Source organism: Colwellia echini (assembly GCF_002843355.2).
In the GTDB taxonomy this organism is placed as follows: Bacteria; Pseudomonadota; Gammaproteobacteria; order Enterobacterales; family Alteromonadaceae; genus Colwellia; species Colwellia echini.
The window spans coordinates 1-115,343 of record NZ_PJAI02000007.1 but is presented as its reverse complement, the minus strand read 5'-3'; the positions used below and the strand labels follow the sequence as shown (position 1 = coordinate 115,343).

The following is a 115,343-nucleotide window of genomic DNA, read 5'->3' as shown; positions in this document are numbered from 1 at the left end:
CAGGTGGGATTGGAAAAAATATTGATTCTACAAAGGTTAACACCGCTAAATAACGTGGTGCAAACTTATGTTCAGCCCAATGTAAGGTCCATTGATAAAGACTAGAAAAAATTTTCACTACAATAAATCTCCTGGCACTAAAGGCACAAAACGAACTGCCTCTATTTGTTGTTCGTTAAAGTTATCACCGTTACGGGTAATGATTTTTAAAATTTGAGTTTTTTCACCAACAGGGATAATCAAACGTCCTCCATCGGCAAGTTGGCTTAATAATGCAGGTGGCACACTCGCAGGCGCGGCGGTAACAATAATGGCTTCAAATGGCCCTTTACTTTGCCAGCCTTGCCAGCCATCACCGTGTTTCATTGCAACATTATGTAAATCCATAGCGCGTAAACATCGTTTAGCTTGCCATTGTAATGACTGAATTCGCTCAACAGAAAAAACTTTATCGGTAAGTTGAGCTAAAATAGACGTTTGATAGCCAGATCCAGTACCTATTTCTAATATATTACAAGGTCTTTTACCGGCAATGAGTAATTCTGACATTTTCGCAACAATATAGGGTTGTGAAATAGTTTGTCCTTGGCCTATAGGTAAAGCGGTATTATCATAAGCTTTATGCGCTAATATTTCAGGCAAAAATATATGTCTTGGCGAGTGTGCAATCGCCTTTAAAACATCTTGATTAGTAATACCTTCATTTTGTAATTTTTGTGCAAGTAATTCACCACTGCGTTTTGATTTTCCGCCTATACGACTAGACAACATACAACACTTCCATTAATCTGAAAAATTCAGCCCTGTGAGCCAAGATTTGATACTTTCTATACTACGATGAGCAGTCATATCGACGGTTAACGGGGTAACCGAAGCATAGCTGTTGGCAACAGCATGAAAATCAGTCCCTTCTCCACCATCTAATTCTTTGCCTAACAAACCATACCAATATATGTCTCGTTGCCATGGATCTTTTACTTTTTGCATACATTCGGCCTGATGACGATGACCTAACCGCGTTACTGCAATACCTTTTAACGCTGTTATTGGAATATCTGGTACATTAATATTTAAAATTTGATCTGCTGGTAAAGGATGAGTAGCTAAGCGTTTTATTATTTTAGCGGTGACAATAGCCGCCGTTTGATAATGTTGTTCATGTTGACCAACTAACGATACAGCAATTGCAGGCATTCCCATATGCCGACCTTCTGTTGCCGCAGCTACCGTACCTGAATATAAGGTATCATCACCTAAATTGGCGCCTTTATTAATACCAGCAACGACCAGATCACAGTCGGTATAAAGCTGGCTAATACCAAGGTGTACTGAATCGGTTGGTGTACCATTAACCGAAGTAAAACCATTGTCTAATTGCTCGGCACGTAACGGGTTAAGCAAGGTTAACGAATTACTAGCCCCACTGCAGTTTCGATCTGGAGCAACAACATTCACCTCAAAGTGCTTACTTAGTTCATCAAAGAGGATTTTAATACCTAAAGCATGTACGCCGTCATCATTACTCAGTAATATTTTCATCGTCTCTTTATCTTATTGCCTGACGGCACAGTTTATTAGGATTTGCTAAATTAAGACAGCAGGTGATTATGCTTAATTGCTAGCTAATGCTGATCTAATCCCTAGTTAATACTTAGTCTAGTTAAGGCAACTTAAATCAGTGCTAATTTTTAGTTACATACATTAAGCAGACTGAGGTTCTGCACTTACATCACGCATATCTACACGAGTAGTCATGTCTTGATAGTTCAATAACTCACGCAAAATAGTAGTTGCATAACAACCTGCGGGTAAAAAGAAACTAACTTTTATGACAGCCTTACCTTCTTGTAAACCTTCTGGCGCAGTTAATAATTCAATATCCGTTTCACTCACCACAACACGTATTCGACGACGTTCTTGTTTTAAACCAAAGCGTGGTAAACCTTGGCAAAATTCAGGGTGCTGTGCAGCAACATTTTGCTCTAAAATAAGTGGTTCATCTGAAGTCATCAACTCACCGGCTCCCCACATAGGCGCGGTAATATCGACATCTTTATTAATAAGTCGCTGCTTAATAGTGTCATCTAATTGATCAAGTTTAAATACCGACTGGGTACCAGCTAACATTAGTACATCACCAACTCTTACTTTATTAAAGCATTGTTGATTAATACGCTCATTAAGTACACTATTAAAAATAAGTGAGCGAGCGGCTGATAAGTACATACCGCGCTTTTTCTTATCTTTTACTTTCTGGCCTGAAAATAGCCCTAAAGCACGTTCCATATTACCGCCATTAATACCGAAGCGTTGCTCACCAAAGTAATTAGGCACGCCTTGCTCAACAATGTCAGTCCAACGCTGGGTAAAAGCTTTGATCGCAGTTACATCACGTAATGTTATCTCAAAATTGTTACCTAATAAGGCACCCGTACGTAATTTTTTATTGTGTCGTTTATAAGATAATACTTCTACGCCTTCAATGCTCAAGTCATCTAAATTATATTCTTGCTTACCTGGTACATGTATGCCGAACCATTGCTCAGTAACAGCAAAACGATCTTTTAAGCCTGCATAAGAAACGAGTTGCTCTTTTACAGCAAAATACTTAGCTAACTCTCTTGCCACAAATAAAGTATTAGCACCCGTTTTTCTAACGTGAACAAAAAGGTGTTCACCTTCACCACAAGGTAAGAACGGCAATTTCTCATACACTTTAAAATCATTTATTTCACTACGTAATAAACCATTCGATTCAGGTTTACCGTGCAAGTAGGCATTTTCTATTAACATATAGTTTGTCTTCTTAAATTCTGTTTTAAATTTCGTACTGAAATATTTTTATAAGTATAACTAAACACTTAACACATTATATCTGTTGAACTTCATCTGCCGGCGGCAATGCTTGCTCTATTGGAGTTAGTAAAACTACCGCGTGCACTGAAATCCCTTCTTTTCGCCCGGTATAACCTAACTTTTCAGTGGTAGTAGCTTTGACATTTATTTGATCAATATTTGCTTGCAGATCTTCACTCAAACAAGCTCGCATCGCACGTAAATGCGGTGATATTTTAGGTGCTTGCGCAACAATAGTTATGTCCGCATTACCAAGTTGGTAACCTTTTTCTGTCATTAATGAAACGACATGGCGTAATAAGATTCGACTTGAAATATTTTCATATTGACCGTCAGTATCAGGAAAATGATTCCCAATATCGGCTAAGCATAATGCGCCTAAAATAGCGTCACATAAAGCATGAATAGCTACATCACCATCAGAGTGGGCGATAAAGCCTTGTTCAAATGGTATATCTATCCCAGCCAGAACTATAGGTCCTTCACCGCCAAACTTATGTACATCAAAACCATGTCCGATACGCATTATTTTGTCCTTTTATTTCACTAATTGCTTGTTCAAATAAAACTCAGCTAATGCTAAATCATCAGGATTAGTTATTTTTATATTTTCACTACTACCTAAAACCAACAAACTTGGTAATTTCGCAAACTCAATAGCAGATGCTTCATCGGTAATTTTCAAAGCTTTACTTAGCGCTTGCTCAATTGCAAAAGTTAATTCATCAGTTTTATACAATTGTGGGGTTAACGCATGCCATAATTGCTCACGTTCAACTGTGTTATCAATTCTACTTAAACCGTCTTGCAGAAAGGTTCCCCGTTTCATGGTATCTCGAACAGGGCTTGCTAAAATACCACCACAATTAGTATCTAAACATTGACTAATAAGTTTATCTATATCTTCAAGGCTTACACATGGACGCGCAGCATCATGCACTAACACCCATGGATTGATGTGAGAATCGACGACTTTCAAACCACTTAAAACCGAATCAACTCGTTCAGCGCCACCGTTTACACGAATAATATCTTTATGGTTAGCTAAACCTGATGTACTGAAATATTGATCATTTTCACCCAAAGCAATAATAACTTTAGTAATCAAAGGATGGCTCAGTAATTTTGTTACCGTATGGTAGAGAATAGTTTGTTTATTAATGTGTAAATACTGCTTTGGGCAGTTAGCTTGCATCCTTTTTCCCACGCCAGCAGCGGGTACGATAGCAATAAAATGTTGGTTGATATCCATTAAATATTAATCCTAAATTCCATCTAATTATTGCTATTACGTTGGCTATTTTCTTTCGGAATAAGTCGAAAAAAGGTTTCATTTTCTTTGATCATACCTAACTCATTTCGAGCTCGTTCTTCAATAGCTTCAAGACCCAATTTTAAATCATCAGTATCGGCAAACAATAATTTATTGCGTTGCTGTAATTTGTCATTAGTTTCTTTTTGACGAGTGATATTCTCCTTTAAAACCAGATAGTCAGGCACACTATTTTTACCAAACCAAAGTCGGTATTGCAGTAAAATTAATAGTATCAGCAAAATTGCCGTAAATGCGCGCATGAAAACCTAAATAAAGAATTTAGAAATAGTCGAAATTGTTGCCGACATTATACCTAACTAACTGAAGAGTTAAATAACTAACGTTTTTTTGAAGTCAGTCCAATTAATTGTACATGACAATAACAGTTCTCTAAGACTTGGCATAATAGGGGTTTGTATAGTATTTCCTTGCCAACTTTGTCCGCTACACGCTGCTGTCATTACTTTTTTATTCGGTTTAAGTAACTGTTTATTCGTCTGCTCTATCTCAGCCCCATCAAGTGAAAACCACCCACCGACGTTGGTACGTAGTCTTTTTTTATCAAGCTCTATTCGATCAATACAATCAATAATAATATGATCAGAGATCAACACAGGTACAACAAGTCCTACTCGAATACTTGGCTGTAAATACCAACTTATTGCTTTACTGCGCTCTTCTGCCGTTTCTTGGCCCGTTAATGGCATTTTTCGCGCTTGTTTAGCTGACCAACTGGCATTTTGGTAATCTAAGGTTAACGGAGAATGACCTTGGGTAACAACTTGGCTCATTGCGTTCGCTGTTCGAGATATGTAATAAGGTAAACTTTTCAAGCGAGTTTGTACTGCTTGTACACTGCTATAATCACTTTTGGCAATAAAGCTAATTTCACGCTGATACAAGGCATTACACAACTCAGCGAAGTTGCCTGTATCAGTGTTTATTTGCCAAAGGCTAGATTGCGACATAATGATTTACTTTATCAGAGTTATATCAATTACACGTATTCTAACAACAAGCAACAGGCAGAATAACCAGCGCCAAAAGAACATAAAACACTTTTGTCGCCAGAAATAAACCCTTTATTATGTTTGTGCAAAGCAATAATACAGCCCGCTGAACTAGTATTTGCGTATTCATCTAAAATAATGGGGGCTTCACCACTTTCAGGCTCTCGATCAAGCACCTTTTTAGCAATAAAGTTATTCATGTTGATATTTGCTTGATGTAAATATAATCGTTTAATATCCGTTGAGCCTAAACCCATTTTAGCCATTTCAGTCATAATTAAATTAGACACCATAGGCAGAACTTCTTTAAACACCTTACGCCCTTGTTGAATAAAATATTTATCAATATCGTCGGCTTTTTCTGGTGTACTTTTATTCATATAACCAATATTACTGCGAATATTATTAGAAAAACTAGTGATAGGTTTTTCACTAATAATTTTAAAAACATGCTCAGCATTAGCAGTACTTTCATCTTCGATGATCGACGCGGTCGCCACATCACCAAAAATAAAGTGGCTGTCTCGGTCTCGATAATTAATTTGCGGTGATAATATTTCAGGGTTAATTACTAACACTGTTTTGGCTGTGCCACTTCTTATCGCATTAGCCGCGTTAATAATACCAAAGGTCGCTGCTGAACAAGCAACAAGCATATCAAATCCCCAGCCTTGACAGCCTAAAGCATTTTGTATTTCAATAGCCATGGCAGGATAAGAACGCTGGGTGTAAGCACAAGCAACAATAATAAGGTCAATATCTGCAGGCGTTTTATTGGCTGCAAGCATGGCTTGCTTGGCTGCTGCCACCCCAATTTCGGCTTGCATGGAGAGTTGATCGTTAGCACGCTCCTGATAACGTGGTGACATTACATCAACATTGAGAATATTGGCTTTCTCCATGACGTAACGGCTTTTAATGCCTGAGGCTTTTTCAATAAAGCTGCTGTCAGATGGTGATAACGCGGTAACTTCACCAGCTTCTATTTCTTTACTGTACTTAGCGTTAAACGTTTCAACGTACTCATTAAAACATTGTACTAGTTCGTCATTAGAAATACTTTGCGTAGGGGTATACAAGCCTGTTCCACTAATCACTACTGACATAACCACTCTCTTATAATAAAGGAAAAATTAGCATTATACTCGCTATTACAATGACATAACTTAAGGGTATAACATTATCTATTGTTCAATAATACTACACGACCATAGCGTGATATCAATTTTTTATTTTTGAACATTAATAGGGTTTGCTCATTAAGGCGGACTGTACTCTTTCAAGATTTCTTTTACTGCTACTTGTTTGATATTTAAACAAGGCAGAGTATGTAAAGTGTAGCTGCTTACATAAACATGGGATGACGTCGTATAAGTATCAAACAAGTGTTCTCCTTGGGTTCATTACCCCTGAATGATCAACCCCCCTAGCTTAACTTTTTAACTCTGGGAATCTTCTATCTTTTGATGACCTGGCTTCTTAAGGCCGCTAACTTTTTCAATATTTTATTCTGATTGGGGTACGAAATATCAACTTCATCCATTGATTCTACCAATAATTCTACTACTCGATTAAAATCCCGCTCAGTAATATTCATCCCCGTGTGAATGTCTATCATATTATCGCCAGCGTATTTACATGGACCATTGACAATCACACAAAAGTGATTGATAAAACCTTGCTTAAAATGTTTAACACTAGATTTTGCAAAATAAGGCAATATTTCGGGAGCATTGGCAATATTTTTAACAAAAACGTTCACTAACTTTTCAATCCCCTTTTGACCACCAACAGCATTGTATAGTTCTCCATTTGGGTGTTGCTCAGTGCTTTGAACTGTACTTTGAACACTACTTTGAACACTACTTTGAACACTACTTTGTTGCGAGTTTTTACTACTACAACCAGAGGTTAACTGAAACGCTAATAAGATAAAAAAATAATGATAATATTTAAGCATTAATAAGATCCTGACAATGATAAATACCAACCAGTTTGATCGGGTATCGCAGCTATAGTACCTAAATCTAGATAGGCTAAAGTAACGGTTACATATTTATTAGGAAACCAAGCAACAAAAACATCTTTCCAGTTAGACTCTTCGAGCCCTAAATTATCGGGTTTCATTCTATACTCTGTGCCAACCGCTAAGTGCTTATTAAGTAATACGGCAACAGATACTTCGGCTTGTAATGTGCTTTCATCACCAGGTCCACCAAAGCCTAATAATCCCATTTCATTAGCTTGTGTATATCGAGTAGATATATTCCACAACACGTTATAACCCGCTAATAGCCCTAAATGTAATTTACTTGCGGCTAAGTAAATATCCGTGCCCGTATCATCTTCAGCGCCTAAGGCATAAGCTATATCAGGGGTGCCTAGTGATTTATGCTGAATGCCTAACGAGATTTGTGGCCAAGTGCTATAAAGTAAATCCCCGTAAAGTCTTAATTTAACGCCTATAATATTTTGTGATAAGGTTAATGATAAAGGGTCTACATCAAAGTTTTGTTTGGCAAATGATATTTCCACTCGATCATATAAGTTTAACTGAGCACCACAGCTAGTTAATTGAAAATCTTTTACATTAGCTTGGGTACAAAAACCAGATAGAGCTATTTCATCTTCTGTTGCATAACCCGCTAATTGCGCCCAAGGCACTAAGCCACCACCACCCGAGCCTTCAATTTGAATAACCCCTGGTGTTGCTAATATTTTCCCATTAGCAAAACTTGTCATTGGCATACTTAAAAAGCTAAGTATTACTAAACTAAGTTTTAACCAATTAAATAAAATAGATTTATAAAGGCGATTCATAGGTTTGATACCACTCAATAAGTTTTTCTGCGCTAACCGGACGTGATATATAATAGCCTTGCGCATAATCACATTTAAAGTCGTTCAATAATATTAAGCTTTCTTTATTTTCAATACCTTCAGCAACTACACTCATACCAAGTTTATGACCCAGTGAAATTGTTGAAGCGACAATATCTTGATCTTTTTGACATTGCTCTAGCTTTAAAATAAATGTTTTATCTATTTTCAATTCATCAACAGGTAGACTTTTTAGCTTCGCTAATGAAGATTGACCAATGCCATAATCATCAACCGAAATGGCAAAACCGAGGGATTTAAGATGTGAAAGCCGTGCAACAACCAATTGTTCATTTTCCACAATATCTCTTTCTGTTAACTCAAGCGTTATCTGTGTTGTTGCTATGCTGTGCGCTTTTACCGTGGTCAGTAAATAATCAACAAACTGTTCGTTTTGAATATCTTGCGCGGATAAGTTAATTGATACTTTAAAGTAATATCCCTGTTTATTCCATTGTTCAACTTGTTGAATAACATTTAAAATAACCCATCGTGTTAAGGTTACAATCAAACCCGCTTTTTCTGCTAAGTCAATAAACAATTCAGGGTTTACAAAATCACCTTTTTTATTAATCCAACGAATTAAGGCTTCAAGTTTATCTATCTTGCCGGTGTTCATATTTAACTTGGGTTGATAGTTCATAAACAAAGGGCTTTTATCACTTTCCAAAGCTATTTTTAATTCTTCTATTAAGCTTAGTTTATAAAGATAGTTTTCATCTTCTCCATCTTGATAAAAGCGTAAGGAAACCAATTCTTGTACCGCCGAAGCAACAGCCATGGTTGAACGTCGAATTAATCGTTCCGCATCGGTGCCATGCTCAATTGAGTTAGCAACACCAAAATATAAAGGTAAATCAATTTGAATATCATCTAACCAGAATGGTCGATTAAGCTCACTTTGTAATAATTCAATAATGTGCTTTATTTCATGGGTTTCATTTATTGGAATGGCGATCAAAAATTCATCGGAATTAATACGCGCGGCGATAATGTTATCGAGAGATTTGTGCAGTGGTGTTTGTTGAAGCGTTTCTATATAACCGTTAATTCGAGTTGAAATTTCTTTTAAAATAAAATCACCATTACTTAAGCCTATGGTGTCATTAAGTGCCTTAAAACCTTTAATATTAAAAGATATTAATACTAGGTTAGTCTGTTTTTTAAAATAGTCAGAAATAATGATTAAAATTTTATAACGATTATATAAACCCGTTAAAATATCGTGCTCTGCTTGATAGGTAATGGCTTGCTCTCGACTTTCAATTGCCGCGCCCATAACGGAGAATCCATTATAAAGTTCACTAAATTCGGCAGGCAAACGATTAGTCAACTCAGGTACTGCCAACTCTCCACGACCAATTTTTTTGGTTACTTCCATTAATATCATTAGCGGTGTTGATAAACCTTGGGAAAGAATACGAGAAAAAGCAAGTGCAATAACAATCACAATTATAGCAATAATCAACATAGATAGAATTAAGCTATTAAAGTCGTTCTGTATTTGCGCTAAAGAGACCGATAAAATTACCTGAATATCTTTTGAACGTGCAAAATCTATGGTTTTATTAAAATAATCGGCGCGAGTTAACAGTAAATTAAGTGACTTTTGAACAGCGCCATTTAATAGTTGAGCTTTTACTTCATCACTGTTAATACTCGATAAGAGCAGTTTGTTATTTTGCACTAACGTAATATCTAAGGCGATCAATTCTTTAAGTTGTACTAAGGCTGCCTGATCAAATTCAAAACCAATCACAGTATAAGCTATAATTCTTGGCGCTTTTACTGGCACTACAATCACTTGAAATACTTTATTTTCAATACTTAAAATTTGTGCATGAACTTCTCTAAAAGGGAGTTTATTAATGTTTTTCTCAATAGCTTCGGTGCTAAAAGCAAGCCCTGAGCTACTGTTTGTCAATTTTCCATTTAAATCAAGAATTAACATTAAATCAGCATTAATACGCTGCCCTTGATTAACTAACACGCTTTCAACAGTGTTTTTATCTCGCGTTGCTACTGCTTGTTTAAAACCAAAATCCGCTGCTAGGACACTAGCTGTGGTAATCAATACTTGCTCTTGTGAGCTCAAGGTTTGATTCAGCACATTTTGAGCAAAGTACATTTGTCGTTCAATTTGGCTTTCAGCGTAATCAGCAAACCTAAACCAATTACTGGCGGTAAGAAAAACTACTGTTAATAAAATTAAGCTCGTTAATAACCAAGTAATTTGAGTTTTAAAACTAAATCGCGTGTTGGCTTTAGTGTTCATGAACCACTAACTCTGCAAAGCTATCTCTAGGCTCAGGGCTAATAACATTTATCATTAATGTAATTTCGTCTTGCTTGAGCATGGCTTGGTTAATGGTAAATATTGTATGTTGATCAACACCTTTGCTATTACCTGCATGCCAAACTTGTAATTGAGTATTTAATACTATGTTATTTTGCGTTAAAACAACTTCACCTTGCTCATCAGTCATATAAGATTGTTGTTTATCAGTAACATAAATATACCCGACCATTGAATCATGAATATTACATCCCATCACCACTACACCTGTGTTGTCAAAAGCTATCGGACTTTTGGGTTTACCTGCGTATAACTTCAACTCAAAGGTTTTAGCTGGAGAAAAGGAATAAACATGATGACGAATATCATCACTATTTGGAAAGCTAACAAGGTTATTAACCGGTACTATCAATACTTCGGGAGAGAATTCTTTATTAACTTGATCCATCACATAGGTTGAACCTGTATGTGGTTTATCTACCGATGGTTGATCTATTACAAATTCAATGATGGCATTAGATAAAGGTGAGTTATTTTGATCTACAACTTTAATCTTTGTTTGACTGAATGCGGAATTACTTAAAACAAGTGTACAAAATGCCAAAGTCATTATTAATTTAAAAACAAGTGTAATTAGAGTTGTTCTTTTAGGATTATCTCTAGGTATTTTCATATTAGCCTTAATCTGTTTTAGTTTTTAAATCATAGCTGTACAAGTACAAAGAGTCTAATTTTTTGGTAACTTAATTATTCTTAAATAATAGCTAACCACTCCATTTGAAGAGGCAGAACTGAGCTGATGTGAGCTGAAATTTGAAACGACTTAGCGAGTATTACCCTAACATTGAATAAACTACTGAACCGCTGTCGATGACAATCGTAAAGCAACATAGTCTTTAATGGCATTATTAAGCATTTTCTTTCCTGTATAGCCAAATTGTTGACAAACTTTATCAATATCATGTTTTTGTAGTAAACGCGTGATAAGTACCAGCTCTAATTTATATTGCTCGTTAACTTTACTAATGGTGAGTTGATGTTTAAACCAGAGATATAAACTATACACACAGCTACTGTATAGTCGCTCACCTGTTGAATAAGCAGTTACATTAGCAAGATCTTGTAAGTTCAAAGGTTGTAATTCAGCAGTAGTCTGCGTACTTAACAATTGATGTACAAGCTCCGGCGCTAAAGATTTGTATTCATCTAACAGTAAATAATCAAAACTACGATAAAAATTGGTTCCTAGTAACTGCTGGCTAGCAAAGGCATTCGAGTTGAGCCCTTTAATCATTAACGCAGAATGCTCACCACTGGCTTTATCTTTAGTAAAACCAAGTCTAACTGGCTTGAATTCTGCTTTTAGCCAAAAAGCCAGTAATTCACTACTAGCACCAAAACTTGAGCCAATAAAATCTGCTTTTTGTTGTTTAGCAATTAATTCAATTTCTTTAATGAAATAACTACCAAGCCCTTGTAGCTGTAATGTAGGATGAATAGCAATACGCATAATACGCAGATATTTATAGTTAAAGGCTGAATCAAAACCACTGTGACTCAACAATGATTGTGGTAAAAAATGATTACGTAAACGCCGTTTTGCTTGTTTAACATCCATAATATCCGTGTTACTAATTCCGCAACCAGCCCCTTCAGTCATCAATAATGCGACACCAACAACCTCAGATGTATCATCAGTCTCATTAAATAAGCAAACCACTTGTACTTGCGGATTATCAAGCATTAACTGTAAATCACTTGGTTTGGTTTGATAATGCGCAGTCACAAGAATAGCAAAAACTTGCCTTAGTAATACTTCATCAGTGACTAATGTAGTTGCGCCGATAACTTTGCAACTTAATGAAGTAGAGCCATAGGCATTATTTAACTCGGGTAATTCAGCATTTAATAAACAGGTTTCAAAAACTAGCTGTTCTAGGGGATCATTTTCACGCCAGCGGATAGGTTGGTTGATATGTAAACTAACCCATTGTGGACAAAGTCTATCTAGCGTTTTTTGAAACTTTAACGTAAAGCTTCGCCCTGCACCTTCGTAACCATGAATTGTGCTAGAAAAAACTAAACGATGGTAATAACTAAGCAATTGTTCAAGCAGGTAAACAGGTATAGCCGCAGCTTCATCAACCAATAATAGATTACATTGAATTGGCTGCTTAATAAGTTGATCCACTGCAATAAAACTTAAACTCGCCTTGCCATAATATAACTGACGGCTTTGTTCACCGAGGTCATTTAGTGTCTCTGTCTTTGATCTTTCAAGGCTTTCATCAGCTATCAGTGCTAGTAAACTTTGTTTTAATTGACGATAAAAAACTGACAAAGATTGAATGTCAGGAGCGGTAATAACTAAGCTAAAATCATTATTTTTATTTGATTTCATTAATTGAGCACAAGCTATAGCTAACGCTGATGATTTTCCTCTACCGCGATCAGCGGTTAACACTAATGGTCTTTTTCGGTGTCCTGACACCACTTTATTAATAGCGCTAACAGCACTGTATTGCTCAGCAGTAATGCAACCCAGAGGATAACCTTCTGTTAAAATTTTAGTTTGCGTTATTTCATGGCAGGTAAGCTCTGGTAGCACTGTCGATTGCGTTTCAGTAATTATAATATGATCGGTGCTCTTTTGAGCCAAGGAATAAAAACGTTTGAAGAACAAACTCTGCTCAAAGTCTTCAGCTAACGACTTAGTCACTAAAAACATGACTCCTCCCGCCTTTAACGTACCTGATAAAGCCGCAAAAGCATCAATATTAAAGCGATTATCAGCAAAAATAATCAACGAGCTTTCACTGCCTAACTTGTCACGAAAACGTTGTCGCTGAACATTAGCCTTAAATATCGCACTATCACCATAAATTAAGCAGGATTCGTGTACGGTTTCAGAGAGAGGATTTATACCATTAGTTAGTGTATTTTCGACAAGCAATTGCGCATCTTTAGTCAGTGTTTGTGAAACTACTTTTATAGCTTCTAACAATGAAAAAGCCCACAACTCACTGCCTGATAAAATAACTAAGCGTCGTTCACATTTATTACGGGCATCTTTAGCATAATCGTTAAACCAGAGTAAAAATGTTTGTGCTTCATTCATCTTACTGAACATCCTAAAACCGAAACGGTATCAATTTATTTTATAAAAAAGCCCATAAAAGTGGCTGTTTTTCAAACTCCAGTTTTATACTGGTAATTTATCATGTTAAGCAAAAGTAAAATTTTTTGAACTTTATATTATGTGATCTAGATCAATGTACTTAACTTAATAAGCCCTTAAGATTAACCCTGAGTTAACTTAGAACAAATTAAACGTGAGAGCATTATGAACCAAGCAATATCTCCTGAACAACAAAAAAAATATGAACGAAATACTTTCATCTTTCTTGCCGTATTTTTAGCACCTATTTTATCAGTCATTATCGTTGCTACATTAGGTTTTTCTATATGGTTCAGTCAGTTGTTAGTTTTAGGTCCACCGAGCGCTTAATATTTTGGCAACTAACCCGACTCGTACCACTGACCGCTTAGCCGATCCATCAAGAAGACGCTTTTTTCGTGGTCGTGTAAGTAACAAACAAATAATACGTTTACCTTGGACAATTAATGAGGCGGTATTTCGCTCGGGTTGTACCCAGTGCCAAGACTGCATCAACAGCTGTGAAACCAACATTATAGTTAAAGACGAAGATGGCTTGCCAACCGTAGACTTTAACTTAGGTGAATGTACTTTTTGTAATAAATGTATTGATGCGTGCGAACAGCCTTTATTTTCTGGTGCTTTTCCTCGTACTGGTGAGCTTAAAGATAACAATAACACGCCAGAAGCAACACTTGCTGAAAATAATAAAGCTTGGCCAGGTATTTTCACTATTAATGATAAGTGTTTGGCCAAAAATAATATTTATTGCCAAAGCTGTCGAGATGAATGTGAAACCAATGCAATTAAATTTAATTATATCAATACCAGCATTCCAGAGCCTAGTTTAAATGAAAGTGACTGCACGCAATGCGGGGCCTGTGTAAAAAGTTGTCCACAAGAGGCAATAACTTTTACTTTCGATATAGCAAAGAATCAATAAATAGCAGCCAACTCAACAAAATAAATGATAAGAAATCTTATGACCAACAAAGCTGAAAAATCAACCAATGAATACCATGTTGCTAGTTTCGTCGCCTATCCCATTATATCGCAAATATTCGCAGTAAAAGCGGCAATACTCGCTGTGCAAGGTACTGAAATTCATGCCACCAGTGAAGAAGGTAAAATAGTTTTTACGATTGAAGGGCATAGCTATAAAGACATTGGCAAAAAAATGGACACGATAAGAGTACATCAAGGCATCATTAACTTATCACCTGTATACCATCAAATATTAGATGAAAGTATAGAGGACGATGCAGTTAATGAAAATAAGGTTGTTAACGAATTTACGCCTCAAACACATATTTAAAATATAAGAATACAAAATAAATAAGCAAAGAACCCTATTTACAACTGAATCAAATAAAGCAAAAGGAAGGTGACCCAATGAGCATTAATCGCCGAGAATTTATAAAAGCTAATGCTATTGCAGCAGCTGCCGCTGTTGCAGGGGTGTCTGTACCGGCAGTAGCCTCAAATTTAATTACCAGCTCTGACATTACAAAACTAAAGTGGGATAAAGCGCCTTGTCGTTTTTGTGGTACTGGCTGTAGCGTTAATGTTGGTGTAATGGATGGAAAAGTTGTTGCTACCCACGGCGATATCAAGTCTCCAGTTAACAAAGGCTTGAATTGTGTAAAAGGTTACTTCTTATCTAAAATCATGTACGGAAAGGACAGACTTACCCAACCTTTATTACGTATGAGCAATGGAAAATATGATAAACAAGGTGAATTCACTCCTATTTCTTGGGAACAAGCGTTTGATGTGATGGCCGAAAAAGCGAAAGAAACATTAAAGAAAAGTGGTCCTGAAGCGGTTGGCATGTTTGGCTCTGGTCAATGGACAGTCCAAGAAGGTTATGCTGCCGTTAAGTTAATGAAAGCGGGTTTTCGTACTAACAACATAGATCCCAACGCACGTCATTGCATGGCTTCTGCTGTTGGCGGGTTCATGCGTACGTTTGGCATCGACGAGCCAATGGGTTGTTACGACGATTTAGAAGCTGCCGATGCTTTTGTATTATGGGGCTCAAATATGGCTGAAATGCATCCTATTTTATGGACGCGTTTAACCGATCGCCGTTTAAGTGCACAACATGTAAGAGTTGCTGTGTTATCAACTTATGAACACAGAAGTTTTGATTTAGCAGATAACGGTATGATCTTCACGCCGCAAACTGATTTAGCTATTTTAAACTTTATCGCCAATTACATCATCGAAACTGATCGCGTAAATAAAGACTTTGTTAGCAAGCACACTAACTTTAGATTAGGTACAACTGATATTGGTTATGGTTTACGTCCTGAAAACCCCTTAGAGGTTAACGCTAAAAACAATGGCAAAAATGCAGGTGACTCAACGCCAATAGATTTTGATGAATATGCAAAATTTGTGAGTACTTATACCGTTGAATATGCATCAAAATTATCAGGTGTACCTGAGCATAAACTTATTGAATTAGCTGAGATGTATGCGGATCCAAAAGTAAAAGTAACCTCTTTCTGGACTATGGGCTTTAACCAACATACTCGTGGTGTTTGGGCAAATAACCTAGTTTATAATATTCACTTATTAACAGGTAAAATTTCAACACCAGGTAATAGCCCGTTTTCATTAACTGGCCAACCCTCTGCTTGTGGTACTGCCCGTGAAGTAGGTACTTTCTCACACCGCTTACCTGCTGATATGGTCGTTACTAATCCTAAGCATCGTGATACTGCAGAGAAAATTTGGGGTGTACCAGCTGGCACAGTACCACCAAAACCTGGTTACCACGCTGTTTTACAAAACCGCATGTTAAAAGACGGAAAGTTAAACTTCTACTGGGTGCAATGTAATAACAATATGCAAGCTGGGGCAAATATTAATGAAGAAATATACCCTGGTTACCGCAACCCTAAAAACTTTATTGTTGTATCTGATCCATACCCAACAGTAACCGCACAAGCAGCTGACTTAATTTTACCTACCGCTATGTGGGTAGAAAAAGAGGGTGTTTATGGTAACGCAGAGCGTCGAACTCAAGCTTGGTATCAAATGGTTGAAGCACCACAGGGCGCCCAATCTGATTTATGGCAATTAGTTGAGTTCTCGAAACGCTTTAAAGTGGAGGATGTTTGGCCTGAAGAGTTAATAGCTAAACAACCTGACCTACGCGGTAAAACGTTATATGACGTACTTTATAAGGATTCTTCTGTTGGTAAATTCCCACTGAGTGAAATTCCAGAAGATCGTTTAAATGATGATGCGCGCGATTTTGGTTTCTACATTCAAAAAGGCTTATTTGAAGAGTACGCCAGCTTTGGTCGCGGTCATGCACACGATTTAGCGCCATACGACAGATACCATAACGAGCGTGGTTTACGTTGGCCTGTAGTCAATGGCGTTGAAACAAAATGGCGCTTTAAAGAAGGTTCAGATCCATATGCTAAACCAGGCAGTGATTGGGACTTTTATGGTCACAAAGATGGCAGAGCGAGAATTTTTGCCCTGCCGTACGAGCCTGCAGCTGAGTCTCCTGATGAAGAATACGACTTATGGTTATCAACAGGTCGAGTGTTAGAGCATTGGCATTCAGGTTCAATGACTCAACGTGTTCCTGAGTTATATAAAGCAATACCAGATGCGCTAGTTTATATGCATCCTGATGACGCTAAAGTCCGTGGTTTACGTCGTGGAGATTTAGTAAAACTCGTTTCTCGTCGTGGTGAAGTACAAACACGTGTAGAAACCAGAGGCCGTAATAAACCACCAATTGGTTTAGTGTTTATGCCTTGGTTTGATGCGAGTCGCTTAGTAAACAAAATAACGTTAGATGCCACGGATCCGTTGTCAAAACAAACGGATTATAAAAAATGTGCTATCAAAATAGTTAAAGTTTAGGAGTTTGACATGAAAAAATTAAATCTAGCAGCAATTGCCAGTTTAGTGATATTTGTTATATCACCATTAACTTATTCTATAAACGCTTTTGCAGCGGATAAAGAAACAGTTAATACGGTTGCGACACTTAGAGATCATACTCCGATTGAATCGCAAAAGGAGCCGAACCCTATTCCTAAAGTGATGAATAAAGATATTAAACAAGGCCGTAATTATCCTATGCAACCACCTGTTATTCCGCATACTACCCGTAGCTACGAAGTAAATAAGAATAACAACAAGTGTTTATCTTGTCATTCACGTCATCGTACTGAAAAATCTCAAGCGCCGATGATAAGTGTTACTCACTATATGGACAGAGATGGCAACTTCTTAGCTGACGTTTCGCCGCGTCGTTATTTTTGTAATCAATGTCATGTGACACAAGTTGATGCTAAACCTCTAGTAGAGAACACTTTCGTTGATATGCACACTTTAATGAGTGTAAAAATTGTTACTGACGAGCATCACTAGGAGCTGACATGAAAAAAATATTTTTAATAGGTTGGCGAACACTTACTAAACCCAGTGGTTATTATAGCCTTGGTGCTTTAGTTATTGGAGGATTTATTGCCGGTATTATTTTCTGGGGTGGCTTTAACACAGCTTTAGAAGTTACCAACACTGAAGCATTTTGTATATCATGCCACGAAATGGAGAATAATGTTTATGAAGAGCTAAAAACCACTATTCATTTTACTAATCGCTCGGGTGTTCGTGCAACGTGTCCTGATTGTCATGTTCCACATAAATGGACCGATAAAATAGCACGTAAAATGCAAGCCTCTAAAGAAGTGTGGGGAACTATTTTTGGAACCATTAATACTCGTGAGAAGTTTTTAGTGCACCGTAAACGTTTAGCACAAAATGAATGGGACAGATTAAAAGCTAATGACTCATTAGAGTGCCGTAACTGCCATAACTTTGATTACATGGATTTTACCGAACAAAGTGAACGCGCTGCTTATCAACATTCTACCGCACTGGCTGCAGGAGAAAAAACCTGTATCGATTGCCATAAGGGAATAGCGCATCACCTACCGGATATGAAAGGTGTTGAAGGTTGGTAACAACATAATTACCGCTATTATTAACAAAACCAGTGCTTGTCACTGGTTTTTTATTTACTCAGCTTTAGTAAATGCCTTATGTCATCACCATCAAACAGCTGTATTGTACAAAATATATAGGCTAGCAGCACATAAAAAGCTCAGTTAAAAATATTTTTGTTACTTTTTGTTATAGCCCATTGAAAATCGCGATTAACTTACCTATGTTATGCAATATACTTTGTAATATTTTAGCGGTTAACAGTAAAAGGTAAAGCTAATGGAAATTGATATTGATGATAACTTTTCAGACGATATAAGTGACGACAGTAGTGATGACTCTAGCATTAGTCGTAGCCCAAAAAGCAACACTTTGACAGAGAAAATGATCCAAGAACAAGCTCAAAAGAATTTATTAGCGCGCAAACGTATTGATGAATTGCAAGAAAGAAAACGTCTAAAAGAGTTACTTGATGACAGCGAAGATTGGTAAGCAGTCATTAAAACTAACTTCTCGAATATAAATAACGTTAGTCTAGTAATCACCTTGCATTAACATCAGTTAAGCATAAAATAACATCTTAGAGCCATTCTCACTTACCTAAACAATTATGACATTATTTGAAAAAATACGATGCCTTTTGACCTTTGGTCAAGGCGTCGCTTTACCTCTTCCTGAGTTATTAGCAGATACAACACCTGAGCAGCTATTCAAACAATGGTTTGATGAGGCAAATCAATCAGGAATATTACTTCCGGAAGCAATGTCTGTAAGTACTTGTTCAGCTGACGGACAACCTAGCTCTCGTATGGTATTACTTAAAAAATTTGATGAGAAAGGTTTTGTATTTTTCACTAACTACTCTAGCCGTAAAAGTCATGAGCTTATCGAAAACAATAAAGTCGCCTTATTATTTCATTGGAATGTTTTACAGCGCCAAGTGCGAATTGAAGGAATCGTCGAAAAAGTCTCAGAACAAGAATCAGCTGATTATTTTCATAGTCGTGATCGAGGCAGTCAGGTTGGCGCATGGGCTTCAAAACAAAGTCAAAAACTTAAACATGATAATGAACTAAAGGAACGTATGAGCCATTATCAAGAGAAGTTCGCACAAGGTGAAGTACCTCATCCTGAGTTTTGGGGGGGGTGGCGCATCAAGCCGCAATATATCGAGTTTTGGCAAGGTAGAGCTAATCGATTACATGACAGAATATGCTTCAATAAACAAGACGAGCAATGGGTACAGCATAAGTTACACCCATAAAAGCCCATTTTATGCACCCTAATAGGTATACACAATCTAAGTTGTTATCAGTGAGCATTATCATGCTTAGGTATCATGCTTAGGTTATTTAAACTTGGATTATATGAGCTCTGGTTATATAAATTCTGGTTATATAAGTTCTGGCTATATAAGTTCTGGCTATATAAGTTCAGATGATTTTAATACTAATTACCTACATAAAAAAAAGCCAATCGAGTAAATTAATTACTCTATTGGCTTTTTTTTTGATTTTATCAATAATGAGCTACTTTGTTGGTGGTGGTATATACGCAGGTTTAACACAACCAGGGCTATTCTTTGCATTATAGTATTTCATTGATACCACAAGGTGCTCTTGTAATTGACTAATACGCGTCTCATTTGATGGGTGAGTTGACATAAATTCTGCAGGTGCTGATTGTCCAGAGCTTGCACTCAATGCCGCCATATTTTGCCAAAGTTTAATGCTAGCTTGAGGCTCAAAACCTGATCGCGCCATTAAGTCTTGTCCTACGATATCAGCTTCACTCTCATGTGAACGACCGTATGGCATGATAACACCATATTGAAGTCCTAAACCTAACCCTGCCATCCACAATTCTTGATTATCAACATTAGCTAGACCAGCAACGGTTGTGGCGGCTGACATACCCATATTTTGTAGTTTACTTGCCGACATACGTTCGTTGGAGTGGTGTTCAATCACGTGCCCCACTTCATGACCAATAATTGCGCCTAATTGATCTTCGTTTTCGGTAACATTTAATATACCTGTATAAACACCAATTTTACCACCAGGTAAAGCAAAAGCATTAACTTGAGCAGAATCAAATACGACAACTTCCCAATCACCTTGATGAACTGATTTATCGACATTTTTAGTAATAGCGCTAGCAACACATTGCACGAAATCATTAGTTGCTTTATCTACACTTATTGGCGTTGTTTTTTTCATTTCTTCAAAGGATGATGCGCCCATTTGATCAAGTTCACTTTCTGAAAATAACATAACCTGTTTTCGCCCAGTACTTGAGCTTGAACAGGCAGTAAGCGCAATTAAGGCGCTAAGCATAATAAAATTAAGTTTCATAACTACTTATATAATCCGTAAATGTATAGTGAAGGTATTTTATGACTATGGCTAAGAATATGCTAGCCATCATCATTAGTTTTTAATGTTAATGGCTATTTTGTAAATTAAGTTAACCACAATATTAATTACTATAATTTGTAGCTATAGATACAAAAACACCGAGCGAGCTCGGTGTTTTTACTTTTGAACATAAATATTAACAATAAGTCTAAGTACCAACTAAAGCTAACAATATACCTGCAGCAACCGCTGAGCCAAGTACACCCGCTACGTTAGGCCCCATAGCGTGCATTAATAAGAAGTTATGTGGGTTCGCTTCTAAACCAACTTTATTGGCAACACGTGCAGCCATAGGAACAGCTGAAACACCTGCAGCACCAATTAATGGATTAATAGGAACCTTAGAGAACTTATTCATTAACTTAGCCATTAATACACCTGAAGCAGTACCAATTGAAAATGCAACAGCGCCTAGACCTAAAATACCAAGGGTTTCTACATTCAAAAAGGCTTCAGAGCTTAGTTTTGAACCAACACCCAAACCTAAGAATATAGTAGTAATGTTGATAAGCTCATTCTGTGCCGTTGAACTTAAGCGATCAACCACGCCAGATTCGCGCATCAAGTTACCTAAACAGAACATACCTACTAAAGGTGTTGCCGATGGTAAAAAGAAAATGGTCATTAATAATACACCCAGCGGGAAAATTATTTTCTCAATTTTCGTTACTGGGCGTAATTGAGCCATTTCAATTTTACGCTCTTTATCCGTCGTTAAAGCGCGCATAATAGGTGGCTGAATAATTGGAACCAATGCCATATATGAGTATGCAGCAACAGCAATAGCCCCTAATAATTCAGGTGCTAATTTTGACGCTAAGAAAATAGCCGTAGGGCCATCAGCACCACCAATAATAGCAATAGCAGACGCATCTTTAAGAGTAAATTCAATTCCTGGAACATAGTTTAAAGCAATGGCGCCAAATAAAGTGGCAAAAATACCAAATTGAGCTGCCGCACCTAATAGTAATGTTTTAGGGTTACCAATCAGTGCGCTAAAGTCAGTCATAGCACCAACACCCATAAAAATTATGAGTGGAAATATGCCGGTATCAATCCCTGCATAATAAATATAATGCAATAAACCGCCTGCTTCTGAGAAACCAGCAACAGGAATATTCGTTAATATTGCACCAAAACCCATAGGCAATAATAACAAAGGCTCAAAATTACGGGCGATAGCTAAGTAGAGTAAACCACAGCCAACGACCATCATAATCACTTGACCTAGCTCAAAATTAGCTAAGCCCGTTGATAACCATAAAGTATATAATGAATCCATTTTAGCCTCTAAGCAAAACTAATTAATGCATCACCAACGGCAACAGAAGCGCCCTCTCTGGTAAACACAGATACTATTTCGCCAGATGTTACAGCGCGAATTTCAGTTTCCATTTTCATTGCTTCCATGATGATCACAACATCACCGGCGTTAACATGATCACCTTCATTAACTAACACTTTAAAAATGTTACCCGCAAGTGGTGCATTTAGCGTTTCACTTGCAGAAATAGAAGCCGATTGCTTAATAGCATCATCACCAGCAGGATGAGTTATAGAGTCAATAGAGCCACCAGGAGCAACAATTACATCATAAACTTTACCGTCAACACTTACCGCGTAATTTTCAGTAGCACCTGAAGTAGTATCTGCCTCAGCTACATTCGATTTTTTATTCGATGAAGTTGGGATTGGTTCAAATGCTGCAGGATTATTACGATTTTCTAAGAATTTCAAGCCAATTTGTGGGAATAACGCATACGTTAATACATCATCGATACTATCATCAGCTAATTCGATATTCTTTTCTTTAGCTAAGGTTTGTAACTCTTCAGACAGTTTATCTACTTCAGGATCTAATAAGTCAGCAGGACGACAAGTAATAACATCATTACCGTCTAATACGCGTGCTTGTAATTCAGCATTAACTGGTGCTGCTGTTGCACCGTACTCGCCTTTTAAAACACCTGCAGTTTCTTTAGTAATTGATTTATAGCGCTCGCCTGTTAATACATTCAATACAGCCTGAGTACCAACAATTTGTGATGTTGGTGTAACTAAAGGAATATAGCCTAAGTCTTTACGTACTTTAGGTATTTCAGTTAATACTTCATCAAATTTATCTGCTGCACCTTGTTCTTTTAATTGGTTTTCCATGTTTGTTAACATGCCGCCAGGAACTTGTGCCGTTAAGATACGAGCATCAACACCTTTTAAGCTACCTTCAAAACCAGCATATTTCTCTCTAACGTCTCTAAAGTAAGCTGCAACTTCGGCCATTTTCTCAACATTTAAGCCTGTTGCTCTAGGAGTACCTTCAACAATAGCGGCAATAGTTTCTGTTGGTGAATGACCGTAAGTCATACTCATTGAAGAAATGGATGTATCAATAACATCAACATCACTATCAATAGCTTTCATTTGTGTTGCTACACTTAAACCTGTAGTTGCATGACAATGTAAAGCAATAGGCAATGCAACTGTTTCTTTGAGACGACCGATTAATTCAGCTGCATCATAAGGCTTTAATAAGCCCGACATATCTTTAATACAAAGCGAATGAGCTCCCATATCTTCAAGTTGCTTAGCCATAGTTAACCAACCTTCAAGAGTGTGAACTGGGCTTTCAGTATAACTTAATGTACCTTGTGCATGAGCACCCACTTTAACAGCAGCTTTAATAGAAGTTTTTAAGTTACGAACATCGTTCATAGCATCAAAAATTCTAAATACATCAATACCGTTGATATGCGCACGTTCAACAAACTTTTCTACAACATCATCAGCATAATGACGATAGCCTAAAATATTTTGACCACGAAATAACATTTGTTGTTTCGTTTTAGGCATGGCTTTTTTAAGCGCTCGAATACGTTCCCATGGATCTTCACCCAAATAACGAATACACGAATCAAACGTTGCACCACCCCAAGACTCTATAGACCAGTAACCAACTTCGTCCAATGTTTCCGCAATAGGTAGCATATCTGCTAAACGGAGTCTTGTGGCTAAAATTGATTGATGACCGTCTCTTAAGACAACCTCAGTGATACCTAATGGCTTACTCATGTTTATGACCTTTTATCTAACTTTTAATAATATGATGGTGAAGAGTTACATGTGTTCCAAGCTTATTTAGCTTGCCCATGTTGAGCGCGATAGCGTTTAACTGCCCCACTAATTGCCGAAACAATCGCGGGAGAAACTTTACCTGCGACTTGGCTGTTACTCTTTTTATTAGTGCGAGAAGACGGCACAACAACAGGGTCTGGAAATTTAATCGCTAACTTTGCTAATACAGTATTAATAAAAATTATTAATATACTTAAAAAGACAAAAACAAAGACCATACCCGCTAACATAAGTGTGCCAGCCTCTAAAAATTGCTGTTGCATATTGTTCATTTTATATTCTCGCTCAAAAATCTAGGTATTAGAACAATTATTCTAATACTATTGTTGTGAATAATTTAATCTTATTTTCAAATAATTTATCGTCGCTTCTAATTTACACAATAATAACAGCATCTACAGAAGTTAACTAATTCAGTATACTTAAAAATTGCATACGTGACGAAAATCGTATATTTAGGAAATTAGGGACATAAATCCTACAACATACCTACATTGGAAATTCATTTAATTCACTATATGTATGCATGAATAGATGGGTAGATAATACAAATATTAACTGACTTCATGCCTATTAGTGACTTTACTTGCTCAATACTCAGCTTTAACTCAGCTTTAACTCAGCTTTATTTTGAAATATTGAACAGCACTTTTGTTATTTTATCACTTCAGCGTGCCTTATAAAAGGGAATTAAATAGATGCTTTATTTTATACGTAGCAAAATGATTAAGTATAAGACATTTATTTAAATACTCTTTGCTTTAACTATTATTGAATAATACCAACTGAATTAAAGAATGAATCAAAACTCAGTTAAGATAAATAGTTAAGTTCAAGGCAAGTAATTGAGTAATACCTGTCTACTGAAATTGAGCGTAACGCAGAAATTGATTATTTAGACCAATTGTAGATGATCGATTTATTATTTCAATTGGTGAAACAAGCTAGTTGGGTATTCTAACAAATATAAATGCCCACATATTTAATTAGATTGATAGTAAGTAAAGTATTTAAAACGAAAAAAGCCCCACCTGTTAAGGTAGGGCTTTCGATGTGGTGGGCGTGGCAGGAGTCGAACCTGCGACCGCCTGGTTCGTAGCCAGGTACTCTATCCAGCTGAGCTACACGCCCACATATTGAAATTTATTATACAGCCTTTCATTGCTGTCTTCTATATTTTAACACTTGAAGAAAGTGGTGGGCGCGGCAGGAGTCGAACCTGCGACCGCCTGGTTCGTAGCCAGGTACTCTATCCAGCTGAGCTACGCGCCCTCATGAACTATGTTTTATATCTTAGTCTAAAGATAGCGAACTTTCGTTCTACACAACCATTATACTTCATAAGAAAAATAATGGCGGAGAGGGAGGGATTCGAACCCTCGATCCGGCTACAAACCGGATACTCCCTTAGCAGGGGAGCGCCTTCGGCCACTCGGCCACCTCTCCAATGGGTGCGAATAATAAAGGTTCCTAAAAATAAGTCAAACAATTTTTATCATTTATTTAGTAAAAATGTTTGTTTGCTGAGAATTCAGGCAATTATGATATTTTTTAAACATAAATGATGATTTTTATTACTTAGGCGCTGGGCGATATGAAATTATCTTACTAAAGCCATACTTAGATTTACTAGAAATATTGATTTTTTATCCGGTAATTTAAGTAAGCACTCTGCTCTGCTTTAAGATTTTTATACTTTCATTAAATTTATTAGCTAGCGATCAGCTTAAAATATATAATTTTTTATCAAGACGTAAATTGCAGACATAAAAAAACACCGACTCAGCGGTGTTTTCTGCTGTTATAAAAACTATAACAGCATTTTCTAAGAGGAAATAATTTACTTAACAATAATTGTTAAGTAATAATTTATTCCGCTTGATTACCTGATACTTCACCATCGCCTTTTTCGGCTTGGATACGCATGTAAATCTCTTCACGATGCACTGATATCTCTTTTGGCGCATTAACACCTATTCTTACCTGATTTCCTTTGACGCCTAATACAGTAACGGTTACTTCGTCACCAATCATTAAAGTTTCACCAACGCGTCGCGTTAATATAAGCATATTTTATTCCTTATCCTTTTAAAGTGAGATCACTAAATAAATATATATATAAGCTAGTAATATATTAAAATTAGTTACTTTTTATTCCATCCACTACAAGTAATAGTCAATTTTCTATAAAAAGTCATTATTTACCTAAAAGCACCATATCCGATGATAGCTTTTGGTAAAGCTGTAATAATCGGCAATAAATACGGTTACCAATTATATTCATTATATCTTAACAAGATTTCCATCTCCTTGAACACCTTTATAACGCACTTAAAGCTTAGTTGCTGTGATCATTAGTAATATATTTGTAATTTTTTGTACAAAACGACAATTTTTGTTGTTCATAATAAAAATACAGATAAAAGTTTAATAACTAAAGAGAACCACAAACAAAAAAGGAAGCTCCCAGAGCTTCCTTTCACTTATTCATTAACTACGGTCGTTAGTTAGCTAAGCTTTTCAGCTAACCACGGAGAGACCGTTGCCAAAGCCGCTGTAATGTTTTCAGGTTGACTACCACCTGCTTGCGCCATATCAGGACGACCGCCACCTTTACCACCAACTTGCTGTGCAACCATGTTGACTAATTCGCCAGCTTTTACACGGCCAACTAGATCTTTAGTTACACCCGCAATTAAACCAACTTTATCATCATTAGCAGTAGCGAGCATGATAACGCCTGATTGCATTTTATTTTTCAATTCATCTACCATTCCACGCAGGGCTTTACTTTCTACGCCACCTAAATCAGCAATCAGCACTTTAATACCATTTATTTCAATGGCGTTGTTTACTAAATCAGAACCCGCTTGCGCAGCAAGTTCTTGTTTAAGCTGTGCAATTTCTTTTTCTAACTGTTTAGTGCGACTTACAAGTTGCTCTACTTTATTACCAGCGTTACTCACATCACTTTTCACTAAAGATGCAATACTTGCTAATGAGGCACTTTGTTGATTAATAAAATTAAGTGCGCCAGTACCTGTAACAGCTTCAATACGACGAACACCTGCAGCAATACCTGATTCAGAGACTATTTTTAATAAACCTATGTCACCAGTTCTATCAACATGAACACCGCCACATAGTTCAATTGAGAAACCACCCAAGGTAACCACGCGAACTTCATCGTCATATTTCTCACCAAAGAGTGCCATAGCACCTTTTTCTTTAGCTTCGTCTATGTACATTGACTGTGTTTCTCTCGCATGATTTCGACGAATTTCATCATTAACCATGGTTTCAACTGTTTGAAGTTCTTTTGCTGTCACAGCTTCAAAATGAGAGAAGTCAAAACGTAATTTATCGGCATCACACAATGAACCTTTCTGCGTTACATGTTCACCTAATACTTTGCGTAATGCAGCATGTAACAAATGGGTTGCTGTATGGTTTTTAGTAATGGCAGATCTACGCTCAACATTAATTTCAGCTTTAACACGTCGGTTTAAACCAATATTTGTATGAGCCGTACCTACATGAGCAAAGGCATTTCCTAGCTTGATGGTATCGTTAACCTCAAAAGTTCCACCATCAAGATGTAAGAAGCCGCTATCACCTACTTGGCCACCTGATTCTGCATAAAATGGCGTATGATCTAATATTACCAAACCTTGCTCACCAGCATTTAATTGCGAAATAGCGGTATGATCTTGGTTATTAAATAACTCAACTACCGTAGCTGAATATGAATCGTTGTCGTACCCTTTAAACTCAGTGGTATGATCTGATTTAAGCTGTTGATTGTAATCAGTACCGAACTGACTAGCTTTTTGGGCACGTTCTCGCTGTTCACCCATTGCAATATCAAAGCCGTCTTGGTCAATTTTCAGGTTACGCTCACGAGCAATATCAGCGGTTAAATCAGCGGGGAAGCCATAAGTATCGTATAACTTAAATACATCATCTCCCTTAATTGTATCGCCTGATAAGTTAGCTAAAATATCTTCAAGTAAAAGCATACCACGGTCTAACGTACGACCAAATTGCTCTTCTTCAATGCGTAATAATTTTTCAATAATAGCTTGTTGTTGCACAAGCTCTGGATACGCCCCCCCCATTTGCTTAATTAACGAAGCTACCAATTTATGGAAGAAGTTACCTTGTGCTTCAAGCTTATGACCGTGACGAATAGCACGACGAATAATACGACGTAGTACATAACCGCGACCTTCATTTGACGGTACGACACCGTCAACAATTAAAAAGCTACATGAACGAATATGATCACTAATTACACGCAGTGATTTATGCTCAAGGTCGGTACAGTTAAGTAATGCAGCAGTATCTTTAATCAGCGCTTGAAAGATATCTATTTCATAATTACTGTGAACATCTTGCATGATTGCTGAAATACGCTCTAGGCCCATTCCTGTATCAATAGATGGATTTGGAAGTGGGTCCATATCACCGTTACTTTGACGGTTAAACTGCATGAATACTATGTTCCAAATTTCAATAAAACGATCACCGTCTTCTTCCGGAGACCCCGGAGGACCGCCCCAAATATGTTCACCGTGATCATAGAAAATTTCAGAACAAGGGCCACAAGGACCAGTATCACCCATAGACCAAAAGTTATCAGACTCAAATTTTTTGCCGCCTGGCTTATCGCCAATGCGAATTATTTTTTCTGCAGGAACACCAATCTCATCTTTCCAGTAGGCGTAAGCTTCTTCATCAGTATCATAAATAGTTACTAATAATTTTTCTTTTGGTAAACCTAAAACTGTCGTTAAAAATTCCCAAGCATAACTAATAGCTTTTTCTTTGAAGTAATCACCAAAGCTAAAGTTACCCATCATTTCAAAAAAGGTATGATGACGCGCTGTATAGCCAACATTCTCTAAATCGTTATGTTTACCACCAGCTCTAACACAACGTTGTGCTGAAGTTGCTCGTGTGTAACTACGATGCTCAGCACCTAAAAATACATCTTTAAAAGGCACCATGCCTGCATTGGTAAACAATAACGTTGCATCGTTTCCTGGAACAAGTGAGCTACTTTTAACAATTTGATGTTGTTTGGTGGCAAAAAAATCTAAAAATGCTTGACGGACTTCGGACGTACTTTTAATCATGAGATACTCTACAAATCTGTTTGTTACTATTTAGGTACAAGTCTTGGTTTAGTCAATCACTGCGTTAAACTCGTCTAATGAGACACCGCAAGATTGTAAAAAACGAATATTGGTTTATCTTTTTTCAATACTATTTTGCTTGGCTTTATTATTTTTAAAATGTTCGAAATAATGACTTAAGCTATCGTCTACAATGATATCGGCAGACTCTTTTTTCACAAAGGGTTTATTATACGCAAGCTAGCCTTGAAGATACCAATCAATTTCACAACTTTCGTGCAAATTCTGTATGATTGTTAAGCTAACGCCTTTTGTCTTGAGGTAATTGACAATAAAATGTAACTATAAAGTAGTTTTTATCTCTTGATTTAACTTGTTTTAACATAATCGATAACCGCTCAACTTGAAGATGCTTGCTTGAGGTTTTAACGAGAGGAGTTATCTTAAATGATCATTAATCTAGGGTAAATTCAAACTGTTGATGTGATTGTGGTCTTTCACCTAAACCAATATGAACGCCTAATAATCTTACAGCTTTGCCCTCGCCTCTTGCTAAACCTTCTTGCAGCAACGTTTGAAAGATAGAATCATCAAACTGATGAAATTTAAATTCTTTAGTGGTTTGATGAAAGTCTTTAAATTTTACTTTGATACCAAGCTTACTGATTTCTCTGGTTGATAAATATTTTTTAGCTCGTGACTTTAACTCAGGTATTAAGTTGTTATTCATATAGTCACTTAACTCTTCTAGATTATTAATATCATCAGCAAAAGTTCTTTCAACACCAACCGATTTGCGGATGCGTTTAGTTACTATAGCTCTATCGTCATCGCCATTACATTTGTACCATAACGAACGTCCTAATTTACCAAATTGTCTAATTAAGCTTGCTTCATCCAATGCTTTAATATCACGGCCAAATTCCAAGCCACTTTCCAGTAATTTTTTACACATTACTTTACCAACCCCAGGAATTTTACTTAGCGGCATTGTATCGATAAACCCGCTGACTTGTTGTGGGGTAATCACATATTGACCATTCGGTTTGTTTAGGTCTGAAGCAATTTTGGCGAGAAACTTAATAGGGGCTATGCCAGCAGAAGCGGTTAATTGTAATTCATTAGCAATAGCCAAGCGAATATCTTCTGCGATGAGAGTTGCAGAGCCATTGAATAACGGACAAGCGGTAACATCTAGGTAAGCTTCATCTAAAGAAAGTGGCTCAATAATTGACGTATAACGACTAAATATTTCACGAATTTTAGCTGATACTTCTTGATATACGGTCATGCGACCATTAACAATTTTAAGTTCAGGACAAAGCAGTTTTGCTCTTGCTGCAGGCATTGCAGAGCGCACACCAAACTCACGCGCTAAATAATTACAGGTGCATAAAACACTTCGGGGCCCATCGCCGCCAACTGCGATGGGAATATCTCGATATTCTGGAAAGTCACGCATTTCAACTGAAGCATAGAAAGCATCCATATCTACATGAATTATTTTTCTTTGCTCAGTTTTTTGCTCTAGTATTTGGTTAGATATTTGACTAGATATTTGCTTAGGTCTTTCGTTAGACATCGTGACTTACCACTAAACTGTATATAAAAACAGTATACTATTTTTATATAAGTAAGCAAGTAAGTTGCTTTTAATTTTTCAGCTGCGCGACTAGCCAATAACTAGCTAGATAAAGTAGGTGCAAGCAAGTTGAGCATAGTATCAATATGATCATCACGATCATTTAACGCTGCAATATAATGATATTGCTCACCGCCAGCTTCAATAAATACTTCTTTATTTTCGTGAATTAACTCTTCAAGCGTCTCTAAACAATCAGCACTAAAAGCGGGGCTCATAATAGCTATATTTTTTATACCTTGGGCTGGCAATTGTTCAAGGGTTACATCGGTATAGGGCTTTAACCATTCAGCTTTACCAAAGCGAGATTGAAAGGTCATGATAATTTCATCATCAGTAAACGCTAAACTATTTTTTTCGTCACTCTCACCATCAAGCGATAAACCATTCGTCAATAACTCCTGCTTAAGCAAGTTGGTGGTTGTTTGACAAAAATCATAATAAGGATCGCCCCAAGCACGAAATAACTCGGGCATTCCATGATACGACAGCACCAAACGCTCAGGTTTACCGTGCAAAGCTACATGCTCTTTAACTGTATTTGCTAGGGCTTGAATATAATGCGGATTATTATGGTAGGTATTTAAAAAATGTAATGCTGGGATATAACGCCATTTTTGTAATTCTTTACTTACCGCATCGAAAGTAGAGGCAGTTGTTGGTCCAGCGTATTGTGGATACAAAGGTAGCACTACAAGTTTATCAACACCTTGTTGTTGAAACTTTTGCAAAACACTAGAAATAGATGGATTACCATAACGCATGGCAAAATCTACAATGACTTGGTCGCCATATTGAGATTTAATTTCGTTGGCAAGTTTTTCTTTTTGTGCTGCCGTTATGCTAATTAATGGCGCGCCATCTTCTTGCCAAACTGTTTGATATAACTTGGCTGATTTAGCAGGTCTAATACGAAGAATAATGCCATGTAGAATAACCAGCCAAATTAAACGGGGTATTTCAACCACACGTCTGTCAGATAAAAACTCTCGTAAATAACGACGTACAGCGCCTGTTGTTGGCTCATCAGGTGAACCTAAGTTAGTAATTAGTACTGCAGTTTTAACGCCACTAGCCGTAAAATCAGCCTTATCACTTTGCTTATCATCGGCGCTATTATTTAAGCTATTATTTAAGCTATTACCTTGAATATTAGTGGTACCACTACGAGCACTAAAACGAGATTTCATTTGGTTGTTTCTTCTTGTTATGACTTAGTGAATTTTAATACGTTACTCAGCTAAGAAAGATCAACTTAGCTGAGTTTTATGCGCAAGTATTTTATGTTCAAGTATTTTATATTCAAGTAAAGGGTTAGTAACTTACCCTACTCAACAAAACTATCTACAACGAGTTCAAGTGTTTCATTACTATTAACGTCAATATTTAACGCTTCAGCTTTAAAGTCACCGGGCTTAATACCAACCCCGCCGCTCATTGAAACAACAGCATAAACATGTGCTTGTTCAACACTACCTAACGTACTGGCAGGGTTCATAGCTTGGCTATTATTTAAGACAATAGTTGCTGGTAAGTCACTGGCTTTCATTTTAACTGCGGCTAATGGCATACGTTGCCCATTAGTCGGTACCGCATAAATAAACACAACACGATCAGCGCCTTGTGCCAATTTATTTGTCACTTCATCAGATAAACTCACGCTTATTTTTAATTGAGGCCCTTTATCTTCCTCAGTTACTTCTGTTGATGCGTTGTTTCCGGCGCTGTTTTGAGCGTTACTATTAACACTTGCTGTTGCATTATTATTTTCACCTGAAAGGCGGTTGTTTGCTTCTGCTACGGCTTCGGTTAACGCTTCAATATTTACTCCCTGATTGTTTGAATCAATAACTCGTTGCCAATAAACAATCGCTTGCTGATAATTTTGCGAAATAAAATTATGCATACCCAATAAGATATTCGTTGAAGGATCGTTAATATCTAACACTAACGCTCTATCAATATAATTTTGTACTTCGGCGTTAATTTGTTGATTATTTTTATAGTAAAGCGCTTGTGCAATAGCACCTAATAAATCAGCGTGCTCTCCTTCAAGTTTTATCACTTGACCAAAAGCGGTAATACCACGGTCAAAAGCTCCCATAGCAACATAAGTTTGACCTAAGTTATACCAAGCTTCAGTATCATCAGGGTTAGCTTCAATATGCTTTTTCAGTTTTTCAATATGCGCCATAGCTTGCTTTTCACGCTCTGCAAGCATCTGCTCCTGCGACATGGCTTGTTGTTGTCCATGTCCCTCAGGTAACTCAGTAATCAGTTTATAACTACCTTGTTTGTTATAAAGAAAAACAGAAAAAACTATAATAAATACACTTAAGCCTAAAGGCCAAAATGGTGAGTAGGCTTTGGCTACACTTGTAGCGCTATCATTTTCAATTTTTCCACTGCTTTCAATATCTTGTAATAAGGTACTATTAAGTTCGCTTAGTAAGTACTGGTAGTTTTCTTCATCAATTCCACCTTCACTAAAATCCTTTTCGATTTCTTTTTTATGTTCATGATATAAACGAATATTGGTTTCATCACGTACACTATCAACCGCTTTAACTACATGTGCTTTCTGTTTAAAGAAAGGTCGCCAAACAATTAATAATAATAAAATTAAAAATATTAGGCTGATTACTAAAAATTCCATAATGCTATCTACTTTTTATAATGAGTCATGTAAAAATAATGCGACTAGGCGTTATTTATCATTGACTAAGCTATTTAGCTTGTCTTGTTGCTCGGTTGTTAGTTCTAATTGTTTCTTATCAATGGGTTTACGGCGAACAATAACAATAACCACAATAATACCTAACAAAATAAGAACCGCAGGTCCAAACCATAAAACATACGTAAGCGCTGAAACCCGGGGACGATATAAAACAAATTCACCATAACGGTCGACCATAAAATTAACAATCTCACTATCAGCTTTCCCTTGCTGCAGTAACTCGTATAACTCTTTACGTAAGTCTTTTGCAATGGGCGAGTTAGAGTCAGCTAAGTTTTGGTTTTGACACTTAGGACAACGTAATTCTTTGGTAAGCGCTTGAAAACGGATTTTTGTTACTTCATCACGAAACTCATAGGTATCAACAGGGCTTGCTTCAACCTGAGTTACACTTAGGGTAAATAATAATCCCACTGATAGTAATAATGTGTAGATTACGCGCATGTTATTTCCCCTGCTTTTTTTCTTCAATAAGTTGTGCAATTAGCGGTTCAAATTCACTTTGCCAAACACGGGTATCAATTGCCCCAGCAAAGCGTTTACGAATAATACCATTATGATCAATTACAAAGGTTTCTGGTGCGCCATAAACGCCAAGATCTAGTCCTAAAGTACCTTCTTCATCAAAGATAGAAAATACATAAGGGTCTTCATAGTGTTGTAACCATTGTTGTGCTGCAACGCGATCATCTTTATAGTTCAAGCCATACAATTTAACTTGCGGATCTTTTGCAATATCCACCAAGTAAGGGTGTTCATATTTACAAGTTGGACACCAAGTAGCCCAAACATTTATCAATACAATATCACCGACAATATCGGCCTGAGTTACTTTAACACCATTATTTTTTAATGTGGCTAGCTCAAAAGCAGGTAAGGTTTTACCAACGAGTGCCGATGGCATATCTTGTGGATTAAGTGATAAACCACGATATAACACAACACCTAAAGCGAGCACTAAAATTAAAGGCAAAAATCGAATGAGTTTATTCATTATTGAACCTTGCATCGTTATACTCCTGCCACTTTTTCATTTTTTTGTTTGTTAGCTTTAGCGCTATTATCATCAACGGTATCTTTAGTTGAGGTAGCTGAGGCAAGCACAGCGGGGTTTCTGCGGCGATAACGCTTATCTAAAATAGAAAACAATGCCCCTAACGCCATAAAGATAGCCCCTAACCAAACCCAACGAATGAACGGTTTATAATGCACTCTCACCGCCCAAGCACCACCGGGTAGCGGATCACCCAAAGCAACATATACATCACGGAATAAACCTGGATCTATACCAGCTTCTGTCATGCCCATCGTTTGTACTCTATAAGTACGGCGCTCTGGTTTAAGTGTGGATACAAAGTCGCTCTCATTTTCACCTGTTACTTTATAAATATTAATTTGACCTTGTTCAGCACTGTAATTTGGTCCTTCAACATTTTTAACACCGTTAAACTCAATTTCATATCCTGAAATAATTACTTTTTCATTAAGCTCCATTTTTACATTAGTTTCACTTTCATACATTGAAACCATGGTGACACCAACAATAGTGATGGCAATACCGGCATGAGCCGTTGCCATACCTAAATGACTAATGGTTAATTTACCCGTTAATTTTAATTGGTTTCTCACTTCTTTAATAACAACAAAGAAAACCCATGTTGCTAAGGTAATACCCATAGCCACTAAAATATTAAATTCACCACCATAAATCACAGGAAACAATAAACCAAAAGCAATGCTAAATACTGATGAAGAGAATAACTGCTTACGTAACTCACCTTTTTTCGCTTTTTTCCAACGAATTAAAGGCCCTATACCCATGATGATAAATAAAATACTCATGATAGGTACAAATACCGCATTAAAATACGGCGGTCCTACAGATATTTTGCCATAACCTAAAGCATCAACTAATAACGGATATAACGTACCTAAAAGTACGGTAACTGTGGCAACCACTAAAATAACGTTACACAGTAATAAAGCCGTTTCACGAGAGTAAAACGCAAAGCGAGAAAAACTGGCAACTGTACTTGCTCTAAAGGCATAAAGTGTTAATGAGCCGCCTACCGCAATGGCCAAAATAACGAGTATAAAAATACCGCGAGAAGGATCAGCTGCAAATGAATGAACAGAAGTAATAACCCCTGAGCGCACTAAAAACGTACCTAACAAACTTAAGCCGAAAGCAAATATAGCCAGTAAAATAGTCCAGTTTCTAAAAGTGCCACGCTTTTCTGTTACCGCTAATGAATGAATAAGTGCAGTACCGACAAGCCAAGGCATAAAGGATGCGTTTTCAACCGGGTCCCAGAACCACCAACCGCCCCAACCAAGTTCGTAATAAGCCCACCAGCTACCTAGCGCGATACCAACGGTTAAAAACATCCAAGCGCCTAATGTCCACGGACGAGACCAACGCGCCCAAGCAGCATCCATTTTACCTACCATCAAAGCTGCAACAGCAAAAGCAAAGGCAACTGCAAAGCCTACATAACCAAGGTATAACAAGGGTGGATGAATAATTAAACCAACATCTTGTAATAGCGGGTTTAAATCTCGACCTTCCATCGGCACATTTGGCCATAAACGTTCAAATGGGTTAGAGGTAAGTAAAGTGAAAGCAATAAAGCCAATAGACACCATACCCATAACAGCAAGCACACGAGCAATAAACTCTTCTTCTATGGCATCAGAAAAACGAGCAACAGCTGCTGTCCATGCTGTTAAAGCAAAAACCCACAGCAATAACGAGCCTTCGTGTCCGCCCCATACCGCACTTATTTTAAAGTAATAAGGTAAATGCGTATTTGAATGGCTAGCAATATACTTAATAGAAAAGTCATCAATAACAAAACTATAAGCCAATACAATAAAGCTGATAGCGGTAAAGAAAAACATACCGTAAGTAAGTGGTTTAGCGTAACCAATAAGCTTTTTTAAAGAACTATTTTGCGAGCTATATACACCGATTAACGGCACGACACTCAAACAAAAAGAAAAAGCTAAGGCGATTATCAAGGCTAGGTGGCCTAGCTCAGGAACTAGCGCCGGCATTTGTGTTGCTACCATGTCTGGTATCATTGGTTTCTCCGCTCTACTTCAATAAAACAATTATTTAAATTATTTTTACTTAGGGTCAGTTGATCTTTTAGGGGGTAAAATTTACCGCGTCATACTAACATTTTATTTCACAAAATATTAATGTAAATTAGCCGTTTGAGTTGTTTCAGAATGTTACAACTTTATTAAGCTATGGTAATATTGGCTATGTTAGTATATTAACCGAAATAGTTATACGATCCATATCAATAGTTGCCAGACAAACTTACGATATAACTTAATACTAATTCAGTTTGTTACTGACTCAGTACCAAATAAAATTAGCATCAATAAAACGAGAATAAGTAAAAACATTGCCTAAACCAACCTCAACTCCGCTTATTAGCGCGGTAAAACTCACTTGTATTCGAGAAGAGCGCTTATTATTTGATGAGTTGTCACTTGATATTCATCCCGGTGACATAGTACAAGTTGAAGGCCCCAATGGCTCAGGTAAAACCAGCTTATTACGTATTCTTTCAGGGTTATCTCAACCTTATGACGGTATAGTTAACTTCAAAAACCAAAAAATTAATCGTTGCAGAGAAGAGTTTCAACAAAACTTACTTTATTTGGGTCATTTAGCTGGAGTTAAAGGCGAAATGACCGCGGAAGAAAATCTAAAGTTTAATCTGGCTTTACACGGCTCTTGCGATAACAATTCGTCAGTTATCGATTCAGCAACAAAAAATGAACAAAATACGCTAGCTTATTTAGCTAAAGTAAACCTTTCTGGGTTTGAAGATAGTTTAGCGTCGCATCTAAGCGCGGGGCAACATAGGCGTATTGCATTATCACGCTTATATCAAAGTAATGCACCTATTTGGATTTTAGATGAGCCATTTACCGCAATAGATAAACAAGGTGTTGCTAGTTTAGAAGCACTATTTACTGGGCATGCTCAGCGCGGTGGTTGTGTTATTTTAACCACACATCAAGATTTAATCAGCATTAACCCCGATCAAATCAAAAAAATCACCTTAGATTATAGTTATGCTTAGATTGTGCTGAAGATTATTTAATAAAGTACTAGATAATAAATGTGCAAGTCACACAAGCAAAAACATTACAGCAACGCACTAAGCGTATGCAGAGAAAATAACCAAATGACTTTAAAAGCGCAGTCACAGCAAATGACTGAACAGCCAATAGATAAGGCAAATACAGATCGCGTAAAGCAGCTATCATACCGACGTGCATTTATGTTGGTATTAAAGCGAGATTTAACTATTGCTATGCGCCACAAAGACGACATTATTAATCCGTTATTATTCTTCGTGATCATCATTACTTTATTTCCACTGGGAATAGGACCTGAAGCGCAAACATTAAGCCGTATTGCTCCTGGCATTATTTGGGTAGCGGCCTTATTAGCAACACTGTTGTCACTTGACCGTTTATTTAAATCTGATCACCTTGATGGCTCATTAGAGCAAATGTTACTGAGCCCTCACCCTATATTTGTCCTGGTGCTGGCTAAAATATTCGCACATTGGTTAATTACCGGTTTACCTTTAATTTTAATTGCACCATTGTTAGCAGTATTGCTGCATTTAGATGAAAACAGTTATACCGCATTATTACTTACCTTGTTGCTCGGTACACCTGTATTAAGTTTACTGGGCGCCGTAGGTGTAGCCTTAACGGTAGGTATTAAAAAAGGTGGAGTTTTACTTAGTTTACTGGTTTTACCGCTATACATTCCGGTATTAATTTTTGCCACTAGCGCGATAGATACTGCAGCGCTTGGCTTACCTTACAGCGGCCAACTTGCTATAATCGCCGCCTTATTCTTTGGATCGTTAACACTGGCCCCTTTTGCTGTTGGGGCCGCGATAAAAGTGAGTACTAACTAAATGTGGAAATTTTTACACCCTTACGCAAACCCTGAAACAACTTATCACTTCACCAATAAGTTGTTACCTTGGTTAACTGCTTTAGCAGCATTGTTTTTGAGTATAGGTTTAGTGTGGGCATTATTATTTGCCCCTGCTGATTATCAACAAGGTGATAGTTTTCGTATTTTCTATGTGCATGTTCCCGCCGCGTCTTTATCTATGGGAATTTATGTTTCCATGGCTATTGCAGCACTTTGCAGTTTAGTTTGGCAGTTAAAATTAGCTGATGCCTCTGCTGCAGCTATGGCGCCTGTTGGTGCCGCTTTTACGGCAATAGCTTTAATTACTGGTGCCGCTTGGGGAAAACCTATGTGGGGCACTTGGTGGATTTGGGATGCACGCTTAACTTCTGAGCTTATATTACTGTTTTTATATTTAGGTGTGATAGCTTTACATAACGCCTTTGAAGATAAAAACTTAGCCGGTAAAGCCGCGGGAATATTGACCCTTGTTGGCGTTATTAATATTCCAATTATTAAATATTCGGTAGATTGGTGGAATACACTTCATCAAGGCTCTACGGTGAGTAAATTAGGCAAGCCGTCTATGTCTCTTGATATGTTATGGCCATTCATTTTTTGTTTCATTGGTTTTGCTTTGCTTGCTGGTGTAATCATTTGTTTGCGTTTTCGTAATGAAATTTTAGCCCGTAATAGCATTCGTCCTTGGGTGCGTCAGTTAGTAGAAAAACAGTTAGCGTAATTTATATTACATAGAAAATAACTAATTTAAGTAATTGGAGAGCACCAATGCAATTTAATAGTTTTAGCGATTTTATCAATATGGGCAGTTATGGCTTTTATGTCTGGCTATCATACGGCGCTGCCGCAGTAATACTGACTTTTTTATTGATCAAATCTAAATCAGGTCATTTGCACACCATGAAACAAATAGCAAAACGTAAACACCGTGAAGATAAGTTACGTGAAGCCAGAGAGCTACGCAAAAAGCAAAGCCACAATAAGGCTGAAACTAGCACTGAGCAATCAAGTACTCAAACAAGTACTGTGACAAGCACCCCAACAAATAAAGCATTAAATGAGGTAACCGAATAATGAACCCACGCCGCAAAAAACGTTTAGCAATTGTCGCCACTATTCTTATTGGTTTAGGCGTTGTTTCTGGATTTGTTTTATATGCTTTGAGTCAAAATATTGATTTATTTTTTACGCCATCAGAAATCACCCAAGGTAAAAAAGATACGGGTTTAAAACCAAGTATTGGTCAGCGTATCCGTATTGGTGGTTTAGTTGTACCAGGCTCGGTAAAACGTGACCCTGAAAGCTTAAAAGTATCATTTAAGCTCAGTGACATGACCATGCCAATAGTATTTAACGATAGTGATCCTATGGTTACCGTTTATTACGAAGGAATACTGCCTGATTTATTTCGTGAGGGCCAAGGTATAGTTGCTAATGGAACACTAACCGAACATCCGCCAACTGGGTTAAGCATAGAAGCAAGTGAAGTACTGGCTAAACATGATGAAAATTATATGCCTGCTGAATTAGCTGAAGCGGCAGGTCAAAAGCATGAAAAAGCAGGTTACAGTGCTAAACAATTAGAGAATAAGTAATTAGTTAATTGATTAAGTTAATGAGTAGCATTAAAAGTGCGAAAATAAAAAAGGTGACTATTAAGTCACCTTTTTTATTTTCTAATTCTTTTTATTTAACCTTAGATCGAGTTAATTATGAGGCTTTTAATTAATGCCAGTACTGAGCAACCAACTTATCGCCAACACTGTTAATGACATCAATTTCACCTGCACATACTGCAACGATAGTTTTACCACGCTTAAATTCTTGTGGAATGATCATATCGCCGTAGTCATTGAGGTTAAAACTTTGAGTTTTTCGGTAAAGTGCTAAGTCATTATCACAACAATAGATAATAGTAACTTTCCTTTTAGCTTGTTCCATAACTAATTCCTTTTAAAGTCCATTTGTCTGTTTAACTAGTTAACCTGTTAATCACTTCTTCCCTTTCCATAAAGTGGTCAGACCTAACTATGTAGCTAATATAATATGGTTCAACCAGTGCGTCAATGCCTGGTTATACCAATCGGATTAATTAGGTGATCAATTTTTAATGAGGATAAATCTTCAAGAGCAAGGCGCTTGATTGACCAATAGCTGGCTATTGGGATTGAAAGCAACGATGTTATTGGATATTTAGGCCATTTTAAAAGATCACTTAATTAGTTGGATTGGTATTATCCAGTAACTCTGTTTTAAACGTAAAACCACAAAAAACCATAAAGACCAACAAAAAACATAACCAGTTGATTTAAATGTTTTTTATGGTAATAAAAATGCACTTCCTCGTTAAAAGTGAAGTGCATTATTTATCTGTCGTTTTAAATAATTGAAATTATTTAAAAAATCTTAGCTTAAATTACTTCCAAGTTTTCATTTTACAGCCTTTAACCGCGTAAAATAAAATAAACAAATAACAAGGTAACATAACAATATAACCACTTTGTAAGTCTACCGCTTGCCCACTAGTACCACTTGCTAAACTCCAGAATAATGGACCAAAAGCGCCACCTGAAATCCCCATAACTAATAGTGCTGAGCCAACACTGGTAAGTTTACCAACACCCGATAATGCTAATGGAAATACTGCAGGCCATACAATCGCGTTAGCCAAACCTAAGAAAGCAATAAGGATTAAAGTATCTGGTAACTGTGCGCCACCTAGAATAAATGAAAGTGAATTAGCAATAGCAAATGAATTATTATCACCTAAGAAAACACCTAAGCTTAATAGCAAACCAAGTACTGCTGAAACCATAAGGGCTTTTTGTTGAGAGATGAAACGCGGGATAAGGGTAATACCTAAGATGTAACCGATAACCATACAACCCATAGTATACGAGGTCATAACACTGTAGTTTTCAACACCTAACGATAATGCAAATGCACCAATTGTGTCGCCAGCAATAACTTCTACTGCAACATATAAAAATAAAGCAACAACACCCAGTGCTAAGTTAGGATGAGCTAATGCTGCTTTAAGTTGGCCTTTGCTTTCGCTTGCCCCTTCTTCGGCTTCGCTGGCTAACTCTGGTAATGGTGATTTTTTAACAGCAAAACCTAAAATACCAATGAATAAAGCCATACCTAAATAAGGAAGGATTAGTTTATCAGCCATAGCGTCAATTTGTGTTTGGTTTAATTCAGTACCAACGGTGTCGCTAAAACCACTTAATATAAGTGCAGTGAAAACAATTGGCGCTACAACACCCGCTCCTTTGTTTAATATACCCATGATTGAAATACGTGCTGCAGCAGACTCTTCAGGCCCAATGCGAACAACATAAGGGTTCACCGCGGTTTGTAATAACGTTTGCCCTGTGCCCATAACTAACTGAGCCAATAAAAATAATGGAAATATTTGGGTTTTAGCCGCAGGAATAAAAAGCAAACCCGCAACCATCATGGTGCCCATACCAAGCGCCATACCATTTTTGTAACCTACTTTACGTATAATTGCCGCCGAAGGTAATGCGGTAAAAGTCACCGCAATATAAAATGAGAATAAGATCAGTGAGGCTTGAAATGGTGTTAGTTGCAATATTTGTTGCAAGTACGGCATTAACGAGCCATTTAACCAAGTAGCGAAACCTAGAATAAAAAATAACCCTGCGACAATCACCATAGGCAGTGCATTACTGGGTGTTTTCACTTGTGTTGTTTCTTGTGATATTGTCATTTGCATAACCTCATAGTCGTTTTAGCATTGTTATAATTTTAGTTTATGTGTTTTGTGTATATATCTTGGCTTTCTATTTAGACGCGCTGATATACAGAGTATTGGTATTTATAATGAATATTGACAGAACATCTATTTCAACACTCACGTTAAAAATAAGTATTAAACCCGCTTACCTGAAATCCATGTTTCCTGTACTGATAAATCATCATTTAAGACAACCATATCTGCTTGCATACCTAGCGTTAGGTCGCCTCTAACTAGTGATTCATTTTGATACAAATATTGGGCGGGGTATAAACTTGCCATACGTATTGCTTCACCTAACTCAATACCTAACGCTTGGTGAGTATTTTTTACTGCACTAGCCATATCTAACGAAGAACCTGCAAGTTCACCTGTTGTAGAAGTTAATCTACCATTATCAACGGTAACAACACGATCATATAAAGCGAACTGAGTTTGATCACTGCCTACAGGAGGCATTGCATCTGTCACTAAAAATATTTTGCCTTTCGGTTTCGCTTGTATAGCAAGTTGACAGCTTGCATAGTCAACATGAAAGCCATCGACTATTAATCCACAACTTGTTTGATTGTTTAATAATGCAGCACCAACAACACCCGGCTCACGGCCTTGTAATGGTGACATGGCATTAAATAGGTGAGTAAAGCCACTTGCACCTGCATCTATAGACTTTTGTGCGGTTTTAAAGTCCGCGTTAGTGTGGCCTAAACAAACTTTTATGCCTAAATCGACCATACGCTTAACATCTATTGGACTTACATTTTCTGGTGCTAAGGTAATAATTACCTGACCAATATCTTGGCGGGAAAGTACTTGCCACTCGGCATCAGAAATAGGACGTATAAAATCAGCACAATGCGTCCCCTTTTTCTCAACGGATAAATGTGGACCTTCAAAATGAATACCGACAATACCAGGCACTTTTTCAATAATAGCTTGCGCAATAGCGTCAGCCGCTTGTTGCATTACTTCAACTTTATCGGTAATTAATGTTGGCATCATCGCTGTAGTGCCAAATTTAGCATGTGCGGCCATGATAATTTTTAAATTATCAACCGATGGCGAGTCATTAAATAATGCACCACCACCTCCGTTTATTTGTAAATCAATATAACCTGGAACCACAAGACCTTTAACAGCAACATCAACATTACTGGTATCTTGGTCGATAGCGGTAATTTTACCATCAACTAAAGTTAACACTTGTTCTTCTGAAAAATTATACCCATCAAAAAGTCGTTGGGCATGAAAACGTAATTGTGTCATGAGATATCCTAGATTATAAATTACAGATGGTTATACCAATCCAACTAATTAAGTGATCTTTTAAAATGGCCTAAATATCCAATAACATCGTTGCTTTCAATCCCAATAGCCAGCTATTGCTCAATTAAGCGCTTTGTTCTTGAAGAATTTATCCTCATTAAAAATTGATCATTTAATGAATCCGATTGGTATTATTAATGGCAACCAGATACTTCGATAAATAAATTAGTGGGTAAATGTAGACGAATTAAATATAGTACGTTAGTAAATGATATTGCTAGATAAAAATTGTTACCGTACAACCAGTTCATAAAACAATCGCAAACATTAAATTATTAAACGTTAGCGATATTAATGAGTAAACACCACTTTAAATTATGCTGATTGCTGCACAACTTGCTTTGACTGTTGCGCCCTTGCATAAATCACAGAACCAACTTCTGGTGGATTTAAAGGCAATTCAAGATTTATTTGAATATCAGTCGCTAGCCACTGCTTTAATACTGGTGTTAAACCACCTAACATCGAAATAGGTAAGTGGTTATCAGCGGTTAAAGTACGTACCATTTTATTAAGGTATTCAGCTCCTTCATGAAGAATAGCTAAAGCGACTTTATCACCTAAGTTGGCAGCATCAAACACGATATGTGATTGCTGCGCAAAGAATGTTGCCTTCTGTCCGGCAACAACTTCAACCAAATCAGTATCATTTTTACAATTAAGTTTAGTTAACAAGGCCGCTGACATTGATGTTGGTTCAATAAGGCCATCAAGCGATACTAAAACTTGCTTAACTGCTTGTAAGCCAAACCATGCTCCACTGCCTTTATCGCCATGAGGAAAGCCATGCGCGCCTACAATTCGATATTGTTCATTATCACAAGAAAAGCCACAAGAGCCTGTGCCACTAATGATAACAGCACCATCGCCGCCATCATGCGCACCTAAACAGGCAATAAGTAAATCTGTCGCTAAGTGCATATTTTTAAAAGGATGTTTCCATGCCGCCATTTGATCGTACAATACTGGAATATTAACACCCGCTAAACCAACCCCCGCAACTAACTCGCTCAACTTCATATGAGCTAGTCCTGCATCTTCAAGTGCGAGCATTGCTGATTCCGTAATAGAATTAGTGGCTTGTTCGAAACCATGCAGAGGATTACCTGGGCCTGAAATTCCTGTACCAAGTATTTCATTCTTTTGATTCATAACAATGGCTTTACATTTACTGCCGCCACCATCAATACCTAAGAATAAATCATTGTTTTTGTTGTTACTTGTCAGCATTTCGACCTCGTATTAACTGCCGTATATTATTGTTTATATTTTTATACTACTTAAAAATGACAGCGTTGTCATTTGTTTTTTTGAATAAATTTATCATCTTTGAATTTAATTGCTTAATAACATCTACTTACAGGCATGTAACTAACTGATTAAAATAAAATAACCAGTTAGTTACAGATAGATTAAGTAAGATAAATTAGTCTAAAATTCACTTATCTTGCTTCTGTTTTACTTTGTCTTATTTAACTTTCTTTTGCATAAATTGTTAATTAGTTAACTGCGGTTATACGACCTGCTCTCAATCGATCGGTACTACGACTTCTAACGTTTACTGCACCAGAAACCGCGACAGGTTCTAGGTACGTTTGCCAAATTCCATTATTAATTTGATATTCGATGATTAAACCTGGGAAGGCTATATTGGCGTATAACTTACCTTCTTTGATAACAGCACCTACGGTAGGTAAACGATAGTCAACTTGCGCAATTTCTAATTTTGGGAACTCTTTATGACCAAGAGTATTGGCAAATACAGACCATTGTTTATCGCGCTCAGCTTCTAATGCTTTTGTAAAAACTTCAGTATCTTGCGAGTATTTAGCACCTTCATAGTTATAAGGTACTGCCCAATCGGCAAGATGCCACGCACGCTCTGCTAGTGCTAATAAACGCGGATAAACTTTATGCTCAACCATGTCATCAGTACGAACATTCTCGCTCCATAGTTGCCCTTGAATTCCCACGAATTTTTGGCCTTGCTTTAACGGTGTTTTTGTATCATCGGTAGCGTAAGCATTATCTTCTCTGTCTAACCAAAACTCAGCATGAACCGGTAAGTTGTCAGGCATGAACTGGAATACTTTTTCGGTATTTGTATGACGTGACGCCCAGTAGAAACCATGCTCTTTTGGATCAGCTTCATGTGGAAAATCAAAATATAAAACATCTGGGCTAGAAATAACCACTTCCCAGTCTCTGTTTGCAAGCTCGTGAACTTTGTCGTGGCCGCCATAAAACAAAGTATCCCATGCGTTAGCCTGTACAACCTCTGGCATCTTTTCTACCCGGGTATGTGACATCCCGTCACTCCACCCTGCAGTTTCAATATCAAGGTCAGATAAAATACCTGAAACACGCTCTATAAAGTAAGCACCAAGCTCGCTCATTTTGGTAACACCTTGATCGTTATTGGCAACAAAGGCTTTACAAGCTGGAGACTCTAACCAAGCACCTGCGGTTTCATCTGCACCAATATGATAACGAGTAAGCGGTTGTCCTGCGTCAGCATGGATTTTTTTAACTTGCGTCATTACTTCAATAACAAAGTCGTAAGACGACTCTAAACACGCGTTAATTGTGTTGTCATTGTAAAATTGTACTGACGAATATTCAGTAGTATCGTCAAAGTCTTCGAGTAAAAACTGCTTAGCTTTCTCTTCTTCTTCGAGTGCCTGGTATTTTTTGTAACGAGCCGTCATCGCTTTAATTGACGAACGAGAGTGACCTGGCATATCAAGCGATGGGATAACTTGAATATGACGCGCGGTGGCAGCTTTTAATATTTCTTGATAATCACTAACTGTGTAATAACCATTTACACTAGAATTTCTATCAACTCCAGCACCTAACTGCGGCATTAGACATTCAGTTTCGCTCATATCAAAACAGCGCTGTGAGCTTATATCAGTTAACTCTGGCAAACTTGGTATTTCTAGACGCCAGCCTTCATCTTCGCCAAGGTGTAGATGTAATTTATTTAATTTGTAGGCTGCCATTTGATCAAGCAAGCTTAAAATAAACTCTTTTGAATGAAAGTTACGAGCAACGTCAACCAACATACCGCGAAATGCGTAATGTGGCTCATCTTCAACTGTCATCATAGGCAGTTTTGGCACGCCCACAGTAACTAAACTCGCTAATGATTGTAAACCGTTAAACACTCCATTTGCATCAGAGCCAACAATAGTGATGGCCTTTTCGCCAACGGTTAAGTGGTAACTGCCAGAAACTTGCTGTGCTTGATCAGATGTTTTATTAGGCAATACTTTGGCAATACTTAAACGAACAGGTAAACCTGCGTTGTTTTGAGTAACACCCAAAGTGGCTAAATGACTTAGCGCTGCATCAACATCGGCGAGTTTAACATTACCCAATGACACAGCAATGCCATTATTAATGCTAACAAAACGGTCGTATTCATCAATAATTACTGATTTTGGTGTTGGAATAATAGCTTGAGCAACCGCCATTTTATTCTCAACTAAAACAGCATTTCTTTCATACAAGGCTTCACTGCTGAGCCATTGAGTATTATCAGTAGCGTTACGTTTAAACTGAGTTTCAAAATCAGTAAAGGTTTCAACATGTGGCACTACTTCTAGGCCTGTTTCTTTATCTATATAAGGAACTGTACTTTCGATGACTCGGGCAGTTAAATTTGGCGCGGTAACAATATAGTTTGGCAAAGCATCTGATTCAGCTAAAGACCAGAACATAGCGCGGAAGTTTAATGTCTTTGATTCGCCTTCAGCAAAGCCTGAAAATGAATCTTTCAAACTAATTTGATGCAGATCACCATTAATATGTTTTACGCTAAATTCATCACTTTCAAAGGATTGAATTGGCGCTATTTGACTGAAATAAATGGTCCAATCTTTGGCCGCTATTTCTTTTTTAGCGGTAAAGGTTAATTGCACTTCAAAACAAGCACCATAAGCAATTTTACTATCACATTTATCAGTAGGTACATTGGTAACAACGCGATAATTAACCACTAAGTTTTTAGCTATGTTATCTACATCATGCTGCGCTACTGGGAATATAGCCTGTAATTTAATTTTTTCACCGGTATCCACTGCTGGCTCAGGATATTTTTCACATCCCACTAACGAGAGACTAGCCGCAATGGTCAGCGCTACAATCTTTTTATTCATAATTTTTGTGTACATAGTAAAAGGCCTTTTGCTTAATATATTTCTATATGATTTTTTATATGACTGTGTATTTGTTCACACCATTAATTTATACGTTTAAAAGCGGCGTGTTTTTCATAATTAATTAGTAACTGCGTTTTTCAAGATAGTTGACGCAGTATGTTGGTTACTTTTTAATTTTTTTCATGGCTGCTTTTAATCCCATCAACCACTCTTTGTGGTTTAATAAATGCTGGTCTGCTTGTGTTACGAGCTTATCGTTGTTGTTCAATACTGTACGGCTTTGCTCTATTTCAATGTTTGATAATACTGTCTTTCTAGTTTTAAATTTCATACCGTATAAAACATAAAGAAAATTTTTCTCGTCAAACAAATCAAATCGACTAAAGAAGTCAGATTGCTGTGGAGAATTGAGAGCAAATTTCTGTAAACGCTCTTTCAGTTCACTTGATAAATGTTTTTCGTCTTGGTTTTCAACCCAAAAATCAGAATCTGTGCGGTCAGATAAAAAGTAATGTAACTTGATAAAATCTACGGTTCTTTCCCATGCGTAGGTCACCGTTTTATTATAATAAGGTGCGATTGAGGTAAAATCGTCGGAATCTTTTGGAAAGTTTTTCGCTAATAATTCAATTGAAAAATCAGAAAGTAATATTGATGTTGCCTCTAAAGGCTCAAGAAAACCTTGTGCTAAACCTAAAGGAACACAGTTGTTACACCAAAATTGTTTTCTATACCCCACTTCCATCGGCAGTTTTTTAGGAGATAATTCGCTTTCCTTTATACCTAAATATTCGGCATATAAGGTTAACGCTTGAGCTTCATCCATGTGTTTGCTTGAATAAACAAAACCTGTACCTCGTCTTGTTGTTAACGGTATATCCCAAATCCAGCCCGCTTTATGTGCAGTTGCTGTGGTATAAGGGTTTATATTTTCGTTATCGTCAAGCGGCATTTGCTGTACAAGTGCGGTATCAACTAATAACTCTTTTGCTTTGCTTTCAAACGGCACATTTAAGCCATCACCAATAAGTACAGCTGAAAAGCCACTACAATCTATATAAAAATCAAACGCTAGGTCTGTATTTTCAGTAGTTGTAAGATGACTAATATTACCGTCGTCTGATTTTCTTATACCGGTGACTGTGGCAAATTGATGTTTAATATTGAATCTTTTCTTTGCATTATCGGCAAGTAAATCTGCAAATTTTGCGGCATTAAAATGGTAAGCGTAAGCTAATTCGCCTTCATACTCACCTGAATTTCGCATTTTAGGCGCTAAGCCAAGTTCGGCAATTCTTGCTTGAATCCCGATATCATCAAAAGATCGATTTCCGCCATGAGTATTCCAATAAGGAGTTACATTAAAGCCACTTGGATAAGGATCGTCAAAACTATGATAATAGTGGTTTTCTCCATGCTCTGCAGAATCTAACCAGTTTACAAATTTAATTCCTTGTTTGAAAGTTGCATCACAGCTTGTAAGTAATTCTGCCTCTGAAATACCAAAACGTTTTAAACCTTTCATAATATAAGGCACGGTACCTTCACCAACACCAATGGTGGGTACATCTTTTGATTCAATAACGGTAATTTCTATTTCAGGATCAGCACTGAGCTCTACACCAAGGTGATTAGCCGCTAACCAACCTGAAGTTCCAGCCCCAACAATAGCAATGCGTTTGATTTTCATATGCTTCTCCTATGTTACGTAATCTTGATCATGTTTAAGTATTTTTTAATTATATATTTCAGCAACATAACTGATGCTTTGTAATTTCAGCTAGCATTAAGCCATTATATTATCTGAGTTAGGTTACTTGAACGCTGCATAATATTAGTTAATTTGTTAACAAGTTAGGTTCCATTTAATTAATTCAGCTTTAACACAATAATAATCATTTATTGTAGATAAAAAAAAACCCAGCCAAAACTGGGTTTTTTAATTATTTTACCTATTTACGTGAGTACTTAAAAACTATAAGTAGCGCCTAAACTGTAAACAGTTTCGCCATTAAATGACCAAGTTGGGTAACCATCTTGTAGTGCAGGTTTAACTTCTGTACCAACTGCAGCTGCGCCATATTGAATGTCGTCTTCGCCAAGTGCGTTAACAACTTCGAAACTGAAAAGAAGGCTTTCTGTCGCGTTCCAACCAAGTGTTAGGTCTAACGTACCAAAGTCATCATGCATACGGTTACCATAGTACTTACCGTATTCACGAACCATGTACTCTGAACGCCAGTTATAGGCTGCACGAGCTGAGAACTCATCATTTTCCCAGTAACCAACAAGGTTAGTCATATGTTCAGATGCTTGAGTAAAGCGTGCAATTCCATCAGTATATACTTCAGAAGGAGCGTCATCATTTGCGTAAGTGTAGTTAACATTTACACCAAAGCCGTTATCCCATGCTTGGTTAAGCTGTAATTCAATACCATTAATTTTACCGCCACCAGCGTTTTCGTAGCTGCTTGTGTTCCAGCTATCAGCCGGAGGAACAAGGTCGGTATTAATAGTGCCAATTGGTACACCGATTTGAGGCTCAGTGCCTACAATGAAATCTTCAATAGATTTAGTGAAAATTGTTGCGGCTAGTAAGTTACCGTCGCCGTAGTAGTATTCAATACCTAAATCAAACTGGGTTGATTTCATTGGTTTTAAGTCAGGGTTACCGTAAGTAATATCTTCATTACCTGAACGGTCATCTGGGAAACCAGAAAGACTAGATAAGAACAAGTTATCGTAACCTGGGCGAGTAATCGCTTGACCTGCTGCGAAACGTAACATTACATTATGAGATAAGTCATAAGCGATGTTGAAGCTAGGTAGGAAATCATCGTAGCCACCGGTTTCACTTACAATATTTTGGCTCCAACCAGCATTTGTCGCTAATGCGTCTGCAGGAGAACCATCAATGTCATGACCAGAAGAAGTTACGTCTGTTTTAATGTAACGAACACCAAAGTTACCACGGTACTTGTCACCTGAGAATTTGAACATACCGTATAATGAGAAGTTTTCTTCTTCAATTAAACCGTAACCTGGGCGGCTATAAACAAATTCGTCAACTAAAGACAATGTGCCATTAATCATCGCATCAAGGTTACCTTTAGGTACAGTATAACCTGCTTCACCAATTTGCATCGTTCCGCTATATAAATCAACGCTATTGAATTCGTTTGGCAGTGACGTATCATAAACTGCATTATATTGTTCTCTTTCAAATTTATGATCGGTATAACGAACACCTGCTTCAAAGTTAGTTAATATACCCATATCTAAATTGAAATCAAAATCAAATTGTACATAAGATTCTTCGTCTGAGTTAGGTCCTTGTACACCTGTCCATTGAGAAGTTCCTACTGTTGTATCAAGTTGGTCAACTGTGAAGCTCATATCAGCGCCATCAATTTTAATTTCTTTACCTGTAGCGTCAACTTGACCATCCCACTTAACTTGGCCAAAATTATCACCCCACCAACCGTAACCAAAGTTTGCACTCATTTGAGTACCACCTTTAGCGCTAGTGTTACCTACAATACCAGTTACACTAAAGTCATCACCTGTATAAGTACCGCTTAATTCAAAGGTATCAGAACTCATTTCACCTTTACGTGCCCAGTTTTGGAAGAACACATCTGTTGGTGCGCTTGCAAGCGTATTACTTATTACACAAACACCTGCATCATTAAATTGTTCACACGCTGAAGGGTTAGTTGTATTACCAGGGCCCGCTGTACCGTCAGCTGGACTACCTACCCAGTTAGTATCGGTTTGAATGTACATGTTAGCGCCAATACTGTCGCCGCCTAAATCAAGCGACAATGCATGAAAACTAAACTCTAGGTTATCAGTAGGACGATATTGAATGGTTGCGTCAAGTGCTGTACGTTCTTGGTTTTGTTGAAAGCCAGAAGGTTGGATTGACGAACGGCCGCCCCAATCTAAATCTGATTCGGTACCACGACGTAAATATTCACGGTCAATATAAGCACCAGAAACTAAAATACCAAAAGTTTCATCATCATTTTTCCAGCTGTATAAACCAGATACTTCAGGGTTTGCTGTTTCGCTGATTGAACCATATTCACCTTTAACTGAGATATAAGATCTATGCGCATCTAAATCTAACGGTTTAAGGGTTTTAACAATAACTGTACCACCGATACCACCTTCAACTAAATTAGCTTGAGTCGTTTTATAAACGTCAATACCGCCAATTAAGTCTGATGGAAGCATTGAATAGTTGAATGAACGGTCAAGGTTACCTTGATCCCACCAACCAGTAGCTGAAACGTTTTGGCCATTTAGGGTAGTCAATGTCATCACTGGGTCAGTACCACGAATAGATACCGAGTTGCCTTGACCAAATTCACGACCTACTGTAACACCCGGAATACGAGCAAGTGCCTGGGCAACATCTGAATCTGGAAATTGGCCTACATCTTCAGAGCTTACACCATCAACGATGGCATCTGAAAAGCGTTTAGCATTTACACTAGCTCGGTTAGAACCAGCCATGCCTGTTACTTGGATAGTTTCAACATCTTTATCCGTTAATGTAGCAGCCGCTTCTTCAGCAGCTAACGCAAGTGATGAGGTACTTGCTAAGATTACTGCAATTGAGCTCGCTAGTACGCCTCTTTTGAATGTTTTAGTTTTCACAAACTTCCCCTTGATATGTTTTTTGATTTTGTTTGAATACTTAATATTCAAACTTATAGTAATAATTTTTATTTATTTCAGTGTAGTCACAATTTAGTGACTAAACTGGCCCTTTTATGACAGCGTTGTCATTACCGGATGACAGCGTTGTCATGAAGTTAACTAAACCTTACCCCTTATTTTATCGTTTGACCAGAATAAAATAGAAAAAAACATAAAAAACATACATAAAAAGTCATAACAAATTGATTTTAAAGGGTTTAAATATTTATATTTTTTTGTGTTAATTTGTTATTTGTCGAACTTATTAGCTGTTTAAGTTCAAAATAAAACCACAAACTTAGAATTATACTTTTTATTTAATAACATTAGGTAAAAATATTGAACTTAATTAGTTATAAAATTCATGATTTTTATATTGAACAAAGGTGCAAAAAAAAGGTAACAACAGCATTAACTGTTGTTACCTTAAATTGAATAATAACCTACAAAGTGATTTTTTTTAGTTTACGATTAAAATACGTTTAATTAATCGTCCCCTAATGGCAAAAATAGGTTCTTTTTACTTAAAGACAAAATTACTTAGCCGCTTGATAAAACTTCAATAAGCTTGCCGTTGAACAGTCATGTTGCTCTGAAATATCATTCGTCTCTAACTCTTTTTGAATCTCTGCAGCAAGTCCTTTACCAAGCTCAACTCCCCACTGATCGAAAGAACATATTTGTAAGAGAATACCTTGCACAAATATTTTGTGTTCATAAGCTGCAATTAAACTACCTAAGTTTTTCGGGTCAATACGCTTAAGTAATATAGTATTGGTAGGACGATTACCCTTGTGTACTTTATGAGGGGCTATTTTATCAATATCTTCAGCGTTAAGGCCTCTGAACTTTAAATCAGCACGCACTTGCTCTTCATTAACACCAGCCATTAATGCTTGTGTTTGAGCAAAGAAGTTTGACATTAAAGTTTCATGATGACCTTTTACAGGCGTAACACTCTTTACTGAACCAATAAAGTCAGCAGGTACTACATTATTACTTTGATGTAAATATTGGTAAAAAGCATGTTGACCATTAATGCCTAACTCGCCCCAAATGGAAGGAACTGTTGCATAATCAACTTCATCACCTTCCCAACTTACCGACTTACCATTACTTTCCATTTCAGCTTGTTGTAAATAAGCGGTCAACATATGTAAGGTTTGATCATAAGGTAAAATTGCTTGCGACTGAGAACCTAAGAAAGTGGTATTCCAGACACTGAGCATTGCTAGCACTACAGGGAAATTATCTTTTAATGGTGCGGTTTTAAAGTGTTCATCCATATCGTTGGCGCCACTTAATAACTCTTTAAACTTGTCAAAACCAAGATCGAGTGCAATAGCAAGACCAATTGCTGACCAAAGCGAGAAACGACCACCAACCCAATCCCACATATCAAAGATATTTTCTTCTTCAATACCAAAACTCATTGCTTTTTCTTTGTTCGCTGTTACAGCAACAAAATGTTTGGCAACCGCTTTCTCATCAAACGATGAGCTAGTTAACCAATTAATAGCAGTACGCGCATTAGTCATGGTTTCAGTTGTAGTGAAAGTTTTACTCGAAACAATGAAAAGTACTTTTTCAGGGTCGAGAGGACGGAGCTCTTCTGCGATTTGCGCGCCATCAACGTTAGAAACATAATGAACGTTTACGCTACCATCGCTATAGTGTTTTAATGCTTCGGTAACCATTTGTGGGCCAAGGTTTGAGCCACCTACACCAATATTAACAATGTCAGTAATACGTTTGCCAGAATAACCTAACCAATGTCCTTGACGAACTTTATCAACAAAAACTTCCATTTCTGCTAATTGGTTTTGTACTTCTTCAGTGACATTTACACCATCAACCATCAAAGGCTCTAAACTTTGACGACGTAAAGCGGTATGCAAAACTGCACGATCTTCAGTTTTATTGATTTTTTCACCCGCGAACATTTTAGTTCGCCAATCGCATACTTCCGTTTCTTCCGCTAACGCTAATAAAGCGGTCATGGTTTCACTATCGATTAAGTTTTTAGAGTAATCAAGTAGCATATTAGGCAATTCAATAGAGAATTTATTGAAGCGTTCGCTGTCTTGGGCAAACAGGGTATTCATGTGTTGAGATTTTTTATCTTGGGCAAGTTGTTGAAGTTTTTTCCAGCTTGCTAATGTTTGACGGGATGACATACTAATTCCTAGAAGGTGGTGTAGTAACAATTCTTCGATTTATCATAATGTTAAATTGAGTATTAGCTCCATTTAATTATTATGACATGTAAAAATATTGTGATACCGTATAAAAAAATGACAGCGCTGTCAATATTTTATATACTATATAGTAATGTAAATGTATCAATATTACTACCATCAGGTATGCTATTAATCAAAGTCAAACTAATACATACATTTGATACTTAATAATAAAATCAAGGTTACCGATAAATGAAAGCAACTATTAATGACGTAGCAAAGCAAGCAGGCGTTTCCATCAAAACAGTTTCTCGAGTGATGAACAATGAAGCATCTGTACGTCAATCAACCCGCGACAAAGTACAAGAAGTTGTAGCGCAACTTAACTACAAGCCTAATTTGGCAGCTCGTAACCTTGCCGGTACTAAGTCTTATTCTGTAGCTTATATTTATGATAATCCAAATGCTTATTATATTATTGATATGCAAAAGGGTATTTTATCCGCCTGTAAAAAACAGGGTTTTGAACTACTTATTCATCCTTGTGATTCAAAAGATAAAGATATTACCGAAGAGGTAATTAATATGATTAAGCAATCTCGTATTGCAGGGTTAGTACTTACCCCGCCTTTGTCTGAAATGCCTGACTTCGTAAAAGCATTATTAGATCTTGACGTAAAAATTGTGCGTATTATGTCAGGTGATGTTGCGCCAGATGATTTATGCCCTTGCGTGATGGTAAATGATAGAGAAGCGGCCCAAACAATTACCCAACACCTTATCGATTTAGGTCATACAGATATTGCTTTTATTGCCGGTGATGCGCACCATATGTCGACCATAGAGCGCTATAAAGGTTATAGAATAGCATTAAAAGAAAGTAATATTGCTTTTGATGAATCACTGCTTATTGAAGGTGAATATTCATTTGATTCTGGTGTTAGCGGCGCAAAACAGCTTATGAAACCGAAAGGTAAAGGCACTCGCCCTACCGCTATTTTCTCTTGTAACGATGAAATTGCCGCTGGTGCATTATTTGCAGCGAGATTAATGGGGGTTTCGATTCCGGATAAGCTGTCGATAGTTGGCTTCGAAAACAGTCCATTCTCTCGTCAAACTTGGCCAAAATTGACAACAGCGGATCAACCTAACAACCAAATTGCTGAAGATGCAACGAATCTGCTTTTAGGTTTAGTTCGTAAACAGAAGAACCTTGTTACAGTGAGTCAATATGTACCCAAACTTATTGTTAGAGATTCAAGTGCTACGCCAATAGATAACAAAACAGCCGTCGTTTAATACTCTGACTGATAACTCGCTGGTGATTTTATTTACAGTATTAGTGTTGGATGAGTTTGAAATGAATGAGTTAAAAAGATTTACTTTACTTCAAGGAATTACTTAATATTGAATGAGTCTTCTATTTTTTTGATTTTATCTAAATGATTGAGATGAGCTTTTCTTGCCGCAAAAACAAAGATACTCACAACAACAATAATTGAAATAATCAGTAGGCTATTTTCTTGGGTTAGTGCATATGTGAGCCAATCCATGGTCTATTTTCCTTTTTGTTAATCCTTTAAAACTGGTAAACCAGTTAGGTAGTCTATTTATAACTTAGCTTCACATCTTGTGTCAACTTTTTTAACACTACCATTAACAATTTAATAACAAGATAACAGTAAAAAAATAAAATATTTATTACTGTTTGGCAAGTTTTAGGTTATAAATAAATTGGAATAACCTTGGTTAGGCTTTAGATAACAACTAGATTATTCTTCGAAATAAGTGCCCCAACCATCATAGTCAACACCGCATTTTTTTGCTAATTCAAACATTTCTTGTGTTTCTTTTTTAATCACATCTACGTCTAACATTTGCTCTGTTACGATATCAAACGCAAATACTTTATCGCCATTTTCTAATTCTGCTTCTTCAGGCTCTTCAATTTCAAGACCTAACTTAAACGCAGCAATTGCCGACTTTTCTAATAAGTTAAAATCACTACTCGCAAAGTGGTGTTCTATCGTATGATACACTTCTTCATTGGTACCATCCTCAAGCAACTCGGTTACTAGCATATCTGTATGGTCAAACCATTGTTGTAATTCTTCATCAATCATAATTTGTTCCTGTTTTATTGCAATTTACTGTCAACTACCTCAGTTATAATATGTAGAGTTATAAATTGCTCTGGCTCCGTTAACATGAAGCTCTTAAAAATTATGTCGAGTATACAGAAAAAGTAACTAAGCTCAATGTTGTTTAAAGAATAGTTGGCTAATATTTAATTAATTTTCAAGTATTATTTAAACGAGTATGTGATGAGTAATTATTTTTATACTAACTAACTGCTGCTCTTTCGAGATTACCTTTACAGCAACATGTTTTATAATTAGGGAAAATGAAAAAAGCGAAAGGAATAAACCTTTCGCCTCATATTAGGATTAAACATGCGAGTAGTTAAGCGCTAATGTGATTAAACATGTAGCCTTGACCCCAAACCGTTTCTATTTGGTTATCTTTCATCCCGGCCATGGTCAATTTTTCGCGTAATTGTGACATTCTGACATCAAGAGTTCGCTCAACCCCGTTATAAGTTCGTCTTAATAGAGTGCTATATAATTCGTCGCGAGATAAAATATTACCTTGATGTTCAACGAGTGATTTCAATAAATTAAACTCAAATGTGGTTAATTTAACACCTTCACCATTGATAAAGCACTTTTGTGATTTAGGCTGTAAACATACATCCCCCATAGTCAAGCTAGCTAAATCTACTTGGTTAATAACAGGGTTTTGGCGACGTAACAACCCTTCAATACGCATCATTAAAATTCGGCTGTCCATTGGCTTTACTAGGTAATCATCAGCACCAAGTTTTAAAGCAGAAAATTGCTCTTGTTCACTATTGTTATCTGATACGATAAAAAGTATACCATCATACAAATGGCGAATATTACGAATTACCGATAGGCTTTCACTACCAGAAAAGCCTACATCTAAGACAATCATGTCAGGTCTATGTTCATCTAAATACTTTACTAAATCAGCTTTAAGCGAGTTACCCGCACATATTTTTGTAGTTTGATATGCCGTTTTATTATCATTAACTAGAAAAGCTTGACTGAGGTAACGATCATCTTCAATTAGTAATAATTTTTGCTTTAACTTTTCACTATTTTTAGCTTCAACTGTTGACGTATTTTGAACAAGATTTAAGCTTGATCCCATGACAGACTCCTTAATTTTACATAAGTTTAAAACGAGTACTGAACAAGTTTTAAACAACTTTATTTTGATAATAAAATTATAAAATCAAAGTAACTAAGAGACTGTAAGGTGTTGTTATGAAAGTGTAACAAGTTGCAATCAAAGTAAAACAAAGCTCAACAACAACACTAAGCCATTGATTTATTGAAAAATAACAAATTTTCTTGTTTGATATCTAATCGAACCTTTTGCTTTAAATTAAGAATATTGTCGCTGTATAAACTTAATTTAGTAAAGGCTAAATGACTAGCTTGAGTAGGGGGATCTGTGGGTAATGTATCTAAGCTTTGCAAGTGATAATGATAACCTTGCTCTGTCATACTAATGTACTCAACTTGTGCATTTGCAATTATGTTTTCAGCTAAATCAGTAGTGAGAATAAGTTGTGAAGGTTTAACCAATAAGTAGGTTAACGCTTGCTGAGCCGCTGCTGACTCAGAGGCTAGTTCAAATTCACCCAGTAAGCTTGTCGCAAGTATAGTGTTAAGTGAGGTTGTAACAGCACAAGGAAGCCAACTGCCAAGTTGCAAAAAATCAGCTACTTGATAACTGTTTGGCTGCTGACAAACAATACTTGGCTGATCAAATTGTAATAACTGACCTTGAGACATTACTGCCATTTTGTCAGCAAAGGTAAACACTTCATCTTTGTTATGAGTAACAAATATAGCTGTTGTTTTAAATTCTTTTAATAATAATCTTATTTCGACCATCAATTCATTTCTAAGGCGCGCATCAATATTAGAAAATGGCTCATCGAGTAATAATAACTTAGGTTTTGGCGCAAGCGCCCTAGCAATTGCCACACGTTGTTGTTGCCCACCAGAAAGTTGGTGGATATAACTATCACGGTAATCAGTAAGTTTTAATATGTGAAGTAACTGATCAATTTGTTGTGTTTGCTTAGCTTTACTAAGCTTAGCAATCCCAAAAGCAATATTCTCTTTGACTGTAAGGTGAGGAAATAGAGCATAGTCTTGAAAAATCATTCCAACTTGACGCTGCTCTGCCGGTAAGTTGATCTCGTCTTTATTGTTGGCTAGCTTACTATTGAGTATACGCCCATCAAGCGTGATCGTGCCTTCATTGACTTTAACAAAACCAGCAATAGTGTTAAGCAAGGTTGTTTTACCGCAGCCACTTGCACCAACGAGTCCTAAAATATCTCCTTCATTAAGACGTAGATCTAAACTTGATAAAATCACTTTGTCCTGTAGTTTTATTGATAATTTTTCGATAGTGAGCAAGATAGAAGTATCGTCTTGCGTTGAAGTGACTAACGAGGTCATATTTTTTTCTCACTTTTATTCAGCATTACAATTGGCAGCAAACCAAACAATACGATAAGAATAGCGCCCAATGCGCCTTGTTCTAACATTTCATCTGAAATCAGCTGATAAATTTTGCTACTTAAAGTTTCAAAGTTGAATGGCCTTAGTATTAACACCGCAGGTAGTTCTTTCATCGCTTCAACAAACACTAATAGCCAGGCCATGACAATGGCGGGCTTTAACAGGGGTAAATGTACTTTAATTAAGCTTCTATTTAGTTTAGCCCCTAATGTAGCAGGAGCGTAATCAAGTGAATGTGGAATTTGTTTAATACCACTGATAATAGTGCCATTAGCAATGGCAGAAAAGCGCACTACTAACGCAAAAACAACGGCAAAAATGGTGCCTGACAATAGTAAGCCAGGCGGAGTAAAACCTAGAAATTCTGCGCTATCATTAAGCCAGTGATCAAGCGGTCCTAATGTTGATAACATAGCCATTGCCAATACCGTGCCCGGTATTGCATAACCAAAACCCGAAATTTGTTGGGGGATTTTGGCGTATTTGTCGCTGTGTAAACGTTGATATAAACCTAAAATTAAAGCGATAAACACAGCAATGGTTGCAGCGATAACTGACATTTTTAGTGAGTTAATACCAATTGATAACAACCCGGTCAATTGCTCTACATCACTATATTCTAACGCCATATTAATGAGTAAAGCTAACGGTAATAAGAAACCTGATACAACCAAACTCCAACAAAAGAGGCTAGCCATAATCTGCTGACTTAATGATAACTGAATTAACTCCTTATTTAAGTTAGGTCTATTACTTTGATGACGTAAACCTGCCCTACTCCGCTGCTCTGCAAGTACAGCAAAAAGTATTAATAACATCAATATACTGGCTAACGCATTTGCTGCGCCAATATCACCATAACCAAGCCAAGTATCATAAATGACTGTGGTTAAGGTATTTACTGCAAAATATTGTACGGTAGCAAAATCAGCTAAGGTTTCCATTAAAACTAAGCTTGCAGCTACGGCAATAGCTGGCCTTGCTAAGGGTAAAGCGATTTTAAAAAAACTTTTTTTAGCTGATAATCCCAACAATCTACTAGCGCGAAATAGATTTTCATCTTGTTGTTCAAAAGCGCCGCGGCTAAGCATATAAATATAAGGAAATAGCACTAACGCTAGCATTACAGACGCACCAGGTAATGTTCGAATATCAAAAAACCAATAGTCTGCAGGCGAGTTCCAAGTAAAAGTAGAACGTAACATTCTTTGTACAGGGCCTGCATAATCAAATAAATCAGTATAAAGGTAGGCAACTAAATAGGCAGGCATTGCCATGGGCAAAAGCAGCAACCAACGTAGTTGTTGTTTAAAAAAAACATTTGTCTGGGTGATAATAGCCGCACTAATAACACCAAAAAAAAGTGCTAATAAAACAACCAACAAACCGAGCCATAAGGTGTTTACAAGATAGGTTGGCAATACAGTTTGCCATAGATGAGAAAACAATTGAGTAGAGGCACTGATGCCACCCACAAGCATAACTAGCACGGGTATAATAAGACCCAATGCTAGTGTATAACTAATAAACGTCCATGGTTTACTTTTATATAGGGCTATCACAATATTGCCGCTGTAATATCATGCCTATTGATGAGCATACTTCTATATATCATATATGTAATGAACGTAACCCTTTACTGCGATTTATTATAAATCAAACTGGGCTTGATCAATCAATTTCAGGGCTGTTTTACGGTTTTCAGCAATCGCTTCTAACGGTAAATCATCCGCTTTAAACTCGCCCCAAGATGCAACCAACTCAGAGGCTTCTACATCAGCTCGAACCGGATATTCCATATTAGTTTCAGCATAAAGTTGTTGTGCAGGTTTAGACACTAAAAATTCCATTAACATCTGTGCATTTTTACTATTTGGTGCATATTTAGCCATGGCAACACCTGATATGTTAATGTGCGCGCCACGATTCTTTTGATTAGGGAAGTTTATATAAACTGCATCAGCCCATACTTTTTGCTTTTCGTCTTTTAGCATATTACCAAAATAATAACTATTACCTAATGAGATATCACACAAGTTTTGATGAATAGCTTGAACTTGACCACGATCACTGCCTTGTGGTTTACGTGCTAAGTTTGCTTTAAATTTTTTCAGCCAATCTAGCGTGTATTCTTCACCATGCTCGCTGATCATAGCGGAAACTAATGCAACATTATAAGGATGTTTGCCACTTCGCGTACATATTCGATCTTTGTATTTAGGGTCAGCTAAGTCTTCATAGTTTATATCTATTTCACCAAGGCGTTTAGCAGAATAAATATTACGAACGCGCGTTGTTAATGCAAACCAAGTATTGTCTTGTGCATGGTATTGCTTTGGAATAGCAGCATTTAAAACTTCAGAATTAACCACTTGCACGAGATCTTTATCGCGTAATTCAACTAAACGACTTATGTCTGTAGTAAGTAATATATCTGCGGGGCTATATTTCCCCTCACGTTCTAGACGTTCGGCCATACCATTTTTAGCAAAAACCACGTTTACTTTAACACCTGTTTGTTCAGTGAACTTAGTAAACAGTGGTTCAACAAGAAAAGGTTGTCGATATGAGTAAACATTTACTTCTTCAGCAGCACTTACGTTAAAGCTACTAACTAAAAACAATGAAAGGAATGTACTATAAAATATTTTTTTTAACATAAAATTTGTCTCAATAAAACTTTTGCTTAAATTGTACAATGACCACTTTTACTGTCAATATTTTTGAGAATAATTCTCATTAACAAGTTAGGTTACACAAACATGGGATGAGAATACTACTTTATTAACTAACCTGATCTCGGGACAATGACATTGTAAATGTATGACAATATCAATTATTTGTACTTGGGCATCTACAATCGCTTTAGTTATTCGTCGTTCAAGGCGAGAAAGCGAAACCAATAACGAGTTATTGGGAGTTTTCTTAACGAAGAAATACGGATAAATAAGGTTGTTGTAGCACTTTGCTTATCCCGAACTCAGGTTAACTAGTTAGAGCTTGGCGCATTACTAAGAATAAAAGTGTAAGCTTCATCTGATAAACAACTTTTAGAAATATAGCTCTTACTCGCCATCTCTTTACCGGTTATACTTTTGCCTAAACTAAACTGAATGAGTAGGCCTAACTCTGTTTCGCTAATATCAGTTACATCGGTCCATAAGATACGATTATTAATGTGAAATGACTCCGTTAAAATACCTTGCTCATCGATAGTGAGTTTTACCTCACTACCTGATGCTTTACTCATCATTTGTCTCATTACCCACCAAAGCTTATGATAATAAACACTCACGGTCTCTAGTATACCTAGGGCAATAACAAACCACGCAGCATATGGATTAACTGGCGTAGCAAATAATATAAACAGACCAAATATTGTTAAAATATTAGCTTTGAAATAAGTCTTTTTATCATGCGATAAAGTACTCGATTGAGTATAACATTCAGTGTAATGCGCTTTATCAAGAGTAAAGCTTGCTGTAAAAGAGTTAGATTGCGTCATGGGTATTTTTGTTACTGCTGTGATTTAACGAAATTAATATGGTTAGTCTATCAGAAGAGTAACGATAATGAATAACTTATTATTCTCTTCACATATCCCAATTCAGCCGCCAGGCAAGCGTTTTAACACCAAGAAAAAATAGAGCGTAGAAGTAAAGAGCTAACCTTTTAACTAAGATAATCACTCTATTCATATAATTTATCTACCCAAGCTAAATAGAATATATCCATGGTAAATAAAAAGTGAAACAACTAACAATAAAAATTGACAGCGCTGTCATTTGTTATTAAGGTAATAGCATATCTTTATGATAAAACTAAATTCAATGAGTATTTATACCAAATTTGATTAAACAGCTACCCTTGTTGTACTAGTTAATATACGTACAACAAGGGCAAAAAAATATCAGAATTGGCGCTATTTGACTTATGTTTTTATCGATTTACATTTTCTTAAGGAACAAACATGCAAGTAATTATTTTTGATAATGCACAAGATGTTGCACAAAGCGCTGCAGAATGGGTTGCTGAGTTGATCAATAAAAAGTCAAATCCTGTATTAGGTTTAGCGACTGGCAGTACTCCTATTAGTCTATACAAAGCATTGGTTAATAAACATAAAGCTGGTCAAATCAACTTTAATCAAACAACAACTTTTAATTTAGATGAATACTTAGGAATTGATGAACAGAATAAGCAAAGTTATCGTCATTTCATGAATGAAAATTTATTTAATCATGTTGATATTGATAAAAACAAAACTTTTTTACCTACATGTAATCAAGGTGAAAACCCAAGAAAACAAGGTTTAGCTTACGAAGATAAAATTGCAAACGCTGGTGGTATCGATCTGCAAATATTGGGAATTGGTGCTAATGGACACATAGGTTTTAACGAGCCTACTTCAAGCTTAGCTTCTCGTACACGTATAAAAACACTTTCGCAACAAACGCTTAATGATAATAGCCGTTTGTTTGCTGCAGATGAATTTCAGCCAACCCTAGCAATGACCATGGGTATTGCGACTATTTTAGATGCAAGATATGTATTACTTATGGCAACAGGTAAAAATAAAGCAAAAGCAGTAAAAGATATGGTTACTGGTGCATTATCAGCAGCCTGTCCGGCATCTGCCTTACAAATGCATGAAAATGCAATTGTGTTACTTGATAAAGAAGCAGCAAGCGAGCTAGAAGATCAAGAATATTATATGTGGGCTAACACGCAAAATTTGAAAATAAACAAAGAATTTGGTTTGTATCACAACTACTAGTTAACCTTAATTAGGGTTAACGGATTTGTTGTTATATCGAATTTTAATAGGTTCGATCGATAAGTAAGTAAGGGGTTACTTATTGATAACATGAAAAGGCTCAGGTTACTCAGAAATGAGATAACTTGGGCCTTTTCTACTTTATACCAGTTCCATTAATTAGGCAGTTTATTTTAGACATAAGAAGCATACATAGTTTCAGTTTACCTGAACGCATACTTTCAAGTTGCTTGGTCATGATTAACTTTATTCTGCAGCGCTTAATAACTCAGGTAAAAACAACTCACTTTCAAGTGCTAATTGAGACTGCTCTTGTAATATGTCTTGTAGAATTTCTTTGGTCGTTAATGGATTTGCCAAGACCACTCTAAATACAATTACTTTTTCACCACCATAACGACTCACCTCTATGCGAGTTCTCGACACAAATGAACGCCCGTCTTCACGTTGGCGTTTTTGAATATATTTAGTTAACTTACCTAATAACAAGTTTATCGAAGTATTAACAGCCACATCATTACGAGCTAATAATGCTTGTACTGCTTTTGGGGCATAACGGTAGGTTAATAAACACAATTCTGGACGAGTGATTAATTCAAAATCAGGGTGTTGATCAATAATTTCAGCAAAGTATTCGGCTTTTTCAATGGCTTGATTAATCAGCATTTCATAACCTTGTCGGCTAATGATATGCAAACTGGCATAAACCAACATAGCCATACCCGGACGAGATCCTTCTAAGGTATGACTACCTAAATCTTTTGAACCTTTACGTAAGATATATTCGGCGTGATGCTCAATGGCACTCACCGAGGCAGGATCTTTAAAAATCACTAAGCCTGCGCCCATAGGCACATACATTTGTTTATGTGCGTCAATAGTTACTGAGTCAGCTTGCTCAATACCTTTTAATAAAGGACGATATTTATTCGATAATAATGTTGCCCCACCCCACGCGGCATCTACGTGAAAATGACACTGATGTTGCTGTGCAATTGCCGCCATTTTATCTAATGGATCAACATTACCTGTTTCGGTTGTACCGGCTACGCCAATAATTGATAACACTTTAATATTTTTATTGGCCAATTCTTCGCATTTTTCGGCAAGTTTTTGGCAATCAATTTTATTGTGTTCATCAGTAGGAATAGCAATAACATTATCTTGCCCTATTCCCAAAACATCAGCAGATTTTTTAAGTGAGTAATGACCACGTTCGGATACTAAAATGGCTAAATCTTGATAACCGTAATGACGCATTGCTCGGTGTAAACCTTCACGAGAAACGCCTTTAAAATCACCATCAGCTTTCAATAGTTTATTACGTGCCACCCACAAAGCGGTAATGTTAGCTACGGTACCACCAGAGCAAAAAGCGCCAAGAGAATGCTCCGCACTATGCATCCAGTTTTGGTAAAAGGCTTCATCTTGTTGATACACTAAATTATGCATCATGCCTAAGACTTGGCGCTCGAGCGGCGTAAAAGCTTTTGAGGTTTCTACTTTCACTAAGTTTTGATTTAAACCTACCATCAACTTAGACAGCGGTAAAATAAAAGAAGGTAATGCCGAGGTCATATGACCAATAAAGCTAGGGCTTGAAGTATGAACCGATTGCGCCACTAATTTATCAAGTAAGTGATGCATGTGATCTGAAACGAACTCAGGTTGCTCTGGAATGCGCGCATCGATAAAGTCTTGCTCAATATCTGTTAAGGCATTTTTACTGGCCACAATATGGTTATTTAAAAAACCAACCAAATTTTGTGACATTTCTTGCTCAAGACGACCTAAGGTCGAATCAGGCGCTTCAGCGACAGTAAAAATTCGATGTAAAGACTCTTCTGACGCGTCAGCAATGCGCTTAGTTGCACTCATAGTGGTTCACTTAACTGTTCATTATTTTTTAGATAACTAATTCAACTGCAGGAAGTCTGGTAGGTAAAATCAGTAATCGCAAGTTTGAGTTATTCAAACCGGCTATTAAAACGAATATTAGTAACTATATTTAACGATAAATAAAACTTAACGATAAAACGATAATCACTGTTTTTAAACGGATATGAAAAAATGCACTTTAATAAAAAATGCACTAAAAGTCCCGTAATTTTATCCGTAAAGACAACAATATTATGACTTTTGCAGAATAAGTTGCCAGCATTCCTGCCCGCTTGCTTGAAATTTTGCTTCAAATGGAGTCAATGCCGCAGCGCTTTCAACGACAGGTAATGTGGTAATTTCACCTTGTAAATCAACCAAAGCCGCCGCTTGTTTAAATTCAGCCAAATAAATATACCAATTACTGCGCAATATTAATTGTTTACCAATACTGGTCATTTGGGGAAATACCGCACTGCCATGCCAGCGACGCTGCAAGTGCTTAGACTTTGGCCAAGGGTTAGGATATAAAATATAATGCTTTGATACCGGCCACTGTGCGGCTTTGACTAAGCGATAAAAATCATTTAAATCAGCCCGCACTAAGTGATAGTTATCCGCGGTGAAACCATCATTAAGAGTAAAACCTTCAACATTACGATTAATTCGGTGATCAGACTTATCAACACCAATAACAAGAGCTTGCGGGTGTTGTTTGGCAATAAGTCTAGTACTTTGCCCAACACCACAACAAGCATCTAAAATAATTTCGCCACTAGGGTTTGTTGTTAAAAACTCTTGTACTAACACATCCATCTGGGCAAATGCAGTTTGGGTATGCGCTTGATAAGGCTTTTGAAATGGATGAGACAAGTGCTTATTAACCACTTCATCTAGCTTTTCGTGAATGCCTTCTTGGTTGCTAACAATTGCTTTAGAATCACCAAGATGTGTTTTTAAGTCTGCTGTGTTCATGTGCTGCTCTGAATTGTTCGCCATATTAACTTCTAAGCCCTATACCTTTAGAAATAAGTACCATCGCGATAGTAAATAACGTAACAATAAAAAAGGTCATAACCGCGAACGCAATAGTTAGGCTAATATCGGTTACGCCTAAAAATCCGTATCTAAATGCATTAACCATATAAACAATCGGATTTACTTGTGAAACACCTTGCCAAAATTCAGGCAGTAAACTAATTGAGTAAAACACTCCACCTAGGTAGGTCAACGGCGTTAAAATAAAAGTCGGAATAATTGAAATATCATCAAATGTTCCAGCAAAAATAGCATTAATTAACCCCGCTAACGAGAAAATCGCTGCAGTTAAAGTGACAGTTGCAATCACAATCCAAACATTATGCAATTGAATATCAACAAAAAATAACGAGACTAAGGTTACAATTAACCCTACTAAAATACCTCGGCACATACCGCCACCAACATAGCCGGCAACAATAACCCAATTAGGCACCGGCGCTACTAGCATTTCTTCAATATTATTTTGCCATTTGGCACTAAAAAATGAACTTGCCACATTCGCATAAGAGTTGGTAATAACACTCATCATAATAAGACCAGGTATGATAAACGACATATAATCAATACCTCCCATATCACCAATTCTAGATCCAATAAGTGAACCAAAAATAATAAAATATAAACTAATGGTAATTGCAGGTGGCACTAAGGTTTGCACCCAAATACGCATAAAACGTTGAATTTCTTTCGTTAAAATACTTTTTAACGCAATAGAGTTATTCATTGAATGAGTTCCTTATACAGCAGATGATTGTTGAGTTTGAGTGGAGTTTTCGCTAGCGTTAGTTTTTTTATTTATTAAATTTACAAATAACGCTTCTAACCGATTACTTTTGTTACGCATACTCAATACTTCAATATTGGCGGCACTTAGTTGTTCAAACACTTGATTTAAGTTTTGTACCTGGTTTAAATCTACTTCTAATGTATGATCATTGATAACACGATAAGTAATGACTTTTGATTGCTGAGCAACTTGCTCTAACTCCGTTATCATTGTCCCTTCTTTAATATCAAAAACGAAAGTTTCAATGTCTAACTGTGCCAGTAATTTTTTCATGCTAGTATTTTCAACAATTTCACCACCATCAATAATGGCAATATTACGGCACAAGTTTTCCGCTTCTTCTAAATAATGAGTGGTTAATATAATGGTAATACCTTGCTCATTTAACTCACGTAGAAAGTCCCACATGGTACGGCGAACTTCAATATCTACTCCCGCAGTTGGTTCATCTAAAATTAACATTTTAGGTTCATGCATCAAAGCACGAGCAATCATTAAACGACGCTTCATCCCGCCCGAAAGTGTTCGTGCAGGCGCGTCACGCTTGTCCCATAATTCTAATTGCTTTAAATATTTTTCAGCACGAACTAAGGCAACCTTTTTAGTTACGCCATAATATCCCGCTTGATTAACTAAAATATGAATTAATGGCTCAAATTGACTAAAGTTAAACTCTTGCGGTACTAAACCAATAAAGCTTTTCGCTTTTTCCAAATCGGTATCAATGTCATAACCAAAAACTTTAACTTGCCCTGCCGTTTTATTCACAAGTGAAGTAATTACGCCAATAGAAGTAGATTTACCAGCCCCATTAGGACCCAGTAAAGCAAAAAAGTCCCCCTGTTTTACTGTTAAATTAATACCTTTTAACGCTTGAAAACCACCTTTGTAGGTTTTTTCTAGCCCGTTAATTTCTAATGCGTTTGTCATATTAGCTGCCAATTAAAATAAGGGTGGGATACAAACATGGAGTCTAACAAATTATTTTCAATGGTGCTGCGTGGATATTGTAAATTGCAGCAGTTATTTCGCAAATATTAGGGGAATTAGAGTGAGGGTAACTTAATGTCTTAGATATTTATTTAGTTCTACATTTAGTTATTTAATGGAAATCATTGAAAGGTACTTAAAAAATCGACAACTAACGAAGGGGTTCGCTCGTTGCCGTGAATTATAATTGATAATTCTAATTTAGGAGATATTGACTAATCACTGACGATTATGAAGCTATAACAAGTATTAATTAATCACTTTGTAATGAATACTCATTTACGTTAAAACAACCTAATAAATATTACTTAACCTAAGCTCAAGCCTAAAATAGCAAGGTAAATACATTAATTTTAACCACTTATATGTTTTCATCCACAGTAACCTTAATGTTTTATAAGGCTATTTACGTCTAAATTTAAACGTAAATCTACGTTTACGTTGAGCAACTTTAGTTTGAGATTCTGGAGAAACTGCACTAAGGTGTTCAGTATTTTTCTGCTCAGAGGCGATAGTTTCTAGTTCATTTGCTTTAACTTCTTCTGGTGATAAATCACATAATAAGTTAATAAAATTTTGCGCTTCTTTTAAGCTACCAAAACGACCAATTACATCACCAGATGGATCAACTACCTCATACGATGTTCTAACTACTGATTCTTGTTTGCCTAATATATTGACATGAACTAAATGAAAACCTGATACATTCTCTAGCTCGCTTTGCTTTTGCATGTACTACTCCGAGTGCAAAATTGACAATAATAAAACTGCCCGCTATATAAACTCCTTTTTAATTTATTGCACACTTTAAAAAAATTAATTTTTGATAAATGAATTAACGCCATCTTTGTAACCAAGCGCAAATGCTTGATGAATACTTTTATAGCGTCCTTGTGAGTTGGGTGGCACGTCACCTAAACGATCAATATCTAGACTAATAAACTCTTGTAATAGAGAGCCTTGTTGATATCCGGAATTATATGCACATTGGCAACACTTATGTGCGCCCTTAATATGTAATTGATGTTCACCTACATCTTCCAACTTACTTTCATCTACATGTCTTACATGCTCTTGATTACATGCCATGATAACGTTGCTACTTATTTTCTCGACGCTATGTTTTTCAACCATAATTTTGGTATCTGAAACAGTTTCAGTCACTAAATTTACGTCAAGTGATAACACTGCATTCATGAATACTGTCTCCTTATCCTACTACCTTGACCAATATTCTTGGCATCTGAATTAATTGATCTGTAATTTTTAACCTCAGATTAGTATTTCAAAAATGTTGCTTAAATAACATTACACGCCATTACAAATTGGCTGTCATTCGGGAAATATTGGCTTTTAATCGCTAATAACGATTAAAGATGACATGCCATTACAGCAATAAAATATTGAAAAGAGTAAAGTAAGAAACTTTTTTTTAATCATTAGTAAACAAATAAGAATTGGTTAAACAATAACTTAGTCTATTTAAAAACCATATAAAACCAGACATTTATACAAAAAAGTCCCATCCCGTAATTATCCGTCATGGCTTGAATCGATTTGGATCTGTAAATTTGTGTTCAGATTTAAAGCACAGCAACACAACAAGCCGCTTTCGCTTTAACAAACGAACACGAACATAACAACACATAAATAAGCATAGCTTACTTAACACATTTTACTAATAGGAAATATTATTATGAACTCATACATCAAAGCAGCAGCAATCGCCCTTACTTTAGTTACTAGCACTTACTTACCTAGTGCAATGGCTGAACCAGCAGAGATTGAGAGTTCAGAGAATATTGTAGAGACAGTTAATGTCGAGCAAGGTAGTGTAGCGTTTGGTGGTTTTAGAACCGGTGGTTTAATGAAGTTTGGTGGCTTTAGAACCGGCGGTTTAATGAAGTTTGGTGGCTTTAGAACCGGTGGTTTAATGAAGTTTGGTGGTTTTAGAACCGGTGGTTTGATGAAATAAAAACTTAAATATTACAACGTGTATGGTTATTGTATTCCCGCATTAAAAGAGAGAACTCTTTATTAGTACATAGTTCATCAAACCAAGGAAGATTAAACCAAACAACACCTACATTACTTTTTAATGCTAACTTTATATTATAAATAGCTGAAGAATTTTCGCCCAATAAACTATAAACAACAGCAGAACTGTAAAATACTTCACTACTATCTGGAGCCAAAATTTGTGCTTTAGCTAAAGAATCTATTGCTAAGCTTGCAAAGTTTAAATGCGCATAAGCTTGAGCTAAATATATGAGGTAATTAACCTCATTTGTACCTTCTAACATTTCAACTACTTTTTTATAATAAATAATAGCATTATTTTTATCGCCTATTATCATTTCAACATCCGCTAAATTTAGTAAATTAATAGGATTATTAGGATTGTCTGTTAACGCTTTTAATGCAAATTCTAAGGATTTATCGTATTGCTTATTTAAGCCATATGCTAAACTTAAATTACTGATATCCTTATCACTATTAAAGTTAACTACAAGTTTTTTATAAGCTAGAATAGCTTCTTCCATCCTTCCTTGCAGCAACCATATACTTGCGTTCAAACGAATTGCACGATCATTATTAGGAGTAATTTTTAGCATCTCCTTGAGTATACTTTCAGCTTCCTTTAAATCACCAATATTCCAATAGCTAAGAGCTAAGTTAAATAATAGAGCAGAGCTAGGTCTAAGTAGCAATGCCTTTTGAAACGATTCTACAGCAAGCTTAAACTGCCCTTTGGAAAAAAACAAAATGCCATTTAATTCAGTTAAAGTAAAACTATTTGCTCCCCTAATCCTCGCTTCTTTAATCTGTAATTCAGCAGCTTCAAAATCACGCATATTAAATGCCAACCAAAAACTATCAATCGCATGATATAGACTATAACGATATTCAGGTGGTGATTTCTGTAGGATTAGTTCTAAACGCTTAAGATATACTTCATCTCTTTTGTCTACATATAAATTTGAGGCTGTTTCACTGTATAAGTCATAAGCAGCATACAGATAAGGAGAACGTATGAGTAGTTCTTCTAATTGAGTTAAACTCTCTTCGCTATAGTTACCCTGCCCTTTAATCTGATTATAAAGCGCTAAATAAGTACGATAATCTTCTTCTTTAATGGGTCTCTGTACCAAGACAGAATCATTTATTTCAGAATATTCAGGAAATAGCGAAGCAAACTGGGCTTGGCTCGTACTAAAAATAGCATTAAATTTATCAACGGGCGCTACCCAGTTTTTCTCAGATGTTACCAATAGCGAATCATTATTTTTTTCACTCGCCACTAAGCGTGAAAAATGCACTTTACAGCGATTATTATCACATACTAATTCAGTGGCAATTATGTCTGTTGCACCTACCGCTTGCTTAAGCTTCTTTAAGTTATCTGGGTATTCTTTAATGATCGCATTAACTTCGCGTTGTGAAATTAAATACATATTTTTAGTATTTATTACCGCTTGTCGCATCGCATCCTCAACCGCAGAAATAACTAGGTCTTGTTGCATTGCTGCCATTTTTTCACTATCGTTAAAAGTGGGCTTTAAAATAACCACTTGAATAGATGGGGCTACTTGCGGGCTATAAAATATAAAAGATGTGATTGCGATAACACATATTAACAACAAACTCAGTAGGCTTTTCAAGGTGTTTTTTTGATACCAATGAACTGTATCTTGATGAATTAGTGCGCCTTGTTGAGGCGTAAGCGTGCTCTGATAAGCACGTGTATTTGGATATTCTTCAGCGCCTTCATTCGGAAAAACAGCACGGTACTCTTGAGTGATATTATCGTGCGATAGCCCCCCTACGCCAGAATGCTTTAACTGCGTTATCGAATTATCTGCCGATAACGGCATTGTCTCTTGCTCGCTTATTTCAGCCTGTAACAATGCGGTTCTAATGTGCTTTATTCGGTTTTCTATTGCACTAGCCGTTATGGTTCTTTGTTCAAGTGGCTGAATTAACATTTCCATTAAAAGATCTGTTAAAGCACTTGGCGCATTCAGCATTAAGTTTTTAGCATGTTCGGCCTGTTTATTACAAATGCGTTCGGCAATTTCTGTTGCTGAGCCACGCCCAAAAGGGTGACTGCCTACCATTAACTGATAAGCGATAATACCTAGTGAGAAAATATCACTTCGGTAATCCAGGGCTTGTTGTTTAATTTGCTCAGGCGACATAAACAACAAGCTACCAAATAATAGGGGGGCGGACTCTTTATTTGATGAGAGCTCTACTGCTTCTTTAGCATCATTACTGGCAATTAAAGCAATGCCAAAGTCAGTGATCTTTAAGTGCCCGCTTTCATTAACTAATATATTGGTTGGCTTTAGATCACAGTGAATAACATCATTTTTATGTGCCGCAGCAAGGCCTGCTGCTAATTGTTGTAATAAATCTAATTTTTGCACAAGCGTGCTGTGTGTTTCATGTTGAAACTGAGTTAAGGTTTTACTTTGAAAATACTCCATAACCAAGGAGATATGGTCACCTTCATCATGAACATTATAAATTTGAATGATATTGGTATGGTTAACACGCGCTAATAAACGCGCTTCTTGCAGTGCATGATTAACTTGATCGGTATTGGGGGTTGTATTAGTTTGAGCGCTATCATGTTGGTAAGTTAATTCTTTAATAGCAACTTGGCGTTGTAATTGATTGTCTTGGGCTAGGTAAACTTTACCCATGCCTCCTTCGCCTAAAAGTCGTTCGCGGGTGTAATGAGGTAAGTTGCTATCCATGCAATACAGTGAGAGATACTTTATCTTGACCGCGGTTGACGATCAGCTCACTACCTTTGTAAATACGATAGAAAACACCAGCAAAACGTATTTTTTTACCTTTACGCTCAATTAATTCATCACCATCACAAGCGCCATCAAGTATATCTCTAAATTGCTGTTTTGCTCGACATACATGGGTATTAAATAAGGTAATATCACAACCTAATTCTTTAGTGAGTGTTTCTGGTAATCGCCAACCTTGGTTGTCAGCATCAATACCTAATCGAGCATCCTCATCGCGATGTCTGGCCAAACTTAAAGTTAAATAATGATGTGCTTTGTTTGATAAAGAGAATTTCTCATCATCGGTAGTGATTGTTAATTCAGTATTTTCTTCATCTAAGCTTAAATTAAAGCGATATTTTATTTGCTCAACAGATAACTTAGGTTTAGCCATTAACACCGTATTGTCAGTTAACGGAATTAATTTTAATTGCCACTTTTGATTATTAAAAAACAGTAAATCTGAATTTTCTACCGGATAAGCGCTACCATCAGTATCAACTAAAAACTCTTTATACCATTGATCTTTACTTGGCACATAGAACAAGGCTATTTCAGGGGTTTCTTCTGAAGGCAGTAAATTACCATCTGATAACAAAATAGGTGATAGAGGTGTTTGTCCTCCTATTTGCTCAACTGGCAGTAGCATATTTTGTGGTGGACTTAAATCCTGAATAACCACACCATGAGATTCACCTGAAGCAAAGAATATCTCGTCGCCAACAGTAAGCTTAAAAGGACTGTCTTTTACTAATTTTTGCTTATTTACCCAAGTACCATTATTACTCAGATCGCGAATGAGCCATTGATTATTTGACCATTCAACCACAGCATGTATCCGAGATACTTCTTGAGCATTAATCACAGAATCAACATTCGTTGGCGAACGACCAAAACAATGACAAGCATTCAAATAGTTTAATACTTGATTTTTATCGTTAAGATGTAAAATAGCAGCCATAGGATTAAGGTTAATACGTTGAGTTGTTACAGGGAGCAAAATGCGTATGTATACAGATTGTATATAAATACCAGTAATTCTTCTAGTGAATAAAAGTATTTCTAACTAATTTGCTAAGTATAACATAATGCTATGATTGATTAATTACAAAAGTGAATACATTATATCAGCTTAATTTGATTCTCTATTTGTGCATAGCTTATCTCTTATAAGTGAGGCAATTATTGTTTCTATACTGGTCTACTTTCTTAAAACTTTAACTTAATACTGGGCTTAAATACTCATAAAACATACTAAAAAGTCAACTGTGTGTTGTTTTCGTTCAAAAAATTTAAGCTCTGAATCGCATTAAGGCTTAACGAATAGAATCATTTCTTTGGGTGAATATTAAATAAATCTCGTATTATAAAAATCCGAACACTAAATAAACACTTACTTACACTTAATTTTAAATTTAGTTAAAAGCATAAATGAAATAGCGACAACAATATTTTTTACCGCTTTCCTGCTACAATCGCTCAATCTGCGTAATAATTTATTTTTGATCTCCATGACTAAACAAACATTATCGATTCGTGAAAAAACAATTTTCGACGGTATATTCACTAAATATTTTTTAAAATTTATTTTCTCTGTTTGGTTTAAGTTAGCCGGATGGCAGCTTTATAAAATAGCACCTGAAGGTGCTGGTGTTGCTATAGCCGCACCTCATACTTCAAATTGGGATTTTGTTTATGCACTCGGTGCGGCAATTTTACAAGATGTGAAAATATATTATTCGGTAAAAGAAAGCTTATGCCAAGTCCCTATACTTGGCACTTGGATGATGTATCTCGGCGCTATACCTATAAACCGAACATCTAAAGGTACTGGGCAAGTACAGCTAATAAAGCAATTTATTGAAAGCCAAAAACTTAATCGTGTGTTTTTTCTTTTTACACCAGAGGGGACTCGAGGACCCGTGACTAAGTGGAAAACTGGGTTTTATTATGTTGCACAAGAATGTAATTTACCTATTTTTTTAGCCAAAGTAGATTACTTGAAAAAAGAAGCCGGAGTTTTTCATACCTTTAAAGTTACTCAAGATAAAGATTACGATATTAAAGTGATTCAAGCCGCCTATAAAAGTGTGCAAGGTAAATGTCCAGAAGATCAATACCCGCCTTATTCTGGACGTATGCCACAAATATCAGACACTGAAGCTAAGATAATCAAGGCTCTTTATTATTGTACGGATATTGCTACAACGTCTGAGATAATGAGTAAAACCAACCTAGAAATGTTAGAACAAACCATGCTCGATTATTTGGTCGATATGGAATTACTAGAGAGGTTTTTACCTAATAATGAAACTGAAGAAACAAGTTACCAGCTAACCTTTGCCGGCAGAGGTTGCTATTTACATTTATCACCCAGTGTATAATTTTCTGTGGATGAAATATCTCTAATTACTTATACCCGTTACTATTCAAGATGCAGGTTTCAGAGTGCTTGAGCGATTTCAATTTGAGGCACTGTGATGAGATAAGGGTTATTTAGGATAATAGCTCCTGCATTATCTAATAACACCATCCATGTAGCGCCCTTATAAATCACAGTAACGATGAAGTGATATCGCTCAAACACTTCTTCGATGGGTTTATAAGCAGGTTAAACGGCGTTAAATAACGTAAAAATAGAATGGCTATGTGAACATTATTCTCCTTGTTTAACGTGCTTTAATTCCCACTGAAATCCCGCACTTTGAATGGTAACGGGTATAAACAGAACAATAATTAATAATATATTTTCAACAAACATAAAGCTCGGTAACAATATCTGTTACCGAGCTTTTATTTATGAGTACTTTTATTTATGAGCGTTTTTATTTTAACTTAACAAACACAACACTTGATAAAGGTGGAATGCTAAAACCTTTATCGATTACTTTTGCTTGTTTGACAACTTCATCAGAGCCATTTTTCTGAATTGGATGTAATTGATACTGCTTAGTGCTATTAACTTCAAAATCGTTACTAGAGTCGTAACTTGAATCGTACCTAAAGGTTTGTGTTTCGCCACTGGTATTAAAGAAAACTATTAAGCTTTGATAATTAGGATCAACCGCTTCGCCTTGGGTGTCATCAATTTTCATAACAATTAAGCCGGCCTGATTAACATCCGTGCTGCCTTCAACATTCACGCCAGCATCAATGGATGCATTTAGAAAGCTTACTTTATCAATAATACTTTGCTCGGTACTCAACCTAAATAATGGGCTACTCATACGTATTGCTAACAAATCGATAAAAGCATCACTACTTTGCTGAATTTGTTTGGCATTAACTTTATCTCGTCCTTCATGCCCTTTTAATACTTGTTGAATTAACGGCCAGTTTTCTTCATCTTTTGCTGCAGGTGGTAAGCCAACTTGATAAAAGTTATCTTGTTTAGAAAAATCAACACGGTTAAACCAATCACCATAGTCGTAGCTGTCACGAAGGTATGATTTAGAGCGCATGAATTCTGAGCCCATATGAATAAACGGAATACCTTGAGCGAATAAAGCGAAAGATAAACTTTGGGTATGCATTCTCACCCTGTCTTCAGTTGAAACGTCAAACGCTAAGCGGTATTGGCTGTTATCCCAAAGCGTTTGATTGTCGTGTTTTGAAACATAGTTGATGGTATCTGCTGGGTCTAAAGCGTAACCTGTTGGCTGATCGCCATAAGGAATATCTTTACCCAATACCACAACTTCGCCATCAGTATCGCCAGCATTTTCTCCATCAGCTTGCTCAGTAATCGTGCGTAAAGGAAAGTTAATTAAGTTACCCGCCAAACCAATACGTAATTGATCCATGCGTAATTCATATTCAGCCTGCACTTGTGCTTTGTCTACATTAGCTTGTTTCTCATTAGGGAATGTAAATAAGCCATTGCCAACACCTTGCGAGTCACGGGTATTGTTGCCTCCGCCACGTACCGCATCACGTAATCTGTCAGTAAAAGTCCCTATTTCGGTGCCACCAAGCTCTAATTGGCTCGCTTGAATAAACTGACTATTACTCGCCACTTCACCAAAGTTCCAACCTTCACCGTAAAAATAGGTATCAGGGTCTACTTCACGCACTGCTTCTCGTGCAACGAGCATTGCGTCTTTTGGTTGATGTCCCATTAAGTCAAAACGAAAACCATCTATTTTATAATCTCTTGCCCAAACCACTAATGAGTCGGTCATCAGTTTGGCCATCATCACGCGCTCTGTTGCTGTATTATCACAACAGGTTGATTGTTCTATAGCGGCAGTTATAGGGTCTAATCGATGATAATAATGCGGTACAATTTTATCTAATACTGACTTGGGCTCTAATCCCGCTTCGTAAGTATGGTTATACACCACATCCATGATCACCCGAAAGCCTAAATTATGTAAACTTTGCACCATTTCTCTAAATTCAATTAAACGAGCAACACCTTTAGCATCTATCGCATAACTCCCTTCAGGAACGGTATAATGAAAAGGATCATAGCCCCAATTGTAATCGTCAAATTCACGTAATTCACTTACCAGTAATTGTGCTTGTTCACCATCAACTGAGTAACTCATTAATAATGATTTGATTGTTTGCTCAGCATCATAAGGCTGCTGGCAAATAGTTTTTTTAGGGGCAATATCACAAACTTTAGCAAGGTTGTCGTTGATATCAAGACGCATAGTTTCATCTTCATTCACTGTGCCTATATCAAAAGTAGGTAGTAAATGGATGTTATTTAAACCTGCTGCCTGCAGTGCTTTTAAATGTTGTATGCCATCAGATTTTTGTTCGCTAAACGCTTTATATTTACCTTTAAATTCAGGATTACTCAGCTTCTGATCGATAGCGCTAAAATCACCAATATGGGTTTCATAAAAAACATTATCTTCAACATTTTTTACGGTAGGTATTTGTTGCTTAAGCCAGTTTTCAGGCTGAGTTACTGGGTCATTTAAATTAACAACCTGTGAGTACTCACTATTAACAGATAAGCTCAAAGAATAAGGATCGGTAACTAATAAAGATTCTACTTGTTGTGTTTCGGGGTGATACACATCTACTTGGTATTTGTAATAAGCATAGCTTGCTTTGCTATCTGCAATAACTTGCCATACACCGGTATTAGTATCCTCGATCATGGCAAGTTTACCATCGGCGATAGGCTGTAATTCATCATCAAATAATACTACTGACACAGCTTGTGCGGTTGGTGCCCATAATTTAAAACTAACCGTGGTGTTTTCTGCTTTTTCTGCTTGGCTATGTATTATGGTTGCACCTAAATCAACAACTTCATCCGCATCATTTTCGCCTTGGGTATAAAGTGCATCAATTACAGGACCTGTTTGCACATAAGCAATTTTTTTAAGCTGTTTATTTGTTGCTGAGTCACTGGCAACAACCATCAGTTGGTGCTTTAACCAACGTTTACTTTCTTTTGGCGTTAATTGCACACGATAAGCTTGAAAGTCAGCTAAATGTGGAAATTCTTTGGTCAATGATTCAGGTAGGCTTACTGGTGATATATCAATCGCATTAAACTCATTAGCGCTTTTTGAAATTTTACTGAGTAATTGATAGTGATAGTTTTCATCTGATTTAGGTAGAAGTAACAAGTCATTTGTTATCCAGTGAGCTGATGAGTCACTTGGTAAAGTAGCTAACTCACTTGCACTAATCTGGGTAATAGTTTGAGAGGCATCTGTATTGGTATCGCTTTGTTTACTTACCTGCTGGCTTAATGGCTTAGTCGCCTGTTCGACTTGAGCTGTATTTTTTTGGTCGACACACGAACTTGTCATTAATACCGCAGCAACTGATACTGAAGTATATAACGCTAAACTCATCGAATTTTTCATACGAGACTTGTCAATATTAGGGCTTAAGTTAGGAATTAGGTTAGCAAAATAAGTTGGAATAATTTTCATAATAATCACCGTAAAATTTTATGACTACTACCCTACTAGCTCTGCGAGAGTAGCAAAACTAATTTCACTTTATTACATACGTATTCAATATGCGGTCGTTGTAAATCACTTAAAAATACTAATACTAATACTGATAAAAAAAGCTTGTTGATTTTACTCAACAAGCTTTTTAATTTAGCTTAATTTCTTTTAATTAGAGCTAAGCGATTATGCCAAGACCGTACTATTAATTACTCATAATTACTCACACTCTTGAATAATTAATGTACCAATATCAGAGCCTACAGCTGGGTTAGCTTCGTTAAGGGTTAACAAAAAGCTATATTTGCCAGCAGCTAAAGTAGTTTTGTTGTTATCTTGACCCGCAGAGTCATTCGACACCGAGTAACTAACGCCAACAGCGAGTGTTTCAGTATTAATTGCCGCACTACCTTCTGCTTGAGCCCATACTTGAGTATCCCAATCTGCATCGTCTGAAGCAAGTTTGAAGTTTAGTGTGCCATCAAAATCGGCTACCGCTTGATAAACGTTATCACCTTTATAATGTAAGCGATAAGCTTCTTGAGCGCCCCACCCAGAATGATCGCCTTTAACATAAAGTTGACCACCACCTGCAATTGAGTATGGAATTGGATCCGTTGAATCAGCTAACGCATCACAACTAAAAGTAGGTGCAATACTGGTAATAGTAACGGCTGGTGTTTCAGAGTTAGCATCTAATTTAATGGTATATAATCCATCACTTTCTACCGCAAAACTCATATTACCGCCATCGTCAGCTACGACAACAGAATCAGCGGTAAAACTTACATTACCAAAACCTAAATCCACATTATTCCAGCTAGAATCAGCAAATTTGAATGTTTGCTGTCCTGCAATTAATTCAACTTCAAGTGTATAAACGCCATCTTCAACATAGCTAAACAAATAATCATCATCCGCACTCCAATCATTCATGCTACCGCGCATGTAAACAGCTGAATCGCCATATGGTGCAACATCTGGTAAATCACGTAATAAGCCTGCAGGTAAACCATAACCTTGACTCGCACCTTGTGGTTTAACAAATACCGCAGTAGTTAATGCAGGAACCGTAAAGGTACCACCATCTTCAGTAAAGCTTGCCATTTGTACTGTGCTATCAACAGAGTTTTGTTGCACGCTATGCAACTCAAAGCCAGAGGCTTCAGCGATACTATGAGATTGTTCAGCGCTTGAACCGTTAATAATAACCATAATGGCATCATTTTCTGGGTCTAAATCAGTTAAACCTGTGCCGTCATCAAGGCTCATTACAATTAAGCCTTGCGATTGATCACGACCAGTATTATGGAACCCTACTCGGTCGTAAACATCTTGCGCTGTGGTTAATTTGAATAACTTAGAGCTATGACGAATCGCTAAAAACTCTGCAAACACATCGCTAGCTAATTCAATATCATTTTGTTGAACTTGAATTTCACTGTTAGCAACAAGTTTACGCATATCAGTCCATTTAGCTTCGTTGTCTTCAGCTAACGGTAAACCTTTATTCCAGTTACTGGTCATCTTAGTAAAATCAACTTTGTTATACCAATCGCCGGCATCGTAAGTGTTTCTGTCCATTGATTTAGAACGAATGAAATCACCACCGAATTGGAAGAATGGAATACCTTGGCTCATTAATGGAATAGTTGCCGCAATATTTTGTGCACGTACTCGATCGCTTAACATCATATCGGTTGGTAAACCGTACTGTAATTGATCCCATAAAGTTTCATTATCATGCTTTGATACATAGTTAATGATGTCTGCAGGGTCTTTAGCATAAGACGATTGAGCAAAGTTTTTACCTGATGCAGTACGACCGTTCTGTGCTTGTAGTTGGTAATTTTCTAAAGTACCAGCTAGACCTAAACGAATAACATCTTGATCTGCAAACTTATTTTCGCTGCCAAATAATGAAGCGCCACGAATAGTATCGCGTGGTCTGTCGTTAAATGTACCAACTGAAGTACCTGCCATATTATTTTGTTGCGCTTGGGCGTAGCCGTGATCGTTACGCGTCCAACCTTCACCATAAAAATAATTATCGCTGTCAATCGCTTGCACTGCAGTGCGCGCCGCAAGAATAGAGTCAACAGAGTTATTACTCATGATGTCAAAACGGAAACCGTCAAACTTATATTCTTTAGTCCATACTAATAATGAATCTTGCATAAGCTTATCCATCATTACATGCTCTGGTGCGGTATCTTGACAACAAGTATCTTGTATAACATTGCCGCTTATTAAATCGCGTCTGTGATAATACCCAGGTACAACTTTATCAAGTACTGAATTGCCCGTTAAACCAGAAGCGCTAGTATGGTTATATACTACATCAAGCACAACGCGTAGCCCGATACCATGTAACGCTTGGTTCATAGTACGCATTTCGATAATTCTAGCTACGCCATCAGCATTTGATGAATAACTACCATCAGGCGTAGTGAAATGCTTAGGATCGTAACCCCAGTTAAAGCTATCTAAGCCACGTAATGATTGCGTTAACGCTTGTGCGTCTTTTGAATCAGCGTCGTAGCTTGCAAATACTTCTAATAGTGTACTTGCAGGATCTTCAACACCACATACTGCAGCACCTGGCGCTTTATCTTCAGCACATAAATCAGCAACTGTATCCGTAATATTTACACGTGTAGACTCATCTTCATCGATACTTGCTATGTCGTTAGAAGGTAACATTTGAAAATGTGTTAAACCTGCAGCAGCTAATGACTTTAAATGCATAACCGGTGCTGAATCTTGCTCAGCAAAGGCTAAATATTTGCCGCGGTTTGCTTCCGTTGTGCTGCTATCTAGAATACTAAAGTCTCGAATATGACCTTCATAAATAACCGCATCTTCAGGATCAGCAATCACTGGAATAACATGATCTTCCCAGCCTGCAGGTTTAAGATCGGCATCCGCTAAATTAACAAATTGTGAATACTCACCATTAGTTGATAAAGATACCGAGTAAGGATCTGTTGTTTCTAATGTTTCAAACACTAGGTTTTGCTGATGGTATACCGAAAGTTCATAACGGTAGAACATACGATCGTTAGTAATCGGCGTCGTAAATGACCAAATACCAGTGTCATTATCAAGCACCATAGGCTCTGTAGATTGCAGCTCTTTAGCGCTGTTATAAATGTTTAATTTTACGTCTTTTGCCGTCGGCGCCCAAACACTAGCAGTAATATCATTACTATTATAAGTTAAGCCAAGCGAAGCTTCGTTAGCATCTGCTTCACCTTGCGTATATAAAGCATCAATAACACGTGGTGTTTGTACATAAGTTGCACCGACTAACTCATTATCAGCATCATAAGAAATGGCTAGTAACTTGCCCTTAAGCATAGCTTTAACTTTATCAGCATCAGCTGTTGTTGTAGTGAACGTAGTTAAATCACTATAACGCGGCATACCTAGTTCAACTGCTGGGTTTTCACTTTGCGCAATAAATTCAATGTAATTATCGCCAGCAATACCTGTATCTGGGTTATAACCTAAGTCGTCAACATCGGCACTATAAACACGTACTTTCACGGCATCATCTTGCTGCCAAAAAACGGTGGTAGGTGAAACCCAGTGTGCTGCAGTATTCTTAATAAAAGCCCCAGTTGGATAAAGCAGCGCAGTTTCATTTAATTCGCTAAATCCAGACAGGGTCCAAAAGGTACGATCGCCAGTTAAGTCAAACCTTAAATCACCGCTACTAATATCTTTATCGTCTCCATTATGTAATATGGCATTAGCACATTCATTATGATCTTCACTTAAGTTAAGAACCCAATAAGCGCCATAGTTGGGATCAATTCCAGTTTGCACTTGTCCTGCATCCCAAGCAGTGCCTTCGTCAGCCCCAAAATCAGCATAAGCATTACACGCTTCATTATTCCATAAATGCAATGCCCAACCATCGTATTCACTGTCTGGTCGGTTATAAAAAATTAATAGTTGGTCGTCTGCTGCCGTAACAACTGGATCTGGTAGCGTCTCAACTATTACTGCCGGTGGCGTATCAGTATTATCCTTATCTCCCCCACAGGAAATAACACTTCCCGAGATAAGCGTTACCAGTACTATTTTTTTAAAGTTATTTGGTATATTCAAAACTATATCCTCATTGTTTTTTAGTATTGTTTTTAGTTTCCCTATTAACTTAATCAGTTGTTGATTTTTAAAACAGCTACTGCATACGTATTCAATAGTACTGCCCCCCTCTGAATACGTATGCAGATCCTATTCAAAGCTATGTTTAGTCCTTTATATTGAAGTTGTTCCAAGGTGTTCGTAAAAATAGACGACTACAAAATATCTAAGAAAATATCAGATTGAACAATCTTCAATACAGCACATACAAATAATATAAAAAGACAACAACCGTTGTTGACTATAAAAATTAAGCTAACCGGAAGTTACTTGATTAACTAATTCAGTACTCAAGGATAGCTAGGGGATACACAATGATAAATTTCAAACCAAGTAAATTAACATTAGCGATTTTTTCAAGCGGTTTAATGGCATTAAGTTCGCAAAGCATCGCAGCAGAAGACTTTACACCTGATACTCAAACCGAAAAAGAAATTGAAACCATTGAGGTTTCAGGTATTCGTGGCAGTTTACAAAGAGCGCAAGCCATTAAAATGAGTTCAGAATCTATTGTAGAAGTACTTTCGGCAGTTGATATAGGTAAATTACCAGATACCAGTGTTGCTGAATCTTTAGCGCGTCTTCCTGGTGTAACCGGTGAACGTCGTAACGGTAGAACAAGTGGTCTATCAATACGTGGATTTAATGAAAACTACATTGGTACCTTATTAAATGGTCGTGAACTACTTGGTATGGGCGATAACCGTGGGGTAGAGTTTGATTTATATCCAACCGAAATAGTTGCTAACATTCTAATATACAAAACAGCTGAAGCAGGTCTGATGAATCAAGGTATTGCAGGTACTATTGATTTACAAACAGCAAGCCCGTTAAATTCACAAGCGTCAATGACTGTTAACGCGGTTTACGAGCAAAATGAAAAAGAGTCTGCTAACCCTGATTACGATAACAATGGTCATCGTCTATCTTTTAACTATATTGACCAATTTTTTGACGATACCTTAGGTATCAACTTTGTTGTTTCTAGCCAAGAAACGCCTCGTCAAGAAGAAAACTTCCGTGGCTGGGGCTACGCTGACACACCTGATGGCGATAAAATTTTAGGCGGCCATGACTCATTTGTTCGTTCAGCTTTAATGGAACGTAACTCAATCGCAACCGTTATTGAATACCAACCAACCGACCAACTTACCGTTAAATTTGACGCCTTATATATCGATTTTGAAGAAAATGATGTCCGTCGAGGTCTCGAAGAAGGTGGCCCAGTATGGGGTGGCGTAAACTATGAAGCAACGTCAATTGAAGACGATTTAGTGACTTCTGGTTACTGGGATGGTTTTTATTCTGTAGTACGTAATGACGCCAGATCACAAGAGTCTGAATTAACAACCTTCGGCCTAAATGTAGCTTATGAAATAAATAGCGATTGGACAGCAATGCTTGATGTATCAGTGGGTGACGTAGACAAATCACTTACCGACTTAGAAAGCTATTCGGGTGTTGGCCGTGCTGGTACTGATGGTCGTACATCAACGGCTCGCTCATGGGAAATGACTTCATCAGGAGCTATGTACAGCGCTCACCCAACACTACCTGGTGTTGATTTTACTGATGAAAGCTTAATGAGACTTGCAGGTCCACAATCGTGGGGAGCTCCAGTTATTGGTAGTGATGCACAAGATGGTTTTGTTAACCGCCCTGAGTTTACTGAAAATTTAGACAGCATTCGTATCGATATTGATGGTGTAGTTGATTATGGCATTATCAGTGGTATCAACATGGGGGTTAACTATTCTGAGCGTAGCAAAGATAAAGTTAACGAAGGTGATTACCTAACTTCACCTGAATACCCTGGTGATGCAGCAATTCCTAATGTATTAGGTATTGCTGACTTAGGCTTTATCGGTATTAATGGTGTACTTGCTTATGACAGTTTAGATTTATACCGCAGTGGTTACTACACAGCAACAGAAGCTTCTTTAGTACAAACTGACCGCTTAGGTGACACTTATACCATTAACGAAGAAACGTTAAATGTGTATGCAAAAATTAATTTAGCGGCAGAGTTTTGGGGCATTTATATGTCAGGTAACCTTGGCGTACAATATGTTGATGTAACTCAAGGTTCAACCGGCTTTTCAACGGTTGAAGATGAAAATGCTTATGTAGTGTCTACCGCTACAAGTGGCGGCGCATCATACTCAGATTGGTTACCAATGCTTAACTTGAACTTTGAAGTAGCAGAAGATCAATTTATCCGTACCGCTTTAGCTAAAGTACAAAGTCGCCCACGTATGGATGATCTACGTCCAAACTCTCGTGCTACTTTTGCTTATAATGATAATCAAATTCAAAGTGCTAACCCAGACAATGGTCCTTGGACTGGCAGCGCGGGTAACCCTGAGTTAGCGTCTTTAGCATCTAATCAGTTTGATATTTCTTATGAAAACTACTTTACTGACGATGGCTTTTTTAGTGCTGCATTCTTCTATAAAGATTTAACTAACTGGCACAGAACGTCAGATGCACTAACTGACTTTAGTGAAGTATATATCCCTGAGATTCATCAAGACTCTAACGGTGATGCCCCAGCGACATTACAAGGTTTAGTTAGTACAACTACAGATGGTTTTGAAGGTTTTGTACGCGGTTATGAATTTCAAGCCAGTGTACCACTTCGTGTAATGACTGATGCATTAGACGGTTTTGGTGTGGTAATGAGCGCTACTTTCTTAGACGGAAAACTAAGCGATGGATCGCGAGTTCCAGGACTTTCTGAAGAAAGTTATTCATTAACAGCTTACTATGAAATGCATGGTTTCGAGTTCCGTATTGCTGGTACTAAGCGTAGTGAATTCTTAACTGAAACACGTGGTAGTAGTCTTGCTTTACAAGCAACAGATGATGCCGGTGCTGAACTTTGGGATGCACAAATTAGTTATGACTTTGCTGAGTCTGGTTTTGATTCATTAGACGGTTTAATTATTTCATTACAAGGTCAAAACCTTACTAATGAAAATACCGTTCAAGCTGAAGCAACAGATATGAGACAAATCACCTCTTATCAATCGTTTGGTGCTAACTACTCATTAGGTTTGAACTACACTTTCTAGGTAGTTAAAATAACTTAATACGCTAAATAAAGCATCAAAGTAAAAGCCTGTCAGTACACTGACAGGCTTTTTTTTCGTTAAATACACATCAACTTTTTAACCTACCCTATACAACTATCAAAAAGTAAATTACCGTTTAAACCGTTATGCTCTATTTATTGTATGCATTAATTGGTTTTCTAATACATATTACACACGATAGAGCGGCATTACTGCCAAGATAAGGGTTAACTTTGTTCACGTTTGAATTATTACTTTTAAGCAGCTTACTACTTTTGACTTTATGGGTTAGTGGCTCCCTGATTTACAACACAATAAAACTAGGTATTTCACCCATGCCAAGCTCTAATAAAGCTTATCTAGCTATGATGCAATTAGCTGATGAAACAGGAAATGGGGCTATTGTTGATTTAGGCAGTGGTTGGGGAAGCTTTGTAATACGTATTGCTACGAGATATCCACACCGAAAAATAATAGGCTACGAGTTATCGTACCTGCCGTGGTTAATATCGACAATTTTAAAAAAACTGTTGAAGTTACATAACCTGACTTTGCATCGGCAGAACTTTTACCTAGCTGATCTTTCAAATGTCTCGGTAGTCGTGTGTTATTTATTTCCTGAGGCGATGGTAAAAATCAGCAATAAATTACAGTTAGAGCAAAGCAATGTAACTTTTTTGATTAGTAATAATTTTGCCTTACCTTATTCTATAGTAACTTCACAGCAAATCTCTAGCTCCTCAGCAAAGACACCTCTACAACTGAGACTGCAAAAGAGACTGCAACAAAGTAAAGTAATACACCTGACTGACTTTTATAAGTCCCCTGTTTACCTTTATGAGTTAAAAACAGATTATCTTAATGGGTTAAAAACAAAAGTTAATGTCGATCATATCGAGTGATAAATGGAGTGATAAGCAGAAGAGAAATCAGGTATAAAAAAACGGCTTCAATGTATATTGAAGCCGTTTCTATTGTTTATAGATGGGTAACTAAGCTTCCAACTAAGTAGAAATCATAAACATTTTTACAATTGATAAATAGCAAAACTCAATGGCGCTATTTCATCTGCTTTACTTGTTTCTACCGAGCTATACACTAATCTACGGTGACTATTATCAGTTAAAACACTAAGCTTTTGAGCTGTGTTCGCGGTATTAAAAACAATCATTAATTTCTGTGCTTTATGTTTTACCTTACTTTTTACTGCACTGCTATCAGTTGCCGAAATTTCACGAGTTATCGCGAATATCCCTGGCTTATCCTCTGCATAAACAACCGTTTGTTTACCAAAACGTAATGCAGGATATTGCTGATATAACTCGGCATATTTAGCAAAACTACGATAAAAAAGATGGTTAGTGTCAAAGTTATCATCAGCAGTAGTTAAGTCTGTAGCTAATAAATCATCGTCATTATAACTATCAACCAAAGACGGCATCATATCTTGACGCGATGCCTGATCGCCACCATCGCCTACAAACCCCTGCTCATCACCATAATAAATAACCGGTACTCCACGGCTGAAAAACATCATGGCATTCGCAAGTAAATTACGCGCTATTTGCTCTTGCTCTGAGTAATTATGTGGGCTTTGTGAAAGACCGTAAGCAAAACGTCCCATGTCGTGATTACCGGTAAAATTAACCAGCGAATTGGCATCCGTATTAGGAATGTACTTGTGTTTTGTTTGATAGAAGTGATCTTTAGCAAACAGTTGCTCTAAGACCTCTGTGCCTTGTTGTTCAATCAATGCCTTAGTTACAGCCCCTTGAAAGGCAAAATCTAATACCGTTGGGATTTTAGCTTCAGTACTATAACGGCTTAATATTTCAGGTTCATAACTGTACACTTCAGCAAACATAGTAAAATTGTTAATACCCTGCTCTTTTGCAAATTTTAGTAAAGCAGGAGAAAATAATTGCCAAAACTCAATGTTGACATGCTTTACGGTATCAATTCTAAAGCCATCTGGTTTGAATTCTTCAATAATATCTTTATAAATATCAATCATGCCATTTACAACGATAGCATTACCTGTGTATAAATCATCAAGACCTGAAAAGTCACCACGAACAGCGCTTTCACCATGCCAAAAAGAGTCGCCTTGATTGTGATATAAATTAGTATTATTTAACCACGCGGGTGATTTTAAAACTTCATCCCCCTTTGGAGTTATTGCTGTGTATTGATTACCTTCAGCAATTTGTGCCATGGATATAAATGGACAATCAGTACCTTCAGCTGCATCGACAATCCAACCTAAACCATCTTCACCATGGCATTCTTTGTACTTAATAACATCAGCGGTGTGGTTGGTAATTATATCGAAGAACACTTTAATATTACGTTTGTGTGCTTGATCAATAAAGTTTTTCAACTCGGCATTACTTCCAAGGTGTGGGTCTATTTCAGTAAAGTCTAGTATCCAATAACCATGATAGCCTGACGTACCAGCTTGCATAGCGCGGTTACGTAAAACAGGTGTTAGCCAAATAGCACTAATTCCCATATTATCTAAGTATGGTAGCTTTTCAGTCAAGCCAGCTAAGTCACCACCGTGATACATACCTTTATGAGTTTTATCTAGCCCGCCGTGAGAAGCAGCACGTTTTTTATCATTAGCATCCGCACCTAAATCATTACTGGTATCAGCGTTATAAAAACGGTCAGGTAAAACAAAGTAAAATACTTCATCTTGCAATTCTCGTTGTTGATAAGGTGCTAACGAGGCTGCCTTAGCTTTTAATTTCTCAGGTGCTTCTGCTGCAGTAGCGTAACTTGTATTGGAGGTGATACAAGCCAAACTTATTGCGGCTAATAGTGAACATTTTCTGATGAAGTTCATAGTGTACTCTCGTTAGGTAAACCACTTATTTAGATAAGTGGTTAATACTTAGTGGGATTAGTGGGATGTTGAATTCGCTTATGCTAACTCGCTAGTACCATTTAACCGCTAATAAATAGCAAGCACTAGCTTGAACCTATTGCTTTAAAGACTAAAGCTTACTGTAGTAACAGCCAAAAGCAGGTAATTGTAAGTTACCATCAACTATGGTGCCGCTAGTTAACTTATGACCTAATACTTCAGTCAAACTTTCGCCATTTTTAGTCAATTCAGATAAAGCAATAGTTTGTGCTTTATCGCTAAAATTAAAACATACTAAAAGCTTATCACCTTCAAATTGACGAACAAAAGCCAAAATAGGATCTTGCACTTCAATAAATTCAATGTCGCCGTAACGTAATGTCGGCTGCTCTTTACGCCAGCGATTAAAGTGACGGTAGCTGTTAAGTACTGAATCAGAGCTTTGATCTTGTACATCTACAGATTTGGCATAATGATCTTTTGACACTGGCAACCAGGGCTTGCCTTGTGTAAATCCAGCATTTTCTGCGTCATGTTGCCATGGATGCGGCGTTCTACAACCATCTCTGCCTTTAAACTGCGGCCAAAAGGTAATGCCATAAGGGTCTTGAATATCTTCATAAGCAATATCAGCCTCAGTTAGACCAAGCTCTTCACCTTGATAACTACAAATACTGCCACGTAATGATGAAATCATCGCAAACAACATTTTAGTAAAACACTTACTTTCATAGCCGCCCCATCTGCTAGCAACTCGCTCTACATCGTGGTTTGAAATAGACCAACATGGCCAACCGTCTGATACACGCGATTCAAGAGTTTGTACAACTTGCTTGATATAGCTAGCACTGAAGTTATCTGTTAATAAGTCAAAACTGTACCCCATATGCAAACGCGCATCACCTTGAGTGTACTCGGCCATGGTTTTTAATGAATCTTCAGAAGAAATTTCACCTAAAGCTACCGCGCCTGGGTATTGATTAAGTAAGCTGCGGATCTCTTCCATAAAACCAAGATTTTCGTCTTGAGTGTTATTGAAGTAATGATATTGATATGCGTAAGGATTTTTTTCATCAAAGCCAATGCTTGTTCTTAATTCTTTTGGTTTAGCAGGATTGTCACGCAATTGAGCATCATGAAAACAAAAATTAATCGCATCAAGGCGGAAACCATCTACACCACGTTTAAGCCAAAATTCAACATTGTCTAATACGGCTTTACGAACTTCAGGATTATGGAAGTTCAAATCAGGTTGGCTGGTTAAAAAGTTGTGCAAGTAATATTGTTGACGTCTTGGGTCCCATGTCCAACCGGTACCACCAAAAATTGACAGCCAGTTATTAGGTGCGGTGCCATCGGCTTTCGCATCTGCCCATACATACCAATCGGCCTTGTCATTGGTTTGATCTTCACGAGAATCTATAAACCATTGATGTTGATCTGAAGTATGACTCAGCACTTGGTCTATCATTATTTTTATGCCTAAAGCATGAGCTTTAATAACAAGCTCATCAAAGTCGGCTAACGTACCAAAAATAGGGTCAATATCACGATAGTCACTAATATCGTAACCAAAATCTTTCATTGGTGATTTGAAGAATGGAGAGATCCAAATTGCATCAACACCTAAGCTGGCAATATAGTCTAACTTACTAATAATACCCGGTAAGTCGCCAATACCATCTTGATTTGCATCATAGAAGCTTCGCGGATAAATTTGATAAATTACCGCACCACGCCACCACATTTGATTATTCATTTGAAACTCCTGCCAATTTGCTAATAATGATACTTGCATCACCTAAGTACTAACTCTAATGACTATTTAATGATTAACATCAGCACAAAAAATGCTGCTAACTCTAAACATTAGTATTAGGTGTTACCTCAGTAATAATTACCTCAGCAGTCGCCGAGCAAGTATTTAATATTTCTTTTTTTATTAGAATACGCAAATTAGTATCTGTCTGAAAGCCTCTGCATACGTATGTATTACGATTATTCACAATTACATACGTATGTAGTAAAAATTAAAAACATGAAGCAATCATGCATACGTATTCAAGATGTTGTCAGCCTATAGTAGGGTTATTATCGTTGATGATTATGAGTAATGACTATTTATAATGAACTCGGTTTAATAAATGTTTATATAGCAACTATATTCCTGAACTCATCATTAAATTAACTTGCGATAAACGTACGTAGACATAACTCATGTTCAACTCATTCGCCATACTTAGTTGTAATGCAAGCTTACAACTAAACTTATTAATTAAAGCTAAAATTAATACCAATACTAAAAAGAAAGGGGATTGCTTTGCATAGACTCACATTGAAATACTTCAACGCTAACAACTTAACAAGTCTATTGACTTGCTTATTCACTTGTTTATTCACTTATTTCGCTATTTTAACGCCAGCTTTTGCAACCGATGCTAATTATCTGAACCATAAAATAAAAAGTAACAGCCTTGTTATTAATACCAGCCAAGCAAAAGTTACTTTAAAAGCTTATGGTGACGGAGCAATAGCAACTCACTATCAGCGTCATGATGATGTATTTCCTGCTAGCCAACTACCTTCTTTTGCCATTAAAGAAAATGCGCAAACCAATGACTTTATTATTCAAGAAAACGCTAAACAATTAATCCTAACACTTAATAAACTCAGTGCAGTTATTACTAAAGCCCCCTTCTCTATTAGTTATTACCAGGAAGACGAAAATAATAAAAAACAATTACTCATAGCAGAAGAACAAGGGTTTTTCAGCGGTTCAGTTAGCGAAACAACTGAAGTAGAAACAGTAGAAGAAAATAAGGATGACACTACAGAAGCTACAGCTGATAGCGTTAAAACAGTAAGCGAAGTCACTGAAATATTACCCGTACAAGGTTTTCGCTTTCAATTAACCGACACTGAAAAATTACTCGGCGGCGGAGAGCGAGTATTAGGTATGGACAGGCGTGGCCATAGCTTCCCGCTATATAACCGCGCACATTACGGTTACACCACAGAATCTAACCAAATGAATTTTTCAATACCGGCGGTAATGTCGAGTAATAAGTATATTGTACTGTTTGATAACTCAGCCAAAGGTTATATGGATTTAGCCAAAAAAGACGACAATATATTAGAATTTTCGGCCGTTGCAGGACGCATGGCTTATATTGTTTTTGCCGCAGACACCTACCCTGAACTTATGAAAAACTATGTTGCGGTAACTGGCACTCAACCTTTACCTCCGCGTTGGTCTTTGGGAAATTACGCTTCTCGTTTTGGTTATAGGAACGAATCAGAAGTTATTGAAACAGTTAATAAATTTATCGATTTAGATTTTCCACTAGATGCCATCGTTTTAGATTTATATTGGTTTGGTAAAGATATTCAAGGCCACATGGGTAATCTTGACTGGGATAAGGAGGCCTTCCCTACCCCGGTAAAAATGATCCGCGAGATTAAAGCTAAAGGCGTTAAAACCATTTTAATTACCGAGCCTTTTATCTTGAGCACTTCAAAAAAATGGAATGATGCTGTTGAACATGAGGCATTAGCTAAAGATAAAAATGGTAAAGCGAAACAATTTGATTTTTATTTTGGTAACACTGGCTTAGTGGATGTATTTAACGACAAAGGTCAGCAATGGTTTACTGATATTTACCAAACACTTTATCAACAAGGCGTTGGCGGTTGGTGGGGAGATTTAGGCGAGCCTGAGGTTCACCCAAGCGACACATTACATACCTTAAGCGATGGGAGTGTTGTTAATGCTGATGCTATTCATAATGTTTATGGTCATCAATGGGCAAAAATGGTGTTTGATAATCAACTAAAAATTAGCCCTGATGAAAGACCATTTATTCTAATGCGTTCAGGTTTTTCCGGCTCTCAACGCTATGGCATGATCCCTTGGACAGGAGACGTAAGTCGCTCTTGGGGAGGCTTAAAACCACAAGTAGAATTAAGCTTACAAATGGGTATATTAGGCATGGCTTACACTCATTCAGATTTAGGCGGTTTTGCTGGTGGTGAAAGCTTTGATCAAGAAATGTATATTCGCTGGTTACAATACGGGGTTTTCCAACCTATTTACCGCCCACATGGACAAGACAACATAGCACCTGAAGCCGTATTTCACGACAAAAAAACGCAAGATATCTTAAGAGAATACATCAAACTTAGATATAAGTTGCTGCCATACAACTACACCTTAGCTTATCAAAATAGCACCACGGGTATGCCCTTAATGCGCCCTATTTTCTTCGAGCAAATTTTTGATAGCTCACTTAAAACAAATAAAGCTAAAACCACAAGTGTTACAAATAAAAAAGATTTGAATGTCTTTGATAATGCTAGTAGTTACTTTTGGGGTGATGCCTTTTTAGTAACACCAGTAGTATCGCCTGATGTTAAGTCGGTAGCGGTAAATCTTCCTGCGGGCGTGTGGTTCGATTATTTTACTGATGAAAACACGCCAGCTAAAAAATACCAAGGTCAACAAACGGTTAACTTACCAACCAGTTTAGAAAAGTTACCCGTATTAGTTCGCGCGGGCTCATTTATTCCTATGGTTGATGCTATTCAATCAACCCAAGATTATGACGCCAGTAAATTAACCTTACATTATTATGCCGATAGCTCAGTAACTTCTGCTGAATATGAAATGTATGAAGACGATGGTGAAACTTATCAAGCGATTGAAAAAGGCTTATTTGAATTACTCCAATTCTCTGCCCAGCAGAAAAAACAGTTAACTATCAATCTAAAGCATACAGGTAATGGTTACAAAGGCATGCCGACTGAGCGAGCGATGACAGTAGTGATTCATAACGTTACTAAAGCTCCTAGCAAAGTAAGTTTGAATAATGCGGAAATTCGTAATGTAAATCATGTACAAGCCGCGCAAACAGATAATCAAAAAGCTCAAAAAATTAAGAACAATCATACGGAAAGTGATGAGTTTACAGAAAGTGTTGTTTGGCAAGAGAACAACAACACCTTAACAATCACTTTCATTTGGCAACATAAACCTCTTACTTTAACCGTAAAATAAATTATGACTATAAATATACCTAATACACAGCAAAGCGCAGAATATAGCAAACAAACAAACACGATCCACCTTATTGCAGATATTGGTGGTACTAATATCCGTTTAGCACAAGCTTCGGCTAATAATGACTCGACAAATCATGCTTCGACTAAAATTGATATTAATGAAATTGAAACCTATCAATGTAAAGAGTTTGCTAGCTTAGCAGATGTTGTTGCCCATTATATCGAAGTAAAATCACTTAGCGGGTTTAATATAAACGCTTGTTTAGCTATTGCTTGTCCAGTCGATGAAGACTTAATTAGCATGACTAATTTACCTTGGAAATTTTCTCAAAAAGAGCTTAAAGCCACATTAAAACTGAACGAATTAACCTTTATTAATGACTACACCGCAATAGCTATGTCTATTCCGCTTTTATCCGATCAACAAAAAGTAAAAATTGGCGGTGGCAGTACTATAAATGGAAAACCTATTTCGGTATGCGGACCAGGGACTGGTTTAGGTGTTGCTAACTTAGTACCACTTAATATTGGTGGCAAACAACAATGGCATTGTATTAGTGGTGAAGGCGGACATATTGACTTTGCAGCTATCAATGACCAAGAAAAGTACGTACTAAATTTCATTCAAAATATAAAAAAACGCGTTTCATACGAACAATTATTGTCAGGCTATGGTCTAGAGCAAATTTATCAAGCGTTAGTAGCATTTGACCAAGCTAATCAATCTAATCAGCCTAATCAATCTAATCAAAGTAAAGGAACAGCAAGTACTACTATTAAAAGTGCCCTGCTACCTAAAGAAATCACCGCCAATGCGCTTAACGGCAGTTGTAATATATGTGAGCAAACATTATCGCTTTTTTGTGAAGTACTCGGTAGCTTTGCCGGTAATCTTGCCTTAATAATGAATAGCCAAGGTGGGGTTTATATTGCGGGTGGTATAGTTCCGCGCTTTATTGATTATTTACAAGCAAGTAATTTTAGAAAACGCTTTGAAGCCAAAGGACGCTTATCACACATTACTGAACAAGCACCAACTTATGTGATCACAGAAGAGCAGCCTGGCTTACTCGGCGCAGCCGCTTTTATCTTACAAAGTAAATAAATTTTTATTCTGTAAAGTTTTTAAGTGTTTTTGTTCAAATAATTTTATTTTATGGGGTAATGACTAAACTGAATACGTATGTAAGCGCTAGTGATAGCGCAATAATGTGCGTATATTAAAAGTCGTGTTTTAGTGTTGGCTCAACGAGCTTAACCTATTTCCATTCTCACTTGTTTGATACTTCAAAGGTACAAAACCTAATACGTACAATCTCTACTAGGTATAGACCATTGGTATAACGGCCTATTATTTGGGTAACATTAAATAATAGGCCGACTTTTTAAAGACACTTCAAGACAAGTAGTAAAAACATAATAATAATGGTCCCACTAAATAAGCGAGATAATGATATGGGTAATCAAATAAATCCGAGTTCACAACCGAACCCGAATTCACAAAATCCGAGTTCGCAACAAAATACACAACAAAAACCACGTTTGAGCTTTTGGCAGATATGGAATGTAAGCTTTGGTTTTCTCGGCGTACAATTTGGCTTCGCTTTACAAAATGCTAATGCCAGCCGAATACTTTCTGATTTAGGCGCAGATCTACACTCATTATCTTTATTTTGGTTAGTTGCGCCAATCATGGGCTTGATTATTCAACCTATTGTCGGTGCCGCTTCCGATAAAACTTGGAACCGCGTTGGTCGACGTAACCCTTATATATTAGCTGGCGGTATTGCTGCAGCCGTTGGTATGTTATTAATGCCAAATTCAGGCACTTTAGCTAGTTTTATAACCCCACTATTTTTTGGCGCTATGATGTTAGCCCTAATGGATGCGTCTTTTAATTTAGCATTTCAACCTTTCCGTGCTTTAGTATCAGATATGGTGCCTGCCGAACAACGCAACATAGGTTATTCAATTCAGTCCTTTTTAATTAATATTGGTGCTGTTTTTGGTTCTATTTTACCTTTCGTATTAACCAATGTTATTGGCTTAGAAAATACTGCAAGTACAGGTCAAGTAGCGCCGTCGGTTATCTGGGCATTTTATATTGGTGCATCCGTAATGCTTGGCTCTGTATTGTGGACAGTATTACGCACTAAAGAATATGCACCCGGTACTAATGGTTTAGCTGAACTCGACCTTGATAAAAAACAACAAACGTTAGTAGAAAAACTAGCTGAATTTTTCTCTTTAGTAAAAACAATGCCAACCACTATGAAGCAACTTGCCATAGTGCAGTTTTTTTCATGGTTTGCGTTATTTATAATGTGGGTTTACACCATGCCAGCAATTGCTCAACATATTTGGGGTATAGACGCTAAATGGTTTGATCCTGTTTATTTAGAGTCAATTGGTACTGTGCCCGCGAATGTTGCCCAAGCTAAAGGTACCGCTGGTGACTGGGTAGGGATTATTTTCGCCGCTTATGCACTTTTTGCAGCAATAGCATCATTATTTATGGCGAAAGTAGCAAATAAAATTGGTCGAAAGTTAACATATTCAATCTCATTATTAGCAGGTGGCGTAGGCTTTTTAAGTATCATGTTTATGCAAAACCCTGAACTCATTTTAGTTAATTTAGCGATTACTACTATTGAAGTGCCGCAAGGCGCTGTTTCATTATTTTTACCTATGGTGGGCGTTGGTATAGCATGGGCAGCAATATTAGCTATGCCTTACTCAATTTTGGCGGGGTCATTACCGGTAAAACAAACTGGGGTTTATATGGGGATATTTAACTTTACTATTGCCGCTCCGCAAATTGTGTCTGGCATTTTAACAGGCTGGTTATTAACAGCGTTATTCGATAATCAAGCAATTTATATAATTATGCTTGCTGGTGTTTCGATGATTTTAGCTGCTATTTCAGTTTACTTTGTTAAAGAAAAAGCAGAGCAACCAATCATTTAAATTGAATTAGTTTAGATTAAACTTTAGATAAATAAAAACCCCTTTAATGCAAATTAAAGGGGTTTAATTTTATACTTACTTTGCCAAGTGCCTGCCTAGGGTAATAACTTGAACAGTTAACTAGACTTACGAATAACCAACTCAGGGGCTATTAAGGTGGTTTTTGCCTCTCCACCTTGAATCATAGTTAATAAGGTTTCTACTAATAACTCCCCTGCTAACTGAGTATCTTGTTTTACCGTTGTTAATGACGGAAAAGTAAAACTCGCGATCGCAATATCATCAAAGCCAACTAAAGATACTTGCTCAGGAATTGTAATATTATGTTCCTGTAATGCACGTAAAGCGCCAACGGCAATAAGGTCACAGGCGGCAAAAATAGCATCAAACTGTTCACCACTAGCTATTAACTCACAAGCGGCTTTATAACCTGCATCTTCGGTATATAGCGCATTAAATTGCAAATCCGCATTAACTTTAAGTCCGTGATTTTCTAAAGCATGGCAATAGCCTTTATAACGATCAAAAAACTCAGGTGCATGAGAAGAAGCTGTACCTAAAAAAGCTACCTGCTTACGACCTTGTTTAATAATATGATCTGCGACCTCTATACCACCTTGGTAGTTGTCACAGCCGACCGAAATAAGTGGTAAGTTTTTAACTTCAGCCCCCCAACGAACAAAGTGCGTTTCTTGATCGAGTAATTTCAATAACTTTTCTTCATAAGAAAGGTAATCGCCATAACCTAATAAAATCAAGCCATCCGCTTTATTGCTGTCTTCGTAATCAGCATGCCAGTCTTCACTTGCTTGTTGAAACGATACTAATAAATCATAACCTCTATTTGAACAAGCGCGGGTTATACTACCTAACATAGATAAGAAAAAAGGGTTTATAGCTGAGTCGTCATTGGTTGGATCTTCAAATAACAAAAGAGCAATGGTATCGCTGTGCTGCGAGCGTAAACTACTCGCGTTTTTATCGACTTTATAGTTCAGCTCTTTGGCAATAGCTTGAATTTTTTCTCGTGTTGCTTCATTAACTAGTGGGCTATTTCGTAGAGCCCTTGAGACAGTAGACTGAGAAACACCAGCTCTAAAAGCGATATCAAATGACGTTGATTTTTCTTTCACGCGACCTACCTAAACTAATAAAATAACAAGATAAAAGGAGTAAATAATATACCTGAGCAATTCACTTAAGTATAGAAAACTAAGCAATGCTTTGCACTTTAAAGTGGCAATTTATTATAAATAATTTATCTTGTTATCATTAAAAAATAGAATAATTTCATAGGGATGATGAAAAATAGAAAATAAGCAAAGTTACAGAATAAAAGGGGAAAATATTAACAATTGCTAGCAAAGTTAACTAACGCTTTAACTAACTAACCCGAGCTGAGGTTTAAGTACAAAAAAAATCCAGCAAACAAATATATTGTTTACTGGATTAATTTAGCAATGAGTTATACCGCTAGCGATATATTCATTTAAATTTGGTTAACGAGCTAAGGTATTACACCTTAGAACATAGAGCCTATTTCTACTTGGAAACCACCTAAACTTGCTGTATCTGAGTGTTTTAAATCAACCCAAGATTGCTTATAGCTTGCGCGGAAAAATAAGTAGTTAGGTAATTCATAACGAACACCTACCGCAACATTATACGAAAAAGCAGTATCGTCATAAGTTGACTGGTAACCGTTACAGATATAACCCCACCAAGGATCATACCAACAAACACTGCTTGGAGGACCATCTGCAATATTACTATCCATGTAACTCCAACCTGCACCCGCTTGAACGTAAGGAGTAAAAGCTGACGTTAATACGTTATACACAACATTAAATTGGCTATCGTATTTATCTAAAACTTGACTAACAGGAACATCAAGTCCGCTATCCGTTGTTATAGTTGTATTATAACTTGGTGTTGATGCTGAAAAATCGTAATTCAATAAGATATGTTGGTTTAGGTTATAACCTAAAGTAAAACCCCACCCCCAACCACTATTTAAATCAGTAGTAGCGCCGCCATCTGTATTAACACTCGCATCAAGATCGTAATTTACTTTAAAAGTAGACTCCCATCTTTCACCACGATGTGAGTAATTAGCAAGCGCGTCTGTGCTTATAGTACTTGCTAATAAGCCAACTACACTGCCAATCATCATCATTTTTGACATATTCTTGAAAATCATAATTACTCCTTTATTATTAAATTTTACTCACATCAATATTACAAACTAACTGAACGTTTTGCCTAAGCTAACATTTATCATTTAAGTCATGATATTGATAATATTTTTTATTTAAATGTTTACTTATTTTTTTAAATTAAGTTATTTAAATTTGGTTATAACATCTTATTATTACAATTTTATAGCGCTTTAGTGGCTCTAGAAACATACTCTCCTGAGCGCGTATCAATCCGTACTTTCTCACCAATTTGTACAAACAACGGTACACGAACAACAGCGCCAGTGGCTAACGTTGCTGGTTTTCCGCCTGTTCCTGCAGTATCACCTTTTAAACCTGGATCGGTTTCAGTGATATCTATTTCAACAAAATTTGGTGGTGTTACTGAAATTGGCGTGCCATTCCATAAGGTAATAGTACTAATATCACCTTCTACTAACCAATGAATTGTGTCTGCAACGGCTTTATCGTCTGCTGCAATTTGCTCAAATGTTTCGTTATTCATGAAATGCCAAAATTCACCATCAGAATAAAGGTAAGCCAATTCAACATCTAACACATCTGCGCCTTCAACACTTTCACCAGATTTAAATGTTTTTTCTAACACTTTGCCAGATACTAACTTACGAATTTTAACACGACTAAATGCTTGCCCTTTTCCTGGCTTAACCAATTCATTTTCAAGAATATTACAAGGTTCGCCATCAAGCATGATTTTAAGTCCAGCTTTGAACTGGTTGGTACTGAAATTAGCCATTATATGATTGCTCTTTTATTAATTACTTTATTGATTTATTTGATCTCATTTAGCCTATAAACGTTATAATGTTTACAGGCATTAGCAAGAGATACTCAATTGAAACTAGATTTAGCGCAGATAATACCCCAATTTTCCCCTGATGTGCATCTTTGTGATGAAAAATTATGGCAAAAATCACTACGTGAGGTGGTTACCGACCCTGAACAGCTATTAAAGTTGGTAAATATTTCGCCCCATGAATATTTAACGCACTTTAAAGCACGTAAATTATTTCCGGTGCGTGTACCTATTTCATTCATTAATCGCATGAAAAAAGGTGATTTTGACGATCCCTTGTTAAAACAGGTTATGCCATTGTCTGATGAGTTTTTAATATCAGACGGCTATTTTACTGATCCATTAGATGAGCACGATACGGTTGCCGAAGGTTTATTACATAAATATAAAAACCGTGTATTAATGATTGTAAAAGCAGGTTGTGCGATAAATTGTCGTTACTGTTTTCGTCGTCATTTTCCTTATCAAGATAACAGCCCCAGCAAACAACGATGGCAAGAGGCTCTTGATTATATCGCTGAGCATCCAGAAATTAATGAAGTTATTTTTAGTGGTGGCGACCCTTTAATGGCTAACGACGATCATTTAGCTTGGCTTATTGTGCAGGTTGAAAATATCCCCCATATTACGCGCTTACGTATTCATAGCCGCCTACCTGTGGTTATCCCAACTAGAGTCACCAAAAAGTTGGTAAGCTTGTTAAAAAATACACGCTTAAAAGCAGTAGTAGTTTTGCATATCAATCATCCTAACGAAATTAATGATGAGTTAGTGCAAGCACTTGAGCCGCTACGCAGTGCACGTATTCCGTTATTTAATCAAAGCGTATTGTTACGTGGCATAAATGATAATGCCAATGTGTTAACCCAGTTAAGTGAAGCTTTATTTGATGCTGGTATTCAGCCTTATTATTTACATCTTTTTGATGCGGTACAGGGCGCGGCACATTTTGATGTAACCGAAGCAAATGCTATTACTATAGTGAAAGAGATGATGGCCAGTTTACCAGGTTTTTTAATGCCTAAATTAGTACGAGAAATTTCAGGACAAGCTAACAAAACACCAATCAATCTGGCATAATTAGCGCACATTATTAACAGTAGTAATAATTAACAACCACTTTAACAGTAATAAAAACAGTAGAATAATTTATGACTAAAGCTATCGAACAACAATTGATTGAAAACATTTCAGTAATATTAAAGAAATCATTAACTGCCGACGCTACATTAGCTGATTTACGTGAGCAAAAAAAAGCAGGTTTTAAAGCTATTTTTACCGCAGATTCAGTATTTACTAGTTCAGCTGATACCTTTCAACCTTATGTTGAAGAAGTAGCCGATGATCTTTTACAATGGCAAACCTCAAAAGATCAAACGCAACTAATTAATTTGGTGAAAAAAATAGAACAGCTTTACACTGTATTAGCGAACTTTGAACAAAGTTATACGCATTAAATTCAGCGGTGAATTCAGCAGTAAATAACTTTTTTATAGGGTAGTTTACTCGGTAGCGAGTAAAATAACCTAAGTTCGGGTTAGTTAACCAAAACTTAAATAAGTTAAACTGAGTTGAGTTAATACAATTATCTATTTAAACAAACAATTATTAGGTATAAAAAAAGTCACCTAAGTGACTTTTAAACGCTACCCCAAAACACTTTTAATAGTAATGCTTCAAGTTAACCTAGTTTTTAATAATAAGTGTTTGAAAAGTGCCTTCAAACCAATCATCTAGCATTTTCTTTTCATAACCTACCATGTCATTGCGGTATTTTAAGCGGCTATTAGTCATAAAACTCATATCTTGAGCTTGTACTTCATCGGTTTGAACTACTGAGCCATCGGCATTCTCCAGCACATACGAAAAAGTCATACGTGGCGGGTAAATCTCTTTTATTACTCTGATATCATTTATACTAGCAACACGGGTATCGCCCGCTAAGTCGACATCAGTAACGTCTATTTTTAACGTTTGACCTTCTGGTAATGTTGCCGCTAATTTAGCAAAATGTTCCTCAAGATTATGGAAAACACTTTCTCTAAAGGAGGAGCGATTACCATTTCCCGGGTTAATATCACGATAATCTTTATAATCTGTCCAGGTTACTTCACTACTTGCTGCAAAAGCATTAGATACAAATAACAAACTACTGGTTAGTAACGAAATCATTAAAATAATTTTTTTCATGCTTTATTCCTCAAATTAATTATTTAAGTTAGCGTTCAACTTAAATTCATCATTAGTAAAACAGAAAACAGTAACCAATACTGTGAACATTTGTAACCTTTGATTATAGGACTACAATTTTACAAATTAACTGTTAAATTAGTTAATTAGTTATATAAAACTGGTTTAATACGCGCTTTACTATCGCTGCTGCGCGATTTGTTCTTTCTGAAGCATCTACATCTTCATGAACGAAACCTTGTGCGGCTCCGCGCCATACTTTTTTACCTGAGCGCGCATCTTCTATATAAATTAAAAAGCTGCCCCGTTTCATTTTATCATTTGCAGGTAAGCCCGGTGAAATACCTATTTCATTACTTAATTCTTTGTCTGATAAATCACTAGCTAAAGCAATTTCAAAACCAACGTGAAAGTCGGCGGCTTTCGCATCAGATATATTAATAAACCCGTTACCGCTTAAGTCAGACACAATAGCATCAGCATAGGTTTTATAAATACTTTGCATTTGCGATGCTTTTAACGAGGTTTCTTTTACATATTTGGGCGATAATGAAAATCGACTACCTTGTGGGTATGAGATAGGAATGTCACGTACACTTGAAATAGCTAATTTGTTTTTATTAACCTGCGGCTCTTGCGGTACCGTTACACAAGCACTAATAAGTAAACTACTAATCAGCGCCACAGCTGTACTAAATTTCATCTTCATTGTTCAATCCTTTAATATGTAATACCTTAGTAATACTGACTTAATTATCTAATTAAGTATATAAATACATTCAATTAAATTCTGCAACATTATGTAATTTTTTTCTGTATTTCTCGCCTAATGTGCCGTTATTAGTAGTATTAAATCGCTGCCTTTATTTATTTAAACTAATTTTATAATAAATGTACGGTAAAACCCTCGAAGTTTGTCATCAAATTGAAATATTAAGTCATTAAGCTAACGCAAAATTTTTAACCTTGGAGTTAGCCGCAATGGCAAACGCATTTTCAGGATTATGGCAAGCGGATAATCAACCACTTATTACCCAGCTCACGCAATTAGCCAATATAGCTCGAAGCGAATTTGATATTGAAATATCAGTTGATAAAATGTTGAATGATATAAGTTATCGTCAACTCGTCATCAGCGAATTAACCCAACTTTCGCATCACCAAATCACCGAAATTACTACCTGGCTATCAAGTACAGAGACACCAGTTTCAGCAGAGATTATTGCACCTCGAAAGTCACCTTTGCTGCTTATATTTACTGTCATTTTTGCTTTGTTCATTGGCGTCTGTTATTTTTGGTATACTAACCCCATTACCGCTGAACAACCAACTGAGCCAGTTAACTACGCTAAAACACTGACTGAAAATCAAATTTCAGCAAGCCAATTTGCAGCAAAAGCAGCTAAACCTGAACTTTCAAACAATTCATCAATTGTCCCCGTCACACCAGAAATTGAAACCGTATTTCGTTTACATGGTTCAAATACTATTGGTGAAAAATTAGCACCTTTACTACTAGAAGGTTTTTTACAAAAACAAGGTATAAATGATTTTAACTGGACCCGTAACAATCCGTTAGAGCGCGTTTTACACTACCGTATTGACGATAAACATTATGCTATTGAATTAGAGTCTCATGGTTCAAGCACCGCCTTTACAGGGTTGAAAAATAAAACTGCTGATATTGGTATGTCTTCACGCAGAATTAAAGACAGTGAAGTAACAGAATTAGAAAGCATTGCTGGGCATTTAAATAAACTCGGTAATGAGCACATTATTGGTTTAGATGGCTTAGCGGTTATTGTTAACCAAAATAATGCGGTGAAACAACTATCAAGCATAACCTTAGCAAAAATATTTTCAGGTGAAATCAATAATTGGTCACAAATTGGCGGTGCAGATTTACCCATTGTATTATATGCTCGCGATGAACACTCAGGTACATGGGACACTTTCAAAAATTTAGTTTTGAAAAAACACGATAAAAAATTATCAGCTCAAGCTAACCGCTTTGAGTCCAGTTCAAAACTTTCTACCTTGGTATCACAAAATGAAGCCGCTATTGGTTTTATAGGCCTCAACTACGTGTTGCACAATAAAGCTATCGCCATTTCAGAAAGCCAAGGAACCAGTGCAATTTTTCCTACTCGCTTTACTGTGGGCACAGAAGATTATGCTCTTGCAAGGCGCTTATATTTCTATACTCCAACATCTGCTTCTAATGTAGTAAAAGATTTTGCTCAATTTGCCTTATCTACTGAAGGGCAAGAGGTAGTGTCTGATGCAGGTCTTATTTCGCAAAACATCAAACTCGAGCAAGTTTATCCTTTAGAAACTGCGCCGGAGAAGTATCAATATTATGCTAAAACAGCACAACGTCTTTCTTTAAATTTTAGATTTGATTACGCAACTAAAGATTTAGATAACAAAGGAAAACGTGATTTATTGCGCTTAGTAGAGTTTATGGAAGAACACCAAAGCCGTAGAATAGTGCTTATGGGCTTTTCTGACAGTATTGGCGCCGTAAGCAAAAATACTAATTTATCATTGAGTAGAGCAAAGTCTGTTGAACTTGCTCTTACCGCTCGTGGTATTCCCGTACTTGCTGTAGAAGGCATGGGAGAAGCATTACCTATTGCCAATAACGATACTGAAGATGGTAGAAAACGTAATCGACGCGTAGAAGTTTGGATACTTTAAGGTTGCGATAAATTAAGCGTTCTCTCCTAATTAAGCCCTGTACAAAATAAACAGGGCTTTTCACTTTAATCAAACTGTAATATTAACGCGGTATCATAATGTGAATTAACGTCTATTATTAGCTTTATTAAAGAGAAAACACCATGTTTACTTTGTTGTCTAACCCAAAACAAATACATTTGTTATGTAACGACTTTTCAAACCAAGAAGTTGATACGCTTTGTAATAACATGGCACTAATCGTTACCGCATTAAGTCTAGATGTAAATCAATTATTAGATAACCGTCGTACTCATAATGCTTTAATTACACAAGCCGAAAATATTAAAGTAGACGTTAGTGAAGATGAACTGTACCAAATGGGGTTAGCAAAAATACTGAGCAATCACGATTATTTAGTTCAAGCAATTAATACCTTATGTTTAACTGAAGCGATAATAGTACGCGATAATTTCAGTAATTGTATTGAAACACTAAGCCTGTCAAACTTAAAAACTAACACCTTAACTAGCGCTTCAACTAACACTGATAACAACAAGCAACTTCAGCATACTATATTTTCTAAGATTGAAGATAACCCAGTACCTAAATCTGTAAGCAAGATTAAAAGTTCAATTGAAAATAGCGCTGAAAACGCATCAAATAGTAATGTTTCGTCAATTCACCTAGCTCAAATAAAGCAACGATTAGCCAATGCAGCATTAGAGTCTGAGCACAAAAAAGAGCAAGTTAAAAATAAGTTAAATGGCTTACTTGCTACTGCAACTAGCATAACAAGTAAACATGCTTAAGCTTAAAAAGTACGTTAACGATTGATACTCTCCCACAGCGTTACCATAAAGTTCCAACGCTTATTTAACCTAGTTTAATTAATTGTAACATTCAGAAACAATCTATTAGCCTTTTAACAGCATAATTGTTTAAAAAGCACATTCACTAAATACTAAAGTTTGTTACAATTTCAGTACACTTTTAATTGAGTTAAAGGCGTTTTTAAAAATGCATCTTTTACTCATTTAATTAGTTTTATCTATTTGATTACGATAAGTTGTTGATCTTGTTCTGCGCAAGGAAATAGCGAAAACAAGGCCTTAGTTGGCAATAATAGTCATTGTGATTGAAAATAAAATTCACATACTACTATAAGTGGTGCAACTGAGTAATAATTTAAAATAATTTGGTAGAACTATAAATTTTGTAACTGCGTTTATTTGCAGGTGCAGCACATATAAAACACATATTACATTTTGCTTATAAGGATAATAAATGAAAATTTTTAAAATTACGCTACTTGCTGCTTTGATAAGCGCTCCACTATCAGCCGCTGAAATTGACAAAACATGGGAGTTAGGTGTTTTTGGTGACTATATCAAGTCAGCCACAGGTAAAGAAACATCTACTGAATGGCAAGGTATCGAAGCAGGTAAAGGCTTAGGTATTGACCTACAGATGATTATTAGTGAAGACTGGCGAGCGCGTATTGAATTAGCTAAAACACGTTACGAGATTAATAATGGCAATGATACTGATTACGGCACACGCTATGGTATTGATGCTATTTATAAAGTTGATAAAAGTGATTTTTATGTTTTCGCAGGTGTAAAACGTTTTGATAATACAAGAGATTATACTGCTGTAAACTTAGGTGCTGGTTATGACGTTAACTTAAGCGAACGCTTTACTTTATATGGTGAAGCTGCTGCTTATCGCGATGTAACTTACGGTGAAACTGATACAGGCTTTAAACTTGGTTTAAAATATGCTTTTGGTGATGTTAAAAAAGCACCTGTAGCAACTAAACCGGCAACGCCAGAACCTGCTCCTGTAGCAAAAGCAGCACCTGTAGTAGCTGCAACCGCAGCAGTTAACGATAAAGATAACGATGGCGTAGTTGATGCACAAGACAATTGTAATGACACTGCAGCTAACGTAAAAGTTGACTCTAAAGGTTGTACTTTATATTCAGAAGAAACTGCAGAAATTAACCTAAACGTTGCTTTTGCTAATAATAGTTCAGTGATCACACTAGCAATGATGAGCGATATTCAACGTTTAGCTGACTTCATGATGACTTACCAAGATACTAATGTGGTGATTGAAGGTCATAGCTCTGCTCAAGGTAACGATCAATACAACCTAACATTATCTCAAAAACGTGCTGATGCAATTAAAAATACCTTAATCAGTAAATATGGTATTTCAGCCAATCGCTTAACTGCTATTGGGTATGGTGAAACAAAGTTACTTTCTACCGGTAATAGCAGTGCAGATCACAAACAAAACCGCCGAGTTATTGCTGTAATTGAAACTGAAGTTATAAAACCAGTAATTAAAAACTAATACTATAAGATCTGTTGATACTAGTTAGTTTTTAAATGAAAAAAGGGGAAGTAATCTATACTTCCTCTTTTTTAAAATACCAAATACAGGCTCTTCCCCCCTGCCTTTTCCTAAATATCTAGTTATATTTAATTGTTTAATCTATATAAATGTACTTAATCCCCATATAGCGAGTATTAGCATAGTCATAACTATCATTGCTTTGGTTTTATGTTTATTAATAATACGTTCCGCTTGATTACCAGCATAATATACAACAATTGCCAAACCAAAATAACGAATAGCTCGTGAAATAGCAGAGGCAATTAAAAATAGAGTTAGAGAAAATTTAGTCGCCCCCGCAGCAAGCATTGCAATTTGAAAAGGGATAGGAATAATCCCTAAAGTAATGACAAACCAAAAACCTTGCTCTTGCATCTTGTGTTCAATTGTTGAAAATTGCTCAGGGCTTGAAAGAGTATTAATTATCCAATCACCAACCACATCAAACAAGTAATAACCAAGCGCATAACCAAATAATGCACCGAGAATACAACCTAAGGTTGCCATTAGTGCGATAAGCCATATTTTATCTCTGCGGGCCTGCATTAACGGAATTAGTATCGCCTCCAATGGAATAGGCACAATAGTCGATTCTAAAAATGAAGCCGTAGTAATACTGCTTAGCATATACCTCGATTCAATGAACTGACGTACTCGCTGTTTTATTTTTTTTAAAATTTTCATTTAATACTCTTTATCAAATATGAAGTAAGCACAGTACAAAATGTAAACAGCATGTAAATTTTTCACGGTTGATTATATTATTTTCATTATAGTTATAAACTGAATAGCAACAAAATACGCAACCAACTGATTATTAACAACTTAATAGTTGGCATGCTGCTTGTATATTAAGATATAACTGAATAATAACATTCAGTATAAAAAATGATAACCAATTAATGATCAACAATAATGGAGTATGCTATGAAAAAGACAATATTATTAGGTTCACTTATTAGCGCTAGCCTTCTAACTTACAGTGTTCAAGCTAAAGCTGAAGATGCTGCAGTTGATACCAGTGGCATATACGTTGGCGCAAGTTACGGGTATTTACGTGTAGAGGGTGACGATGATTTTGACGAAGACAAATCGGCATACCAAATATTCACTGGGTATGGGTTCAATAAATATATAGCCGTTGAAGGTAGTTTTATTGATTTTGGCGAGTACGGTAACGATTTAGCTAATGCTGACACAGACGGTTATACACTTGGTTTAAAATTAGGTTTACCTGTAACAGATAATATAAGTCTTTATGTACGTGGCGGCCAATTATGGTACGAAACAAATTATTCAGTTGTGGGTGTTAACGACAGCACTTCTGACGAAGGTTTATTCGCAGGTATTGGGGCTAGTTATCATCTCAATGAGGATTGGACAATCAAAGTCGATTATACCGTTTATGATAGTGACTTAGATGTAAGTAGTGCTAGCGATGATATTGACAATGCTGACTTTTCAACTGATTTAAAATTTGCTGCAGTAGGTGTTGAATACCGTTTTTAATCCTACATTTACTTTATAAGTATCTTTCTATAAGTGCTTATTTCAAAAAAACAATTAAGATAATTCTCCCCCTTGTTTATCTTAATAATATTTTCACGGTTACAATGCTAAAAGTATTGTAACCGTGTTTTTTATTATAAGAGCATAAAAACAAAAAGCTCACCGAAGTGAGCTTTTTAATGAACAGCAATAAGTGTTTAATGCGTTATGCGTAGGATAAAACGTTTAGTACAAGGCGCTTTATTACGACGTTTAGTGTTTCTTAAACGAGTAACAAAAAGCTCACCGAAGTGAGCTTTTTAATGAACAGCAATAAGTGTTTAATGCGTTATGCGTAGGATAAAACGTTTAGTACAAGGCGCTTTATTACGACGTTTAGTGTTTCTTAAACGAGTAACAAAAAGCTCACCGAAGTGAGCTTTTTAATGAACAGCAATAAGTGTTTAATGCGTTATGCGTAGGATAAAACGTTTAGTACAAGGCGCTTTATTACGACGTTTAGTGTTTCTTAAACGAGTAACAAAGCAACGCTGTAATCAACGTTTTAGACAAGCAAAACTACATCATTCCACCCATTCCGCCCATACCACCCATGCCGCCCATATCAGGCATTGCAGGAGCATCTTTAATTGGAGCGTCAGTAATCATAGCTTCAGTAGTTAACATTAAACCGGCAACAGATGCTGCAAACTGTAATGCTGAACGAGTTACTTTAGTTGGATCTAAAATACCCATTTCAATCATATCGCCGTAAGTACTGTTACCTGCGTTGTAACCGTAGTTACCTGTACCGCCTTTACGTACTTCGTTTAATACTACTGATGGCTCATCTCCACAGTTTGCTACGATTTGACGAAGAGGTGCTTCCATTGCACGAATAGCAACATTAATACCGTGCGTTTGGTCTTCGTTAGCGCCTTGTAAGTCTTTAATTGCATCAGCTGCGCGAATTAACGCTACGCCACCACCTGCAACAACACCTTCTTCAACCGCGGCGCGAGTTGCATGTAATGCATCTTCAACACGGTCTTTTTTCTCTTTCATGGCGATTTCAGTTGCTGCACCGATTTTAATAACAGCTACACCGCCTGCTAATTTAGCTAAACGCTCTTGCAGTTTTTCTTTATCGTAATCTGAAGATGAGTCTTCAATTTGACCGCGAATTTGAGCAACACGTGCTTTAATATCTGCTTCTTCACCTAAACCGTCAATGATTGTGGTGTTGTCTTTAGAAATGATTACACGCTTAGCTTGACCTAAATCTTCTAGTGTCGTTTTTTCTAATTCCATACCAATTTCTTCAGAAATAACAGTTCCTGCGGTTAACGTTGCAACGTCTTGTAACATTGCTTTACGACGATCACCAAAACCAGGTGCTTTAACAGCTGCTACTTTAACAATACCACGCATGTTGTTAACTACTAATGTTGCTAAAGCTTCACCTTCAACATCTTCTGCAATAATTAATAGTGGGCGGCTAGCTTTTGCAACAGCTTCAAGTGTTGTTAATAACTCACGGATACTATTGATTTTTTTATCAACTAACAAAATAAACGGATTATCTAATTCAACCGTGCCATTTTCTTGTTTGTTGATGAAATACGGTGATAAGTAACCGCGGTCAAACTGCATACCTTCAACAACGTCTAGTTCGTCAGTTAAAGCTTGGCCTTCTTCAACAGTAATAACACCTTCTGTACCTACTTTTTCCATTGCTGTAGCAATGATTTTACCAACAGTTTCATCCGAATTAGCTGAAATAGTACCAACTTGTTCAATGGCTTTGTTGTCGGTAACAGGAGTAGATTGGTCTTTTAATGCGGCAACGGCTGCAATAACAGCTTGGTCGATACCACGTTTAAGATCCATTGGGTTCATGCCCGCAGCGATAGATTTTAAACCTTCGTTAACAATAGCTTGTGCTAAAACAGTTGCAGTAGTTGTACCGTCACCGGCTTCGTCATTTGCTTTTGACGCAACTTCTTTAACCATTTGTGCGCCCATGTTTTCAAACTTGTCTTCAAGTTCGATTTCTTTCGCTACAGTTACACCATCTTTAGTGATAGTTGGACCACCAAATGATTTGTCTAAAACTACATTACGACCTTTAGGGCCTAATGTTACTTTTACCGCGTCAGCTAAGATGTTTACGCCTCTAAGCATTTTTGTGCGTGCGTCGTTTCCAAATAATACGTCTTTTGCAGCCATGTTATTTAATTCCTATAATTTTTTAATTTGTCACTGTTCATTAGAACAATAATTTTTAATATCTGCGCTCAGGCATAATTTTTATTATGCGAGTTCGCTCAAGAGCAAAGAAGAAGAACCGAGCTGACGCTAGTCAGTGAGTACTTCTGATGCCGCTATTGAGATGAAATAGCGGCATAAAATTTTTGCGACTATTCTACGATAGCCAAAATATCAGCTTCGCTTAGAATCAATACTTCTTCGCCATCTAACTTCTCAGTTTTAACACCGTAGCCCTCAGAGAAAATGACTAAATCGCCAACTTTAACTTCTAAAGGACGAACGTCACCGTTTTCTAAAATACGACCATTACCAACAGCAATAACTTCAGCGCGAGTAGACTTTTCAGCAGCACTACCCATTAATACGATACCGCCAGCTGATTTTGACTCGACTTCTTTACGTTTTACAATTACACGATCATGTAGTGGACGAATGCTCATTAATTCTCTCCTGAGATTACTTATTTATTGATAAATTATTTAGTACGTAAATTTTGTATATTAATTTAGTACATTGTTGTTGAGAAAATAACTGATACTAATTATTAGTAACCGGTTATTGTTGGTATAGAAATGGGGATTAAATAAAGCTTAACAAGTCTGCTGTGTGAAAAAATTAAGCCTTATTTACTATTGTTTATACGCAGATATTAATCTTTACGTTTAAACTCACCTTCTAAGGTTTCACCTTGGTGGTGAGACAAGGGTTTATTGGTATCTTTTGTAGACGAAAAAGGCTCTTCACTGTTTTCATGTTGGTAAACATTACCAGATGCGCCATGTTGAAATGAAGCACTTCCTGCCATTTGATTTACTTTAATATGTTTTTGCACTTGCTTAGCAATGCCTGCGCGCACGCTAGGTATAAGTAAAGATAAACCTAAAATGTCAGTAACAAAACCAGGAGTGACTAATAAAACGCCCGACACTAATAACATTAAGCCGGTAACAATTTCACCTGAAGGCATTTCGCCTTGTGCCATTTTTGTTTGCACCGACTGTAATGTTGCTATACCTTGTTGACGCACAAATTTAGCACCTAACCAAGCACTGAGAATTACAATAGCTACTGTAGGCCATACGCCAATCAACTCCCCTACATGTATAATTACAGTGATTTCGATAATTGGAATGATGATAAAAAGTACAAATAATAATTGAAACATAATGATCCTTTAATTTATATGAAACTTATATTGGGTTAAACAGGTCTTTTTCAAGGGCGGTAAATTAGTATCATAGCTATTTTAGTGTTAGCTTTAAGTTTTTATTAAGACGGCTTTTGAATAATAGTATTCTTGATGAATACACAAGGTATACTATCAAAACAGCCAAGCAATTAGGTAACCAATTTGTATCAATTAGTATTAACAACTTGTCCAAGTGAAGATATTGCAAAGCACATTGCTACAATATTAGTAACCGAAAAACTAGCGGCTTGTGTCAATATAATTCCTAATATAACCTCGGTATATTCTTGGCAAGATGAATTGCACTGTGACAATGAAGTCCAACTATTAATAAAAACTAATGAAAAAGCTTTCGCTAAATTAAATGAGCGAATTAACCAATTACATCCATATGATGTAGCGGAAGTTATTGCCTTGAATATCCAGCAAGGTGATGAACATTATTTAAACTGGATCACTAATTCTTTGAAGTAGCCTAAATGAAAAATTTTATTATTCTATGCTTGTTAATATTTTCCGCGTTTACGTTTCAATCGGTTTTAGCGCAAGAAAAAACATCATTATTTGATGTTTCTAATAACAGCTTATTTAGTAATGATGACGAGTTTTTAAAAGTAGACCAAGCATTCAGTTTTAATTTCCATCAACAAGATGATCAATTATCGATTAGCTTTGATATTGCCCCTGGATATTATCTTTACCGTCATCAATTCAAATTTAAAGGTAATAATGCCAGCTTTTCTTCAGTGAAGTTACCAGAAGGAATAGATCATGAAGATGAATTTTTTGGCGTACAAAAGATATTTACAGAGCAATTAATTTTCACTATAGACCTTGAAAAGGTTTCAAATGATGGCAGTATCAAAATAACTTACCAAGGTTGTGCAGAGAAAGGTCTTTGTTATGCACCCAAAAGCCAAACAGTTCTATTAAGCCAATTTACAACAACTAATACTGATAGAGATGAAGCGCTTTTAGGCAATCAAATCAGCGGTGAAGTATATAATAGTTTGCAGGCTGGGCAGCAAAGTGAACAACACCAATTATCAGACATGCTCAAGCAAGACAGTTTATGGTTAACGCTTGTTGCTTTTTTTGTCGGTGGTTTGTTGTTATCTTTTACCCCTTGTGTTTTTCCTATGTACCCTATCTTAACAGGTATTATTGTCGGTCAAGGAAAACAGTTAACAACGAAAAAAGCATTCACTCTTTCTTTTTTCTATGTACAAGGTATGGCGGTAACTTACACGCTTTTAGGTGTGGTTGTGGCTTTAGCAGGAGCTAAGTTCCAAGCTATTTTTCAGCACCCCATTGTATTAATAGGCTTGAGTGTTTTATTTATTTTTCTCGCACTTTCTATGTTTGGACTTTTTAATTTAGCTCTACCAGCAAGCTGGCAAAACAAACTCAACGCCATGAGCAATAAGCAAAAAGGTGGGTCAATTACTGGTGTATTAATTATGGGCGTTATTTCAGGCTTAGTTGCTTCGCCTTGTACTACAGCGCCGTTAACAGGTGCGTTATTGTATATTTCACAAACTGGTGATGTTGTACTGGGTGCATCAGCATTATACGCTTTAAGCTTAGGGATGGGACTACCATTATTAATACTTGGCAGCTCGGGTGGCAAGTTATTACCTAAAGCTGGCGCCTGGATGAATATTATTAAAAATATCTTCGGCTTATTATTACTTGCCGTACCAATATTTTTACTTGAACGCTTGATCCCAGAAATGGTTAGTCAAGCCTTATGGGCATTATTAATACTAGCAAGTGCAAGCTACTTTTATGTGGCTAATCAAAACCATGCCTTAGTGAAAAATTCAGGACAAGAAAGAGGGTTTGCTTATGGTTTACGTTCCTTAATTATCTTTTTAATGTTATTTTTCGGTGCCAACCTAGCGTATCAAGTTGTATTTCCAAACAGTAATGCGGCAGTAACAAGTGCTCAGCACCCCAGCTTTACAATGATTGAGACCGTATCAGAGCTTGATGCTGCAGTCTCTACGGCCAATCAACAAGGCAAAACTGTAATGGTAGATTTATATGCCGATTGGTGTATTGCTTGTAAAGAGTTTGAAAAGTACACCTTTGTTGATGCTCAGGTACAACAATCATTAAGTAATACCGTTTGGATTCAGGTTGATATGACCGACTTTGATTCAGCCAACAATGCTGAGTTTGTAGAACGCTTTAACGTGTTAGGTTTGCCATCTATTTTGTTTTTTGATTTACAAGGCAATGAATTAACTCAGCAACGAACCACTGGTTTTATGAATGCTGCAGAATTTAATGCTCACGTTCAATCAATCTTTTAGATAAGTAACCTGGGTTCGGGTTAAGTAAAGTCACACAACAAAGCAGATTTACATTGCACTGATTCTTTTTGATTTAATCAGTGCACTAAATACTATTTAACCTGAGTTCGGGATAAGCAAAATGCTACAACAGCCTTAATTATCCGTATTA

At 36.8% G+C, this 115,343-nt stretch carries 93 protein-coding genes and 3 tRNA genes (1 of these 96 running past the window's edge); 31 read left to right on the top strand and 65 right to left on the bottom strand.

Features of this window, described 5'->3' with window-relative positions; genetic code table 11:
- The 14 genes from CWS31_RS08200 to CWS31_RS08135 form a co-directional block, all read right to left on the bottom strand.
- Positions 1-118 carry the beginning of a YqaA family protein gene (locus tag CWS31_RS08200; protein ID WP_101342878.1) on the bottom strand. 461 nt of this gene lie to the left of the window's left edge, so the window shows 118 of its 579 coding nt (coding positions 1-118); its start codon is at positions 116-118; its stop codon lies beyond the left edge, outside the window.
- Complete coding sequence (locus tag CWS31_RS08195; RefSeq protein ID WP_101342877.1) at positions 118-771, bottom strand: protein-L-isoaspartate(D-aspartate) O-methyltransferase; 654 nt, start codon at positions 769-771, stop codon at positions 118-120. The genes CWS31_RS08200 and CWS31_RS08195 overlap by 1 nt, the downstream gene beginning before the upstream one ends.
- 12 nt (positions 772-783) lie before the next feature.
- Entirely contained in the window at positions 784-1,539 is a 756-nt protein-coding gene (gene surE / locus CWS31_RS08190) for a 5'/3'-nucleotidase SurE (protein ID WP_101342876.1), read from the bottom strand.
- A 162-nt stretch (positions 1,540-1,701) separates the two neighbouring features.
- Positions 1,702-2,793 (bottom strand): tRNA pseudouridine(13) synthase TruD, encoded by a 1,092-nt coding sequence (gene truD / locus CWS31_RS08185; RefSeq protein WP_101342875.1) that lies wholly within the window; start codon positions 2,791-2,793, stop codon positions 1,702-1,704.
- A gap of 76 nt (positions 2,794-2,869) precedes the next feature.
- Positions 2,870-3,382 (bottom strand): 2-C-methyl-D-erythritol 2,4-cyclodiphosphate synthase, encoded by a 513-nt coding sequence (ispF, locus tag CWS31_RS08180; protein WP_101342874.1) that lies wholly within the window; start codon positions 3,380-3,382, stop codon positions 2,870-2,872.
- Between the two features lie 12 nt (positions 3,383-3,394).
- Positions 3,395-4,108: a 2-C-methyl-D-erythritol 4-phosphate cytidylyltransferase gene (gene ispD / locus CWS31_RS08175; RefSeq protein WP_101342873.1), complete on the bottom strand. Its 714-nt coding sequence runs from the start codon at positions 4,106-4,108 to the stop codon at positions 3,395-3,397.
- Positions 4,109-4,131: 23 nt separating this feature from the next.
- Complete coding sequence (gene ftsB, locus CWS31_RS08170; protein WP_101342872.1) at positions 4,132-4,431, bottom strand: cell division protein FtsB; 300 nt, start codon at positions 4,429-4,431, stop codon at positions 4,132-4,134.
- 69 nt (positions 4,432-4,500) lie between these two features.
- Complete coding sequence (locus tag CWS31_RS08165) at positions 4,501-5,139, bottom strand: hypothetical protein (RefSeq protein ID WP_101342871.1); 639 nt, start codon at positions 5,137-5,139, stop codon at positions 4,501-4,503.
- 29 nt (positions 5,140-5,168) lie between these two features.
- Entirely contained in the window at positions 5,169-6,287 is a 1,119-nt protein-coding gene (locus CWS31_RS08160) for a beta-ketoacyl-ACP synthase III (protein ID WP_101342870.1), read from the bottom strand.
- Positions 6,288-6,637: 350 nt separating this feature from the next.
- A complete protein-coding gene (locus tag CWS31_RS08155; RefSeq protein ID WP_101342869.1) occupies positions 6,638-7,141 on the bottom strand; it encodes a group I truncated hemoglobin in 504 nt (167 codons plus the stop codon).
- Positions 7,141-8,001 (bottom strand): DUF3034 family protein, encoded by an 861-nt coding sequence (locus tag CWS31_RS08150; RefSeq protein WP_211355809.1) that lies wholly within the window; start codon positions 7,999-8,001, stop codon positions 7,141-7,143. The genes CWS31_RS08155 and CWS31_RS08150 overlap by 1 nt, the downstream gene beginning before the upstream one ends.
- Complete coding sequence (locus CWS31_RS08145; RefSeq protein WP_101342868.1) at positions 7,985-10,336, bottom strand: bifunctional diguanylate cyclase/phosphodiesterase; 2,352 nt, start codon at positions 10,334-10,336, stop codon at positions 7,985-7,987. The genes CWS31_RS08150 and CWS31_RS08145 overlap by 17 nt, the downstream gene beginning before the upstream one ends.
- Positions 10,326-11,030, bottom strand: a complete 705-nt coding sequence (locus tag CWS31_RS08140) for a methylamine utilization protein (protein WP_101342867.1) — start codon at positions 11,028-11,030, stop codon at positions 10,326-10,328. Before CWS31_RS08140 ends, CWS31_RS08145 begins: the two co-directional genes overlap by 11 nt.
- 180 nt (positions 11,031-11,210) lie before the next feature.
- A complete protein-coding gene (locus CWS31_RS08135) occupies positions 11,211-13,475 on the bottom strand; it encodes a tRNA(Met) cytidine acetyltransferase TmcA (protein ID WP_101342866.1) in 2,265 nt (754 codons plus the stop codon).
- 225 nt (positions 13,476-13,700) lie between these two features.
- On the opposite strand from CWS31_RS08135, the gene CWS31_RS08130 reads away from it, so the two are divergent.
- The 8 genes from CWS31_RS08130 to pdxH all read left to right on the top strand — a co-directional run bounded on the left by CWS31_RS08130 (position 13,701) and on the right by pdxH (position 19,758).
- Positions 13,701-13,865, top strand: a complete 165-nt coding sequence (locus CWS31_RS08130; RefSeq protein WP_101342865.1) for a periplasmic nitrate reductase, NapE protein — start codon at positions 13,701-13,703, stop codon at positions 13,863-13,865.
- Between the two features lie 4 nt (positions 13,866-13,869).
- Complete coding sequence (locus CWS31_RS08125) at positions 13,870-14,457, top strand: ferredoxin-type protein NapF (protein WP_101342864.1); 588 nt, start codon at positions 13,870-13,872, stop codon at positions 14,455-14,457.
- A 39-nt stretch (positions 14,458-14,496) separates the two neighbouring features.
- On the top strand, positions 14,497-14,829 hold the full coding sequence (locus CWS31_RS08120; protein ID WP_101342863.1) for a chaperone NapD: 333 nt from the start codon (positions 14,497-14,499) through the stop codon (positions 14,827-14,829).
- Between the two features lie 77 nt (positions 14,830-14,906).
- Positions 14,907-17,405, top strand: coding sequence for a nitrate reductase catalytic subunit NapA (gene napA / locus CWS31_RS08115; RefSeq protein WP_101342862.1), 2,499 nt, complete (start codon positions 14,907-14,909; stop codon positions 17,403-17,405).
- Positions 17,406-17,414: 9 nt separating this feature from the next.
- Positions 17,415-17,918 (top strand): nitrate reductase cytochrome c-type subunit, encoded by a 504-nt coding sequence (locus CWS31_RS08110; protein ID WP_101342861.1) that lies wholly within the window; start codon positions 17,415-17,417, stop codon positions 17,916-17,918.
- An 8-nt stretch (positions 17,919-17,926) separates the two neighbouring features.
- A complete protein-coding gene (locus CWS31_RS08105) occupies positions 17,927-18,514 on the top strand; it encodes a cytochrome c3 family protein (protein ID WP_101342860.1) in 588 nt (195 codons plus the stop codon).
- Positions 18,515-18,773: 259 nt separating this feature from the next.
- Positions 18,774-18,986, top strand: coding sequence for a PA3496 family putative envelope integrity protein (locus tag CWS31_RS08100; RefSeq protein WP_101342859.1), 213 nt, complete (start codon positions 18,774-18,776; stop codon positions 18,984-18,986).
- A gap of 118 nt (positions 18,987-19,104) precedes the next feature.
- Positions 19,105-19,758, top strand: coding sequence for a pyridoxamine 5'-phosphate oxidase (gene pdxH, locus CWS31_RS08095; RefSeq protein ID WP_101342858.1), 654 nt, complete (start codon positions 19,105-19,107; stop codon positions 19,756-19,758).
- Positions 19,759-20,023: 265 nt separating this feature from the next.
- Here the strand turns inward: pdxH and CWS31_RS08090 are convergent, their stop codons facing one another.
- The 15 genes from CWS31_RS08090 to CWS31_RS08020 all read right to left on the bottom strand — a co-directional run bounded on the left by CWS31_RS08090 (position 20,024) and on the right by CWS31_RS08020 (position 36,617).
- Positions 20,024-20,848 (bottom strand): M48 family metallopeptidase, encoded by an 825-nt coding sequence (locus CWS31_RS08090; RefSeq protein ID WP_101342857.1) that lies wholly within the window; start codon positions 20,846-20,848, stop codon positions 20,024-20,026.
- Between the two features lie 211 nt (positions 20,849-21,059).
- Positions 21,060-22,193 carry a sodium ion-translocating decarboxylase subunit beta gene (locus CWS31_RS08085; protein WP_101342856.1) on the bottom strand — a complete coding sequence of 378 codons (1,134 nt, stop codon included), beginning with the start codon at positions 22,191-22,193 and terminating at the stop codon, positions 21,060-21,062.
- A gap of 8 nt (positions 22,194-22,201) precedes the next feature.
- Positions 22,202-23,980 carry a sodium-extruding oxaloacetate decarboxylase subunit alpha gene (oadA, locus tag CWS31_RS08080; protein ID WP_101342855.1) on the bottom strand — a complete coding sequence of 593 codons (1,779 nt, stop codon included), beginning with the start codon at positions 23,978-23,980 and terminating at the stop codon, positions 22,202-22,204.
- 62 nt (positions 23,981-24,042) lie between these two features.
- Positions 24,043-24,315, bottom strand: coding sequence for an OadG family protein (locus tag CWS31_RS08075; RefSeq protein WP_101342854.1), 273 nt, complete (start codon positions 24,313-24,315; stop codon positions 24,043-24,045).
- A 782-nt stretch (positions 24,316-25,097) separates the two neighbouring features.
- Positions 25,098-25,174, bottom strand: a tRNA-Arg gene (locus CWS31_RS08070).
- 64 nt (positions 25,175-25,238) lie between these two features.
- A tRNA-Arg gene (locus CWS31_RS08065) sits at positions 25,239-25,315 on the bottom strand.
- Between the two features lie 81 nt (positions 25,316-25,396).
- Positions 25,397-25,489: transfer RNA gene (locus tag CWS31_RS08060), tRNA-Ser, on the bottom strand.
- Between the two features lie 423 nt (positions 25,490-25,912).
- The gene (gene csrA, locus CWS31_RS08055) at positions 25,913-26,113 is read right to left on the bottom strand and encodes a carbon storage regulator CsrA (RefSeq protein ID WP_101342853.1); all 201 of its coding nucleotides are present in this window, start codon (positions 26,111-26,113) and stop codon (positions 25,913-25,915) included.
- Between the two features lie 437 nt (positions 26,114-26,550).
- Complete coding sequence (gene alaS, locus CWS31_RS08050; RefSeq protein WP_101342852.1) at positions 26,551-29,181, bottom strand: alanine--tRNA ligase; 2,631 nt, start codon at positions 29,179-29,181, stop codon at positions 26,551-26,553.
- A 454-nt stretch (positions 29,182-29,635) separates the two neighbouring features.
- Positions 29,636-30,763: a DNA polymerase IV gene (dinB, locus tag CWS31_RS08045; protein WP_101342851.1), complete on the bottom strand. Its 1,128-nt coding sequence runs from the start codon at positions 30,761-30,763 to the stop codon at positions 29,636-29,638.
- A 101-nt stretch (positions 30,764-30,864) separates the two neighbouring features.
- Complete coding sequence (hemH, locus tag CWS31_RS08040; RefSeq protein WP_101342850.1) at positions 30,865-32,013, bottom strand: ferrochelatase; 1,149 nt, start codon at positions 32,011-32,013, stop codon at positions 30,865-30,867.
- 137 nt (positions 32,014-32,150) lie between these two features.
- Positions 32,151-33,479: a c-type cytochrome biogenesis protein CcmI gene (gene ccmI / locus CWS31_RS08035; RefSeq protein WP_101342849.1), complete on the bottom strand. Its 1,329-nt coding sequence runs from the start codon at positions 33,477-33,479 to the stop codon at positions 32,151-32,153.
- 51 nt (positions 33,480-33,530) lie between these two features.
- The gene (locus tag CWS31_RS08030) at positions 33,531-34,004 is read right to left on the bottom strand and encodes a cytochrome c-type biogenesis protein (protein WP_101342848.1); all 474 of its coding nucleotides are present in this window, start codon (positions 34,002-34,004) and stop codon (positions 33,531-33,533) included.
- 1 nt (position 34,005) lies between these two features.
- Complete coding sequence (locus CWS31_RS08025) at positions 34,006-34,554, bottom strand: DsbE family thiol:disulfide interchange protein (protein WP_101342982.1); 549 nt, start codon at positions 34,552-34,554, stop codon at positions 34,006-34,008.
- A 17-nt stretch (positions 34,555-34,571) separates the two neighbouring features.
- Positions 34,572-36,617: a heme lyase CcmF/NrfE family subunit gene (locus tag CWS31_RS08020; RefSeq protein ID WP_170252818.1), complete on the bottom strand. Its 2,046-nt coding sequence runs from the start codon at positions 36,615-36,617 to the stop codon at positions 34,572-34,574.
- A 359-nt stretch (positions 36,618-36,976) separates the two neighbouring features.
- Between CWS31_RS08020 and ccmA the strand changes: the two genes are divergently transcribed.
- From ccmA to ccmE, 5 genes are all read left to right on the top strand, one after another.
- Entirely contained in the window at positions 36,977-37,663 is a 687-nt protein-coding gene (gene ccmA, locus CWS31_RS08015; RefSeq protein ID WP_101342846.1) for a cytochrome c biogenesis heme-transporting ATPase CcmA, read from the top strand.
- Between the two features lie 201 nt (positions 37,664-37,864).
- Positions 37,865-38,518 carry a heme exporter protein CcmB gene (gene ccmB, locus CWS31_RS08010; protein WP_425457517.1) on the top strand — a complete coding sequence of 218 codons (654 nt, stop codon included), beginning with the start codon at positions 37,865-37,867 and terminating at the stop codon, positions 38,516-38,518.
- Positions 38,519-39,262: a heme ABC transporter permease gene (locus CWS31_RS08005; RefSeq protein WP_101342845.1), complete on the top strand. Its 744-nt coding sequence runs from the start codon at positions 38,519-38,521 to the stop codon at positions 39,260-39,262.
- Between the two features lie 47 nt (positions 39,263-39,309).
- Positions 39,310-39,615, top strand: coding sequence for a heme exporter protein CcmD (gene ccmD, locus CWS31_RS08000; RefSeq protein ID WP_101342844.1), 306 nt, complete (start codon positions 39,310-39,312; stop codon positions 39,613-39,615).
- Positions 39,615-40,136: a cytochrome c maturation protein CcmE gene (gene ccmE, locus CWS31_RS07995; RefSeq protein ID WP_101342843.1), complete on the top strand. Its 522-nt coding sequence runs from the start codon at positions 39,615-39,617 to the stop codon at positions 40,134-40,136. Before ccmD ends, ccmE begins: the two co-directional genes overlap by 1 nt.
- 130 nt (positions 40,137-40,266) lie before the next feature.
- On the opposite strand, the gene CWS31_RS07990 is transcribed toward ccmE, so the two are convergent.
- The 8 genes from CWS31_RS07990 to pgi form a co-directional block, all read right to left on the bottom strand.
- Positions 40,267-40,482 (bottom strand): TIGR02922 family protein, encoded by a 216-nt coding sequence (locus tag CWS31_RS07990; RefSeq protein ID WP_101342842.1) that lies wholly within the window; start codon positions 40,480-40,482, stop codon positions 40,267-40,269.
- 475 nt (positions 40,483-40,957) lie between these two features.
- Entirely contained in the window at positions 40,958-42,283 is a 1,326-nt protein-coding gene (gene nagP, locus CWS31_RS07985) for an N-acetylglucosamine MFS transporter NagP (protein ID WP_101342841.1), read from the bottom strand.
- A gap of 156 nt (positions 42,284-42,439) precedes the next feature.
- Positions 42,440-43,570: an N-acetylglucosamine-6-phosphate deacetylase gene (gene nagA / locus CWS31_RS07980; RefSeq protein WP_101342840.1), complete on the bottom strand. Its 1,131-nt coding sequence runs from the start codon at positions 43,568-43,570 to the stop codon at positions 42,440-42,442.
- Positions 43,571-43,945: 375 nt separating this feature from the next.
- On the bottom strand, positions 43,946-44,860 hold the full coding sequence (gene nagK, locus CWS31_RS07975) for an N-acetylglucosamine kinase (protein ID WP_101342839.1): 915 nt from the start codon (positions 44,858-44,860) through the stop codon (positions 43,946-43,948).
- Between the two features lie 269 nt (positions 44,861-45,129).
- Positions 45,130-47,793 carry a family 20 glycosylhydrolase gene (locus CWS31_RS07970; RefSeq protein WP_101342980.1) on the bottom strand — a complete coding sequence of 888 codons (2,664 nt, stop codon included), beginning with the start codon at positions 47,791-47,793 and terminating at the stop codon, positions 45,130-45,132.
- Between the two features lie 166 nt (positions 47,794-47,959).
- Positions 47,960-49,486: a tryptophan halogenase family protein gene (locus CWS31_RS07965; protein ID WP_101342838.1), complete on the bottom strand. Its 1,527-nt coding sequence runs from the start codon at positions 49,484-49,486 to the stop codon at positions 47,960-47,962.
- Positions 49,487-49,764: 278 nt separating this feature from the next.
- A complete protein-coding gene (locus CWS31_RS07960) occupies positions 49,765-52,461 on the bottom strand; it encodes a TonB-dependent receptor (RefSeq protein WP_101342837.1) in 2,697 nt (898 codons plus the stop codon).
- Positions 52,462-53,039: 578 nt separating this feature from the next.
- Positions 53,040-54,680: a glucose-6-phosphate isomerase gene (pgi, locus tag CWS31_RS07955; RefSeq protein WP_101342836.1), complete on the bottom strand. Its 1,641-nt coding sequence runs from the start codon at positions 54,678-54,680 to the stop codon at positions 53,040-53,042.
- A 255-nt stretch (positions 54,681-54,935) separates the two neighbouring features.
- Here pgi and CWS31_RS07950 point away from each other — a divergent pair, with 255 nt between their 5' ends.
- Positions 54,936-55,982, top strand: a complete 1,047-nt coding sequence (locus CWS31_RS07950; protein ID WP_101342835.1) for a LacI family DNA-binding transcriptional regulator — start codon at positions 54,936-54,938, stop codon at positions 55,980-55,982.
- 98 nt (positions 55,983-56,080) lie between these two features.
- Here the strand turns inward: CWS31_RS07950 and CWS31_RS17565 are convergent, their stop codons facing one another.
- The 6 genes from CWS31_RS17565 to CWS31_RS07925 form a co-directional block, all read right to left on the bottom strand.
- A complete protein-coding gene (locus CWS31_RS17565; protein WP_170252812.1) occupies positions 56,081-56,236 on the bottom strand; it encodes a hypothetical protein in 156 nt (51 codons plus the stop codon).
- A 219-nt stretch (positions 56,237-56,455) separates the two neighbouring features.
- Positions 56,456-56,806, bottom strand: a complete 351-nt coding sequence (gene rraB / locus CWS31_RS07945; protein WP_101342834.1) for a ribonuclease E inhibitor RraB — start codon at positions 56,804-56,806, stop codon at positions 56,456-56,458.
- Between the two features lie 340 nt (positions 56,807-57,146).
- Positions 57,147-57,917 carry a response regulator transcription factor gene (locus CWS31_RS07940; RefSeq protein ID WP_101342833.1) on the bottom strand — a complete coding sequence of 257 codons (771 nt, stop codon included), beginning with the start codon at positions 57,915-57,917 and terminating at the stop codon, positions 57,147-57,149.
- Positions 57,918-58,084: 167 nt separating this feature from the next.
- Positions 58,085-59,245, bottom strand: a complete 1,161-nt coding sequence (locus tag CWS31_RS07935; protein ID WP_101342832.1) for an ABC transporter ATP-binding protein — start codon at positions 59,243-59,245, stop codon at positions 58,085-58,087.
- Positions 59,242-60,870, bottom strand: a complete 1,629-nt coding sequence (locus CWS31_RS07930; RefSeq protein ID WP_101342831.1) for an ABC transporter permease — start codon at positions 60,868-60,870, stop codon at positions 59,242-59,244. Before CWS31_RS07930 ends, CWS31_RS07935 begins: the two co-directional genes overlap by 4 nt.
- An 87-nt stretch (positions 60,871-60,957) precedes the next feature.
- Positions 60,958-61,968: an extracellular solute-binding protein gene (locus tag CWS31_RS07925; RefSeq protein ID WP_101342979.1), complete on the bottom strand. Its 1,011-nt coding sequence runs from the start codon at positions 61,966-61,968 to the stop codon at positions 60,958-60,960.
- Positions 61,969-62,131: 163 nt separating this feature from the next.
- Here CWS31_RS07925 and CWS31_RS17940 point away from each other — a divergent pair, with 163 nt between their 5' ends.
- A complete protein-coding gene (locus tag CWS31_RS17940) occupies positions 62,132-62,254 on the top strand; it encodes a hypothetical protein (RefSeq protein WP_281286825.1) in 123 nt (40 codons plus the stop codon).
- Positions 62,255-62,297: 43 nt separating this feature from the next.
- Here the strand turns inward: CWS31_RS17940 and CWS31_RS07920 are convergent, their stop codons facing one another.
- Positions 62,298-62,813, bottom strand: a complete 516-nt coding sequence (locus CWS31_RS07920; RefSeq protein WP_101342830.1) for a YcxB family protein — start codon at positions 62,811-62,813, stop codon at positions 62,298-62,300.
- Positions 62,814-63,278: 465 nt separating this feature from the next.
- Between CWS31_RS07920 and nagB the strand changes: the two genes are divergently transcribed.
- A complete protein-coding gene (nagB, locus tag CWS31_RS07915) occupies positions 63,279-64,085 on the top strand; it encodes a glucosamine-6-phosphate deaminase (RefSeq protein WP_101342829.1) in 807 nt (268 codons plus the stop codon).
- A gap of 246 nt (positions 64,086-64,331) precedes the next feature.
- On the opposite strand, the gene panP is transcribed toward nagB, so the two are convergent.
- The 6 genes from panP to CWS31_RS07885 form a co-directional block, all read right to left on the bottom strand.
- Positions 64,332-65,963 (bottom strand): pyridoxal-dependent aspartate 1-decarboxylase PanP, encoded by a 1,632-nt coding sequence (gene panP / locus CWS31_RS07910; protein WP_101342828.1) that lies wholly within the window; start codon positions 65,961-65,963, stop codon positions 64,332-64,334.
- 252 nt (positions 65,964-66,215) lie between these two features.
- Positions 66,216-66,962 carry a tRNA (guanine(46)-N(7))-methyltransferase TrmB gene (gene trmB / locus CWS31_RS07905; protein ID WP_101342827.1) on the bottom strand — a complete coding sequence of 249 codons (747 nt, stop codon included), beginning with the start codon at positions 66,960-66,962 and terminating at the stop codon, positions 66,216-66,218.
- A gap of 1 nt (position 66,963) precedes the next feature.
- On the bottom strand, positions 66,964-67,728 hold the full coding sequence (locus tag CWS31_RS07900; protein ID WP_101342826.1) for an ABC transporter permease: 765 nt from the start codon (positions 67,726-67,728) through the stop codon (positions 66,964-66,966).
- A 12-nt stretch (positions 67,729-67,740) separates the two neighbouring features.
- Positions 67,741-68,721: an ABC transporter ATP-binding protein gene (locus CWS31_RS07895; RefSeq protein ID WP_101342825.1), complete on the bottom strand. Its 981-nt coding sequence runs from the start codon at positions 68,719-68,721 to the stop codon at positions 67,741-67,743.
- A 462-nt stretch (positions 68,722-69,183) separates the two neighbouring features.
- Entirely contained in the window at positions 69,184-69,513 is a 330-nt protein-coding gene (locus CWS31_RS07890; RefSeq protein WP_101342824.1) for a hypothetical protein, read from the bottom strand.
- A gap of 84 nt (positions 69,514-69,597) precedes the next feature.
- Positions 69,598-69,978: a hypothetical protein gene (locus CWS31_RS07885; protein WP_101342823.1), complete on the bottom strand. Its 381-nt coding sequence runs from the start codon at positions 69,976-69,978 to the stop codon at positions 69,598-69,600.
- Between the two features lie 499 nt (positions 69,979-70,477).
- Here CWS31_RS07885 and CWS31_RS07880 point away from each other — a divergent pair, with 499 nt between their 5' ends.
- Positions 70,478-70,756: a hypothetical protein gene (locus CWS31_RS07880; RefSeq protein ID WP_101342822.1), complete on the top strand. Its 279-nt coding sequence runs from the start codon at positions 70,478-70,480 to the stop codon at positions 70,754-70,756.
- A 4-nt stretch (positions 70,757-70,760) separates the two neighbouring features.
- Here CWS31_RS07880 and CWS31_RS07875 read toward each other — a convergent pair whose 3' ends face one another.
- Both CWS31_RS07875 and CWS31_RS07870 read right to left on the bottom strand, forming a co-directional pair.
- Positions 70,761-73,544, bottom strand: coding sequence for a serine/threonine-protein kinase (locus CWS31_RS07875; protein WP_101342821.1), 2,784 nt, complete (start codon positions 73,542-73,544; stop codon positions 70,761-70,763).
- On the bottom strand, positions 73,537-74,550 hold the full coding sequence (locus tag CWS31_RS07870) for an FHA domain-containing protein (RefSeq protein ID WP_101342820.1): 1,014 nt from the start codon (positions 74,548-74,550) through the stop codon (positions 73,537-73,539). The genes CWS31_RS07875 and CWS31_RS07870 overlap by 8 nt, the downstream gene beginning before the upstream one ends.
- A gap of 550 nt (positions 74,551-75,100) precedes the next feature.
- On the opposite strand from CWS31_RS07870, the gene CWS31_RS07865 reads away from it, so the two are divergent.
- On the top strand, positions 75,101-75,973 hold the full coding sequence (locus CWS31_RS07865; protein WP_101342819.1) for a 1-acyl-sn-glycerol-3-phosphate acyltransferase: 873 nt from the start codon (positions 75,101-75,103) through the stop codon (positions 75,971-75,973).
- A 441-nt stretch (positions 75,974-76,414) separates the two neighbouring features.
- Here CWS31_RS07865 and pulA read toward each other — a convergent pair whose 3' ends face one another.
- Positions 76,415-79,495 carry a pullulanase-type alpha-1,6-glucosidase gene (gene pulA, locus CWS31_RS07860; RefSeq protein ID WP_246143438.1) on the bottom strand — a complete coding sequence of 1,027 codons (3,081 nt, stop codon included), beginning with the start codon at positions 79,493-79,495 and terminating at the stop codon, positions 76,415-76,417.
- A gap of 240 nt (positions 79,496-79,735) precedes the next feature.
- Entirely contained in the window at positions 79,736-83,632 is a 3,897-nt protein-coding gene (locus tag CWS31_RS07855; RefSeq protein ID WP_246143437.1) for an alpha-1,6-glucosidase domain-containing protein, read from the bottom strand.
- 353 nt (positions 83,633-83,985) lie between these two features.
- Here CWS31_RS07855 and CWS31_RS07850 point away from each other — a divergent pair, with 353 nt between their 5' ends.
- On the top strand, positions 83,986-86,745 hold the full coding sequence (locus CWS31_RS07850) for a TonB-dependent receptor (protein WP_101342817.1): 2,760 nt from the start codon (positions 83,986-83,988) through the stop codon (positions 86,743-86,745).
- Positions 86,746-87,080: 335 nt separating this feature from the next.
- Positions 87,081-87,647: a class I SAM-dependent methyltransferase gene (locus tag CWS31_RS07845; protein WP_101342816.1), complete on the top strand. Its 567-nt coding sequence runs from the start codon at positions 87,081-87,083 to the stop codon at positions 87,645-87,647.
- A gap of 125 nt (positions 87,648-87,772) precedes the next feature.
- Here the strand turns inward: CWS31_RS07845 and CWS31_RS07840 are convergent, their stop codons facing one another.
- Both CWS31_RS07840 and CWS31_RS07835 read right to left on the bottom strand, forming a co-directional pair.
- Positions 87,773-89,593 carry an alpha-amylase family glycosyl hydrolase gene (locus CWS31_RS07840; protein WP_101342815.1) on the bottom strand — a complete coding sequence of 607 codons (1,821 nt, stop codon included), beginning with the start codon at positions 89,591-89,593 and terminating at the stop codon, positions 87,773-87,775.
- 151 nt (positions 89,594-89,744) lie between these two features.
- Entirely contained in the window at positions 89,745-91,373 is a 1,629-nt protein-coding gene (locus tag CWS31_RS07835; protein ID WP_101342977.1) for an alpha-glucosidase family protein, read from the bottom strand.
- Between the two features lie 561 nt (positions 91,374-91,934).
- On the opposite strand from CWS31_RS07835, the gene CWS31_RS07830 reads away from it, so the two are divergent.
- From CWS31_RS07830 to CWS31_RS07820, 3 genes are all read left to right on the top strand, one after another.
- A complete protein-coding gene (locus CWS31_RS07830; protein ID WP_101342814.1) occupies positions 91,935-94,667 on the top strand; it encodes a glycoside hydrolase family 31 protein in 2,733 nt (910 codons plus the stop codon).
- 3 nt (positions 94,668-94,670) lie between these two features.
- A complete protein-coding gene (locus CWS31_RS07825; RefSeq protein WP_101342813.1) occupies positions 94,671-95,777 on the top strand; it encodes a glucokinase in 1,107 nt (368 codons plus the stop codon).
- Positions 95,778-96,097: 320 nt separating this feature from the next.
- On the top strand, positions 96,098-97,639 hold the full coding sequence (locus CWS31_RS07820) for an MFS transporter (protein ID WP_246143436.1): 1,542 nt from the start codon (positions 96,098-96,100) through the stop codon (positions 97,637-97,639).
- 116 nt (positions 97,640-97,755) lie between these two features.
- Here the strand turns inward: CWS31_RS07820 and CWS31_RS07815 are convergent, their stop codons facing one another.
- The 3 genes from CWS31_RS07815 to efp form a co-directional block, all read right to left on the bottom strand.
- A complete protein-coding gene (locus CWS31_RS07815; protein WP_101342811.1) occupies positions 97,756-98,772 on the bottom strand; it encodes a LacI family DNA-binding transcriptional regulator in 1,017 nt (338 codons plus the stop codon).
- A gap of 389 nt (positions 98,773-99,161) precedes the next feature.
- Positions 99,162-99,839 (bottom strand): outer membrane beta-barrel protein, encoded by a 678-nt coding sequence (locus tag CWS31_RS07810; protein WP_101342810.1) that lies wholly within the window; start codon positions 99,837-99,839, stop codon positions 99,162-99,164.
- A gap of 179 nt (positions 99,840-100,018) precedes the next feature.
- Positions 100,019-100,594, bottom strand: coding sequence for an elongation factor P (efp, locus tag CWS31_RS07805; RefSeq protein ID WP_101342809.1), 576 nt, complete (start codon positions 100,592-100,594; stop codon positions 100,019-100,021).
- A gap of 99 nt (positions 100,595-100,693) precedes the next feature.
- Between efp and epmB the strand changes: the two genes are divergently transcribed.
- Positions 100,694-101,734, top strand: coding sequence for an EF-P beta-lysylation protein EpmB (gene epmB / locus CWS31_RS07800; RefSeq protein ID WP_101342808.1), 1,041 nt, complete (start codon positions 100,694-100,696; stop codon positions 101,732-101,734).
- Between the two features lie 71 nt (positions 101,735-101,805).
- On the top strand, positions 101,806-102,111 hold the full coding sequence (locus CWS31_RS07795) for a hypothetical protein (RefSeq protein ID WP_101342807.1): 306 nt from the start codon (positions 101,806-101,808) through the stop codon (positions 102,109-102,111).
- A gap of 229 nt (positions 102,112-102,340) precedes the next feature.
- On the opposite strand, the gene CWS31_RS07790 is transcribed toward CWS31_RS07795, so the two are convergent.
- A complete protein-coding gene (locus tag CWS31_RS07790) occupies positions 102,341-102,844 on the bottom strand; it encodes a DUF3016 domain-containing protein (protein ID WP_101342806.1) in 504 nt (167 codons plus the stop codon).
- A 142-nt stretch (positions 102,845-102,986) separates the two neighbouring features.
- Positions 102,987-103,553, bottom strand: a complete 567-nt coding sequence (locus tag CWS31_RS07785; protein WP_101342805.1) for a DUF4136 domain-containing protein — start codon at positions 103,551-103,553, stop codon at positions 102,987-102,989.
- Positions 103,554-103,825: 272 nt separating this feature from the next.
- Between CWS31_RS07785 and CWS31_RS07780 the strand changes: the two genes are divergently transcribed.
- The 3 genes from CWS31_RS07780 to CWS31_RS07770 all read left to right on the top strand — a co-directional run bounded on the left by CWS31_RS07780 (position 103,826) and on the right by CWS31_RS07770 (position 107,884).
- Positions 103,826-105,544 (top strand): substrate-binding domain-containing protein, encoded by a 1,719-nt coding sequence (locus tag CWS31_RS07780; RefSeq protein WP_246143435.1) that lies wholly within the window; start codon positions 103,826-103,828, stop codon positions 105,542-105,544.
- 143 nt (positions 105,545-105,687) lie between these two features.
- Positions 105,688-106,335, top strand: coding sequence for a hypothetical protein (locus CWS31_RS07775; RefSeq protein ID WP_101342804.1), 648 nt, complete (start codon positions 105,688-105,690; stop codon positions 106,333-106,335).
- A 475-nt stretch (positions 106,336-106,810) separates the two neighbouring features.
- Positions 106,811-107,884, top strand: a complete 1,074-nt coding sequence (locus tag CWS31_RS07770; RefSeq protein WP_101342803.1) for an OmpA family protein — start codon at positions 106,811-106,813, stop codon at positions 107,882-107,884.
- A 141-nt stretch (positions 107,885-108,025) separates the two neighbouring features.
- Here the strand turns inward: CWS31_RS07770 and CWS31_RS07765 are convergent, their stop codons facing one another.
- The gene (locus CWS31_RS07765; protein WP_101342802.1) at positions 108,026-108,610 is read right to left on the bottom strand and encodes a YqaA family protein; all 585 of its coding nucleotides are present in this window, start codon (positions 108,608-108,610) and stop codon (positions 108,026-108,028) included.
- A gap of 243 nt (positions 108,611-108,853) precedes the next feature.
- Here CWS31_RS07765 and CWS31_RS07760 point away from each other — a divergent pair, with 243 nt between their 5' ends.
- Complete coding sequence (locus CWS31_RS07760; RefSeq protein ID WP_101342801.1) at positions 108,854-109,435, top strand: porin family protein; 582 nt, start codon at positions 108,854-108,856, stop codon at positions 109,433-109,435.
- A gap of 558 nt (positions 109,436-109,993) precedes the next feature.
- On the opposite strand, the gene groL is transcribed toward CWS31_RS07760, so the two are convergent.
- From groL to CWS31_RS07745, 3 genes are all read right to left on the bottom strand, one after another.
- On the bottom strand, positions 109,994-111,643 hold the full coding sequence (gene groL, locus CWS31_RS07755; protein ID WP_101342800.1) for a chaperonin GroEL: 1,650 nt from the start codon (positions 111,641-111,643) through the stop codon (positions 109,994-109,996).
- A 191-nt stretch (positions 111,644-111,834) separates the two neighbouring features.
- Complete coding sequence (locus CWS31_RS07750; protein WP_101342799.1) at positions 111,835-112,125, bottom strand: co-chaperone GroES; 291 nt, start codon at positions 112,123-112,125, stop codon at positions 111,835-111,837.
- A 209-nt stretch (positions 112,126-112,334) separates the two neighbouring features.
- A complete protein-coding gene (locus CWS31_RS07745) occupies positions 112,335-112,850 on the bottom strand; it encodes an FxsA family protein (protein WP_101342798.1) in 516 nt (171 codons plus the stop codon).
- A gap of 186 nt (positions 112,851-113,036) precedes the next feature.
- Here CWS31_RS07745 and cutA point away from each other — a divergent pair, with 186 nt between their 5' ends.
- Complete coding sequence (cutA, locus tag CWS31_RS07740; protein ID WP_101342797.1) at positions 113,037-113,348, top strand: divalent-cation tolerance protein CutA; 312 nt, start codon at positions 113,037-113,039, stop codon at positions 113,346-113,348.
- 5 nt (positions 113,349-113,353) lie between these two features.
- Entirely contained in the window at positions 113,354-115,192 is a 1,839-nt protein-coding gene (locus CWS31_RS07735; RefSeq protein ID WP_101342796.1) for a protein-disulfide reductase DsbD, read from the top strand.
- Positions 115,193-115,343: the final 151 nt, after the last annotated feature.

Coding starts and splice junctions, on each gene's coding strand:
- CWS31_RS08195 (WP_101342877.1), bottom strand. CDS start 771: ATGTTGTCTAGTCGTATAGGCGGAAAATCAAAACGCAGTGGTGAATTA.
- surE (WP_101342876.1), bottom strand. CDS start 1,539: ATGAAAATATTACTGAGTAATGATGACGGCGTACATGCTTTAGGTATT.
- truD (WP_101342875.1), bottom strand. CDS start 2,793: ATGTTAATAGAAAATGCCTACTTGCACGGTAAACCTGAATCGAATGGT.
- ispF (WP_101342874.1), bottom strand. CDS start 3,382: ATGCGTATCGGACATGGTTTTGATGTACATAAGTTTGGCGGTGAAGGA.
- ispD (WP_101342873.1), bottom strand. CDS start 4,108: ATGGATATCAACCAACATTTTATTGCTATCGTACCCGCTGCTGGCGTG.
- ftsB (WP_101342872.1), bottom strand. CDS start 4,431: ATGCGCGCATTTACGGCAATTTTGCTGATACTATTAATTTTACTGCAA.
- CWS31_RS08165 (WP_101342871.1), bottom strand. CDS start 5,139: ATGTCGCAATCTAGCCTTTGGCAAATAAACACTGATACAGGCAACTTC.
- CWS31_RS08160 (WP_101342870.1), bottom strand. CDS start 6,287: ATGTCAGTAGTGATTAGTGGAACAGGCTTGTATACCCCTACGCAAAGT.
- CWS31_RS08155 (WP_101342869.1), bottom strand. CDS start 7,141: ATGCTTAAATATTATCATTATTTTTTTATCTTATTAGCGTTTCAGTTA.
- CWS31_RS08150 (WP_211355809.1), bottom strand. CDS start 8,001: ATGAATCGCCTTTATAAATCTATTTTATTTAATTGGTTAAAACTTAGT.
- CWS31_RS08145 (WP_101342868.1), bottom strand. CDS start 10,336: ATGAACACTAAAGCCAACACGCGATTTAGTTTTAAAACTCAAATTACT.
- CWS31_RS08140 (WP_101342867.1), bottom strand. CDS start 11,030: ATGAAAATACCTAGAGATAATCCTAAAAGAACAACTCTAATTACACTT.
- CWS31_RS08135 (WP_101342866.1), bottom strand. CDS start 13,475: ATGAATGAAGCACAAACATTTTTACTCTGGTTTAACGATTATGCTAAA.
- CWS31_RS08130 (WP_101342865.1), top strand. CDS start 13,701: ATGAACCAAGCAATATCTCCTGAACAACAAAAAAAATATGAACGAAAT.
- CWS31_RS08120 (WP_101342863.1), top strand. CDS start 14,497: ATGACCAACAAAGCTGAAAAATCAACCAATGAATACCATGTTGCTAGT.
- napA (WP_101342862.1), top strand. CDS start 14,907: ATGAGCATTAATCGCCGAGAATTTATAAAAGCTAATGCTATTGCAGCA.
- CWS31_RS08110 (WP_101342861.1), top strand. CDS start 17,415: ATGAAAAAATTAAATCTAGCAGCAATTGCCAGTTTAGTGATATTTGTT.
- CWS31_RS08105 (WP_101342860.1), top strand. CDS start 17,927: ATGAAAAAAATATTTTTAATAGGTTGGCGAACACTTACTAAACCCAGT.
- CWS31_RS08100 (WP_101342859.1), top strand. CDS start 18,774: ATGGAAATTGATATTGATGATAACTTTTCAGACGATATAAGTGACGAC.
- pdxH (WP_101342858.1), top strand. CDS start 19,105: ATGACATTATTTGAAAAAATACGATGCCTTTTGACCTTTGGTCAAGGC.
- CWS31_RS08090 (WP_101342857.1), bottom strand. CDS start 20,848: ATGAAACTTAATTTTATTATGCTTAGCGCCTTAATTGCGCTTACTGCC.
- CWS31_RS08085 (WP_101342856.1), bottom strand. CDS start 22,193: ATGGATTCATTATATACTTTATGGTTATCAACGGGCTTAGCTAATTTT.
- oadA (WP_101342855.1), bottom strand. CDS start 23,980: ATGAGTAAGCCATTAGGTATCACTGAGGTTGTCTTAAGAGACGGTCAT.
- CWS31_RS08075 (WP_101342854.1), bottom strand. CDS start 24,315: ATGAACAATATGCAACAGCAATTTTTAGAGGCTGGCACACTTATGTTA.
- csrA (WP_101342853.1), bottom strand. CDS start 26,113: ATGCTTATATTAACGCGACGCGTTGGTGAAACTTTAATGATTGGTGAC.
- alaS (WP_101342852.1), bottom strand. CDS start 29,181: ATGATTAAAAGTACGTCCGAAGTCCGTCAAGCATTTTTAGATTTTTTT.
- dinB (WP_101342851.1), bottom strand. CDS start 30,763: ATGTCTAACGAAAGACCTAAGCAAATATCTAGTCAAATATCTAACCAA.
- hemH (WP_101342850.1), bottom strand. CDS start 32,013: ATGAAATCTCGTTTTAGTGCTCGTAGTGGTACCACTAATATTCAAGGT.
- ccmI (WP_101342849.1), bottom strand. CDS start 33,479: ATGGAATTTTTAGTAATCAGCCTAATATTTTTAATTTTATTATTATTA.
- CWS31_RS08030 (WP_101342848.1), bottom strand. CDS start 34,004: ATGCGCGTAATCTACACATTATTACTATCAGTGGGATTATTATTTACC.
- CWS31_RS08025 (WP_101342982.1), bottom strand. CDS start 34,554: ATGAATAAACTCATTCGATTTTTGCCTTTAATTTTAGTGCTCGCTTTA.
- CWS31_RS08020 (WP_170252818.1), bottom strand. CDS start 36,617: ATGCCGGCGCTAGTTCCTGAGCTAGGCCACCTAGCCTTGATAATCGCC.
- ccmB (WP_425457517.1), top strand. CDS start 37,865: ATGTTGGTATTAAAGCGAGATTTAACTATTGCTATGCGCCACAAAGAC.
- CWS31_RS08005 (WP_101342845.1), top strand. CDS start 38,519: ATGTGGAAATTTTTACACCCTTACGCAAACCCTGAAACAACTTATCAC.
- ccmD (WP_101342844.1), top strand. CDS start 39,310: ATGCAATTTAATAGTTTTAGCGATTTTATCAATATGGGCAGTTATGGC.
- ccmE (WP_101342843.1), top strand. CDS start 39,615: ATGAACCCACGCCGCAAAAAACGTTTAGCAATTGTCGCCACTATTCTT.
- CWS31_RS07990 (WP_101342842.1), bottom strand. CDS start 40,482: ATGGAACAAGCTAAAAGGAAAGTTACTATTATCTATTGTTGTGATAAT.
- nagP (WP_101342841.1), bottom strand. CDS start 42,283: ATGCAAATGACAATATCACAAGAAACAACACAAGTGAAAACACCCAGT.
- nagA (WP_101342840.1), bottom strand. CDS start 43,570: ATGACACAATTACGTTTTCATGCCCAACGACTTTTTGATGGGTATAAT.
- nagK (WP_101342839.1), bottom strand. CDS start 44,860: ATGCTGACAAGTAACAACAAAAACAATGATTTATTCTTAGGTATTGAT.
- CWS31_RS07970 (WP_101342980.1), bottom strand. CDS start 47,793: ATGAATAAAAAGATTGTAGCGCTGACCATTGCGGCTAGTCTCTCGTTA.
- CWS31_RS07965 (WP_101342838.1), bottom strand. CDS start 49,486: ATGAAAATCAAACGCATTGCTATTGTTGGGGCTGGAACTTCAGGTTGG.
- pgi (WP_101342836.1), bottom strand. CDS start 54,680: ATGTCATCCCGTCAAACATTAGCAAGCTGGAAAAAACTTCAACAACTT.
- CWS31_RS07950 (WP_101342835.1), top strand. CDS start 54,936: ATGAAAGCAACTATTAATGACGTAGCAAAGCAAGCAGGCGTTTCCATC.
- CWS31_RS17565 (WP_170252812.1), bottom strand. CDS start 56,236: ATGGATTGGCTCACATATGCACTAACCCAAGAAAATAGCCTACTGATT.
- rraB (WP_101342834.1), bottom strand. CDS start 56,806: ATGATTGATGAAGAATTACAACAATGGTTTGACCATACAGATATGCTA.
- CWS31_RS07940 (WP_101342833.1), bottom strand. CDS start 57,917: ATGGGATCAAGCTTAAATCTTGTTCAAAATACGTCAACAGTTGAAGCT.
- CWS31_RS07935 (WP_101342832.1), bottom strand. CDS start 59,245: ATGACCTCGTTAGTCACTTCAACGCAAGACGATACTTCTATCTTGCTC.
- CWS31_RS07925 (WP_101342979.1), bottom strand. CDS start 61,968: ATGTTAAAAAAAATATTTTATAGTACATTCCTTTCATTGTTTTTAGTT.
- CWS31_RS17940 (WP_281286825.1), top strand. CDS start 62,132: ATGACAATATCAATTATTTGTACTTGGGCATCTACAATCGCTTTAGTT.
- CWS31_RS07920 (WP_101342830.1), bottom strand. CDS start 62,813: ATGACGCAATCTAACTCTTTTACAGCAAGCTTTACTCTTGATAAAGCG.
- nagB (WP_101342829.1), top strand. CDS start 63,279: ATGCAAGTAATTATTTTTGATAATGCACAAGATGTTGCACAAAGCGCT.
- panP (WP_101342828.1), bottom strand. CDS start 65,963: ATGAGTGCAACTAAGCGCATTGCTGACGCGTCAGAAGAGTCTTTACAT.
- trmB (WP_101342827.1), bottom strand. CDS start 66,962: ATGGCGAACAATTCAGAGCAGCACATGAACACAGCAGACTTAAAAACA.
- CWS31_RS07900 (WP_101342826.1), bottom strand. CDS start 67,728: ATGAATAACTCTATTGCGTTAAAAAGTATTTTAACGAAAGAAATTCAA.
- CWS31_RS07895 (WP_101342825.1), bottom strand. CDS start 68,721: ATGACAAACGCATTAGAAATTAACGGGCTAGAAAAAACCTACAAAGGT.
- CWS31_RS07890 (WP_101342824.1), bottom strand. CDS start 69,513: ATGCAAAAGCAAAGCGAGCTAGAGAATGTATCAGGTTTTCATTTAGTT.
- CWS31_RS07885 (WP_101342823.1), bottom strand. CDS start 69,978: ATGAATGCAGTGTTATCACTTGACGTAAATTTAGTGACTGAAACTGTT.
- CWS31_RS07880 (WP_101342822.1), top strand. CDS start 70,478: ATGAACTCATACATCAAAGCAGCAGCAATCGCCCTTACTTTAGTTACT.
- CWS31_RS07875 (WP_101342821.1), bottom strand. CDS start 73,544: ATGGATAGCAACTTACCTCATTACACCCGCGAACGACTTTTAGGCGAA.
- CWS31_RS07870 (WP_101342820.1), bottom strand. CDS start 74,550: ATGGCTGCTATTTTACATCTTAACGATAAAAATCAAGTATTAAACTAT.
- CWS31_RS07865 (WP_101342819.1), top strand. CDS start 75,101: ATGACTAAACAAACATTATCGATTCGTGAAAAAACAATTTTCGACGGT.
- pulA (WP_246143438.1), bottom strand. CDS start 79,495: ATGAAAATTATTCCAACTTATTTTGCTAACCTAATTCCTAACTTAAGC.
- CWS31_RS07850 (WP_101342817.1), top strand. CDS start 83,986: ATGATAAATTTCAAACCAAGTAAATTAACATTAGCGATTTTTTCAAGC.
- CWS31_RS07845 (WP_101342816.1), top strand. CDS start 87,081: ATGCCAAGCTCTAATAAAGCTTATCTAGCTATGATGCAATTAGCTGAT.
- CWS31_RS07840 (WP_101342815.1), bottom strand. CDS start 89,593: ATGAACTTCATCAGAAAATGTTCACTATTAGCCGCAATAAGTTTGGCT.
- CWS31_RS07835 (WP_101342977.1), bottom strand. CDS start 91,373: ATGAATAATCAAATGTGGTGGCGTGGTGCGGTAATTTATCAAATTTAT.
- CWS31_RS07825 (WP_101342813.1), top strand. CDS start 94,671: ATGACTATAAATATACCTAATACACAGCAAAGCGCAGAATATAGCAAA.
- CWS31_RS07820 (WP_246143436.1), top strand. CDS start 96,098: ATGGTCCCACTAAATAAGCGAGATAATGATATGGGTAATCAAATAAAT.
- CWS31_RS07810 (WP_101342810.1), bottom strand. CDS start 99,839: ATGATTTTCAAGAATATGTCAAAAATGATGATGATTGGCAGTGTAGTT.
- efp (WP_101342809.1), bottom strand. CDS start 100,594: ATGGCTAATTTCAGTACCAACCAGTTCAAAGCTGGACTTAAAATCATG.
- CWS31_RS07795 (WP_101342807.1), top strand. CDS start 101,806: ATGACTAAAGCTATCGAACAACAATTGATTGAAAACATTTCAGTAATA.
- CWS31_RS07790 (WP_101342806.1), bottom strand. CDS start 102,844: ATGAAAAAAATTATTTTAATGATTTCGTTACTAACCAGTAGTTTGTTA.
- CWS31_RS07785 (WP_101342805.1), bottom strand. CDS start 103,553: ATGAAGATGAAATTTAGTACAGCTGTGGCGCTGATTAGTAGTTTACTT.
- CWS31_RS07780 (WP_246143435.1), top strand. CDS start 103,826: ATGGCAAACGCATTTTCAGGATTATGGCAAGCGGATAATCAACCACTT.
- CWS31_RS07775 (WP_101342804.1), top strand. CDS start 105,688: ATGTTTACTTTGTTGTCTAACCCAAAACAAATACATTTGTTATGTAAC.
- CWS31_RS07770 (WP_101342803.1), top strand. CDS start 106,811: ATGAAAATTTTTAAAATTACGCTACTTGCTGCTTTGATAAGCGCTCCA.
- CWS31_RS07765 (WP_101342802.1), bottom strand. CDS start 108,610: ATGAAAATTTTAAAAAAAATAAAACAGCGAGTACGTCAGTTCATTGAA.
- CWS31_RS07760 (WP_101342801.1), top strand. CDS start 108,854: ATGAAAAAGACAATATTATTAGGTTCACTTATTAGCGCTAGCCTTCTA.
- groL (WP_101342800.1), bottom strand. CDS start 111,643: ATGGCTGCAAAAGACGTATTATTTGGAAACGACGCACGCACAAAAATG.
- CWS31_RS07750 (WP_101342799.1), bottom strand. CDS start 112,125: ATGAGCATTCGTCCACTACATGATCGTGTAATTGTAAAACGTAAAGAA.
- CWS31_RS07745 (WP_101342798.1), bottom strand. CDS start 112,850: ATGTTTCAATTATTATTTGTACTTTTTATCATCATTCCAATTATCGAA.
- CWS31_RS07735 (WP_101342796.1), top strand. CDS start 113,354: ATGAAAAATTTTATTATTCTATGCTTGTTAATATTTTCCGCGTTTACG.